Source organism: Borborobacter xinjiangensis (genome assembly GCF_047739745.1).
Taxonomy (GTDB): Bacteria; Pseudomonadota; Alphaproteobacteria; order Rhizobiales; family Rhizobiaceae; genus Pseudaminobacter.
On record NZ_JBLLVA010000023.1, the window covers coordinates 1 to 81015 of the forward strand.

Consider the following 81015-nt stretch of genomic DNA (forward strand, 5'->3'; position numbering starts at 1 on the left):
AAGGGTTGAATGTCCGCATCAACCAGCTTCGCTCGATGACCATTGCTTCGGCAAATCGTCGAGGGCCGGCTATCGCCGAGATGATCGAAATCATGAGCGCGATCCGCTCGCGCAACGCCGATGCGGCCGAACGGGCGGCTCGACACCATGTCGAGCAGGCATGGCATATCGCGCGGCAGTCGCTGCAGCCGAAATAGACAATCGCTCTGCACCCTCGAAACGCAGTCCCGGCGCTGCCGGTGTGGTCGCGTTCGGCCAACCTTTCCGCGTTTGAAGCGGAGCTTTCAGTTGACACCAGAATTGCCTTATGGAATGCATAGTAAGATGGAATACCATAATACGGTAGTCGGGAGGAGACCGGAATGACAAGCCGAAGCGATCGCGTTGTCGATCTCGTAAGGAATGGCAAGCTGACGCGCCGACAGTTCGCCCAATTGCTGGCGGGCCTCGGCGTCGCCGCTACCTCAACGGTTTACGGCGGCCGGATGGCGCTGGCCGCAGACGAACAGCCGACCTTTTTCACGTGGGCGACCATGGACGTTCCGGATTTCTTTCCGACCTACGTCGAAAAGCATGGTGAGCCACCGCAGTTCGCCGTTTTTGGTGATCAGGACGAGGCAATTCTCAAGGTCCGGGGCGGCTACAAGCCCGATGTTGTCTATCCGCAGTCTTATACGATCCGTCGCTGGCACGAGGCCGAGCTGGTTGAGCCAATCGACACGGCGAAGCTCAGCAACTGGAGCGACATCTTCGCCAGCCTGCGAGGTCTGGATGGCGTTCAGATCGATGGCGAGACCGTTTGGGTGCCGACCGACTGGGGCCTGAGCTCGGTGCTGGTGCGCACCGACCTTGCTCCCGAATACGCTGAAGCTGAAACCTGGGACGTTTTATGGGACACCAAGTATTCCGGCCGGCTGGCAGCGTTGGATAGCATGGCGGATGCGGTTGGTGCCGCCGCGCTTCACGTCGGCGTCAATGCTTACAACATGTCGGATGACGACGTGGCAAAGGTGCGAGCCGCATTGGTGGAGCAGCGACCGCTGCTGCGCTTCTATTCCAACGATCCGACTACCATGCAGCAGGCCCTTACCTCTGGCGAGATCGTCGCGGCCAATACCTGGAACGACTCCTATGTGACGATGAAAGCTCAGGGCCTGCCGGTGCGCTACATGCGACCCAAGCAGGGCATCATGGCTTGGGTCGGTGGCCTCTCCATCGTCAAAGGCACGCCGCACCGAGATCTCGCCCATGAAGTGATCGACGCATATCTCGATCGCAAGGCGAGGGCGTTCGGCATGTCGCAATATGGCTATGGCAGTGCCACGGCGGGCGGCTTCGCCGAAGTAGACGACGCGACACTGGAGCGGCTCGACCTGCCGCGCAATCCGGAAGAGCTCCTGGCCAACAGCGTCGTTCAGGTGCCAATGAAGAATCAAAACGCGATCCAGAAGATGTTCGAGGAAGTCAAGCAGGGCATGTGAGGCCGGCGTCTCCCCGGCATAGATTTCCATGGATCATTACGACTACATAATCGTCGGGGCAGGGGCGGCCGGTTGTGTGCTGGCCAACCGCTTGTCCGACGATCCCTCAATCAGCGTACTGCTTGTCGAGGCCGGCCCGGCCGATCGCGGCTGGCGCATTCATATGCCGGCCGCGCTTGCCTATCCCATGCAGAACCCGCGGCTGAACTGGGGCTATTGCACGCAGCCACAGCCGCATCTCGATAATCGCCGCATCAACTGGCCGCGTGGACGGGTGCTCGGTGGCTCCAGTTCCATCAACGGTATGGTCTATGTGCGCGGCCATCCACTCGACTTCGAACGTTGGGAGCAGGAAGGCGCGCACGGCTGGAACTGGGCGTCGGTCCTTCCATATTTCAAACGTTCCGAGAGCTTTGCCGCCGGCGCCGACCCCTATCGCGGCGCGGATGGACCCTTGCAGGTAAAGCGGGCGGACGTGGACAATCCGTTGCATCACGCCTGGATCGAGGCTGGCCGCCAGGCTGGCTATGCGGTCACCTCGGATATCAACGGCTACCGCCAGGAAGGCGTCGGCCGGCTTGACATGACAATCTATCGCGGCCGTCGCTGGAGCGCGGCGCGCGCCTATCTGCATCCGGCTTTGAAGCGACGCAACCTGACCGTCCTCACCGGTGCGCTTGCCTTGCGCATTCTCTTCGAGGGCAGGCGTGCCAGAGGTTTGCAAATCAGCCATCACGGCCAGTTGCGAGACGTTAGGGCAGACCGGGAAATCCTGCTTGCCGGCGGCGCAATCAACTCGCCCCAACTATTGCAATTGTCCGGCATAGGCGATCCCAAACGGCTCGAGACGATCGGCATCCAGACAGTCATAGATAACCGGCAAGTCGGCGAAAATCTGCAGGATCACCTTTGCATCTACGTGCAACACGAATGCCTGACGAACGATTCGCTGGCGGCAGCATTGAAGCCACTCACCAAGCTTGGCATCGGTGCGCGCTGGCTTGCGACCCAAACCGGACCCGGCGCTTCCAATCATTTCGAGACCGGCGGGTTCATCCGCACCGCCGCCGGCGTCAGCCATCCCGATCTCCAGTACCATTTCATGCCTTTGGCGATCGGCTACGAAGACAAGAAATCCCGCATCGAGCCGAGCTACCAAGTCGATGCGGATGCACTTCGTCCGGAAAGCCGCGGCAGCGTTCATATCCGCGACGCCGACCCGCGCAGCGCGCCGATCATCGATGCAAACTATCTTTCGACGGAAGGCGACCGGCGCCTGCTGCGCGAGGCCGTGCGTCTGACGCGCGAGATATTCGGACAGGCAGCTTTTGCGCGGTTTCGCGGCCGCGAGATTGCACCCGGGCCGAACGTTTCCAGTAGCGCCGAAATCGATGCTTACGTTCGTGCAACCGCCGAAAGCGCCTATCATCCTTCCTGCACCTGCCGAATGGGCAGCGACGACGAGTCTGTGGTAGATCCCGAGTGTCGCGTCAGAGGTGCCGAGGGTTTGCGCGTGGTCGATGCGTCGATCATGCCATCGATCCTCAGCGGCAATCTCAACGGGCCGACCATGATGATGGCCGAAAGGGCAGCCGACCTCATTCTGGGGCGCCCAACGCTTTCGGCTGAACCGATGCCTTATTTCGTGGCTCCGGACTGGCAGACGGTGCAGCGATGAGCGCAGGGATTCTGAAATGAGCCACGAAACCGGTTTCTCCTTTTCGTTGCTTCAACGAAGCGACGCCGCCCGGGGCTACGCGCTGGTGAGTCCGGCGCTGCTGGTTGCAGCCGGCACCTTGCTGCTGCCGCTTTGCATTCTGCTCATCTACAGCTTCTGGACGCAGAACGATCTTACCGTCGAGCACACTTGGGTCCTCGACAACTATCGTAGTTTCCTAGCCAACACGACCTATCTGGCTATCCTCGGCAAGTCGGTTCTGGTGTCGTTGGCAGCGACGTTGCTGGTGTTGATCTTTTCCTATCCGGTGGCTGCTTTCATCGCCTTGCGCGTAAAGAAGCACAAGGCGCTGCTCCTGCTTATCATCACCATTCCGTTCTGGACGAGCTATCTGTTGCGCGTTTTCGCCTGGAAGATCATTCTCGGCTACAACGGTGTCATCAACTCAGGCTTGATCTGGCTAGGCATCATCGACCAGCCGTTGGAAATTCTGCTCTACAATCCGTATGCGGTGGTCATCACCCTTGCCCATGCCTGGGCACCGTTTGCATTGCTCCCGATCTTTATCAGTCTCGAGAAAATCGATCGCTCGCTGCTGGAAGCGGCGCGCGACCTCGGCGATGGTGCCTGGCATAGTTTCTGGCGTGTATTGCTGCCGCTCTCGCGGCCCGGGCTGATCGCCGCCGGCATGCTGGTGTTCATTCCCACTGTCGGTGACTATGTCACGCCGCAGCTCGTCGGCGGCACTTCCGGCATGATGATCGGCAATGTCGTCCAGTCGATGTTCGGCAGGACCAACAACTGGCCGATGGGTGCGGCGATCTCGATCGTCACCATGGTCGTGGTCACATTGATTGCCTGTTTGGTTCTCTGGCGAGCCGCCGGCAAGTCCCGGGAAACACGTAAATGAGTTTTGCAACACGTCTGTGGGCCGGCTATGCGGTGCTTTACATTGCGGTGCTTTATGCTCCGGTGTTGTTCCTGATCCTGTTCGCCTTCAACGACAGCACCGCCATCGCCTTTCCGCTAAGCGGCTTCACCACGGGTTGGTTTTCGACCATGGCCAACTCGCCTGGCTTGGTGGACGCGCTCCTCAACAGCCTCAAGGTGTCGAGTTCGGTGGCGGTGATTAGCACCGCGCTTGGAACTATGGCTGCCAAGGCGATAAGCCGCGTCGTGCTGCCCGGCCGCCCGGCATTGTTGGGCATACTAACCCTGCCATTGCTTGTTCCTGGGATCGTGATGGGCATTGCGCTCCTGATCGTTATAGGCGCGATAGGAATGGAGCTTTCTCTGACCACGATCGCGATCGCGCATATCGTCTACTGCACGCCCTTTGCCGTTCTCATCATGTTGCCGCGTTTTGAGGGATTTGACCGCAATCTTGAGGATGCCTCGCGCGATCTCGGCGAAGGGCTGTTCTTTACCTTCCTTCGTGTCGTGCTGCCCTTGGCGGCACCCGGCATAGTGTCCAGTCTGCTTCTCACTTTCACGGTATCGCTTGACGAATTCGTCCTGACATTTTTTCTCGCCGGAAACGACACGACGCTGCCGCTCTACATCTGGTCGCAGCTACGCTTTCCCAACAAGCTGCCAGGCGTGCTGGCGCTGAGTACCTGCATCCTTGCGTTCTCCTTCCTTCTCGTGAATCTCGCTGAGTGGGCCCGCCGCCGCGGAACGCCCACGAAAGCCTCAATAGGGATGGCCTCATGACCACGCCTCTCGTTTCGATCCGCAATGTTTCAAAGTCATTTGGCACCTTCCAGGCACTCCGAGATATCAGCTTCGACATCCAGGCTGGAGAATTCTTCTCGATGCTCGGCCCTTCTGGATGTGGCAAAACGACTTTGTTGCGTATGCTCGGCGGTTTCGACATGCCGACATCCGGCGAGATATTCATTGACGGCAAAGCGTGTGCACAGCTGCCGCCAAACCGTCGCCCAACCAATATGGTTTTCCAGAACTACGCCATTTTTCCGCATCTGACCGTGGCCGAAAACATAGCTTACGGACTGCGAACTATGAACTTGTCGCGCGACGAAAAAGCGCAGATCGTCAAGGATCAGTTGGCGATGATCCAACTGAGCGCGCTCGGACATCGCAAGCCGCACGAATTGTCGGGCGGCCAGCGGCAACGTGTGGCCTTGGCGCGGGCGCTTGCCCGTAGACCGAAGTTGCTTTTGCTGGACGAGCCGCTGTCAGCGCTCGACAAGCAATTGCGTGAGGACATGCAGCTCGAACTGCGGGAATTGCAACGCAATGTCGGCATCAGCTTCGTCTTCGTCACCCACGACCAGGAGGAGGCGCTGGCGCTATCGGATCGGATCGCCATTCTGTCAGAAGGTGAAGTGATGCAGATCGATACGCCGTCGCGGATCTACGAGCGGCCGGTTAGCCGCGAGGTTGCGGCCTTCATCGGTTCGATCAACTTCTTTCCGGGAAAACTGATGTCGTTCGATCGTGAAAATGCAGTTGTCGATGCCGGCCGCGCAGGCCGCATCCTTGTGCGCTACGATCCAAAGGAGGGCGCGCGATCCGCAGGCGATCCCGTGGTGGTCGCCGTCAGGCCGGAAAAGATTGGGTTTGCCGATTGCTCTACCGCGGTGGCCAATCGCCTTTCGGGCGCATTGATTGCCCGATCCTACCTCGGCGACCGCAACCATGTGTTCGTGCGTGTCGACGGCATTGACAAGCCTGTCGCCCTTGTCATGCAGAACGCACATCGAAACCAAGCCGAGACAGTATTCGGATCAGCATCGGTTTCCATCTGCTGGCCTCCGGAGAACGGCATTTTGTTATCGGCTTGAGCGCTGATCGCGCCCTCGTAAAATGCGAGTTCGCGCCGAAGTGCGACTGGAGATCGGTAACTGCTCTGCTGTTGGGCCGGCCAACGCATAGAAGTGGGTTTGGGCCTGAATAGCGGTGGCAAGTTCGGTTCGAGCTCTCACAGCGACGCCCGCAGCTGGTGCGAAGTCCTCCGTTTATCGCCGATGCTCAGACGGCCTAAGCACATGCGTCGCATATGCAGCACCGCCTTTCGACATCCGCCTCGGCCCCTCCGACCTTAGCTGAACGCGCTGTTCGACGACGCCTTCGAAGACCCAGACACATATGATGCCGCATCGCCCAAAAAGCCTGGACGCTTCTCTCGGTTGCCGCGATGCTGATGGACGGTACGGCAGTGCTTGCCATCTGATTGGCCAAGGTGCAGGGGCATTTCCGTCGTTTCCTTGGCCTCTATCCTCTTCAGCTGGTCCTTCGTTCACGGAACACAGAAGCGCGGTAGGACAATCTATCCGGCTTATGTCAGGTGAATCCTTCTTGACGTGGCCAGCGCCATCGGCGTTATCGTGTACAGATGAGTATCTCTGCGGCAGAGACTCACATCAAACTGGCCCGGCTGGCACATGCATATCTCAAGCTGAAGAGCCCATGATGACGCCGGTCAAACCAACCGAGTCGGTGAGAATCGAGGATCTCGACGACGCGGCCCTGCTTGAACAGGCGCGGCAGCACAAAGGAGCTGCCTTCTGGCTCATCATCAAGCGACACAATCAGCGGCTCTACCGAGTCGCTCGCGCCGTGCTGAATGACGATACCGAAGCCGAAGACGTAGTTCAGGAGACGTATGTCCATGCGCTTACGCATCTGGCTGAATTTCGCGCTGAGGCGCGGCTTTCAACTTGGCTCACGCGCATCGCGCTGAATGAGGCGCTGGGCCGCCGGCGGCAAAGACGGCATATGGTCGATGTAAACGACATAGAGGAGATGGCCCCTCCTTTCAGCGCCCATCAGCTCGATCCTGAACACGGCGCCGCGCTCGAGGAAATCCGCCGCCTCCTGGAAGGGGCGATCAGCCGCCTACCGGAGCGCTACCGCATCGTGTTCCTCATGCGCGATGTCGAAGAGATGAGCATCGAGGAAACCGCTCTCCTTTTTGCGGCATCAGACCGTGAGCACACGATTGCATCGCGCACGCAAACTGCTGAAGCAGGCGCTTGGAGAGAGGCTTGCTACCGTATTTACCGACACCTTCCCCTTCGCCGGAGCGCCTTGCGACCGCCTTACGCAAACAATCCTCGACCGGTTCGCAGTTCGCCTTCTAGAGGTAACGTCTCACTAGTCGGAATGGCCGGACGCCCAAACGCGCCATGCGTCGGAGCACCTCCATTCCAGCACACATCGAAAATTCCGAGAGAGGTGGGAATATCTCCGCGGCCTGGAGCATCCAATGGCTGGGCCGGGTACACAGGTCGGAATCTGGCGAACCGCAAAGGAGGACGTGCCAATGCTTACGCGCACCAGGTCAATTGCGTGTTTTTCCGTCCTTCTGCTCTCGTCAACTCTGATACCGGCCACCGCTCAAATGGGCGGCAAAGAGTTCGACACCGCCGCCGCCGAACTGGCCAAGCGGTATCTGGAAGAAGGCCGCGAAACATTCCGGTTCGATACGTTCGGCAGCGAAGATTTCTGGGGGGGCAAGCTAAGGCTCCATGAGGCTATCGCCGGTGAGAAATTGGGCGGCCTGGGACCCGGGCTCAGCCCCAAGAAAGCTCTGAAACTCGGACTGAAGGTCGACGTGAACGCCATTCCCGAGGATGTCGCCAACGCGCTCAGCAAAGGCGAGGTCGACCTGACCGATCCGGCTAGCACACTTCTCTTGCTGAAAGCCAATGCCGTTGTAGGCGTGACCGGATTCTTCGCCGAGGATGCAAAACGCTGACCTCGGTCGGTATTCAATGCGCGATATGCCATTCAACCGTTGATGACACCTACGCGCCGGGCATAGGGCAAAGGCTCGACGGCTGGCCAAACCGTGACCTCAATATCGGCGCGATCGTTGTCCTGGCGCCTGACCTGACCGCCTTCACCGAGATGCTGCAGATTTCCGAAGATGAGGTGAAGAGGGCAGTGGAGGCATGGGGACCTGGGAAATTTGACGCCGAACTGAACCTCGACGGGAAGGCATTTCGGCCGGACGGCAAGACGTCCGCCACGCTCAATCCGCCTGCGTTCGGCCTGGCCGGCGTGAACAACCATACCTGGACCGGAGCCTGGGGCACGGTGAGCTACTGGAACGCCTATGTCGGCAATCTCGAAATGCACGGGAAAGGCGTGTTTTACGATCCGCGGCTTGACGACGCCGAGAAATACCCGGTCGCCGCCAGGACGAAACAGGGCCAGAAGAAGGACGAAGAAGATAGGATTACCGCCAAGCTTCCGGCTCTTCATTTCTATCAGCTTTCGCTGCCCACTCCCAAACCACCGCAGGGCACTTTTGAAAGCGCGGCCGCCGAAAACGGAGAGGCACTCTTCAATGGCAAGGCTAAATGCGCGACTTGCCACGTGCCGCCGATCTTTACGGAGCCGGGCTGGAACCTGCACACAGCCGAGGAGATCGGCATCGACGATTTCCAGGCGATGCGATCGCCGGACGAGCGTTACCGGACAGCGCCGTTGCGGGCCTTGTGGGACACGAGGAAGATACACAAAGGCGGCTTTTACCATGATGGTCGGTTCGCCATGCTGGAGGACGTTGTCGAGCATTACAACGCCCATCTCAGCCTTGATCTGACCGATAAGGAAAAGCGCGATTTGATTGAGTACCTCAAGTCAATTTGACTGCAGCAAACGCCTGTCATTCGGCTCATTGGCGCATAGGAGCAAGCTCATGAAACATGATCGTGGTGATGTGAGTAGACGTCGGGCAAAAGATAGTTTAACCCGAGCGCTATCTCGTCGAAACTTTCTCAAGGTTTCGATGGCCGGCGCGGCGATTGCCGGCACAGCAGGGCTCGCCTCCTGTATGACCAGCCCATACGGGAAACGTGCCGCCGGAACGACGCCGAAGACCGTGGCGCTTTATCAGGACTTCCCAAATCAGGGTCGCCGCTGCGCCGGATGCACCCATTTCCGGGAGCCGAACGCCTGCAAGATCGTCGCGGGTGAAATCAATCCGGATGGTTGGTGCCGATTCCACGAGCCGCAGCCGACCTGATCGGCTTGCGGGACATACTGCCTGAATCGGCTAACTGTCCCGGCAGCTAAACAAATGGTATCGGTTGGAATAGACGTTCGTGGCCACGATGGGTGACGACCGACAGATAGCGGATTGGAAACTCCACCAGATTCACAGGACCATGAAGGACTGACGCTTCGAAGAAGAAACTGTCCCCTGGCGAGATCTGATAGCCTTTACTGCCATGCCGATAAACCATTTTGCCTTCCAGCATATAGAGGAATATCAGCCCGTCGTGCTGGCACATCGCTTGTTTTTTGTGAGCGCCTGACAATGTTACAAGATGAGTTTCGATAACGCATTGGTTGCTGGGATTTATCCGACTTAGCAGGTTACAATGCTCACCAACTCGCTTGGCATCATGCGGGGCGTTTCCGTGCCGCCCTGACTTTACGAACGTTGCGGTATTCGCATTTTCGAAGCTCCTGAAGAAGCATGTGAGCGGTAATCTCAGGGCAGATGACAAAGCCTTCAGCGTGCCAAGAGAGGGAGAGATGAGTCCATTTTCGATCTTGGAGAGCATGCCGGCCGAAATTCCTGCGCGGGTCGCCACATCTTGCGCCGTGAGTCCTTGTCTGCGTCGCTGAGCTCGGGCTTCTCCGCCGATGGCGACTTGCAGAAGATCCTTGTGGCTTTCGGATGAGGGATTCCGTTGGCCAGCAAGCTTTAAGCGCCGCATTTGCCGTGCAAATGCCTCCTGGCCACCGTGATAAATGCGTTTTCCGGATTGGTTGCTAGCGTCCGATATCCCCGTCAACACGGCAGCATCGTCGCCCTGGGCGTGTTCGACTGTGGGTAGTGAGTTTTGTCGACTTGCCATGATCCAGATACGCTTCATTCAATCGGGCATTATCGCGATGTAGGTCGCGAGAAAAACCTACCCTTTGCGGTGGCTGGCATGGGACGTCCCTCTGGCAGGGCGGGGAGTGCGATGCCCATCTCCCCCTTTCAGGGTATGACGTTTCCAGCATCTTCCTCATACTTTCAGCGTGAAAGGTGTCGGCATTGACCTGTCGCATGACGGAGGATGGACTGAATGAAACGGCGGCTAACAGCGCTCGTTGTCTCCGCGGCAATCTTGATGCCTTCGGTGCTCTCAGCTGCACCTAAGGCCGAGCTCATACTGGCAATCGGTGGCGAGCCGGAGCAGGGCCTGGATCCGGTGATGGGATGGGGCGAGTACGGCGGTAATACGCTGTTCCAGTCGACGCTCCTTTCTCGCGATGCCGATTTCCAGACTGTTCCGGACCTGGCAAAATCATGGACTCGCTCTGATGACGGTTTGTCCTGGACGGTGATCATTCGCGATGACGCGAATTTTTCCGACGGCTCGCCTCTGACGGCGGAGGATGTGGCCTTTACTTACAGAAGATCGGCACTGTCGGGCGGGACACGAGATTTGACGGTGCTTGCCGGAGCGGAAGCGCTGGACGACACGACTGTGGTCCTAACGCTTAAGGAGCCGCGCGTGACTTTCCTCGACAGCTTCTACAATCTGGGCATCGTGCCGGCAGCGAGCTATGGAAAGGGATATGGCAGCCGTCCGATAGGCTCCGGTCCGTATAAGCTATTGTCATGGACGCCCGGCGAACAGCTCATCGCTGAAGCGAACCCTTACTATTACGGCGCAGAATTGGAGTTCAAGCGCATCGTGTTCCTGTTTACGGACGAGGATACGAGCATGGCGGCCGCCGCCGCCGGTCAGATCGATGTGGTTGCGGCTCCAGCGCAGTCGGCCGAGCGCGTTCCTTCGGGGATGAAGGCCGTCATTGCGGAATCGGTCGACAATCGCGGTCTCGCTTTCCCCATGTTGCCGGGCGGCCGCGTAACGGAGGACGGCAACCCACTTGGCAACGACATTACGTCGGATCCTGCAATTCGTCAGGCGATAAATGTCGGTATCGACCGCAACATGATCGTGGACGTTGCGTTGATGGGGCATGGAAGGCCAGCCTACAGTTCAGCGGACGGGCTGCCATGGTCCCATGCCGATAGCAGCTTGCCGGATGCCTCGCCGGACCAGGCAAATGTGATACTCGACGAAGCCGGCTGGGCAATGGGGGCCAACGGCATCCGTGCGAACGATGGCGTGGAGGCGCGGCTTCCCATCTATTATCCTGCCTCGGACTCCACCAGGCAGGCAATAGCGGTCACGCTCGCCGAACTGCTTCGGCCCCTCGGGCTTGCCGCGGAACCCATCGGCAAGAGCTGGGACGACATCCGCAAGCTTGTGCATTCGCAACTAATCGTGCTGGGCTGGGGCAGCCATAATCCGCGCGAGCTCTATTCGCTTTATAGCGGCACCAACGCGGGGAAGGGTTGGTTCAATACCGGCTGGTATTCGAACGAGAAGGTGGAGGCCCATTTCGCCGCCGCCGAAGCGTCTCTTTCCCTGGAGTCGTCCTTTCCTCATTGGCAAAGGGCGGCCTGGGATGGGGCGACGGGTTTTAGCATGCGTGGTGACGCGGCCTGGGTCTGGCTCGTCAATCTGGATCACGTGTACTTCGTCAATGAATGCATTGATGTCGGGCGCACGCAAATAGAGCCGCACGGGCACGGCTGGCCCATCACAACCAACATCGCGCACTGGCGATGGGTCTGCGAATGAGCCGCCGCGAGACCGGCTCTCCTGCCGGCTGCTGGGCGCTTTTCATCGCCCGAAGTGTTGCGAGGGTTTTGCTCGTGCTCTTTGGTGTGGCGCTGTTTGCATTCCTGCTGGCGAAAATGTCACCGATCGATCCGGTCGAGGCCTATCTCGGACCGCGTATTTCGATGGTTGGCGACGAACAGAGGATGTTGATCGCCGAACATTGGGGGCTGGACCAGCCGACAGGTGTTCAATTCATGAAATGGCTGACCAACCTGCTTTCCGGAGATCTAGGCTGGAGTATGATCCATAACGCCTCGGTGGCGGATGTTATCTGGACCCGCTTCAGCGCATCCTTCGTAATGATGGGATTGGCTTGGCTGCTGTCAGGCGCGCTCGGCTTCTCGCTCGGGATTGTTGCCGGTGCATTTGAACATTCGACTTCGGACAGGCTGATTCGGTTTTATTGCTACACCCTAGCGGCTACGCCGACCTTTTGGATCGCAATCGTGCTGCTTATGACGTTCTCGGTGGCGCTGGGCTGGGCCCCCGTGTGCTGCTCGGGGCCGCCGGGTGTCATGCCGGAAGATGTGAGCCTGCTTGATCGCGCTCGCCATATGCTCCTGCCGGTTCTGACGTTGTCGATGCTGGGTGTAGCGCAGGTGGCGCTTCATACCCGCGTCAAGATGATCGAGATCATGCGCTCCGACTACGCGATTTACGCCTTTGCCCAGGGGGCTTCGCGACTGGAAGTCGCCGTCAGCCATGGCATGAGGAACGCGGCGCTTCCGGCTATCACCATCCTCTTTGCTACCACCGGTGAGCTCTTCGGCGGATCGGTGCTTGCCGAACAGGTGTTCGCCTATCCCGGCCTGGGCAAGGCCACGATCGACGCCGGCATCCGGGGTGATGTTCCGCTCCTGCTTGCAATCACGCTTTCTATCACTCTCTTCGTCAGCGTGGGCAACGCCATCGCCGATGTGTTGTATCACGTGGTCGATCCGCGCATGCGACCGATACGGAGGCTGTCTTGAGCATGCCGATCGCTGCTCCTCGCTCAACGGCCGGGCTCGCCTCGGGAAGGCGAATAGGCTTGATTGCGGCAACCGTTATCTCCTGCATCTTCATCGGTGGTGTCCTAGGCGGGGCGACGATGCTCGGCCCTCTCGCTGGAAACACCGATTTCGCGGTCCGCTCGCTGCCGCCATCCCTGGACCATCCGTTCGGAACCGACCCGTTTGGCCGCGACGTATTTGTCCGCACACTGCAGGGATTGGCGCTCAGCCTTAAAATCGGGCTGATCGCGGCACTGGTGTCATCCATCGTGGCGCTTGTCCTGGCGATTGTGGCCACGACGTTCGGGCGCTTGGCCGATATGGTCGTGTCCTTCCTTGTCGATGCCGTGATGGGGCTGCCGCACCTTGTGCTGCTAGTGCTCATTTGCTTTGCGCTGGGAGGCGGACCCAGCGCGGTCGTATTCGCGGTCGCGGTTACGCATTGGCCGCGTCTGACCAGGATTCTGCGCGCCGAGGTCTTGCAGGTGATGACGTCCGACTACGTGCGAACATCCCGCCGTTTCGGAATGTCCTGGTGGCACATCTCGACCAGGCATCTGTTGCCTCATCTTTTTCCGCAAATGATCGTCGGCACGCTGCTGCTTTTCCCGCATGCCATCCTGCACGAGGCGGGCCTGACATTCCTCGGCTTCGGACTGGAGCCGAGCAAGCCGGCCATCGGCATATTGCTCGCAGATTCCATGCGTTATCTGACAGCCGGCTATTGGTGGCTGGGGCTGTTTCCCGGTGCGGCCCTCGTTGCTCTCGTATTGACGTTCGACGGGATTGCCAGCGGAGCACGCGCACTCCTGAGCCCCAGAGAATCACAGGATTGAACGGAGAAGGCCGTGATCAAAACCGACGCCGAGGAAGGGGCCGTTGTCCCTCCCCTATTGGAAGTGTCCGATCTTTCGGTCGGATTCAGCCGGTATATCGGGCTGACCGCTCGTCGCTACCTGCCTTGCCTTACCGGTGTTTCGGCGCGGGTGGATCGCGGCCAGGTTCTCGGCGTGATCGGCGTCTCCGGCGCCGGAAAGAGCCTTCTGGCTCATGCCATTCTCGGTATCTTGCCAGGCAACGCGGTGGTCGGTGGCGAAATTCGCTTCGAGGGTGAGATACTCGAGAAGGCGCGCAGCGAGGCTTTGCGCGGACGGCGGATCGCTCTCGTCCCGCAGTCGATTGCTCATCTGGATCCACTGGTTCGCGCCGCCCGCCAGGTTCGCTGGGCCGCACGGCGTGCCGGGGTATCGCCGAGCCATGCCGGGATCGCCGCGCAAGACGCGTTGGCACGCTACCGGTTGCCTGCCGAAGTGGCTGATTTTTATCCGCATATGCTTTCCGGTGGCATGGCACGCAGGGTCCTGCTGGCTATGGCCACGGTGGCTTCGGCGGATCTGATCATCGCGGATGAGCCGACGACCGGATTGGATCACACAAACGTTGAGATGGTCATGACCTGCTTGCGCACGCTTGCCGATCGGGGCAAGGCGGTGATGGTCATAACGCACGACATCTGCTCGATCGCGGCCATCGCCGACAACATCACCATCATCAGGGCGGGCGAGACCGTTGAAACGGCGTCAGCCGAAGCCTTTTGCGGTCGCGGCGAAATGCTTACCACCGAATATGGCCGGTCGCTGTGGTGCGCTCTTCCTGATAACGGCTTCATGCTCGGCCCTATCGTCGAGGGCAGGATGGCGGGCGAGTAATGCTGCGTGCGGAGCGCGTGACCCATCGATTCGAACCCTCCGCGAGGCCGGTGCTGGATAGTGTCTCAATCGCCGTCCGGCCCGGCGAGCGAGTAGGGATACTTGGCCCGTCCGGTTCGGGAAAGTCGACGCTTGCGCGTCTGCTGACCGGCCACCTTGCCCTGCAGGAAGGAATGATCGAGGTAGACGGAAAACCACCGCTGATGAGTGACTTCCATCCCGCGCAGCTCCTTCATCAATCTCCGCAGGCGGCCGTCGATCCCCGTTGGCGCATCGGCCGCATTGTCAGCGAGGCTTGGGTTCCGGATCATGAGGCGCGGCGTGCCTTTGGTGTGCACGAGGCTTGGTATGAACGATATCCGCACGAGCTCTCAGGCGGCGAATTGCAGCGCGTGGCAATCCTGCGCTCGTTGGCGCCGGCTACGCGATATATCATCGGTGATGAGATATCGGCTTCCCTGGATGCCATCACCCAGGTGGAAATCTGGCAAGCGCTGATCAAATTCAGCCAGGAAAGAGAAATAGGGCTTCTTGTCATTAGTCATGACCGGGCATTGCTCGCGCAGGTCGCTCACCGCACCTTGAACTTCTCGGACCTCTCAACGATGTGCAGTCCCACGGCAACGATGGCCGCGGTCTGACTACCTGGTGTTTTCTGGAAATCTGTGGTTGGCCCCCGTCATCCTACCCGGACAGGTAGATATACAGCGCCAGGGCGCATGCCATTATCAGGACCAAGGTTGAACCATCGAACGCCGGCCGCCGGCGTTTGTCCGACAACGTCCGAAAGGATAGCCGACTATGCATCTGACCACTCGAGAGGAGGAACGTATCCAGCTTTGGGCGGCCGCCGAAATGGCGCGCCGACGGCTGGATAAGGGACTGCGGCTGAACTACCCCGAGGCCATAGCCCTTATATCGGACGAAATCCTGGAGCGTGCTCGAGAGGGCAGCATCCCCATGCTAACCGACATGATGGAATACGGCGCAACCATCCTCAAGCGCGAGCACGTGATGGACGGGGTGCCCGAAATGCTGACGATCCTGCAGGTCGAGGCCCTGTTTCCTGACGGTACCAAACTCGTGACGGTGATGAACCCAGTTCGCGACTAGCCACAAAACCCACCTTAGTAGCGCTTCCGTAAACAGCCTTTCCTTGGAGCAAAGCCATGCCTGTCAAATGGTCTCGTCCCCCGCTGCCCAAGTCCGTCGTCGCCGCCGAAGCGTTCGATGTCGGCGAACCTGGCAAAGCCGGGATGATCGAGTTCGCCGACGGTGAAATCGAGATCAATGTCGGTCGCCGCACGCTGCAAGTGGTGATGGTCAACACCGGCGATCGTCCGATTCAAATTGGCGCTCACTACCATATCTCCGAATGCAACCGCGCCATGGCCTTCGATCGCGCCGCGACGTTCGGAATGCACCTCGACATTCCGAGCGGCACGGCTGTGCGCTTCGAGCCGGGTCAGAGCCGAAAAGTCCAGGTGACGAGCTATGTCGGCCGTGAGGTCGCATATGGAATGAACAACATGACCAATGGCACGGTGCGTTCAGAGATCATCAAGGAACAGACGATCAGGCGCCTGAAAGAGCATGGCTATTGCTTCGAGGGCGAACGCTTTCCCGTCAATACGCCGCCAGACGCGCGTTACGCGCGCTCGAAAGCAGCGAAATAATCAGCAAGACGGCACGGAGACAAATCATGAGCATGAAGCTGTCGCGACCTGAGTATGCCGTCCAATACGGCCCCACGACCGGAGACAAGATTCACCTCGCGGATACGGGGCTGGTTGCCGAGATCGAGCACGATTACACCACTTATGGCGACGAGCTGGTATTTGGCGGCGGCAAGACGATTCGTGATGGAATGGGGCAGGCTTCCAAGTGGAAGGCCAGCGACGGCGCGCTTGATCTGGTCGTCACCAATGCGGTGATCATCGATCCTGTCCTTGGGGTCGTCAAAGGCGATATCGGCATCAAGGACGGACTGATCGTCGGTGTCGGCAAGGCCGGCAATCCAGATACGATGAATATCACGCCGGGACTGATCGTCTCGCCAAACACCGACATCTTGTCGGTCGAGGGCATGATCGTCACGCCGGGCTTCATTGATATCCATCCTCACTTCGATTCCGTCCAGCAGCTCTACGAATATCAAGGCGCAGGCTTCACCACAGTGATCGGCGGTGGATCGGGGCCGAAGACGGTCGGCATCGAATGTCCCGGCGTTTTCAATCTGCATCGCATGCTCGAGGCAATGGCCGAGATACCGCTCAACTTCGGCAATTTTGGCAAAGGCAACTCGGCCAGCAAGGGTTCGCTCGTCGAGCAGGTGGTCATAGGCGGCGCCACTGGGTTGAAGATCCACGAGGATTGGTCGTCCTCGCCCGCCGCGATCGAAACCTGCATGGATCTGGCCGACGAGCTGGACTTCCAGGTCCAGGTACATGCCGACACGCTGAACGAGACGGGCTATTACGAGGATACGCTCGCCGCTATCAACGGGCGCGTAATGCACATTTATCACGCCGAGGGTGCCGGTGGCGGCAACGCCCCCGACATCATGCGTTGCGTAATGGAGCCGAACTGTCTGCCGAGCTCGACGAACCCGACTAATCCGTTCTCGATCAACACATACGATGAAGAAATCGACATGTTGATCACCTGCCACAACCTCAACAAGCAGGTCCCGACCGACATGGCCTTCATTCAGGGGCGTGCGCGGGCAGAGACCATGCGGGCCGAGGACGTGTTGCACGATCTTGGCGCCATCAGCATGATTGGTTCCGATAGCCAAGGTGTCGGCCGCGCGGCAGAAAGTGCCCAGCGTGCCTTCCAACTCGCCGCGGCCAACAAGGTGCGATTCGGACGCCTCCCGGAAGATGGTGCCGGCAACGACAATTTCCGTATCAAGCGCTATCTTTCCAAGGTCACGATCAACCCGGCTATCACTTTCGGCGTCGACAGCTATGTGGGCTCGATTGCGCCTGGCAAGCTTGCCGACCTGGTTCTCTGGCGGCCCAAATTCTTTATTGCCAAGCCGGAAACCTCCGTGAAGGGAGGCTTTATCTCGCACGCCGTGATGGGAGACCCAGCAGGCTCGCTAATGACGTGTCAGCCGCTCAAATATCGCCCCCAATACGGCTCGCTTGGCGCGAATCCGGCCCGAACCAGCTACTCCTTCGTCACGCAAGCCGCCATTGACGCCGGTCTCGCGGGGCGTTTACGCACCCACCAGACGCTGATGCCGGTGAAGCGCACCCGCACAATTTCCAAGCGGGACATGATCCACAACAACTACATGCCTAACATCGACATCGATCCCGAAACCTATAACGTATATGTCGATGGCAAGCGTATTACGGTGAAGCCGGCAAAGACGCTCCCGCTCACCCAGCTTTACTACTTCCGGTGACGGCATGAGTATTATCTCCAATGTTGTCGCTCACCTGGCGGACCTTCCGATAAACGCTGAAGTGGACTTGCTCGAACTTACCTCGGAGGAACGGGCGAGCCCCCATTTCGCGGCGACGACGTGCGGAGGCCGGCAATTGCGCGTGTCTCTGCCGCGTGGCGCCGAGCTACAGGACGGGGATGTGCTTTGCTTCGACGATGAGACCGCCGTCGTGGTCAAGGCAAAGGAAGAGGATCTTCTTCTCGTAAAGCCTGGCGATAACACCATTTCGTGGTGGGCGGCCTGCTATCAACTCGGAAACTTTCATCGACCCGCGCGTTTTCGGGAGGATGGAATTCTGACGCCTGACGATCCTCTCGCCGCCCAGATGCTGGCTCGTTTGGGCGTGCCGGTAGAGCGCGTGCGTACTCCTTTCACAGGTCAGCGCTTCGGCGCCGCCGGCGCCCATCATAATCATCACGAAGCGGAAGCCCACCATGTGGCGCGCCACCACGACCATTAGGGACGCAGTGGAGCCTCCTCGGACCAATAGCAATGGCGGCGATCGCCTGCTTGCGCTCCTGCAGGTGACGAACGCAGCATTTCCGACCGGGACCTTTACCCATTCCTACGGATTCGAGACCTGGCTCGATAAGGGCGTGATCTCTAACGCTGCCGAAGCCGAAACCCGTTGCCGCGACTGGCTGCGCTTCAACCTGGCAACAGGCGATGCTGCCGCTGCTGCGCTGGCATATCGCAGCAGTTTAATGGACGACATGGCCGGGATCGAGGAAATCGATCGTCAGGCAGGCGCGATCAAGCTCAGCCGGGAGTCGCGCAGCGCCTCGATAATGACAGGCACTGCGTTGATCGCAGCAGGCCGGGACATTTTCGACCTGCCGCAGATCGTTCGCCTTGCGGCGATGATCAACACCAAGCAGTGTGACGGTCATCATGCAGTGGTCTACGGGGTCCTGGCAACGGGCCTTGGGTTCACCGAACAGGAGACTGTCACTAGTTTTCTCTGGGCAGGCTTTTCCAGCCTGGTAGGCGTGATTCAACGCTTGACGCCGCTTGGCCAGACGGAGGCGCAGCGCATCGTCGCCAACGCTGGTTCGCTGGTTGACAAATGTTCCGAAATTGCCCGGACGCGTGATTTGCGCTCGCTTTCCTCGTCCTTTGCCACGCTCGACGTGGCTTCGATGCGGCATGAACGACTTCCAACCCGGCTCTGCATTTCCTAATCCGCAAAGGATCAAGCCATGCGCAAACCTGTCCGCCTCGGTATCGCTGGTCCCGTTGGTTCGGGTAAGACCACGCTTCTCATTCAGCTCTGCCGTGAGATGGGGCGGCGCTATTCGATCGCGGTCATCACCAACGATATTTTTACCCAAGAGGATGCCGAGATCGTCGCACGCAGTGGCGCCATCGATCTGGAACGTATTGTTGGCGTAGAAACCGGAGGATGCCCTCATACTGCCATTCGCGAGGACGTTTCCATGAACCTGGTCGCCGTGGACACGCTCGCCAAGCGGTTTCCCGATCTCGACCTGATCCTGATCGAGAGCGGTGGCGACAATCTTGCCGCAACCTTCAGTCCGGAACTCGCCGATAGCCATATATACGTGATCGACGTGGGGGAGGGGGAAAAGATTCCCCGCAAGGGAGGCCCCGGAATCACCCGCTCTCCGCTGCTGCTGATCAACAAGATGGATATTGCTCCCTACGTCGAAGCCGATCTCGGCGTTATGGATCGCGACGCTCGGAAGATGCGGGGAGCCAAGCCGTACTTCTTCACGAATATGAAGACCGGGGCGGGGCTCGAGGCGGTCACGACCTGGATCGAGCACAGCGTACTTATGTCAGCGGCAGCGTGAGGTAGCCATCATGCAAATCGTTTATCCCGACAGCAACTGGACAATCGGCAAGCATGCGCTGATGAACCTGCATGTCATCAAGCGAAACGGGCGCACTGAAATCGACCCGAAAAGCTGGCGCATTCCATACCAGTGGCAAGGTTGCCATTATCAAGACAATGACGACCAACCCTTCCTGCTTACAATCAACAGTGGTGGAGGCTTTGTTGAGGGTGACTCTGCTGAATTCTATGCGACCATGGAACCGGACACGCGGGCTCTGATCACGACGACGGCAGCCAGCAAGTTTTACAAATGCCCGCAAGGAGCAACGTCGCGCGAGCAGATCCAGATCGATGTTGGCGCGAACGCATTGCTCGAATACCACCCTGACGAGTCCATTCTTTTTGCAGATTCTCGCGTCGTCCGTCGTACCCGCATCAATCTCGACGCCACCTCACGCCTGTTCGCCACGGATATGATAGCAGCCGGTCGAGTTCACTACGGATCCGGAGAACTCTTCAAGTTCGGCGCTCTTGCATCGGAGTTTGAGGTGCGGATCGATGGTGAGGTCGTCGCAATGGATCGCCTCGTCGCGCAAGATGCGGAGGAGACAGCGGCTCTTCAGCGCCTGTGGGGAGGCGCTTCGCAGATGGCGACGGTGATCGCGGTTGGAAAAAACCTTCCATCACTTATCGAGAACGAGCTTGAGGCGGAGCTTGCCGATTGCGAGGTCGTAGAAAGTGGCGCGAGCCGTATCGACAATGTCGTCATCTGCCGCATCCTGGCAGCTGAAGCATGGGCATGCCATGAAGCCGTCTTCAGATGCTGGAGCGTCTTGCGTCCCCATCTTGCCGGCAAGCCGGCTCGTCCAATCCGCAAATGTTGATTGCTGCAGGCGTGCTGCTGTCGGTTGCGAGCGGGAGCTACACTCGCAGATTGCCAGACGTTCGACGCCCTTGTTGAAGCCGACGAGGAGTCAACATGCAGCGCATTACGATTACTCTCGATGACGACTTGAAAGCTGAACTCGACAAGGTCATTGAAGCCAGGGGCTATCAAAGCCGATCCGAAGCCATTCGCGATCTCGCCCGCGCCGGAATAAGGGAAGCCGCATTCTCTGGAGTTACAGCCGAGGATTGCATAGCCGCACTGATCTATGTCTACGATCACTCGGCCCGCGAACTGGCGAAACGGCTAGTACACTCATTTCACAGACATCATGACCTGTCATTGGCCACGATGCATGTCCATCTGGATCACGATAGCTGCATGGAAGTGACGATCATGAGGGGCAAGACACATGAGGTTCGCGACATTGCTGATAATGTGATCGCCGAGCGCGGCGTTCGTCATGGTCGTCTGGTCATGATTCCCGCCGATCTGAATGCGGACAACCATGCGCACGATGTCCAGGAAGGCTGTGCCCATACACATATACGTGTGCGGTGATCGCCTGGGCAACGCATGCGCGAGGGTGACCAGCCGTCCTAGGACCCTCCCTCTTCGGGTAATGGCGGACGCGACATCGGGCTCCTAAGCTTCCCCTAGGTCAATGTGCAAACCTGCGTGTTCGGTTCATGGCCTGCCACCAGAGGGAAGAACAATGAAAATGGCACTTAACCACCTAAGGAAAACTGCGACCGCATTTGCGTGTTTTGCCGGTGCGCTGGCCTTTTGGTCCTCGCCGGCGATGGCCAAGGACGAAATCGTTCTTTGTACCGTCGATGACCTTTCCGGCGATTTCTCGATCATGTCGACCCCCAAGACCTATGGCTACCAGCTGGCGGTCAAGGAAATCAACGACGCCGGCGGCATCGAAGTCGACGGCGCAAAAAAGCTGATCAAGCTGGTCTCTTACGACGGTCAATCAAATGTGAACCGCTATCAGGAAATGGCTCAGCGCTGCATTTTTGACGACGAGGCGGACGTCGTCATGGCCGGCTATACCGGCGCCGAGCGCGAAGCGGCCCGCAAGGAAGTGGTTCGCAACAAGGTCATATTTTGGCACAACAATCAGGGGGAGGGCGGTATTGCTGACAAATACTCTTTCTTCTCGGGGCCCACGCCCGAACAACAGGTCCTTCCGGCACTCAAATACATGATCGAGGAAATGGGACCGCGAATGACGTTCATCGGCGCGGACTACAATTTCTGTCGCGCGATAGGTCAGTGGGTGCGTGTCGCTGCAAACCTATATGGCGGCAAAATCGAAATGGAAGAGTACTTCCCCTTCGGTGTGTCCCAATGGCAGGCGACTATAGACAAGATCAAGAGAAGCAGCCCGGACTTCCAGGTGCATTGCCTGGTCGGCGCCGAGCACGCGCAGTTTTACCCCCAGGCACAGGCTGCCGGGCTCGTCACGCCGGTCTGGTCGAATGTCACCATTTCCGACGGCTATGAACACAAGCGTTTCGCACCACCCTCCTTGGCAAACATGTTCGTGCCACCGGCCTATATCGAGGATGTTCCCGGCGAAGCCAGCCAGACATTCGTTCGCAAAATGCGCGAAATGTTCCCGCAAACGGAATATGTGAATGAACACGCAGCTTTTGGCTACATCGCCGTTAGGGCAATGGGCGAGGCGTGGACGAAAGCCGGTACCACCGATACCGATGCCGTGATCAAGGCACTGGAGGGCGACATTTCCATTCCGGACGCTCCTGGCGGTCCTTGGACGCTACGCGGTGCCCAGCATCACGCTGCAATGCCCACCTATCTGTTCAAGGTCGATGAGCAGCACAAATTGAACCTGGTCACCGAGCTTGGCGTTACCGAACCTACCTTCCTGACAGAGGTCGGGATCGACATGAGGCAGGCAGCGCCCGGCCAGCAGTTCCTGCCGCCCAACAATCCGAAGTGGAAGGCGTTCTTCCAGGCCGAGTAAGTTCGATCTGTCGCGGTGCCGAATGTACGCCGCGACAGATCTTCCATTCGTAAATGGGCCTGCGCGCATCGGGGATTGCCATGGACATTGTTGGCCAGATCGTAAGTTACGCATACCAGTATTTTGATAATTTCGGTTTCCTGCTGCTGGCAGGTGTCGGCCTCATCCTGATCTATGGAATGATGGGTGTTATCAACATGGCCCATGGTGAGCTGATGATGATCGGCGCCTATACGGCGGTGACCGCATTTCATCTGGGTCTTCCTGCCCCTCTCGCGGTCGTTCTGGCGGGGGTCAGTGCCGGTGTCGCCGGAATTATCATCGAACAACTCGTCATTCGCCATTTCTACAACCAGCTTCTTTCGTCACTGGTCGTCACATGGGGGCTGAGCCTTATCATAAGTCAGGGCACGCTGCTGCTGCTTGGCCCGTCGGTCATGAACATGCCGACCCCGCTCGGAAGCTTCCGAGTTGGACCGTTCGAATTCGGTGTCTATCGTGTTGTGCTGTTTCTGGTTGCAATAGGGCTGATTGCTGGTCTCTGGGCTATCTTCCGCTGGACGGCATTGGGCGCGAAAGCCCAGGCGACGATGGAAAATCCGGCTATGGCGAATGCGCTCGGCATCGACACGCGCCGCGTCTACACGCTGACTTTCGGCCTTGGTTCAGCGCTTGCCGGCATAGCTGGTGCGATGTTCGCTATGACGGCGACCATTTCTCCCTTCTTCGGCCAGAACTATACGCCCATTGCGTTCATCACGGTCGTTGTCGGCGGTGGCGCAAATGCGATCCTCGGCCTCGGATTCGCCGGCGTTTATCTCGCAGGCGTGCAGACGCTCGCGTCCAACATATTCAATGTCTATGTCGGCTACGTCTGCATCATGGCCGCAGCCTTTGTAGCGCTGCTCGTCATGCCCTCCGGTATTTCCGATTTCGTTGAACGTCGCCGCATACGGGCGACGGTGAGGTGACCGATGCATAATTCGTCCAATTCTGTGATGTCGTTTCTGCGGGGGTTCAATGGCCCGCAGACACTGGGAAACAGTTCCAAATTCTGGATCGGCTGGTTCATCGTTGTCGCACTTCTGATATTGTTGCCCTTCTTCGTATCGCGGTACCAAGTCATCACCGCGAGCAACTTCATCATTTCAGCTATATTGGCGCTGAGTCTCTGCCTCATCTGGGGTTACTGTGGAATACTGAGTCTAGGGCAGGCGGCCTTCTATTGCATTGGCGGCTATGCATACGGCATCGTTGCCATGAACCTGATAGGCACTCACGGCAATACGAACTTGGCCATCCTAACGGGAATCTTCGCTCCGGCAATTTTCGCCGGCCTGCTGGGCGCTTTGATGTTCTACCGAAGACTGAAAGGCGTCTACATCGCCATTCTGCTTCTCGTCACTTCGCTGCTGCTCGGACTGTTCATGCGTCAGACTGCGGACCCAAGTTACACTATCGGAGCAGCTTATCTAGGCGGCATGAACGGCCTTAGTCCGGCTACGGCTTCGGACCCGTCGCTGCCCAGCATCATCGTCGGGCTTGGGAGCACGACATTCGAATTCGACGGAAGAGGAAGAGAGTTTTATTGGCTGGTCCTTGGGGTTGGCATCGCCGTCTATCTTGGATTGCGGTGGATCGTGAATTCGAGCTTCGGCTATGTGCTCGTGGCCATCCGGGAAGATTCCGAGCGAACCGAAACCTTCGGCTACGATGTGCGCTTGGTGCAACTTGGGGTCTTTTGCCTCTCCGCCGCCCTCGCCGGTTTGGCCGGCACCCTCTACACCGCCTGGGGCACCTATATCCATCCGGACGGCTTCAGTGTTGCAGCCAACATTCTCGTCGTGATCTGGGTGGCGGTCGGCGGACGCAAGGACCTCACGTCTGTAGTCGTCAGCACCATTTTGCTGAGCTGGATTTCGATTCAACTAGCGGCATGGGGCAACAGTTCACTTTTGGTTTTGGGGTGCATTCTCGTGGTGGCCATGCTTGTGGCGCCGGAAGGTATCGTCAGCAGCATCGGCGGCTGGTTCGGAAAGTTGACGCGCCGCCGCCCTGAAGAGAATCAGGTACGGCACTCCATGGAACTGCGGCTGACGGAGAAGTCACGATGAACGCGGTCACGAATTGTAAGGTGGAGGCGAATGTGGCTTCGGCGGTACGGCCGATCCTGGAAGTGCGCGACGTACACAAGGTATTTGGTGGTGTACGGGCTCTGAATGGATTGTCCCTTTCAATTGCTGAAGGAGAAATTCACTGCGTCCTTGGGCCAAATGGCGCAGGCAAGAGCACGTTCTTCAAAATGCTGATGGGCACGGAGCGCCCGACTATGGGCAAGATCCTGTATAAGGGGCGCGACGTTACCCGTATGCCCAGCTTTGGACGTGCGCGGCTTGGCCTTTCTGTCAAATTCCAGAACATGCGGGTCTTTGGCGATCTCACTGTCTTCCAAAATCTATTCATACCGTTGCGGCGAAGCTATCGAGCCCATCAGATACCGGAGCGGGTTGAGGCGCTTTTGTCTCAAGTCGGGCTGCAGGGAAACGCGCAGCGTCTGGTGCGCGAGCTGTCGCATGGCCAACAGCAGTGGCTCGCAATCGCCATGTCCATGGCCTCAGATCCTGAAATACTGCTTCTCGACGAGCCGACGGCGGGCATGTCAGTTGAGGAATCGACCAAGACGGCCGCGATCATCCATGAACTCAATGCGCAAAAAGTCACGATCATCGTAATCGAGCACGATATGGCGTTCATAAGAGCCCTGTCGGCTCGCACAAGCGTCCTGCACTACGGCCAACTGTTTGCTCAAAGCAGCTTCGATGAGATTGCGGCCAATCCTGATGTTCGGCGGATCTATCTAGGCACTTTGTGAGGGAGAGTTTGCAAATGCAACTTCAGATTTCTGCCCTCAAATCGGGCTATGGCAGGGTTCGGATCATCAACAATGTATCATTGGAAGTCGAGTCCGCCTCGATTGTAGCCGTTATCGGGCGCAACGGTGTCGGCAAGACCACCCTCATCAAGACGATCATGGGTGCGTTGCCGTCGGCGGAAGGGGCGATCACCTTCCGCAACCATGACATCACCCGCCTGAGCGCTGCCGAAAGGGCCAGACTTGGAATTGGCTATGTGCCGCAAGGTCGTGGCATATTCACGCGAATGAGCGTTGCCGCCAATCTCACGCTTGGAGCCGGTGTCGGCAACGCATCCGATCCAGATCTGAAACGGGCATTCTCATTTTTTCCCATACTTGAGAAGCGGTTGCCGCAATTGGCAGGTTCGATGAGCGGCGGCGAGCAGCAGCAACTGGCCATTGGTCGAATTTTGGCAGGTCGGCCAGAAATTATACTGTTCGATGAGCCGTCAGAGGGGATTCAGCCAAATATTGTCCAGGAGATCGGTTCGATCATTCGCCGTCTTCGGGATGAGGAAGGCCTGACCATTATGATTGTCGAACAAAACCTTCAGTTGATCCGGTCGGTTGCGGACTACTGCCTAGTGATGGACAAGGGCCAGATCATAGCTCGGATCGACCCGGATGAACTGGGCGATCCGGAGGTAGCGCAGCGTTATCTCGCGATTTAACCAGCCGCCGGTGGTTGCGGTTCAGATTAAGCCGAGGCGGATGGCCATCGCTACGGCTTGAGAACGGTTGGTCGCCTCCAGCTTGGTGATTGCGTTCTTGATATGCAGCCTCACGGTCTCAAGTGAACGGCCAAGAATGATTGCGGTTTCGCCTGAGGTTTTTCCAGCGGCCGCCCAGCGCAGACATTCGAGTTCGCGCGGCGTGAGCTTGTTCCAGCGGACGACATCGATCTGGGCCTCAAAGCCAAGATCAAAGATCACTTTGGTGAAAACATGCATCAGGCGAAAGAGAGGTTCGCGCGTCTGGTCCAGCATTGTATCCCATACAACATTCGGCCGGTCGATGATTGCGCTCATGACCGCAAAACGCCCGAACGGAAGATGCGCCGGAACGGTGATGCCGCGAGTCAAGCCGAAATCTCCCAGATACTCGCAGGCTTCCCGCTGCACGGAGGCAAGCTGTTCGCTGGTCTGAACTTTTGCCCAGTCAATGGGCAGCGTTCCATCGAAACAGGCGCGATAATATGGATCCACCTTCATGAACCGCTCCCAACCTTCCTCCCATCCTTTTGGGAAGTTTCTCACGTTGAGTTTTAGCGGTAACCAATCACCGTTAGGCAGTTGGGGGCGAACCGGCTGATATGCATAGAGGACCTGAGTAAAACCCAGTTCTCCAGTAACGTTCATTAAAACATCGAGTGCATCGTTGAAGCTTCGCGAGTCTTCGATGAGCTGCTTGGTGTTCGATGGGAGTCTCTTGAAGTCCGTTTCGAGCATATTATGAAACTTTCGATTGAAATTTCACCCTCTTAGCGGTATTTTGAGATGTTAATTCGATACCAAAATTTCTTGAGAGTAAAGTCAAAAACGGAAAGTCTATTTTACGAGACGCATAAAAAATAAGCGATTGGGCTGCAGTGCGCTTTCCAGCGGCGGGCTGCGTCGACTCCAAGGTCGTCATTTATTGGCGGCGAGCGATGGAGGTGTCTGGCACGGGTTGTGTCGCAGATCCCGGGCTGCGATCATTGCAAAGCGATTTCGGCCTGCCACTAACGCACAGCGAGAAGTTTGAACTGCTCGGCAAGTGACGGAGGACGGTGGGCTTATCTCGCCTGTGGTTTGTGCATCATGTGAACCGTCTGGATGCCGGACAGGATTGTCGTTGCGCAGCCGGTTGATTTGATCCTGAGCATGGCCCGACACGGCGCTTGATACTCCGGTGATCCTGCTCGATCCGGTTGTTCACAGCAGGCGACGCCAAGAGCCTCATTGGCATTACTCGTCTAGTCCGAATTTATTACCCTCGTATTCTTGTGCTTTGATCCGATGACGACAGAATAGCCTGTGGACACGGGCGTGATTCAACGAGGGAGAGGCCGTGTGGGACTGCTGTTCTCATGATAGCCGTGCTCTTGTCCTCGTATGGCGTAGCGGCGGACGAGCAGCCAGCCAACCCGACGTGCATGTGACCATTCCGGCCGGCGACGCACACATGTCGAACTGCGGTGGCGGCATCATCAAGGGACTCGACAAAAAGGGACGGCTTCTTCTCCGTACGCGCCGGGCCGGGAACGAACCCTGTATCCTGGACCGCCTGCACAACGGGGAAGGAGTGCGGGTCTGCGACCAGCGGGCGACTGGATCGCCGACCTCTCGGCGTGGCAATCGATCGTCAAGGCGCGGTGCTCGTGTCGGATGACGTCGGCAGGTGTGCGGTTTTGCCCCACCCATAAACGGCGTCTTCTTGCGTTGATGGCGTAGCGGAATGAAAGGTCATCCAGATGTATTTCGTCGCCCTGGCAATAGATTACGACGGCACCTTGGCGCATGAGGGGAGTGTCTCTGAAAAAACGCTCGCTGCTCTCGAGCGTTTCAAGAAGACTGGCCGAAAGCTCATTCTCGTCACGGGACGAGAGCTGCCTGACCTCAAGCGGGTTTTTCCGAAGTTTGGAGTATTCGATAAGATTGTCGCTGAAAATGGAGCGCTGATCTATTCGCCGGCCAGTGAGCAAGAACGAATGATTGCAGCACCGCCGGACGCAAAATTTGTCGCCAGATTGAAGAAAAGTGGTGTGAAGCCGCTTTCGGTCGGTCAATCAATCGTTGCTACCTGGGAGCCGCATCAGGACACCGTCCTCAAAGTCATCAACAAATTGGGTTTGGAACTGGAAATAATATTCAACAAAGGGGCGGTGATGATCTTGCCGAGCGGGATTAACAAGGCAACAGGATTGGTCGCCGCACTTCAGGACCTCAGGCTATCGCCGCATAATGTTGTCGGTATTGGCGATGCGGAAAACGATCACGCGTTTTTGCAGGCCTGTGGCTGCAGTGCCGCTGTGAACAATGCGCTTCCAGCCGTTAAGGATACCGCCGACCTGGTGACACGCGGCGCGCGTGGCAAGGGGGTCGAGGAAGTGATTGGAAAACTGATAAAGCGCGACCGCGACATTATCCGAAAACACCGCGACGGTATTCTTCTGGGGTCAGACGGAAGCAAGGACGTGTTTTTGAAACCATCCGATACAATTCTGATTGCTGGAAGCTCCGGTATAGGCAAATCCACCTTAGCGACGGCACTCACTGAACGTTTCGCTGACGGCGGATTTCAGTTCTGCATTCTCGATCCAGAAGGAGACTATGACGGCCTTGAAAGCGCCGTCCGGCTGGGTGATGGCTCGAGCGCACCGACGAAGGCACAGGTGCTGGACCTGATCGAAAAGCCGGATGATAATGTGATCGTCAATGGGCTGGCGTTGCTGGTCGATGAGCGACCTGACTTCTTTGCAGAGTTGTTGCCCGATCTTGCCGGTTTCCGCTTTCGTACTGCAAGACCACATTGGCTCGTCATCGACGAAGCTCACCACCTTCTGCCCAAGCGGCGCGATGACGCGCGGGCAGTCCTCACGTTGGAGTTGCCGGGCACGATTCTAATCACTGTGCACCCGGAATCCATTTCAACCGATGCTCTGCGACTTGTAACTGCCGTCATTGCAGTCGGTCCCAAATCGAAGAACATCATCAAGACATTTTGTAACGAGACGGGCATCGAGCCACCTAAGAGCCTTCCATCGCCGAAGGAAGGCCGCGTTTTGTTCTGGCGGCCCAACACGGGCAAGAATGCAATTCTCGTCCAAGCAATTGAACCGCGCCAATCCCTCAAGCGCCACAGTCGAAAATATGCGGAGGGCCGCCTCGACGAGGCAGGCAGCTTCTACTTTCGCGGGCCCGACGCCTCAATGAATCTGCGGGCCCACAATCTGATGATTTTCGTTCAAATCGCTGAAGGCATCGATGACAGGACTTGGGAACATCACTTGCGCGCCGGTGACTATTCCGGGTGGTTTCGCCATCAGATCAGAGACAAGGCATTAGCGCGAGAAGCGGCTGAAGCAGAAAAGGATGAAACGCTTTCGGCGGAGGAGAGCCGTAAACGCGTTCTGGATGCAGTCCGCCGCCGTTATACTGCTCCCGCCACCGCCCCGAACGAATGAATGCCAAAAGCGAAGTGGCAAAGCGGCTCAGTGCTGATTTGATGGCGGCGGCTACTTCGAAAGCGCCGGTCTTTGTTCGGAACAGGAGTGGCCTGTCGCTGTTTAATCAGGACTAAGGACATGGAGACCGCAGGTCATGACCTTCACCCTCGAGAGCGCCGCTTTCGTCAAGACCGAAAGAATCCCACCTCGATATTCTCGTGACTGCGACAACATCTCGCCGCCGCTTGAGTGCAATGATGCCCCCGGCAGGCTCCAAGAGCTTCACCTTGGCGCCGCATACGATCTCGACGTTCTTCGGGCACGTTCTGCCATAGATCAGTCAACGACCTCAACGCGTAGCCACAAGAAAGCACCCATCGAAAAGCTGCTGAAGGAAGCCGAGCGGCACATACGGGGTCAGGCCGAAGTCGTCGGCATATTCGAGCGAAGTTCAACATGAGTATCGATCTCCCCGGCAGGGCGGGCAGTTGCTGGACAGTCGACCGTTCTACTTTTCGCCATCCGAGCTTGCAGGCTTCCCTCCACGCCGAGACTGTCGTCGTAGGCGCTGGAATTGTCGGCCTCACCACAGCCTTGCGCCTCAGGGAACAGGGCCATGAGGTCGCCGTGATCGAAGCGCTCGATGTCGGTGGGCAGGTGACAGGGCGCTCGACAGCCAAGATCACCACGCAGCACAGGCTTATCTACCACCAATTGATCGAACTGAGAGGACGTGAACTCGCGCAAGACTATGCCGACGCCAACAAAGCCGGGTGCGACCTCGTCCGCAGTTGGGTCGAGCAGTATGCAATCACTTGCGACTTCGAAGACCGCGATGCCTTTGTCTATACACAGGATCAGGCCCGTCGCGATGAAATAGCAGCTGAAGCAAGGGCCGCGCAATCTCTCGGAATGGATGCTGCTATCCTAAGCCGCGCTCCCCTGCCATTCAAAACCGCCGCAGCCTTGCGGTTTCCGGGTCAGGCCCAGTTCAATCCGGCGAAATACCTCGATGGGCTGGCTAAAGCCTTTATCGAATGCGGCGGCTTGCTGTTCGAACGCAGCCGAGCCCGGCTGATCGATGAGGCGAGCCGCTGGCGCGTCGTCACCGATAACGGCAACGTTCACGCGGAGAACGTCGTCGTGGCCACGAACATGACCGTGAAGAGCCCTCTGGGCATGGCCCGGCGCACGCAGCCCCGCATGCATATAGCGATGGCGTTCCGAACAGACGACGTGCGTCTGCTGGACGGCATGTTCATTAGCCTGGAGGAGCCGAGCCGGTCATTGCGGATGGGCAGGGATCCAGACGGTTCCCTGCTCATCGTGCTGGGGCCACGCTTCAACACCGGGCAGGACGGTGACGTCGCCTCGCGCTTCAGGGAATTGGAGACCTGGGTCCGCCGACATTTCGAAGTGGGCGATACGGCATGGCGTTGGTGTAACGAAGACTACGACACGTCGGATCGCATCGCCTATGTCGGCGAGCCTGATCCTGAAAAGGCGCCCGGGTTCTATATCGCCACCGGCTTCAATGCCTGGGGCATCAGCAACGGCACGGCGGCTGGCATGCTGATCGGCGATCTCATACTGGGGCGACAAAGCCGCTGGAAGGCTCTCTATGATCCCAAGCGCTCTGCCCCAGACGATTTTCATCATGATGGTAAGAGCCAGTCTATCCTCACGTCAGTCGAGGACATCGCAGTCGGGCATGGCGGTGTGATCGAAAAGGGCGCCGAAAAGATCGCCGTCTGTCGTGACAGTCGGGGCGAGTTGCATGTGCTGTCGGCGAAGTGCACCCACAAAGGCTGCACACTGACCTGGAACAATGCTGACCTAACCTGGGATTGCCCTTGTCACGGCTCGATCTTTTCGGCGGACGGTTCGGTTATCCATGGTCCGGCCAAGGATCCTCTTCCTCAGGCCACTCTTTGACTCCAGCCAAGTTATCGGAAAAAACAGGTGGTGGCCGCTCCTATTGTTTTGAGACTCATGCACTTTAGAAGGAAAATTGAATGAAAACTATCCTTGTCGCAACAATCGCCAGCTGCGCATTGCTTTCTTCCGTTGCCGCGCAGGAAAACGCGCAAGCTTCCGCCACTTTCGTCAACATGTCGGGCGAGCAAAATGGAAAAGCCACCCTTACGGCTACAGCCGACGGTATCCTCATCGAGATCGAGGTGACCGGCCTACCGTCTGGCCAATGGGTTGCGTTTCATATCCACGAAACCGGAACATGCAACGCGCAGACCGGTCATGAATCGGCCGGCGGGCACTTCAATCCAAAAAATGCTGAGCACGGCTATATGGCCGCAAACGGACCGCATGCGGGTGACATGCCCAATCAATATGTCGGATCTGACGGCACACTGCATGCGCAGGTATTCAATACTATGGTGACGCTGGACGACGGTGAGACGGCCGTCCGCGGCAAGGCCCTTATGATTCATGGCGGCCCGGATGACTACAAGAGCCAGCCGTCGGGCGATGCAGGAAACCGCCAGGCCTGTGCAGTCATCGAGTAGGGCCCTGCTGCCGCGGTCGAGAGATCCAGATTTACGTTTCGGATGAACAGGCCCGTTCATCCGGTCCATCAGGACGCATCGTTACAATCCTTGTAGCCGGAGCGCGGCACCGCGCCGTTATATGTTGCGGGCTCATCTTGCCAAGGCGGCAGGAGCCATAGCGCTCGCGGGCAACGGCCGCGGCATCTGGCTCCGCTTCTCCAGATACGACAGAACCGCAGCGATCGATCTGCTCATCTACATCAATCGCGCTGGCAAGGGGCTTGAGCAGCGCCGGGAATCCAACTGATCTGCGTCGCCGCTCAGCCGGATATGCACACGTCCAGCACCTGCGCACCCGCAAAGGTGGCGACGAGCGACGGTGGGGCGGCTGCGAGATTGACGAGGTCGAACCGCGCAAGCCCGGCCCGATCCTCAAGCAGCAGCGCAAGCCGCACGTGCTCGTCGACTCTCCGGCGACTGGGATCGAGCGGGCCGCGCAAGACGTCGGCCCGCAACGGCCTGCGCACCATTACGTTGAAATCGAGCAGCCGCTCGCCCTCCAGCAGCGCCGCGGCCGACACATCGCCGGGAAAGGAAAAGGGCTCGCAGGCCGCATCAAGCCGGCGTTTCTCCTCGCCGACGGACAGGACCATTGCGCCGCCCTCCAGCACAGTCAGTACCCGGTCCACGCCGGAAAAAGCGGAAAACGGACCGGAGGCGGCGACGACGGCCGTGCTGATGCGCCAGTCGAAATTCTCGAAATCCGCGCCAAGCGGCGAAACCGCGATCTCGGCCGTCTCGCCACCACCGTTCTTCCAAGGACGGAACACCCTGTCCGAGCGCCGGAAGATCCCCGTTGCGGTCATGTTTTCGGGTCCCTGAAATGGCTTGTACGCCTTCTATCCCGATGCAGGCATCTTGCAGTGAGGCCAAGCTCGGATGCAAGGCGGGAGGCGCATTCCGCGCCACCGGTCATGGTCCGGAAACCGGTTGCGGTCCGGCGGTCTCAGGCGCCGTCATTGCCTCGAACGGGCCAGTGGCCAAAGCGGTCCTGGCCGTTGTCGTGCCGAGGAGATGGCCCGGCTGGAAGGCGACCCTGACGGTGGTGATTGGCCCCAGATCGTTCCACGTGGTGCGGTGCATGATCAGCAGCGCCTGTCCCGGTTCGGTCTGCAGCAATCTCGCATCGCGCTGATTGGCGTTCTCGGCTGTAAAGGCCAGTTCGGCCCGCAGATAGGGGGCGTTGCGCACCAGCCATTCATTGGCGTTCAACTGCCAAAAATCGGCCTTTTCGAGCCCCGGCGCGGCGCGGGGATTGATCCAACGATCCTCCAGTTGGAATGGCTGGCCGTTGCCGTAATGTATGGCGCGCATGTGAACCAGCACCTCGCCTTCCGGCAGGCCGAGCCGCGCGGCGATTTCACCCGGAACCGGGCTGCGCCTTTGCGCTACGACCCGGTGGCTGTAGTCCATGCCCGCCTGCTCAACCTGTTCGCGCACGATGGAAATCGTGAAGGTCGCCTTGCGCACCGGATCGACGGCGACGCGCGTGCCGGCCCGGCGGCGGCGATCCAGCAGCCCTTCGTCGGCCAGAAGCTGCAAGGCCTTGTTGACGGTCGCACGTGCCGCGTCGAATTCGATCGCCAGGTCGGCCTCGTCCGGAATGCGGTCGCCTTGACGCCATTCGCGCTCGACGATGCGACGGCGCACTTCATTGGCGATGTTCTGTGCCTTGGAGGAGGTCGGGCCGGTGGGCTTGTCGGTCACATCCGCTCCTGCAGTCGGCCGATACAGGCCAGGTAATCGGCCGTGATCCGGTCATGGTCTCTATGCCTGCCATTGCGCACGACATGACGGCCCGCCGCCCAGACATCGCGCACAAGCCCGTCGCCACCGGCAAAGACAAGGCTGTCGAGGCGTTCGTCGCCCTTACGGCCGTAAAGCACCGGGTTGTCCAGCGAAACCGCACATAGATCGGCCCATAGACCGGTGGCGATCGCGCCGGTGTCGCGTCCTGCTGCGCTCGCGCCGCCATCAAGGCCGGCTTCGTAAACCACCCGGCCAGTGGAGCGTCCCGGCTCGGCCAGCACGGCGCGCGCAGTGTCGCGCAGACGCTGGCTGTATTCCAGCGTGCGTAACTCCTCGATTAGTGAGATGCGAATGTTGCTGTCCGAGCCGAAGCCGAGCCGCCCGCCCGCATCCTTCCAGATCGTGGCGTTGAAGATGCCGTCGCCAAGGCTTGATTCGGTGATCGGGCACAGGCCCGCGACGGCGCCCGTCGCGGCCAAGCGGCGAGTTTCGTCCTCGGTCATATGGGTCAGGTGGATCAAGGTCCAGCGGCGATCGGGCCTGTAATTGTCCAGCAGCCATTCGACGGGGCGGCGACCTCGCGCGGCTTGCACTTCCTCGATCTCGGGCAGCTGCTCCGCCAGATGCATGTGCAGCGGCCGCTCCGGGCGCAAGCCTTCACAAAATGTCAACGCTTCGGGGCTCACCGCACGCAGCGAATGCGGCGCGACTCCGATGCCCGCATCCGCCGGCAGGTGGCTCAGCGCCGCTTCGGCGGCGTCAAGGAGCGAAGCGAATTCATCCGGCTTCGTGCCGAAACGTTGCTGGCCCGGACCGAGCGGCCGACGGTCCACCCCGCCGAATTGATAATGCACCGGCAGCAGCGTCAGCCCGATGCCGGTGCGGGCAGCAGCGGCCGCGATGCGCTCGGACATTTCAGCTATATTGTCGTAGAATGCCCCACCGGGCTGGTGGTGCAGGTAATGGAACTCCACATTGGTGGCGTAGCCAGCCTCCAGCATCTCCATCTGCACCAGCGCGGCGATGGCCTCGACGTCATCCGGCGTTAGGTGATCTAGGAAACGGTACATGATCTGGCGCCATGTCCAGAACGTATCGCGCGGCTGCGGCCCGCGTGCCTCCGAAAGTCCCGCCATGGCGCGCTGGAAGGCATGGGAATGGAGGTTCGCCAGGGCAGGCAGCAGCAGATCGACCCGCTCGCCGATCGGTGTCGTGTCGCGTTCAACCTTGGCGATACGACCGTCGGTGCCAAGTTCGACGCTTACGTTTTCCGCCCAGCCTTCCGGCAGAAGCGCATGCTGCGCCCACAATGTCGTCATTCCGTTCTCCATCCTGCCGGATCGGCGCCGGGCATATCTGCCTACATAAGTTTAGACATACCATGAAAATAAGTTTAGACATAGACGCCCAATTATGTTTAGACGTAAAAATCACAAGCTAGTGGAGCGCGTGCCGGATGCAGGTACTCAGCAACGCCACAATCACGGTCATGGATGACGAGACGACTGGTTACCGTCTCGTCGAGCGCGCCGCGATTGTAGTTGAGGGCGAGAGGATCGTCTGGGTCGGCGCCGATGCGGACCTGCCGGCTTCCTATGGGACCGCCCCTTCCCGCGACCTGGAGGGCCGGTTGATCACCCCCGGCCTGATCGATTGCCATACCCATATCGTTTATGGCGGCGACCGTGCCCGCGAATTCGAGATGCGTCTGGAAGGCGCGGGCTACGAGGAGATCGCGCGGGCCGGCGGCGGCATCCTGTCCAGCGTCCGCAACACCCGCGAGGCGAGCGAGGACGAGCTTCTGGCGCTGGCGCTGCCGCGCGTCGATGCGCTGCTTGGCGAAGGCATCACCACGTTGGAGATCAAATCGGGCTACGGGCTCGATATCGCCTCCGAGCTGAAAATGCTGCGGGTCGCGCGCCGCATCGGCGCGCTGCGCCCGGTGCATGTCGTCACCACCTGGCTCGCCGCCCATGCCCTGCCGCCGGAGTTCAAGGGCGACCGCGCCGGCTATATCGACCAAGTCGTGATTGCCGGCATGGATCAGGGCCATGCCGAGGGCCTGATCGATGCGGTGGACGGATTTTGTGAAGGCATCGCCTTTTCGGTCGAGGAAATGGCGCGCATTTTTGCCTACGCCAAAACGCTCGGTCTGCCGGTCAAGCTGCATGCCGAGCAGCTTTCGAACCTGCACGGTGCGGCCATGGCGGCCGAGCATGGCGCGCTTTCGGCCGACCATCTCGAATATCTCGGCGCAGATGGCATCGCCGCTATGGCGAAGGCCGGAACCGTCGCCGTGCTCTTGCCCGGCGCGTTCTACACGCTTCGCGAAATGCAGTATCCGCCGGTTCAGGCGCTGCGAGAAGCGGGCGTGCCGATCGCACTCGCCACTGATTCCAACCCCGGAACCTCGCCGCTCACCTCGATCCTTTTGACCATGAATATGGGCGCCACGCTGTTTCGCCTGACGCCGGCCGAATGCCTCAGGGCCGTAACCCGCAACGCGGCCCGCGCGCTTGGGTTCAGCGACCGCGGCGTGATCGAGGCGGGCTCGCGCGCCGATCTGGCCATCTGGGATGTCCGCCACCCGGCCGAGCTTTCCTATCGCATCGGCTTCAATCCGCTGCACGCCCGCATCTTTGGAGGCCAGTATGTCTGAACTCATCCTGACGCCCGGCCAGGTCACTTTGGCCGAATTGGAGCGCATCTGGCGCGAGGGGCTCGCCGTGCGGCTGGCTGAAAGCGCGCGCGTCGGCATTGCCGATTCCGCCGCCCGCATCGATGCCGCCGCCAAGGGCGACGTGCCGGTCTATGGCGTCAATACCGGCTTCGGCAAGCTCGCCTCCATCAAGATCAAGGCCGAGGACACGGCCACGCTCCAGCGCAATCTGATACTGTCGCATTGCTGCGGCGTGGGCGAGGCGATCGAGCCGGAAACGGTGCGGCTTGTCATGGTCCTTAAGCTCTTGTCGCTTGGCCGCGGCGCATCAGGCACTCGGCCCGAAATCGTCAAGCTGATCGAGGACATGCTCGCCAAGGGTGTGCTGCCGGTCATCCCCTCGCAGGGGTCGGTCGGTGCCTCGGGCGACCTCGCTCCGCTGGCGCACATGGCCGCAGCCATGCTGGGCGAAGGCCGCGCCAGCTATCAGGGCCGTGAACTGGCGAGCGCCGAGGCACTGGCCGCCGCCGGCTTGAAGCCGGTCGCGCTGGCCGCCAAGGAAGGGCTGGCGCTCATCAACGGCACGCAGGTTTCCACCGCTTTCGCTCTCACCGGCCTGTTCGAGGCGTTCCGCGCCGCACGCAATGCGCTTGTCTCGTCGTCGCTTTCGACCGACGCCATCATGGGCTCGACCGCGCCCTTCCTCGACGAGATCCATCAATTGCGCGGCCATCGCGGCCAGATTCTTGCCGCCCGTGTCATTCGCGGCCTGATGGACGGATCGGAAATTCGTGAAAGCCACCGCGTCGGCGACCCGCGCGTCCAGGACCCTTATTGCATCCGCTGCCAGCCGCAAGTCACCGGCGCCTGCATCGACCTTCTGACCCAGGCAGGCCGGACGCTGGAAATCGAGGCGAATGCCGCGACCGACAATCCGCTGGTGCTGATCGAGAGCGGTCAAATCGTCTCAGGCGGCAATTTCCATGCCGAGCCGGTGGCCTTCGCCGCCGACCAGATCGCGCTGGCGATAGCCGAAATCGGCGCCATTTCGCAGCGCCGCATCGCGCTAATGGTTGATCCGACGCTCAGCCACGACCTGCCTCCCTTCCTCACGCCCGATCCCGGCCTGAACAGCGGGCTGATGATCGCCGAAGTTACCTCGGCCGCGCTGATGAGTGAGAACAAGCATCTCGCCACGCCCTGCTCGACCGATTCCACCCCGACATCGGCGAACCAGGAAGACCATGTTTCCATGGCCGCTCATGGCGCGCGCCGCCTGAAGCGCATGAACGCCAATCTTTTTCAAATCATTGGCATCGAAGTGCTGTGCGCCGCAACCGGCATCGAATTCCGCGAACCGTTGAAGACCTCGGCTCCGCTTCAGGCGGTAGTCGCTCAGTTGCGCAAATCGGTCGCACCCCTTGGACAGGACCGCTACATGGCGCCCGACCTCGCCGAAGCGGCCAGACTTGTCCAATCCGGCACCCTGCTTGAGGCGTTGCCGCAAACCATGCTAAGCGAGGTACAGCCTTGACCCCCACCTCCATCAATCCGGTTGAAGTCGTGCAAGGCGACAGTCCGGTCATTTTGGGCTTGCCGCACACCGGAACCCATTTGCCGGATGGCATTCTGGCCAGGCTCAATGCGCGCGGCCGCATCCTCGCGGACACAGACTGGCACATCGAACGGCTCTATGACGGGCTGCTGCCGGGTGCTACGACGGTGCGGGCGACGTTCCACCGCTATGTGATTGACGCCAATCGCGGCCCGGACGATGCCAGCCTATATCCGGGCCAGAACACCACAGGCCTCGTGCCGGTGACGGATTTCGACGGCGAGCCGATCTGGACCGAAGAACCGTCAGCGGCCGAGATTGCCGAGCGCAAGACCAATTTCCATGCGCCTTATCACGCCGCCCTCGCCGCCGAGATCGAGCGGGTGAAGGAACGGCACGGCGTGGCCATCCTCTACGATTGCCACTCGATTCGCTCCGTCATCCCGTTCCTGTTCGAAGGTGTATTGCCCGATTTCAACATCGGCACGAACAACGGCACGACCTGCGATCCGCGCATCGAGGCCGCAACCTTCGACATCTGCGCCGCCACCGGCCGCACGCATGTGCTGAACGGACGATTCAAGGGCGGCTGGACGACGCGCCATTACGGCCGCCCGCGGGACGGCGTTCACGCGATCCAGATGGAGCTAGCGCAGTCCAGCCATCTGGCAAGCGAAGCCCCGCCTTTCGCCTATGACGAGAAAAAGGCCGCAGCGCTGCGTGCCACCCTTGCGGCGATCCTTGAAAAGCTGGCTGCGCTTGCACCTGAGCTGAAGCCATGAGCGGGCCGCTGTCTGGTATCAAGGTCCTGGACCTGTCGCGCGTCCTGGCGGGACCGTATTGCACCGCGCTTTTGGCCGATTTGGGTGCCGAGATCATCAAGCTGGAGCCGCCGGCAGGTGACGATTATCGTCATGTCGGCCCCTTCAAGCACGGTGAAAGCGCGTTGTTTGCGCTGAACAATCGCGGCAAGAACAGCGTCGTGCTCGATTTGAAGAAGCCGGCCGATCTTGAACTGGCCCAAGCGCTTGCTGCCCGCGTGGACGTGGTGGTGGAAAATTTCCGCCCCGGCGTCGCCGCGCGGCTGGGCCTCGGCGCCGAAGCACTGCGCAAGGCCAATCCCCGGCTGATCTATTGCTCTATCTCCGGCTTCGGGCAGGAAGGCCCCTTCAAGGATCTGCCGGCCTACGATCTGGTGGTGCAGGCCATGTCCGGGTTGATGGCCGCGACCGGCGAGGACGGCGGCCCGCCGCTCAAGACCGGCGAGAGCATCGCCGATCTGGTCGCCGGCCTTTTCGCGAGTTGGTCGATCATGGCCGCGCTGGTTCAGCGCCATGCCACCGGACAAGGGGCGACACTCGACATCGCCATGTATGACGCGCTGTTTTCCATGCTGACCACCAGCCACGCCCAGCATTTTTACAGCGGTGTGCTGCCAAGCAGGGTCGGCAACCGCCATCCGCTTTCCACCCCCTTCGGCTGCTTCCGCACCCGTGACGGGCAGGTGGTGATCGCCGTTTTGAATGGCGGTCAGTTCCAGCGGCTGGCAACCCTCATCGGCAAGCCGGAGGTGGTGGGTGATCGGCGCTTTGCCAGCGACAGCAGCCGCACCGAGCATGAACCAGCGCTGCGAGCGCTGATCGAGGAATGGTCGGGCGCGCTGACGACCGAGGAAGCGGTTGCGGCTCTGGCTGCTGAGGGGCTGCCGACCGCGCCGATCTGGACCATCGCGCAGGCCGCCGGCAACGAACATGCCGCTGCCCGCAACCTGGTGAGTGCGCTTGCGCACCCCGTGCTCGGACAGGCGCCGATTGTCGGCCAGCCGGTGCGCTTCGACGGCGCCAAGCCGGTGGCTGCGACCGCGGCGCCCCGTCTCGGCGGCGACATGGAAGCCGTGCTCAAGAAATTCGGATTGGAGACGCTGCATGACGCAGATAGATGATCCCTGGCACATGCTTTCCCCAGAGGAGCGTATGTTCTGCGACGTGCTGGAGCGGCTTTGCGCCGACCGGATCGCGCCGCTGGCGGCCGAGACCGACGAGACCGCGAGCTTCGTGCACGAACAGCTCGCAACGCTCGGCGAAGCCGGCATGATGGGCGCCAATCTGCCGGAGACCTATGGCGGCAGCGGCATCTCCGCGCCCGCGCTGCTGCGCGCGGTTTCCATCGTTGCGGGAGCCTGCGGCTCCACCGCCTCGGCGCTGACGGCACATTATCTGGCGACCGATTCCATCTTGATCGGCGGCACAGAGGCGCAGAAGCAGGAATGGCTGCCCAGAGCCTCCACCGGCGACGCATTAGGCGCCTTTGCGCTCACCGAACCCACCGCCGGCTCTGATCCCGCCGACATGAAGACGCGGGCGCGACGCACCGAAAGCGGCTGGCACCTGAAGGGCACCAAGTGCTTCATTTCCAATGGCGGTGTCGCGGACTTCATCGTCGTCTATGCGGTGACGGACCCGCAAAAGGCGCATCGCGGCATATCCGCCTTCATCCTGCCAAAGGACACGCCAGGTCTGGTGGCCGGCTTGTCGGAAAAGACCATGGGCCTGAAGGGCGGCCATGTGTTCACGCTGAACATCGACTGCGAGCTGCCCGAAGAGGCGCTGCTGGGGGAGGAGGGCAGGGGCTTCCGTACCGCCATGCAGGTGCTCGACAACGGCCGCATCGAAGTCGCCGCGCAGTGCCTTGGCCTCGCGGGAGCGGCGATGAATTCGGCGCTCGCCTATGCCAAGGACCGTATCATCGGCGGCACGCCGCTCTCGGAGCGGCAGGGCATACGCTGGATGATCGCCGACATGGGCGTTGCCTTCCATTCGGCGCTGCTTTTGTCGCTGGAGGCTGCGCGCCAGCGCGACCTCGCACACCAGCATGGCGGGCGCTTCTCGCTGGCCTCATCCATGGCCAAGCTCGGAGCATCCGAGGCGGCGGGCAAGATCGCCGACACCGCACTGCAACTGCATGGCGGCTATGGCTACACCCGCGATTTTCCCATTGAGCGCATCAACCGAGACCTGCGCATCATGCGCATCTACGAGGGGTCCAGCGAGATTCAACGCATCATCATTTCCGGCAACATGCTGGCCTGACCAGGGAGTCGAACCGTGAGCAATCCAAGACACAACACACGCGACATCTATCCTCCGACCGGCGCCGAGATCACCGCGAAAAGCTGGCTGACCGAGGCGCCGATGCGCATGCTGATGAACAATCTGCATCCCGACGTCGCTGAGAACCCGCACGAGCTGGTGGTCTATGGCGGCATTGGCCGGGCCGCCCGCACCTGGAAGGATTTCGACCGGATCGTCGACAGCCTGAAGAAGCTGGAAACCGACGAGACGCTGCTGGTGCAGTCTGGCAAGCCGGTCGGCGTGTTCAAGACGCACAAGGACGCCCCGCGCGTGCTGATCGCCAACTCGAACCTCGTGCCGCATTGGGCCAATTGGGATCATTTCAACGAACTCGACAAGAAGGGCCTGGCCATGTACGGCCAGATGACCGCCGGCTCGTGGATCTATATCGGCTCCCAAGGAATTGTTCAGGGCACCTACGAGACCTTCGTGGAGGCCGGTCGCCAGCATTATGGCGGCAATCTCAAGGGCAAGTGGATCCTGACCGCCGGCCTTGGCGGCATGGGAGGCGCCCAGCCGCTCGCCGCGGCGATGGCGGGCGCCTGCTGCCTTGCGGTGGAATGCGACGAGACCCGCGCCGACTTCCGCCTGCGGACCCGCTATGTCGATGAAAAGACCCATTCCATTGATGAAGCGCTGGAGATGATCGACCGCTGGACGACGGCGGGGGAAGCGAAATCCGTGGCGCTGATCGGCAACGCTGCGGAGGTCTTTCCCGAACTGGTGAAGCGTGGCGTGAAGCCCGATATCGTCACCGACCAAACCTCGGCACACGACCCGGTGCATGGCTATCTGCCGATCGGCTGGACCGTTGCCGAATGGCGGGCAAAGCAGGAGAGCGACCCCAAGGCCGTGGAGAAGGCCGCACGCGCCTCGATGAAACTGCACGTCGCCGCCATGGTGGATTTCTGGAACCAAGGCCTGCCGACGCTCGACTATGGCAACAATATCCGCCAGATCGCGCTGGAAGAAGGTCTGGAAAACGCCTTCGCTTTCCCCGGCTTCGTGCCGGCCTATATCCGCCCTCTGTTCTGCCGCGGCATCGGTCCGTTCCGCTGGGCCGCACTTTCGGGCGATCCGGAGGACATCTACAAGACCGACGCCAAGGTGAAGGAACTGCTGCCCGATAACAAACACCTGCACAACTGGCTGGGCATGGCGCGCGAGCGCATCAGCTTCCAGGGCCTGCCGGCTCGCATATGCTGGGTGGGCCTTGGCGACCGGCACCGTCTTGGCCTCGCCTTCAACGAGATGGTGCGAAACGGCGAACTGAAAGCGCCGATCGTCATCGGCCGCGACCATCTCGATTCCGGTTCGGTCGCTTCACCCAACCGCGAAACCGAAGCCATGAAGGATGGCTCGGACGCCGTTTCCGACTGGCCGCTGCTCAATGCGCTGCTCAACACCGCTTCTGGCGCCACCTGGGTGTCGCTGCATCATGGCGGCGGCGTCGGCATGGGCTTTTCGCAGCATTCGGGCATGGTCATCTGCTGCGACGGCACTGAAGATGCCGACGCGCGGCTTGCCCGCGTGCTATGGAACGATCCGGCGACCGGCGTCATGCGCCATGCCGATGCCGGCTACGAGATCGCGATCGACTGCGCTCGCGAAAACGGGCTGAACCTGCCCGCCATTTTGTGACATCTCGCGCCGCGATTACTGGCGGCGCGAGACAAAATCCAATAGCTAATCCACCAATCGATAGTCGCTAAACAGTTCACTAGGGAGAGAATGAAATGAAGTTTTCCAGATCGTTCAAATCGGCCATGTTCGGCCTGGCCGTCCTCGGGCTTACCGTACCGGCCATGGCCGACCAGCTTTCCGACATCAAGGCTGCCGGCAAGATCGTCACGGCGACCGATATGCACTATGCGCCCTTCGACATGCTCAACAACGGCACCTATGAGGGCATGACCAAGGACCTCTTCGACGGCGTGGCCAAGGAAATCGGCGTCGAACCGGTCTATCAGGACATTCCCTGGACTGCCGAGCTGCCTGGCCTCGAAGTCAAGAAGTTCGACATCGTGATTGCGCCGGTTACCATCACGCCGGAGCGTCTCGAGCGCTATGCCTTCAGCCTGCCGATCGCCGACGCCACGGTGGGGCTGGTGCACGCCGCCAGCAACACCGAACTTAAGAAGCCCGAGGACATCAAGGGCAAGACCGTCGGGGTCCAGCAGGGCACCGCGCAGTTCAGGCAGCTTCAAGCTTATGGCGAAAAGCTGGGCGGCGTGACCGTCAAGGAATACGGCACCACCGACGAAGCCTATGCCGACCTCGCCGCCGGTCGTCTGGATGCGGTCGCGGGCTCGCTGCCGAACCTGACCTATCTGGTCAAGAACCGCCCCGAGACTTTCGCCCTGTTTGAGCCGGCTACATTCGGCCAGCCGACCTATTTCGCCTGGGTAATGCGCAAGGACGCCGACAGCGACAGCTTCGTCAAGGCGGTCAACGACGCGCTGCTTAAGATGACCGACGACGGCCGCATCAAGGCCATCCAGGAAAAGTGGCTGGGCACCTACACCGAGTTGCCTCGCGAAGTTCCAACTAAGTGATGACGCGCTGCGGGCGGGACTAGTCTCGCCCGCAACCCAGAACCAAGCGGAGTGCCGATGTTTTCAATCTCCACCTTCCTTGACAGCCTCGAGCCGCTCTTCTGGGCGGCGCGCTATACGCTGTTGATCTCGGGGTTGGGCATCGCACTCGGATTGGTGGTTGGCGCTCTGATCTGCGCTGCCGCCCTGTCGCGTGCTGTCTGGCTACGCCGTTTCGCGGCACTCTGGGTCAGTTTCCTGCGCGGTGTTCCGCTGCTGGTTCAGCTTCTGCTCTGCTATTACCTCTTGCCGGTCATCGGTATCAATGTACCGGCACTGGTTGCCGCCGTGGTAACCGTCGGCATCTGTTCCAGCGCCTATGTTTCTGAAATCTGGCGCGGCGCCATCATTTCGCTGCCCAGGGGTCAGTCAGAGGCGGCGACCGCCATTGGCATGACGCCGCGAGACATCTGGGTCCGCGTGATCCTGCCTCAGGCCTTCAGCATATCGCTGCCGGCGGTGGTCAACGAATTGATCCTTTTGGTCAAGGCATCGTCGCTGGTTTCGGTCGTCGGTATTCTTGAACTCACGCGCGCCAGCCAGGCACAGGCGGCCACGACATTCCGCCCGTTGGAGGTCTATCTGGCTGCAGCCTGCATCTACCTGATCATCAATCTCTGCTTTGCCGCGCTCGGGCGCTATCTTGAGCACAGGATGGCCGTCTGATGGATTTAAGCATCCTGCTGCAATATTGGCCGATCCTGCTGGATGGCTTCAAACTTACTATCCTGTGCTGGGTGCTGGGCACGATCTTTAGCATGGTGCTGGGCCTGATCATCTCCCTGGCACAGCGCTACGGGCCGCGTCCGCTCGGTTGGTTGATCCAGGCCTATATCGAGATCATCCGCGGCACGCCCTTTCTGGTGCAGCTCTTCGTGCTTTATTATGGCGGCCCATTGCTCGGGCTGCGCCTTGATGCCCTTCCGGCAGGAATCCTGGGGCTCACCGTCTATGGCAGCCCATATTTTGCAGAGATCTTTCGTTCGGGCTTCCTCGCGGTGCCGGTTGGCCAATTGGAGGCGGCGCGGGCCATCGGCATGTCCGAATTGACGATCGTTCGCCGGATTCTCCTGCCATTGAGCCTCGTCTCGGCGCTTCCGGCTCTCGTGAACTTCGCGATCATCCTGACCAAGGAGACGGTGATCCTGTCCATCATCACCGTGCCGGAACTTATGTATCAGGTGCAGCGCATGTCGACCGAGACCTTCCGTTATCTCGAGGCCAACCTCGTGCTCGCGCTGTTCTTCTGGGCGCTGGTCGAAACCATTTCGCGTTTCGGCCGCCTGCTGGAAGCGCGCATCACCAAACATCTGATCGAAAGGACGTAAGATGGTTGCCGCGTCATCCGTCGAGATCCGCAAGGTCAACAAATTTTACGGGCCCTTCCAGGCGCTGAAGAATGTGGATCTTTCAATCCTGCCGGGCAAGGTGACTTGCCTGATCGGGCCTTCGGGTTCGGGCAAGTCCACGCTTCTGCGCTGCATAAACTTCCTCGAGGAATATGATTCAGGCGAGATCAGCATTGACGGCCAACTGATCGGCTATGTCAGCCCTGGCGGCCGCAAAATGCAAGGCCGCAAGCTGCGCGAGATGCGCCGCTCGATCGGCATGGTGTTCCAGCAATTCAATCTGTGGCCGCATATGACTGCGCTTCAGAACGTGGCCGAGGGGCTGATCCGGGTGCGTGGCCTGTCGAAATCCGAGGCCGCAGCCCGCGCGGCCGAGGCGCTAGAGAAGGTCGGACTCGGCGACAAAATGGCCAATCATCCCTCGCGCCTGTCCGGCGGACAGCAGCAGCGGGTGGCGATAGCGCGCGCTATCGCAATGGAGCCGCGCCTGATGCTCTTCGACGAGCCGACCTCGGCGCTCGATCCCGAACTGGTTGGCGAGGTGTTGAGCGTGATGAAGGCGCTCGCCTCCGAGGGCATGACCATGGTTGTCGTCACCCATGAGATGGGCTTCGCCGCGCATGTGGCAGACCGCGTGGCTTTCATGGAAAAGGGCGAACTGGTGGGTGTGGATGCCCCGAGCCGGATCCTGCACCACCCCGAGGACACGCGCATACAGGCCTTCCTGCGGACCTATCACGAGCGCAACAGCTTTTGATCTTCGCAGCGACGTCCCAATCCTACAGGCTCGTGGCGCGAGGTGCGTCAAAGGTTTTTTGTTGCAAACACTTTCACGCAGCATGCCATCGTCACCTTGGCCAGCCGCTTTGGCATTGGAAACGTCAACGCCGGTGAAAGGCCCGCTTGGCAACAGCCAGACCGATTGTCGTAATCTGCTTTATTGACGCTCTCCCCACGGCGAGAGTCGCTTCAGCGACTTCAAGCTCCGCCAGCCTTCATCCGTGGCACGTCAACCCCTTTCCAGGCGTTCCATGGCAGGGCCATACCGCACAACCGGGCAAAGTCACATGAGCGCTGTTAGGCATATGGAAAGGACGGCAGGAAGATTTCCTCCACCGGCGGGTGACGCCAGGTCCTCGTTGGATATTGGGCGATTAGCCCGTCGAACTGGATTTGCGCGCGCCTGCGATACTCGTCCAGGTCGACGCCTGGCAACTGCCTGTCCTTCATCACCACCCGACCGTTGACGATGGTGGTCTTGAAGTCACGCCCGGTGCCGCTCAGCATCATCGTCTGGATCGGATCAATGATCTGGCCGAGTTCGAAGGCGTCGAGGTCAAAGAGTGTCATGTCGGCCTTGGCTCCGACCGCCAGGCGACCGAGATCCGGCCGATCGAGCGCGTCGGCGGCCACGATCGTGGCGGCATTGTAGAAATCGGCGGAGCTGCAGGCGGCCACGTCCCCATCGGCCACTCGGCAAAGGCTGATGCCCATGCGCATATTCTCCACCATGTCCGGCGGAAAGGTGTCGGTGCCCAGCCCGATCGGGATACCCTTCTTCTTGAGCCGGGCGAAGGATTCCATCGCGCCTCCATAGCGCGAAAGAACCAGAGGACAATGGATCAGCGTGGCCCCGGATTCGGCCAGCAGACCGACATCGTCGCCCTTGCGCGAGATCGCGCTGTGACCGGTCACGTAAACACCGTGGGGCAAAAGCGAGCGCTTCGAGAGAAAGCCAAGCGATGCGAGCCACTCGACCGGTGTCTTGTCGTAACGTTTCACGATGGTGTCGAATTCGTCGAGCGCCTGGCAGCAATGCAGGCGAATGGGGCAATCCAGTTCCTTGCTGGCGGCGGCGGAGCGGCGGATGAGCTCGAGGGTGCAGTTCTCGATGCGGTCTGGCGCCAGCATTCCGCGGACGAGGCCACCATGCGCCCCGTCGAACTTGCGGACATAGTCGATCGCCGTTTGCAGCCCCTTCAGGCCCCGCTCCTCATCCCAGGACGTGTCGAAGCTGCCGTCCTGGCGGATCATGGTGACGCCGGTCATATAGCAGGGGCCGAGATAGGCACGAATGCCGATTTCGGCCGCGCTATCGGCCGAGCGAGCAAATTCGTCATAGGTTTCCGCCCATTCCCGATAGAACATCGAGGTGATTGGCAAGGCGGTGGTGATGCCGTTTCGGATGAGCTGGACGAAGGCGTACTTCATCTTGAAGGTCTGCTCTTCGACCGAATACATTTCGAACGGGCCGGACTGGACATAATCCTCCGGCCACACGCGCCCCTTTGCCCAATCGGGCTGGTTGTCGAAGGCGAGTACTGTCGTGTCGAGATCGGCGAGCGCGTTGAGATCGATGAAGCCGGGCCCGAGAATGGCATTGCCACCGTCGATTTCGCTATCGACCTGGCCTTGATAACCATGCCCGACGAAGATGATCGTGTCGTCGCGATAGACGACTTCGGCGTCCTTGAGCGTGCGATGGCCTTTACCGTCGAAGCCTATGACATAGCGTGCTTTAACTCGTGTCGTGGACATGGTCTGAGTTCCGGTATTCGTTGTGATATGGGAGAATAATGGTTGCTATGGCGTCATTGGGCCGGCCCAGCGGTTCATCTCGACCGGTGTCTGCACAGCCTTGAAATACATTTGCCGGTAATAGGGCTCGAGTTCGTCGGCAGCGGATTTGCAGCGCGCCATATATTCGGCGAATTCGCCGGCGAGCGACCGCGCCTCGGACTTGAGTGCCTCCTCATCGACCGTAAGCAGTCGTCCGTTTTCCATGACGATCCGGCCGCCAACGATGGTGGTGCGCACGGAAGAGCCGTTCTCACAATAGACAAGCTGGCGCTTTAGATCGTTGAGCGGGGTGAAGGCGAAGCTGTTGAGATCAAGCAGGATGATATCCGCCTGCCAGCCGGGGGTCAGCCGTCCGGTCGGCTGCGGCAGGCGCATGGCCCTGGCCCCGCCGGTAGTCAAAGATGTCAGGATCTCAAATGGAAGCGGCCAATTGTCGAACGCCGGGTCGGCCACGTTGTGCACCAGCCCGGCGATCTTGGCGACGGTCCAAAGATTGATGCCATCGTCGGTCGAGGCCTCGTCATTGCCGATACAGATGTTGATGCCGGCATCGCGCAGGCGGCGGAATGGCATCACGCCGCTGCCGATCTTTAGGTTGGAAACTGGATTGTGTGCGACTGAGCAACCCGAATTCTCCAGCAGTCGCATGTCCTCCTCATCGATCCAGATCGCATGGATGACCATTGCCTGTTCATTCAGCACGCCCATGTCATGGGCATAGCGGACCAGCGATTTGCCGTACTTCTGCTGGCCCAGCACACGCTGCAGCCGCGTCTCTAGGATATGCATGTTGTAGGGAATATCGAGCTCACGCGCGATCCGCCCGAGAGCGGTGAAATATTCGGGTGTCACCCGCTGCGGCGCCGAGCAGGATACGGCGCAACGCAACCTGCCATCGGCGCGGCCATGCCAGGTTTCGATGAACCGATCATAATGGGCCAGCAGTTCCGTGTCCGACATCAACGGGGCATTTTCCATGCGCCCGCGCAATGCCTCGGGTAGAAGGTCGCTCAGGAACGGAAACTTCTGGTGCTCCGGCACATTGGGCTGGTCCAACGTGACGGTGGCGCGCATGCCGGCGTCGGCATAGGCCTGCATGACATTGTCGACTTCATCATCGGTGACGATAGGCACGAAGAAGCAGTCGTCATGCACCGAAGTGACGCCCTGCTTCAGCATCTCCATCGCACCGAGCATGGTGCGCACATAGGCAAAGCGCGGCGACACCACCTGATCCATCAGCGGCGGCACCTCATAGAGCATGAACAGCTCCAGCGGCCAGTTGGCGATCGCGCCCTTCATGAAATTACCGGGCGAATGGAAATGGCCATTCACCAACCCGGGCATGGCCAACTGACCGGCCGCATCGACTATGCGCGGGTTTTCGGCCGCAACACTTTTCATGACGCCAGGGCCAATCGCCTCGATCTTGCCGTTGCGAATGACAATGTCGGCCTGCGCGTATTCGGTGTCCTTCTCGTCGAGCGTCAGCACCCGTGCGCCACTGATGACCGTCAACATGGTCTTACTCCGCCGATTTCCGGTCGGCCGCATCGGAGCGATGCTTCACCAGCTGAAGGCGGGTCTTGGGGTCGAGCGAGTCACGCAAGGAATCGCCTAGCAAGTTGAAGGCCATCACCAGGATCGTGATCGCGATACCTGGAATCGCCGCGATATGAGGAGCCACGAAAACATAGCTCCTGCCTTCGCTGGTCATGATGCCCCATTCGGCGATCGGCGGCTGCACACCCAGCCCGAGAAAGCTCAAGCCCGCGGCGGTGATCACGACCGCGCCGACGATGGTGCAGCTATAGACCACGGAGGCGGCCACGACATTGGGGAGCATTTCGACAAACAGGATTTTGATGTTCGACGTCGCCATGGCGCGCGATGCCTCGACATAGGCAAGCTCGCGCTCCTGGCAGGCCGCCGCATAGACCACGCGTGTGTTGTAGGGAATGAGTGTTACGACTAGCGCGATCATCATGTTGATCAGGCCGGGACCCATCAGCGCCGCCAGCATGATGGCCAGCAGCGCCATCGGGAAGGCGAAAAGAACATCCATCAGCCGCATGATCAGCTCGCCAAATCGCGGGTACCACGCCCCGATAAGGCCGAGCGGGATCGAGATGGCCGCTCCCAGTATCACCGGTACCACGCCGGAGATCAGGGTCAGCCGCGACCCATAGATAATGCGCGAGAGAATATCGCGACCCTGGTGGTCAAGGCCCAGAAGATGGCCGGGCGTTCCCGGCGGCTGCAGGCGCAGCGCCGGATCTGCCTCATTGGGCGGGAAGGGCGCGATATAGGGGGCGAGGATCGCGCAGAGAACCAGGAGCAGGATAACGCATGCGGCTACCCGCGCGACCGGATCGCCGAGCACACCGCGCCAGACGAAATAGAGGTTGGAGCGACGCTGCGGGGCGAATCTGCCGCTGGCGGTTGCTGTCGACATAACGCTCATGGCTGCCTCACCGCTTTCTTGGATCGAGTGCATGGACGATGACATCGGAGATCAGATTTCCGAGAACGAAAACGATGGCCACGACCAGCACGCATCCCTGAATGACCGGCACGTCACGTTGCAGGATGGCATCGAAAAGCAGCAGGCCAACGCCTGGCCAGTTGAAGATGATCTCGGTGAAGATGACGCTGCCGAAAAGATAGCCGATCTGCAGGCCGCCAATGTTGGCGAATGTCGGCAGCGTATTGCGCACGGCGTGGCGCAGCACGATCTGGCGCCGGCTCAAGCCCCTAGCACGTGCGGCCAGGATGTAAGGCTGGCCCAGCACATCGATCATGCGCGAGCGGGTAACGCGCGTGACGACCGCGATCGAGGAGGCGGCGGTGGCGATGGCCGGCAGCACCATATGGTGGATCAGCTGCCCGAAACCGCCCGGATCGATCATGTTGTACATGCCCGAGATCGGAAACAGCTTCCATCTGAAGCCAAAGAAGTAGAGCAGGATGATGCCGAGCCAGAAGACCGGCAGGCTGGCCAGGACCAGCGTCAGCGCGACGACGCTCTTGTCGGTGAAGGTGCGGAACCGCGGTGCGGAAATGACGCTTAGCAGGAAACCGAACACAAGCACTAGAAACAGGCTTCCTGCCATCAGGATCAGCGAGTTGACGATCTTGGGCGCGAGGATCTGCGCCACCGGCAGTTGCTGGGAGACCGAATTGCCGATATTGCCCTGCAGGAGGTCGAAGAGCCAGCGTATGTATTGAAGGATCAGAGGCTGGTCGAGGCCGAGTTCCTGACGGAGTGCTTCAAGCTGCGCTTCAGTCGCCATGCGCCCGAGCAGAGTGAGCGCTATATCGCCCGGAACGAGCTGAAGCGACATGAACACGATCACCGTGACCCCGAGTAGTACCGGGATGGCGTACAAGAGTCTGGTTCCGGTAAAGGTGAGTATGGACACGGGCAGCCTCCCAACTGCATGTCCGGCCGCCCCTTCGCGAGGCGGCCGGACGTTTCAAAAAATTACTGCTTGGTTACGGCGGTCAGGTCGAACCAATGCTGCGGCGCCAGCACGAAGCCCTTCACATCTGGCCTGACCGCATAGACCGACATCGCCGTGTAGTAGGACGTGAACGCCATATCTTCGGCGATGACGTCGCGTGCCTCGTGTAGCTTCTTGTCCATTTCCTCCGGGCGCGCCGCGCCGCGGGCCTGCGCCAGAAGCTCGTCGATCTTTGGATTGTCATAGTAGCCGGAGTTGCAGCAGTTGGGCGGCAGCGCATTGGTGGTCACCACCTGATCGAGCCAGGCGAAGGTGCTCTCGCCCCATGAGGCCGAGGTCAGCCCGGTGCCGTCGCGCATGCCCTTCGACATCATCTCCCAGAAGGTGTTGTTGTCGAACATCTCGATGGTGGCCTTGATGCCAACCTTCTCGAAATCGCGCTGCAGCCACTCGGCATCGCCCTTCGTGTTCACGTCGGCGCCGGCGCCGAAGGTCCAGTCCATTCGCGTCGTGAACCCGTCCGGATAGCCGGCCTCGGCAAGAAGCTTCTTGGCGCCTTCCGGATCGTATTCGCAGTCCTTATAGGCTGGATCGTAGCCAGGCCCGCCGAGATTGAGGACGCCATAGGATGGTTGTGCCAGACCCTTGCGCTGATACTTGGCCATGTCTTCGCGATTGATCGCCATGCACATCGCCTTGCGCACGCGCACATCCTTGAAATGCGGATCCTTGTGATTGATCCACATGACGTAGAACATCGGGCTCTGGCCGGTGACGATCTCGACGCCCTGTTGCTTCAGGAATTCCAGCGAGTCGGGCGACGGCGTGCCGATAATATCGACCTCGCCGCTGACCAGAGCCAATTCGCGGGTCGCCACTTCGGGAATGCCACGCAACACGATCTGTTCGGCCTTCGGCTTGCGCGCCTCGTTCCAGTAGGCGTCGTTGCGGGCAATCACCAGTTTTTCGCCAACCACACGTTCGACGAATTTGAACGGGCCGGTGCCGATGGGATGCTGTTCGATATTGTCATTGCCGTGGGTCTTGACCGCAGTCGGGCTGATCATGCGCGGGGCGCCTGAACCGCCCGCCGCCATACGGCGCAGAAACTCGGCATTGGGCTGCTTCAGATTGATCTTGAACGTGTACTCGTCGACGACTTCGTAGCTGTCGAGATCCTGCCACATCCAGCCCATGAGGCCGGGTGACACTGGCTGGTGGAACTCGAAATCCTTCTTTGTCATGCGGTCAAGGTTGAACTTCGCTGCTTCGGCGTTCCACGGCGTGCCGTCATGAAACTGCACACCCTTGCGCAGGTGGAACGTATAGGATTTGCCGTCCTCCGAAACGTCCCAACGTTCCGCAAGCGCCGGAACGATCTCTGGTGTCACGTCGCCGCCCTTGGTGAGGTCCTCCTCGACGAAACTCTCGAAGATGTGGCGAACGACCTTGAAGGTGTTCCATGTGCGCGATGCGTGAGGATCAAGCCGGCTGAAGTCGGACTCGACCGCAAAGACGACCGTGTTTGCCGCCGCCGCTGTCGGCGCGATCATGGCTGAGCCGGCCAAGGTAACCGCCAAAATTGCCGAAGACGCCACCGTTGACCAGACGTTGAAAAATCTGCCCGGACTTCCGATTGACTTCACTTGCTTGCGAAACATGCTGGTTTCCTCCCGTTTTGATGTCCGTGCCTGGTTTTTCCGGCGCTCACCTTCCATCGTGGAGGAAGCAGGCAACCTTCCTCTGGCCCTCTATTTCAGTGAGCGACGGCGCTGATTGGCGGCACAGCGTGAAGCATTCGGAGCAATTGCCGGCATAGATGCAGCCGCTACCGCCCTTTGCCGCGCCTTCAAGGTCTTCCGCCCGCTCGGCCGCCTGCTCCCAGCGAGTGTCCTTGCGCACATGCAGCACGGTGCCGAGAAAGTCGCGGGTGAAGGGATGTTTGGGGTCGCGGTAGACCTCCTCGCTTGAGCCGGTCTCCAGCACACAGCCGCGATACATGACGATGGTGCGGTCGCAGAACTGCTTGACGATCTTCAGGTCGTGCGAAACGAACAGGAATGTGAGGTCGAGCTTCTTTTGAAGATCGGTCAGCAGATTGAGTATCTGGGCCTGGATCGACACATCGAGGGCCGACACCGGCTCGTCGAGGAAAAGGAACTCCGGTTCGAGTGCCAGTGCCCTGGCGATCGCAATTCGTTGACATTGGCCGCCGCTATATTCATGCGGATAGCGATAAGATTGCGTCGGGTCGAGGCCGACTAGATCCAGCAACTCGTCCACGCGCCGGTTGGCCGTCGCTTGCGAGACGCCGAAATTGAGCAGTGGTCGCGCCACATTCTCCGCCACCGTCCGGCGCGGATTGAGCGACTGCAGCGGGTCCTGGAAGACGATCTGCAGCCGGCGCCGGTACATTCGCATTTCTTCGGGTGAAAGCGCGCGAAGATCCTTGCCGTCATAACGGATTTGGCCGCTGTCCGGCTCAATCAGGCGCATGATGATGCGGCCGAGCGTCGATTTGCCCGAGCCCGAGCCGCCAACGCAGCCGAGGATCTCGCCCTTGCGAATGTCGAGGCTGACATCATTGACGGCCTTGGTGCTTGCCGTGGTGCGGTGGAAAAGCCAGCCCCTATTGACTGTGAATGTCTTGTTGACGCCCCGCACTTCGATCAGGTTTTGGGGCATCACTGCGGCACTCCCGTTTCGGCGAGGTGGCAGCGAACCCATCGGTCGCCGACCTCGCGCCATGCCGGCACCTTTTCGTGGCAGATGCGCACCGCATGCTCACAGCGCGGCGCAAAACGGCATCCGCGCGGCGGAGCAAGCAGGTTCGGCGGCTCGCCCTTGATGAAAGTCATGGCGTCCTGTTCCGCATCCGGATCCGGGATCGAGCGGATCAGCGCCTGGGTGTAGGGGTGCTTGGGCGAGGCAAGCACTTCGTCGACATCGCCTTCCTCCTGAACATGGCCGCCATACATCACCAGCACGCGGGTCGCGACGGCCCGCACAACGCCGATGTCATGCGTGATGATGATGATCGGCAGGCCGGTTTCACGGCTGCGCTTCTTCAGGAGAAGCAGGATCTTGGCCTGCACGCCGACGTCCAACGCCGTGGTCGGCTCGTCGGCAATCAGCAGTTTGGGATCGCAGGCCAGAACCATGGCCAGACCGATGCGTTGGCACATTCCGCCGCTTAGCTGATGGGGATAGCTCGCCAACACGCGTGCAGTATCGGGAAATCCGACTTCCAGCAGCGCCTTACGGGCCGCCTCCAACGCGGCTTGCCGGTCCAGCTGGCGATTGTGCCGCATCAGCGTCTCAACCAATTGGAACTCGATAGTGAATGAAGGGTCGAGCGAGGCCCGCGGGTTCTGGAAGATCATGCCGATCGTCTTGCCGCGGACGCTTTCCATCTCCCGTTCGTTGAGCTTGAGGATATCGGTTCCCTCGATCTCGATGGAACCACCGAAATATCGCCCGGGCGGCGTGGAGATCAGTTTGATCAGCGACAGCGCCGTCACCGTCTTGCCCGACCCGGATTCGCCGATGATCGCCAAAACCTCGTTCCGCTTCAGGTCGAAGCTGACGTCGTCCACCGCGATCACCGTTCCAGCGGGAGTGGCGAAGCCGGTTCTGAGATTGCGAACCTTCAGCACCGATCGGTCGTTCTGCTCCATCTCCGTCTCTCCTCCCGAGATCCAGCTTGGAATGGCAAGTTGGAACCGTTTCATGTATACAACATTGTGTCAACAGAAAACGAAATTGGGAGAATACTCCGTATGCGATCGCATGTGGTTGGCGTGGCGATCGTCCTGTGCTCTCATGGTGAAGATCAATTCAAATACTCAAAAAAATAGCTGCGGTCCTATTTGCTGCAAAGCCGAAAAGAGGCAGGGCACAAAGGCCGGAAGGTATGCCAGCGGCAATGCCGTGTGCCGTAGCCCCGGCTGTGGACGATGATCAATGCCTTTGGCGTCGGCAATGATGCATGTTGACAACCGTCTTTGCATGGTGGCTATATGATACAATATCGTATACAATACTAGTGGGCCGAGCCGGACGCTGGGGGCCTGAAACCGCCGGGGGTTGCATGCTCATCAAACTGATAAATCCGAACACTACGGTATCGATGACCGAAGTGCTGCGCGATGCGGCATCCGCGGTGGCATCACCTGGAACCGAGATACTCGCCTCGACGTCACGTTCCGGCGCGGTTTCAATCGAAGGCCACTATGATGAGGCAATGAGCATTGTTGGCCTGGTCGACGAGATCATGGAGGAGCCGGCCGCGGACGCCTACATCATCGCCTGTTTCGGCGATCCGGGCTTACTTGCCGCACGCGAGATCACGGCTGCGCCAGTCATTGGCATCGCCGAAGCGGCGATGCATGCCGCCACTTTTGTCGCGACCGGCTTTTCGGTGGTGACCACGCTGGACCGGACGCGCATCATCGCCGAGCATCTGGTGCGCAACTACGGCATGCAACATCACTGCCGCCGCGTGCGCTCCACCAATGTTCCGGTGCTCGAACTCGACCGGCCAGACTCCAATTCGCGCTCGATCATTCTCGCGGAATGCCAGGCAGCTCTTGATGAAGACAAGTCAGGCGCCATCGTGCTCGGCTGTGCCGGCATGGCCGATCTGGTCCGGTTCCTGGAGGACCGGCTGCAGGTGCCGGTGATTGACGGCGTCGCTGCGGCTGTGAAGTTCGCCGAGGCACTGGTGGGTATGGGTCTCAAGACCTCCAAACGCGGCGATCTCGCCTATCCGCTGGTGAAGCCCTATGCCGGCAAGCTCGCATCCTATGCGCCACGCGCCCGGCCTTCCACATAGATTACGTTGCCGGCGTGAGCGGCCTGAACAAAGTTTTGAAATCCACGCGGGCCGGAAGGTCGGACAGATCGACCTGCGCCTCGATATGCCGCAGATGGTCTTCCATTCGCTTGACCACGGTCTCGACGTTACGCCGCTCCAGCGCTTCGACGATCTCCTTGTGCTCGTCGTATGAGCAGGGCACGGCACCGGGCGATTCATATAGCGCGATGATGAGGGATGTTCTTGAGACGAGCTCATTGACGAAATCCCGCAGCACGTCGTTTCCGGCAATTGAGGCGAGTTCCCGATGAAAATCCCCCGAAAGCTGCAGCCGTCTGCGCTTGTCGCCCTGCTCCAGCGACTTGGCTTCCGCATTCACAACAGTACGCAGCCGATCGATGTCGGCGTTGGAGATCGTCGCCGCCAGCTTCTCGACCAGCATGCATTCTACCGCCCGCCTGGCCTCAAATACCTGCCGGGCTTCCTCGATGGAGGGACGCGCGACGATCGCGCCCTTGTTCGGAATAAGCTCGACAAGTTTTTCATGGGAAAGCTGCTGAAGCACTTTGCGGATAATGGTTCGGCTCACGCCAAAAGCGTTGGCCAGCGCATCCTCATGCAACGGCGTCGCCGGACGCAGTTGATGGTTGATGATAGCGGAATAAATTTCGCTATGGATGCGCTCATCCGTTCGATTGCCGCGCTTCTTCGCCTTGGCCGAAGCGCTCAACTCAGCGCTGGAGTCGTCTAGCATTTTGTGACCCATGGAATTGACTCGACGGAAGGTGTTCAAGTGTATTCTATATTGTACATTGTCGAGTAGGAAAATCCCATTAACACTGGATACGCTTATGCCAGGCGAACAACGGGTGAATGTGTGATGAACAGCATGGCTATCGATCGAACATTCGCCGCAACCGCAAACCATGCGGTGCTGGATGTGAAGGACCTGCGGATCGAATTTCCAGGGCGTCAGGGTGCACTTGTCGCGATCGAGGGTGTGTCTTTTGCCATCGGCAAGGGGGAGATCCTTGGCGTTGTGGGCGAGTCGGGTGCAGGCAAATCCCTTACCGGCAGCGCGTTGATCGGCCTGCTGCAGGCGCCGGGACGGATCGCTGCCGGCACCATTCACCTGTCCGGGGAGCGCATCGACAACCTGTCCCAGCAGGAACAGCGGCGCATCCGCGGCAAGCGGATCGGCGCCATTTTCCAGGATCCGCTGACCAGCCTCGATCCCCTGTTCACGGTTGGGCGTCAACTCACCGAGACTATCCGGACCCATCTGCCGGTGTCGGCCGGCGAGGCACACGCTAAGGCAATCCATCTGCTCAAGGAGGTCGGCATCGCCGATCCCGAGAACCGGTTCAATCAGTACCCGCATCAGTTTTCCGGTGGCATGCGGCAGCGCATCGTCATTGCCCTGGCCTTGGCCGGAGAGCCGGAGCTTATCATCGCCGACGAGCCGACGACGGCTCTCGACGTATCGATTCAGGCCCAGATCATCGGCCTTTTGAAACGCCTGGCCAAGACGCGCGGCACCGCCATCATGCTGGTCACCCACGATATGGGCGTGATCGCGGAGATCGCCGATCGCGTCGCGGTGATGTATGCCGGGCGCGTCGTGGAAATCGGTCCGGTGGAGGAGGTCGTGCGCCGGGCGCGGCATCCTTACACCGCCGGTCTGATGGGCTCCATTCCGTCGCTGAACCGCCGGCTGGGTCGCTTGGCCCAGATCGACGGCTCGATGCCGCGGCTCGGCAACTGGCCGAGCGGCTGCCCCTTCCATCCGCGCTGTCCGAACGCCGGTCCCCGCTGCACGGAATCGACGCCGGCTCTGACGGATGCCGGCGGGACACTTGCCGCTTGCTTCCTTCACCAAGGTGGAACCGACCTCTGAGAGTGGGATTCTAGAGCGTGCATAACAGTAAACAAGCGCTTGCCTGTGTGGCCTCTTAGGTCGGTCAATCACCCGTTCACTAGCGACCAGAGCAAAAGATGTCGCCACATCGCCTTGCGGGTAAACAACCGTGAGATAGCTCGCAAATTGCCAAGCCCCGGGGAGGAGCCGATGAAACGTCGCTCTATAGGGCAATGCAGTGCCGAACAGCGCGTGCCCGCGGGAGCTCTTACAATAGGAGACTAGGGGTGACGAGCATACTTCTCAAGCATGGAACCATTGTGACGATGGATTCCAAACGGTCCATCATCAATGATGGCGCAGTGCTGGTCGACGGCAACAAGATAGTGGCTGTTGGTGACGCTGCTTATTTCCATAATGATCAGGCTGAAGAGGTCATCGATTGCAGCGGGAAGGTGATTATTCCGGGCTTGATTGATGCTCATGGCCATGCGGGGCACTCGCTAATAAAGACGCTCGGCAGCGACACGCCCTATCTTTGGATGCGCATCGTTACCCCTGCTTATTTTCACTTTACGACGCCGGAATTCTGGCTCGCAGATGGATATGTTTCAGCGCTAGACCGCCTGCGGATGGGTGTTACCTGCGGTCTAAGCGTAATAAGTTCTTGCCCTCGTAGCGATGATCCAACCTTCGCAATCAACCATGCACGCGCGTATCGAGAGGTCGGCATACGCGAAATCATCTCTACAGGTCCGGCTGGCCTCCCTTGGCCGCATCCGGTGACGCGCTGGCGAGACAACGTGCCAAGCTATCATCTTGTCAGCTTGGATGAGATGCTGGCCGGTGCCGAGGCGGTCATTGAATCTTGCAATGGTGCAGGGAATGGCCTCATTCGCGCTTACCTGACACCGTTTACGATCACCCCTTCTGTCGACCCGTCCAATCCATCTACGCCGGACAGGGCAACGACACTTACTCAAGACGACCGCGACCACGGGCGGCGTGTAAAGGAGTTGGCTTGTAAGCTCGGCGTCAGAATTCACTCAGATGCATTCGGGGGCATGATCCGAATGGCTTGGCAAGACCCGGAAAGCGCCATCCTTGGACCGAATGTCCACTTGCAACACTGTATCGGCATTTCGCTCGAGGAAGTTGAAATACTTGCCCAGACGGGGACCAACGTCACACATTCTCCCGGTGGTGCAGCGCCGATACTTCAGATGATGACGAGAGGTATCACGGTTGCGATTACAACTGATGGAACCGCCCCACAGTCGAATTTCGATTTGTTCCAGGCCGCTCGTCAGGTCCAGATGGCTCATCGGCTGCTTGAAGGTGACCCGTACCTTTTGCCACCGGGCAAATTGCTGGAGATGATCACTATCGATGCCGCCAAAACGTTAGGTCTGGACAAGGAAATCGGTTCGATAGAAGTGGGGAAAAAAGCCGATTTGGCGATCCTTAACATGAGGCAGCCTCATCTTGTTCCGAATTGGATGGTGGTCCATCGACTGGTATTGCAAGCGGTCGGGCGCGATGTCGACAAACTGATCCTGTTGCAGACTTTCTGGTCCAGCCGCCATAGGTCTGCAACGGATCGAAGGCGGCCACCCTTACCGACAGGCAATTTTAAGATCGGTGCCACATCAGCTTAACTGACTCTCCAGTTACGCCGCCAGCAGCCATAGAACGACGCCGCCGTCGCTCCGCCACAGGCCTGTGCCGCCGGATGCCCTCCAACCCTCAGCGTCTGATCGCCCGGCCGAGTGCTATGAGGAGACAGGCTCCGAGGAAGCCTGCAGCCAGATACCCGACCCAACCCGTAAACTGTATTCCCAACAGGCCGAAGATCAAGCTCGCTAGCGCCGCGCCGACTATGCCGAGCAGCACGTTCATGATCATACCCAGGTTGCTCTTCATGAAGAACTCGGCGAGCCATCCTGCTATTCCGCCGATGATGGCCGCGGCAATCCAGCCAACGCCTTCCATACGATCCTCCTTTGTGCTCGGTTCGCCGCGCAATAAGGCTCACGCTGGTCGTGGTGCGCAAGAGGCTGAGAGCCGCCGATCTGGCGACCAGCGCGACAAATCCCGATGGCTTGTATAGCTTTGCGAGGGTTGGAAGTCGCAGATGCCACGGAAGGATAATGAAATTCCAAAGCAACTCTTCCAGGAAAGCAATCTGCGGCAGTTCGTCATGCAGTGCGCGTCCCGCAGAGCCATCTTGAGCGCCAGAAAATTGAGGCACGAATCTTTCCTCGCCTGCGTTCTTTAGGAAAAGAATTCATGCAGGATGTCGATGCCGGCACCGTCAAAAGCACATCGCCACGGGCCTGGAGAGCCGCTTCCAGAAGAAGCCCCACGTCTCCCGCAACGGGATCGGGAAATCAGACCCACGGACAAGGCAAGTCCCGGGCTGGGCAAAGGCATCGTCGAGGCGTTCGCCTAACAACTTGAAGATCGCCTGAATTCTCGACGAGGTCAGGCGGCACGTCCGTGTCGATCCCACGGAATGATAAGTTTCCGGCTACCCCACGCGGCCTAATACCAGCGTCCACGACCGTACCATCCGCCGCCCAGAAGCAAAACGATAAAAACAATGACGAGAAGTGTGGTGATATCCATCTTAGTCTCCTACGAGCGCTCGCCACTTCGCCACTCTTGTCTAGGGCAGCCTTTATTCGTGATGGCACTCCACCCTTGATCAACGTTCCGTATCGTCGGTTGTTCCAACAGGACAATCTGGATGCGGATGTTCGCCCGGATCGGAAGCTCTCGGATGATGGTTGCCGACATCGTTGCGGTCGGCGAAGCACGACGGCGGTCCGCGCCATGTGAGGAACTTTCGCCGGCGTGGGAAGCCTTCTCGTCGCGCTTCCACGTAATCCTTGTTCATCACGCAAGACAGGCCGGAACCCGTGAAATCCCGGTAAATTAATGTAGCACAACGTCAGCCTGAATGACCCGCCAGATATTAGTGAATGCTAAATGACTATAATTGGGTGGAATCCAGCCTGACTGCTTCTAGCGAGCCAGGTTAGCTAAGCGGACGATCGATCAGCCGCTGCGCTTTATCGCTGCGCACCCCATCTCAGTCATTCCAGGATTAAAACGAAGCACTCAAATCGGCCGTTCGTCCATTCCGCTATTCGGCCGCTTGCCATTCCCAGGCAACGAGTATGAAGATATGACAATAAATCTGCTGGTTGCCGCGCGCGACTGTCACCTCCTCTGCGCCTGATCGCGCACTTGCCACGAGCAGGCGGCATCATCGCTACCGTGTGGCAAAATCGGAGCCCGACTCCAAGTTCGGGCCCAAAAAGCGGCTATGCACGTCTCTTAGGGATTGACGTCGACGACCGTCCGCCCCCGTATCTTGCCCGAAAAGATACCGCGCGCGACATCGGGCGCCTCTTCCAGACCTACGGTCGTCACCATGGCGTCCAGCTTGCCAAGGTCGAGGTCTCGCGCCAACCGCGCCCATGCCTCGATCCGTTTCGCCTTGGGGGCGTTGACCGAGTCAATGCCGGCCAATGTTACGCCGCGCAGGATGAAGGGCAAAACCGAGCCCGGCAGGTCCACGCCCTGCGCCAGCCCGCAACTGGAGACGAGGCCGCCATAGCGGATTTGCGCCAGCACATTGGCCAGCGTATGGCTGCCGACACTGTCGATCGCGCCGGCCCAACGCTCTTTCGCGATCGGGGCACCTTTTTCCGAAAGCGTGGCGCGATCGATGATCTCCGTCGCGCCCAACGCGGTCAGATATTCGGCCTCTTCCTGCCGGCCGGTGGACGCGATGACGCGGTAGCCAAGCTTCGCCAGCAAGGCGATCGCGACTGATCCAACCCCGCCATTAGCGCCCGTCACCAGCACGTCGCCCTTGTCCGGCGTCATGCCGCCATGTTCGAGCGCAAGAACCGACAGCATCGCGGTATACCCCGCCGTTCCGATGGCGGCTGCATGACGCGTATCGATACCAGCAGGTAGCTTGATGAGCCAGTCGGCCGGAACCCGTGCCTTCTGCGAAAAGCCGCCATCATGGGTCTGGCTGAGGCCCCAGCCATTCAGCACCACCTTGTCGCCGGCGACGAGCTCGGCACTGTCCGACGCCTCGACCGTGCCCGCCAGATCGATGCCGGGGATCAGCGGGAAACGCTGAATGACCGGCGCTGCGTTGGTGATCGCCAGGCCGTCCTTGTAGTTGATAGTCGAGTAATCGACTCTGACGGTGACGTCTCCGACATCGAGGTCGCTGTCATCCAGTATCACGAGTTCGGTCGTGACGCCGGCATCGGTTTGGCTGGCACGGATGGCGCGAAACGACATGGCAATCTCCTGATAATTGGGAAGTGAGGATACGAGCGATAACACGTTCGCTCATTTCCGCCTCTTGCATATGATGTGCATTTCTCTTACTTCAATGATTGAACTTAGTCGAGAGCCAGAATTATGAAGCTCAAATCCTTTGCGGGAACGCGCTGTTCGATCGCGGGAGCGCTCGAGCTAATCGGCGACAGATGGACGTTGCTGCTGATCCGCGACCTTTCGCTGGGGTTCGGGCGCTACGACGATCTGCGGGCCAATACGGGCATTCCTGCCGCGACCCTCGCGGCGCGTCTGAAACATCTCGTCGAGCATGGCATCGTCGAGCGCGTGCGCTATCAGGAGCGCCCGCCGCGCGACGAATATCGGCTGACGCCGAAGGGGCGCGACCTGTGGAAGGTCAGCACCGCCCTGCGCGAATGGGGCGATCGCTGGGATGCGACCGGCTTCGGCGCGCCGTCCATCGAAATGGTTGACCGGGAGACCGGACGCCCTTTGGCTCTCGCACTCGTCGATACTGAGACGGGCGTTGCCGTTCCTCGCGATCGCGCTCAACTCCGCCCCGGCCCGGGGGCTGACGCCAGCACATTTCGACCTCTCGATCAACACACAGGAGCAGACAGGTGACGCCACCGATCGTATTCTTCTACGACTTCCGCAGTTCTTACAGTTATCTTGCCTTCTCTCAGCTACGCGAGATGCACGTCGACCTCGTGCTGCGGCCGATGAAGCTTCCCGAGCTCATGGAGAAGGTCGATAATGTGCCGACGACGCTTACCTGTGCAGCCAAGGGTCGATATGCGAACGTCGATCTGGCGCGCTGGGGTCAGCGATACGGGATAACATTCAATCCGTCGGACATGCGCGCAAACGATGGCGAAGCCTTGTCGCGAGCGGTTCTGGCGGCGAAATCAGCCGCCGATGCGGCCATGATCACGCTGGCGCTATATCGGGCGATCTGGAGTGAAGGCAAGACGCTTGCGACCCAGGATGACATCCTCGCCGTGATTGCGGCCGCCGGGGTCGACCCTGCTCCCATCGCCGCTCGGATTGATGCGCCGGAGATCTCCGCCCAACTCGACGCCAATACAGCCGAGGCCGCCGAGCGCGGTGTGTTCGGTTCACCCACAATCTTCGTCGGAGACGCAATGTTCTTCGGTAACGACCGTCTCGAATTCGTGCGCGAGGAACTCGTGCGCCTAAAGGAAACAGCATGACCAATCTCATAACTAAGCCACTCGCCCTTGTGACCGGAGTTGGTCCAGGCACCGGCGCTGCCATCGCACGTCGCTTTGCCGAAGCCGGCTATCGCGTGGCGATGCTGGCGCGCAATGCCGACCGACTGGCCGCGCTGGAAAAGGAAATACCGGATTCAATCGCAGTGCCGTGTGACGTGAGTGACCCCGCCGCGCTGGCGCAGGTGATTGCCGAGGTCGGCAATCCCAAGGTCGTCGTCCACAATGCCGTCGGCGGAACGTTCGGCACCTTTACCCAGGTCGAAGCGGAAACGCTCCAACGTAACTTCGAGATTAATACGATGGCGCTATTCCATCTCGCGCGGCTGACGACGCCAGCGATGATCGAGGCAGGAGAAGGCGCGCTGATCGTCACCGGCAACACCTCGGCACAGCGCGGTCGCGCCGCATTCGCCGGCTTTGCGCCCACAAAGGCAGCGCAGCGCATCCTTGCGGAATCGCTCGCACGCGATCTCGGGCCGAAGGGGATCCATGTCGCCTATCTCATCATCGACGCAGCGATCGACGTGCCGTGGCAACGCGAGCTTCAGCCAACCAAGCCGGACGATTTCTTCATCTCGCCTACCTCAATCGCGGCCGAAGTCCATCATCTTGCGCACCAACCGCGTGATGCCTGGTCGTTCCTCGCCGAGGTCCGCCCGTTCCACGAACCATGGTGAGCACGATGGCCGACAAGAACGAGGACGCTGCCCGACTGCCTTGAGCAGCTGCGCACGATGCTTGCGGGCGACTTGAAGGTGCCGATGGGTGAGAAACTCGGCTTCACCTTGGTGGAGGTAGAGCGCGGCCATGTGGTGTCGAGGCTGCACCTGCTGGCAAGGTGCTTTGGAGGAGGAGCGCCTGTGCTGCATGCAGTGAGGATCGTTGGCGCGCTCACCGATTGGGGCGTAGCCGACCGGTGCAACCTACGCCCATAATTCGCGGCATGCTGACACAGCCGCCGTCGGCGAAAAAGACAGCCATCACCTCGTTTGAATTCGTGCGGCGCCGAAGCACGAATCCTGTCGGAGCATTGATTCAAAAGCGCCTTGTTCTGGCCACAAAATCGAAGGAAACTTTTTGACAACAATTAGTTAGCAAAATCGCGTGTTGTTGGACGCCGCTGCGGAAGTTTTCTAGGGCTCGGGTCATTATAGGAGCAACAAGGAACCCTAGAAATGGAAGACAAGCAGAAGCATCGGGCCGCTAAGCCGGCGATGCAGCCAGATGGCAAGCGTCGCGCCAAGGCTCGCAAGCGACTGCGCCATGATCGACCCAGTGAAAATTGATGGCTGGAAAAATATTAGGTTTGTAAAATCATTTTACAAACCCGTTGAACATTTGTGCGTTCTGTTCCCCTGCATTCAGCGACGTCTAACGCCACAGCGTCGTTGTAAAGGATGTTCATGCCGCGCGCACTTTCTGCGTTGGGACGGGCGGTTCGGGCAGCTTTCTTTCGTCGATCCAGGCCCGCGTCTCAGACAACAGTTCGTCGGACAGCGCCGGGTCATCCATTGATCGGGCGAGGATGAGCGCGCCTACCATCGCCGACCAACAGCCGATCGCCGCCCGGCGGCGCTTGGCTGCATCAGCCCCAGGCATGGTATCAGCAAGAGTGTCGATCTGTACGGTGAGAACCTGCGCCATGGATGCGCGTGCTTCGGGGGCCTGTTGCCGCATGAGACCCGCCAGGGCGGCCATCGGGCAGCCTCGTTCCGGATGGTCGCGATGGGGCGCCGACAGATAGCTGTCGAGCCAGGCGCTGGTATTGTCCGTCGCTGATTGACCGCCGACGGCGCTACCGATCGCATGTGCGATCAGATCGTCCTTCGATCGGAAATGCCCGTAGAAGCCGCCGTGGGTCATACCTGCGGCCTTCATCACTTCTGCGACGCTCACCGCATCGAAGCCCTTCTCGCGAAACAGACGTCCCGCCTCGCTCAGGATACGCCTGCGGTTCTGCGCCATCTGCTCCCGGCTCACTTTCATTTCCGACGTTCTCCGTGCGCCATTGACATTATCATGATGGCTATCATATTCAGTGCTATTGATGATCACCACCATGAATATAGCTTCGACGCCGAGAAAGGGCAATGACATGACCGCCACACCATCCGTCCTCGTGACAGGCGCCTCCGCCGGAATCGGCGCTGCTTACGCCAAGCGCTTTGCGCGGCGCGGCCATAGCCTGGTGCTGGTCGCCCGTAACACGGCGCGGATGGAGGCGCTGGCCAACCGTCTGCGGGGTGAGACCGGCGTTGCGATCGACATCATCCGGGCAGACCTGGCCGATGCCGGCGAGCGCGCGGCGGTCGAGGCGCGGCTTCGCGACGATGCGCGGATCGGCATCCTCGTCAACAACGCCGGGGCGAGCCTGGCGGGAACCTTCGTCGAGCAGTCGACGGACGATATCGACCGGCTTGTGACCCTCAACACGACCGCACTGGTGCGGCTCGTCCATGCCATTGCCCCGCGTCTTGCGCGAGCGGGCGAAGGCGCGATCATCAATATCGGCTCGGTCGTCGGCCTGGCGCCGGAGTTGGGCATGCCGGTCTATGGCGCGACCAAAGCCTTCGTCCTGCACCTGTCACACGCGCTCAACCTCCAACTCGGCCCCCAAGGCGTTTATGTGCAAGCGGTTCTTCCCTCCGCGACCCGCACCGAGTTCTGGGGTCATGCCGGAATCGACGTCGATACGCTGACGGGCGTGATGGCGGTGGACGATCTGGTTGACGCTGCCCTCGTCGGCTTCGACCGGCGTGAGCCTGTCACCATCCCGCCGTTTCACGACGCTGGCCAATGGGCCGCGTTCGAGGCGGCACGTCAGGCCATGATCCCCGGCTTCGCTCAGTCACAGCCCGCCGATCGCTATCTGGCGGACGCCTGAAACGGACTCAAGCCATCCAATCCTCAACACGAAAGACCGATAAATGACCGATACTACAGACCTGTTTAGCCCCTACGACCTCGGCGGCCTCACGGCCTTCGCCTGGGTCGTCTTCGGCGGCACGGTATTGGCGGCCGCCGCGTTCTTTCCAGTGTTACGGATCGGAAAGTCGGGGCGATAGCTGTATATGCGACGGCCCTGCGCAAGGCGTCGCGGCGCATGTCGCAGGTCTACGATGTCGCTTTGGAACCCAGCGGCATCAAGACGACCCAGCGCGCGATCCTCGTGTGCGTCCGGCGGGAGGGGCCGCTTACAGTCGGTGCCTTGGCCGACGCGTTGGTTTTGGATCCCGGCGGCCTCGCCCATACACTCAAGCCGCTATTTCGGGATGGCCTCCTGTCGACGTCCGTCGACCCGAAAGACAAGCGCAACCGCCTGATCGCGATCGAGCCCGAAGGACTTGCTCGGATCGAGGCTTCGGATCATCTGTTTGACGAGGCGCAGAAGCGGTTTGAGGACTTCTTCGGGGCTGCCGAAGCCGCGGCGCTGCGGAAAGCACTGAGGATCATCATTCCCGACGATTTCCCGCGCTCGTTCGAGGGACAGGCGAAGCACCGGGCAAGCTAAGCGGCATGTTGGCGGGACGCCAAGCGACGAAGATGCCTCCGGCGCTTGGCGACCAGACACAATGAATCTCTAGGACGGAGCTGATTACATGAGGCCACACGGCACACTCTTTCTCGATGACCTGACGGTCGGCCAGGAGTTCCAGAGCGACGAGCAACTGGTCGATCAGGAGAGCATAATCGCCTTCGCCCGACAGTATGACCCGCAACCGTTTCACACGGATCCTGACGAAGCCAAGGACTCCTTCTTCCGGGGGTTGGCGGCGAGCGGATGGCATACGATGGCGATGTCCATGAAGCTCATCACCGAGAGTGTCCCTCTAGCGCACGGCATCATAGGAGCAGGCGGCGAGATCGCCTGGCCGACCGCCACTCGGCCAGGCGACATTCTCCACGTTGAAAGTCGTATCATTGAAATCCGACCATCGAAGTCGAAACCCAACCAGGCTGTGGTGACGTTGGAATCGCGAACGTTGAACCGTGGAGACGAAGTCCGGCAGGTACTGACTGCGAAACTTTGGGTGTTTCGCCGCAAAGATTAGCGTCGGCCTGAAAAACGAGGGGTTTCAGCGTCCGCTGGACGGCGCGTCATCGTACGCTTCGACGCACCAACTGGTGCGCGCTCGCTGCATTCAGGCGCGCGTCCCGAAACTCGAAGGCGAACGGCTGCTTTTGGGTGGTAAAGCGGAGTTCTTGAACGGCGAAGATGGGGTCGGAAGCGGCCTTCCATTTCAATCCACGTTTTCAAGATGGCGGCTACATCCGTCTAACTGACTTTCAGCTAAGCGATAAGCAGCCACAGAACGATTGCCGTCGCCGCTGTCCCCGCCAAAAACGGCCTGTGGCGTCGCATTTCCCAGACTAGATACTACCGCCACGTCAGCGAAGCTTTTCATTTTTGGAAGCCTTCCCGCTGGGCATCTTCGACGCCCGGTCAGCCCGCCAGCCCATACCGAAGCCCTTGGTTTGCCTGAAAATTAATGTGGCACAACGTCAGCAGATTGTGGCCGCCTGCCGCCGCGACTTCGAGCGCGCGCTTGGCGGTCTCCTGACCCTTGATATCGGCAAGATCGGGCAGATCGGATGCCGGCGCATGAATGCTTGCCTCGGGCCGCGCGAGAACCTGTGTGCCACGAAAATGATTGGCAATGGCAATCAGGCTTCTCGACGCCAGAATGTCGATATCCGCGCCTGCCCACGCCGCCTCAGAGCCTGATGCCGCCGGGCAGATCAATCCCTTGCCTTCGGCGTTGGCCGCCATGGCCGAAGGCAGCGCGCCCGAGACCGCGGTTATGGTGCCGTCGAGCGACAATTCGCCGAGCACGACGTAGCCGGAAAGGGCGTCGGCCGGAATAGCGCCAAGGGCGGCCATCAAGCCCAGCGCTATCGGCAAGTCGTAGTGGCTGCCTTCCTTCGGCAGGTCGGCCGGGGCGAGATTGACGGTTACCTTCTTTGCCGGCATCGACAGGCCGGACGCATGGAGTGCGGCCTGCACGCGCTCGCGGCTCTCCGCCACCGCCTTGTCGGGCAGGCCGACGATCTGCATGCCGACCTTGCCCGGCGCCACCATGACCTGCACGTCGACGGGCACGGCTTCGATGCCCTGAAACGCAACAGTGCGCACCCGCGAAACCATGCCGCCCCCCTGAACGCCCGCCGACTTCCGCCCGGATGATCGGCTCACTCGCGATAATTCGCCAACCAATCACAAATCCGAGGGCAAAGCAAGAACAGGAAGGGAACAAAATAACAGTTAAGGTTGCAGCCGGGTTGTCGCGGGTTGCAGGCCCGGAACATCGGCTGGGAATTCGTTCCCGTCAGGCGCGCCGCTTGTCCTCGACTGCATCCCAGAACAGGGTGGCGATGTCGGCGCCGCCGAAATTCTTCACCTCGCGGATGCCGGTGGGCGATGTGACGTTGATTTCGGTCATACAGTCGCCGATCACGTCGATGCCGACGAGGACAAAGCCACGTTGCTTGAGCGAAGGGCCGATGCGTGCGCAGATTTCGCGCTCGCGCTCGGTCAGCTCGGTTTTTTCGGCGCGGCCGCCGACATGCATGTTGGAGCGGGAATCATGTTCGGCCGGCACGCGGTTGATGGCGCCGACCGGCTCGCCGTCGATGAGGATGATGCGTTTGTCGCCGGCCCGCACTTCCTTGAGGTAGCGCTGCACGATGTAGGGCTCGCGGAACATCTGGCCGAACATCTCCAGCAGCGAGGCGAGGTTGCGATCGGCTTCATGCAGATGGAAGATGCCGGCGCCGCCATTGCCGTAAAGCGGCTTGACGATGATGTCCCCGAATTCGCGGCGGAATGCGTCGACTTCGCGTGGGTCCTTGGTGATCAGCGTTTCCGGCATCAGGTCGGGAAACTCGGTCACGAAGATCTTTTCGGGGCTGTTGCGCACCCAGGCCGGATCGTTGACCACCAACGTCTTCGGGTGGATGCGCTCCAGCATGTGGGTGGTGGTGATGTAGTTCATGTCGAAGGGCGGGTCCTGGCGCAAGAGCACCACATCCATTTCCGACAGATCGGTGCGCACCGGCGCGCCGAGTGTGAAATGGTTGCCCTTCTCGTCGCGGACCTGGAGTTCCTCGATGCGGGCGAAAACCTTGCTGCCGACCATGGACAGGCGGTCGGGCGTATAGTGGAAGAGCGCATGCCCGCGCCGCTGCGCCTCGAGCGCCAGGGCGAAACTGGTGTCGCCGGTGATCGATATCGTCGAGATATGGTCCATCTGGATGGCGATCTTGAGCGGCATGGAAGTCTCCGGCAGGTGATGAAACAGATGCCGGTTTGATGTAGCGCTTCGATCCGTCGATGCCAATCGTCGCCAGGCCGCGGTTGATGGATTTCCCGGCGCTGCGGAGCCGTTCGCTTCCGCTCTGGTTGCGGTCGGGTTTGGCCGCTACATCCATGGCGAGAGGAAGAGCGCATCACCCGCAACTGATGACGTTTCCATGCAAAGTTGCCTGTGAGAGAGATACCTTTCCTAAAGGGTTTGCTGCCAATCTGGAAAAAAATTCCAAGGGACGACAGGGATCAACATGCAGCCGTCATTCGGCATGGGTCGAGGCTTCAGGGAGAGCACGGATCATGCCTTTACCGATCCGCTGACCGGCCTTGGCAATCACCGGCGTTTTTTCGACAAGGTCGACCGCCTGATCAGCGACCGCGCCGAAGACCCGGCCCCGTTTACGGTCGGGATTCTCGATCTCGACGGCTTCAAGCCGATCAACGACCTTTTCGGCCACAAGGCTGGCGACGATATTCTGATCCAGGTCGGCATGCGCCTGCGCGCGGCGATGGATGGGCATTCCGCCGTGGCGCGCATCGGCGCCGACGAATTCGCCTTTCTTTATCCGATGGTCTTTTCGGAAGAGGCGGCCGCGGAAAAGGCGGCAATGCTGATCGAGATATTGTCGGCACCCTATGATGTCGGCGAACGCACCGCCAGGCTGTCGGCGTCGGTTGGCTGCTCGCTTTTCTACATGGGCGACGAGACCACTGAAGTCCTGGTCAACAAGGCCGAAACGGCGCTCTACCATGCCAAACGCTCCGGCCGTGGTTGCGTCGTCGTCTACACCAAGGAAATGGAAGAAGCCGCCAAGCGCGTCACGCGCATCGAGCAGGCCTTGCGCCGCGCGGTGTCGGCCGGCGAGGTCGAGCCGCATTTCCAGCCGATCGTCGACCTCAAATCGCGCCGCACGATAGGCTTCGAAACGCTGTCCCGTTGGATCGATCCGGATCTCGGCCCGGTTTCGCCCGAGATTTTCATTCCGATAGCCGAAGAGCGCGGCATCATCGGCCAGCTTTCGCAGCTCGTGTTGCGCAAAGCCACCGAAACCGCGCGCGACTGGCCCAGCGACCTCTTCCTGTCCTTCAATCTGTCTCCCTCGCAGCTCGTCGACCAGAACACCGGCCTGCATATATTGTCAATTCTGGACCGCACCGGTTTCGATCCGCGCCGGCTGGAGGTTGAGATCACGGAAACAGGTCTGATGACCGATCCGGCATCGGCTCAGAAAATCGTCAACGACCTTCGCCGCTGCGGCATTCGGGTCTCGCTCGACGATTTTGGCACCGGCCAGTCTTCGCTCGGCCGGCTGCGCGAATTCCAGTTCGACAAGCTCAAGATCGACCGCGCCTTCATTTCGTCCATCCTCGAGGATCGCCCGTCGGAGCACATCATCCGCGCGATTCTCGCCATGTGCGAGGGCCTCGGCATGGATGTTGTCGCCGAAGGCATCGAAAAGGAGGCGCAGGCAAGCCGGCTCACCGAGTTTGGCTGCAATGCCGGGCAGGGCTTTCTGTTCGGCCAGGCGGCCGACGCCAACGCCACGCTCGGCTATCTGCGCGATGCGTTTCGTGGCGCAAGGCACGTCGACGCGCTGTAGCCATTCCCCTTATTCGGCGTAGGACGGCTATTCCACCGCCTCGACAGGCGGGAATGCTTTTGGCCGCTCATGCTTCTGGCATGGGGCTTGTCTTTGTGCTTTCCATGGAGTGGCAACGACGGGAAGAGAAGCGCCATGATGCCATCGGCGAAATTTTCCGATCTTGAAGGTGCGTCCGTGCTGATCACCGGAGGCGGCTCCGGCATCGGGGCGGCATTGACCGAAGGGTTTGCACGCCAGGGTGCGCGGGTTGCCTTCATCGACATTGCCGAACAGGAGAGCCGGGCCTTGTGCGACCGTCTCGAAACGGCGCTCGGCCTGCGGCCGCTGTTCCTTGAAGCCGACCTGCGCGACGTCGGCGCCCTGCGGGCAGCGGTGGCATCGGCGGCGGCGGCGCACGGCCCCGTGACGGTGCTCATCAACAATGCGGCTTTCGACGATCGCCATGCCGTGGAGGATGTCACCGTCGACTATTGGGACGACAATCAGTCGATCAATCTGCGCCCGCATTTCTTCACCGCGCAGGCGGTCGCCCCGGGCATGAAGCAGGCCGGCAAAGGGTCGATCATCAATTTCACATCGACCTCGTTCCTCATCAACCATCCCGACATGCCCTCTTATACGGCTGCCAAGGCGGGCATAATCGGGCTGACCAAGGGGCTAGCCGGTCACCTCGGCCCCCACGGTATTCGCGTCAATGCGGTCGCGCCGGGCTGGGTGATCACCGAACGACAGCGTGAGCTCTGGGTGACGGACGCGTCGCTCTCCGCGCATGTGGCCCGGCAATGCCTCCGCGAGGTCATGCTGCCGGAAGATTTGGTAGGTCCCTGTCTTTTCCTTGCTTCGGACGCCGCACGCATGCTGACGGCGCAGACGCTCATCGTCGATGGCGGCTTTTTGTGAGCGCGTGAAGGCGAGACGGCATCTCAGGTGGCTGACCGCAACCGGTTCGCAATGGGAGGAGACGATGGACAAGACCGGCGCCTCGATCCTGTCGGATCATGCCTGCGAGCTCGGTGAGGGGCCGACCTACGATCCGGTGACCGATACGCTGTTCTGGTTCGATATCCTCGGCCGGAAACTGTTGCGAAAGGCGATGGATGGCGGCGAGACGCTTGTGCAGGATCTGCCGGAGATGACCAGCGCGCTTGCCGTCATCAATGACGGCCACCAGTTGCTGCTGACCGAAAGCGGGCTTCACATACGCGACGTGAGCACCGGCGCGATCACCTCCTATTTCCCCATCGAGGCGGACAATCCGGCAACCCGCTCGAACGATGCGCGGGTGCACCCCTGCGGCGCGTTCTGGATCAGCACTATGGGCAGAAAGGCAGAGACGGGAGCCGGCTCGATTTACCGGTTTCTCAAGGGTGAGTTCCGCAAGCTCGTCGCCGACATCAGCATTCCGAATTCGATATGCTTTTCGCCGGACGGCTCGACCGCCTACTATACCGACACCAAGCGAAACATTCTGTTCAGGGTCGGCTGCGCGCCGGATACCGGACTGCCCATCGATGAACCGAAAGTGTTCTATGACCACGCCGGCAAGAAGGGCGGGCTCGATGGATCGGTGGTCGATGCCGATGGCGTCCTTTGGAATGCCTGCTGGGGCCAGGGCGTGCTCCACGCCTATAGCCCGCAAGGCAAGCGCATCCGCAGTCTGGCGGTGCCGGCGCGTCAGCCCTCCTGCCCAGCGTTCGTCGGCAGGAACGCCGATCGTCTCGTCGTTACTTCGGCCTGGGAGGGTATGAGCGACAAGGCGAGAAAGGCCGATCCGCATGCCGGCAAGACGTTTCTGCTCGACCTGCCGGTCAAAGGCCGTTTCGAACCGCGCGTGCTGATCTAGAGCCTTTCCGGATAACCCTGAAAGGCTCTATGCCTCTATCCGGCGTGTTTGAGGCTGAGGCCGCTCGCCCTGTCGAACAGGATCACCTTGCGCGGGTCCCAGCCAAGCCGGACGCTGTCTTCGAGCGCCACTTCGGTCCGGGCTGACACTGTGGCGCGCAGCACCGTGTCGCCGACCCGCAGCGTCAGGATTTTTTCGACGCCGTGATTTTCCACATCGTGCACCTTGGCCTCCACCAGCGCGCCGGATTCCAGATGCAGGTCTTCCGGCCGGATGCCGAAGACCAGTGGCCGGCCGTCGGTGGCGGCTTTCGCGCCGCCTTCAAAGGGCAGTTCCAGGGCGTTCGGCGTCACGACCGCATTGCCGCCGCGCAATTCGCCGTCGAGCAGGTTCATCGGCGGCGAGCCGACGGAGCGAGCGACGAAGGTGTTCAGCGGGTTGTTGTAGATTTCCTGCGGCGTTCCGGCCTGCACCAGATGACCGTCATTGAGCACGCCGATCTTGTCGCCCATCGACATAGCCTCGATCTGGTCGTGGGTGACGAACAGGAAGGTCGCGCCGAGGTTGATCTGGAGGTTCTTGAGCTCGGTGCGCAGCGCCTCGCGCAGCTTGGCATCGAGTGCCGAAAGGGGTTCGTCCATCAGGAAAACACGCGGCTTGCGCACGATGGCGCGGCCAATCGAGACCCGTTGCATTTCGCCGCCCGACAACCGATCCGTTTTTCGATCGAGCAGATGTTCGATGCGCAGGGTCCTGGCGACGCGGGCGACCCGCTCGTCGATTTCCCTTTGTTCGAGCCGGCGGATTTTCGGTTTCAGCGGAAATTCGAGATTTTCGCGCACCGTATACCGCGGATAGAGCGAATATTGCTGGAGAACAAGCGCGACATCGCGTTCGGCCGCGCCCCAATCGCCGACATTGACGCCGTCGATGAAGATGTCGCCCTGGTTGGGTGTTTCGAGACCGGCGATAATGCGGAGCGTCGTCGTCTTGCCGGCTCCGGTCTGGCCGAGCAGAACGAAGAATTCGCCATCCGCGATTTCCAGGTCAAGGCCTTTCAACGCCGTGTGCGAGCCGAATTTCTTGGTGATGTTCCTCAACTGGATATGGGCCATCACAACTTCACCCCGAGCGAATTGCCGCTTGCCGTATCGAAGAAATGCGCCTGAGCCGGATCGATGTGGGCAAACACCCTTTCATCGGAGGGTGCGACGAGGCCGCTGCTGGTGCGGGCGCGCAGCATTTGCGAACCGACCTTGAGGTCGACGATGTCGTAGGAGCCGAGCGGTTCGACGATATGGACCTGGACCGGCAGGAAACCATCCCTTTGCTCACGCGCCACGGTCACGCCCTCCGGGCGGATTCCGAGCGCAAGGGCTCCGTTTACGGCGTTGCCTGCCTGAAGCCTGGCGAGCAGTTCGCTCGGGAAGGCAAAGCCCTGTCCGGCGCCGTCAAGGATCACGCGCGCCTTACCCGCGTCCTCCGAAACCGAAACCGGCGCGACGTTCATGACCGGGCTGCCGACAAATTGCGCGACGAACAGATTGGCCGGATCGGCATAGACCTCCATGGGGCTGCCGACTTGCTGGAGCACGCCTTCATGCATGATGACGATGCGGTCGGCCAGCGACATCGCCTCGACCTGATCATGCGTCACATAAATCGTCGTCGAACCCTGTTTCATATGCAGGCGCTTGATTTCGGCGCGCATCTCCTCGCGCAGCTTGGCATCCAGCGCCCCGATCGGCTCGTCCATCAACAGCGCCTTGGGACGGCGCACCAGTGCGCGGCCGATGGCCACGCGCTGCATGTCGCCGCCTGAAAGGGCAGACGGCCGCTTGGCGAGCAGATGCGTGATCCGCAGGGTTTCGGCGACGCTTCGCACCTCGCTGTCCACCTCGGCCCTGCTTTTGCGCGTCGCCTTCAACGGAAAGGCGATGTTTTCGAACACCGTCATATGCGGATAGAGCGCGAAGGACTGGAAGACGAAGGCGATGTCTCGGTCCGAGGCCTTCATGTGCTGGACGCGCCTGCCATCGATCAATATGTCGCCGCGATCGATGGATTCGAGCCCGGCAATGGCGCGAAGCGTCGTCGTCTTGCCGCAACCCGACTGGCCGAGCAGCACGACGAACTCGTTGTGGTCAACGACCAGGTTCAGGTCCTTGATGACTTGAACCGGACCGAAGAATTTCTCGACCCCGCGAAGTTCGATCTGCGTCACTGCTGAGCACCCTGATCTGCTTGCGTCTCCGGCGGAATCTTGGAGGCGATCATGAAGCCGACGAGGCCGATGAGAATGATCGTCACGCCGTAGCGATGCAGGAACAGGTTCCACGGCTGACATAGTGCCGCGATGCCGAACACCATCATGAGGATCGTGCCGGGCTCGAGATATTTCCGGTTGAATGCGCGAAAGCTCATTTGCGGATCGCTCCGAACGACATGCCGCGCAGCAGGTGGTTGCGCAAGAGGAACGTGAAGATCGCAACCGGCAGCAGGAAGAGGAAGGTGCCTGCGGCGATGACCGTCCAGTCCGGCAGGCCCGAGCCGACCTGCGAGGGAATGAAAGGCGGAGCGGTCTGTGCCCTGCGGTTGGTCATGATCAGCGCGAAGGCATATTCGTTCCAGGCCGTTATGAAGCAGAACACGGCCGTGGCGGCGATGCCGGTTGCCGCTTCCGGCAGCACGATCTTGAAGAAGGCCTGCATGCGCGTATAGCCGTCGACCAGCGCCGCTTCTTCGTATTCCTTTGGGATTTCGTCGATGAAGCCCTTCATCAGCCACACCGAGAAGGAAAGATTGAACGCGGTATAGAGGATGATCAGGCCCCAATGCGTGTCGTTCAGTCCGACTGCCCGGTACATCAGGAACATCGGGATCGCGACCACCACCGGCGGCAGCATGCGGGTCGAGAGTATGAAGAAGAGGAGGTCCGCCTCACCCTTGACCCTGAAGCGGGAGAAACCGTAGGCGGTGAACGTGCCCATGCCGACCGCCAGGATGGTCGAGGTGATCGCCACGATGAGGCTGTTTATGAAACGGCTGGGATAGCCCGAGAGCTGGATTTCACCGCGTCCCGAGCGTACCACCTTTTCGCCGCCGTCGAAGATCAGCCGCTCCCACCAGGGCGCTGCCTCATAGACTTCGGGCGGCACCGGCTCGCGCAACTGGGAGCGCTTGGTGAACAGCTTGACGAAGGGTGATATTTCCGGCGTGAAAACGACGGTCGGCGGTATCGTCGTGGCCAGGTTGCGCGGCTTGAAGGCGGTCGAGGCGATCCAATAGATCGGCGCCAGGAAGATAAGCGTAATGACAAGGACGCTGACGATGGCGAGCCGGTTTAGAGCGACTTCGCCGGGTGTCTTGACGGCGGCCATCAGCGCTCCTTCACCTTGTTGAGGTATTTTACGTAGATGTTGGTGATCGCCAGAACCATGATCAGCACGATGTAGGCGAGCGCGCAGGAGCGTCCGGTCTGCCATTCCTGGAACGCCATCTTGTAGAGCCGGATCGAAATCACCTCGGTCGTCGGCTGGCTGGACAGGATATAGGCGAGGTCGAAGGTCTTGAACGCCTCCATGGTGCGGAAGATGATCGCGATCATCAGGATCGGCGCGACCAGCGGCAGCGTGATGCGGAAGAAGGTGTAGAGCGAACCGGCACGATCGATCGCCGCCGCCTCGTAAAGATGCTTGGGCACCGCCGACAGGCCGGCCAGCGACAGGAGCATGACGAAGGGCGACCACATCCAGATGTCGGTGATGGCGATCGCGTAAAGCGCCATGTCGGGATTGGCGAGCCATTCGAAGGAGCCGAGGCCAAGCACATAGTTGATGATGCCGAAGGAGGGGTCGTAGAGCAGTTTCCAGAACAGCCCGACCACCGCCATGGACAGCATCATCGGCAAGAGCAGCAGCGTGGTCAGCAGGCCCTTGAAGGGGATCTGCCGGTTGAGCAGCAGGGCCACGCCGAAGCCGACGACAACTTGTCCGACGACCGAAACGATGACGTATTTGGCGGTGATGGCGAAGTTCGACCAGATGAAGGGGTCGTTCAGGAGGTCGCGGTAGTTCTGCAGCCCGACGAAATTGGCTGGCGCATTGGTGGAGGCGCGAAAGTCTGTGAAGGAGTAATAGAGCGAATAAAGCAGCGGGAAGATGTTGAAGACGATCAGGAACAGGATCGTCGGAATGATGAAGAGATTGCGGATCGACAAGTCGCTCATACCGCGGGCGGCGGCGCGCGATGCGGGATCCAGCGTGGCCATGACGGTTGTGGTCAAGAAACTCTGCTCCCGTGCAATCCGTTTCTCGTTTCCGCCGGCGGGCCGCTCGACTGCAACGCGCCTTTCCAGCGCGACAGCCTTTGCTACCTGAACTGGCGAATGAGGGGCCGCGGACGCCCCCTCCCGCCCGCCGCCCGTTAATTGAGGCGGCCGTATTTCTTGAAGGTCGCGGTCCAGTCGGCCGCCAGTGCGTCCAGCGTCTCCTTCGCTGTTCCTTCGCCGCCGACGATGTGCGGATAGATGCGCTGGTTCAACTGCTGCAGCAGCTCGGCGTATTCCGGCACCGCCCAGAAATCCTTGACCTTGAACATGGTCTCATAGAAGGCCTTGTTGTAGGGCGTGGCGTTCTGGAACTCCTCCGACTGAAGCACGGCTGCGCTGCAGGTGTAGCCGCCGAGTTCGGCCCAGCGTTTCTGGGTCTCGTCCTTGATGAACCATTCGAGGAATTTCATCGCCTCTTCCTGGTTCTGGGAATAGGAAACGATAGAAATGCCTTGCCCGCCGAGAGCGGCATACTGGTCGCCGCCGGGTCCCGCCGGGTTGGCGAAGAAGCCGGTGTTCTTGGCGTGGGGGTTGGTCGCCTCGTTGAGCAGCGAGGGGAAGAAGGCGAAATAATTCATGCTCATCGCCGCCAAGCCTTCGGTAATGGCCTGGTTGTTCTCGACGAAGAAGGTCTTGGCCCAGCCCGGAGGCGTGAAGGCATAAAGGTCCCGGTAAGCGTCAAGTGCCGCAATCGCCTTGTCGGAATTGATGATGCCGTCGACCTGGTAGGTTTCCATATTGCCGAGATCGCCACCGAAGGAGAACAGGGCATTCTCAAAGCCCATGGCCATCGCGTCATAGGAATTGTCGGTGTAGATGGCGATGCCGTAGCGTTTCTCGTCCGGGCGATGGAAGAATTCGGCGATGTCGCGCAATGCCTTCCAGTCTTTCGGAGGCGCGAGATCGTATCCGTATTTGGCCTTGAAGGCCTCCATCTCCTTCGGGTCTTCGAACCAATCCTTGCGATAAGACCAGCCGACGGCATCGCCCTCGAGCGGAATAGCCCAATATTTGCCGCTGTTTCCCGGATATTCGGCGTAGTATTTGACCGTGGCCGGGGCCATCACCTCGCCGAGATTGTGTTTCTTGAAGAAGTCGGTGAGGTCGACATAGTGGCCGCCGGTCGAGGCGGCGCCCAGCCATTGGGAATCGCCCACCACCATGTCATATGCGTCGCCCTTGGCGTTGAACTCGGTGAAGGTCTTGGTCTGGAAATCGGCCCAGGGGGTGGTTTCGACGGTTATCTTGACGCCGGTTTCGGCCTCATACTCGTTGACCAGTTCCTGGAGGTAATTGGCCGGATCCCATTCGGCCCAGAAGATTGTGAGTTCCTGCGCGAATGCCGATGTGCCGCAGGCAAGCGATAGGCCGATGCCGGCAAGCATGCCGGTCAATGTCTTGCGCATCACGATTTCCTCCCTTGTGCGTACTCTACCTTCTCGTTGCGAGCCGCCTTGCGCGGTCTTGGGTGATGTTGATTGTCGCCGCCGATGGCGCGACCCTTCTCGGCTGGTCCTGAACCGATTTGGCGCAATGCCGAAATCCGCTCCTCCTGACCCAATCTGGTAGTACCAATCTGCGAGGGTCGTCAAGTGCTTTCTGCCCCACGTCGAACCCCTCGACAGGTGAAATCCTGTCGTTCAATTCTTTTTCCTTTGCAGCATGTATATGCATGGCGTTTTCAGCTAAAGAGCCGACAAATAGACGCAAGCCGATCTTGTAATCTGGTCTAACCAGTTTACGCCCATTCTGTTAGTCGGCGTCCGCAATCTGCCTACGGATTCGCGGTTCCTCGCCGATCACGGCGCGGATCAGAGTCCGGCTTGCGCGCAAGCTCGTTGGAGCGTTTGCCGGTGGAAACAGCGCTCGCCGAGCAGAGGCGGAAATTCGAGGCCATCTCCTTCTGACGCTCACGAGTCGAGGGCCGGCTACATCATCCCGCCCCGGTTCCAGTCGCGCCCGCGCTCGCCGAACATTTCACAGCCTTCCTCGGTGACGGCGATCGTATCTTCCAGCTTGATGAAGCCACGCGTCGGGTGGAGCATGGTGGTTTCAACGGAAAGCACCATGCCGGGCTCGAGCGGCCGCGCCGCGTCGACACCCTCATAGGCGACCGGATGGTTGGTCATCAGGAATGGCGCCTCGTGGCTGATCAGGCCCATTCCATGGGCGAAGAAATCGGTGAAGGCTGCGACCGGCGAGGCCTTCAGCACGCTTTCGGCATGGGCGATCATGTCGCTGCCGAGCGCGCCGGCGCGGCAATGCGAGAACGCCGCCTGCTGCACCGTATCGATTTGGGCGAGCAGGTCCTGCAACTCCTGATCCGGCTCGCCCAGCACGCCCATGCGGCAAAGATCGCCGATATAGCCATGATAGTTGCCGCCGGAATCGAGCGACAGCACCTCGCCCTTCTGCCAGGTCTGAGGCGAAACGGCACGGTTGTGACTGGAGCCGATGGTCAGGAGGCAATATTCGAACTGCAGTCCGCGATTGGTTTCTGCCCGTCGCAGCGCATCGACGATTTCCTGCTTGCTTGCGCCTTCTTCGCTGCAGGCGAAGACCGCCAGCATCGAATCGGTGATGAGTTCCGAGGCCCGGCGCAGCTTGGCCAGTTCATCCGGCGTCTTGATCGCGCGCAGGCGCTCCAGCGTCGAGGTCGCATCGACCAGCGTGGCGCCGTCGAGTTCCCGCTGAAGCGCGGCATGTGCGTCCGACGGCATGAAGGGCGCTTCGATGCCGATGCGCGCGCCCTGGCAGCCGATCGTTTTCAGATGGGCGGAGGCGAGGGCGGCTGCATCCAACGTTCCCCAGGTCGCCGTCTGGAGGTTCGGTGTCCAGAACGGATGGTTCTGGTGCTCACCCCCTTCCATGCGGTTGCCGATATAGGCTGCATGGTCGGGCCGGCCCTTTTCATAGATCAGGACTGGCAGATAGCGGCTATGGCCGATCGCGTCCATGGCGGAGAAGAAGATGAATTTGTAGCCGCCGAGCAGATATTGGACATTGTGTTTCGAGGTGGCGAGGAGAACGTTGATGCCGGCCTCCTCCATGAGGCGGTCGAGGCGTGCGTGGTCGAACGGTATCCCGGCCGGCCGGGCGGTTTCGGCGCTTGCATTCATGGCGTTCCTCCGTGGAGGCAGGATGCCACGCGGCAAAATGAAGGTCCACCGGCCGATGGAGTCGCTTTTTCGCTCCGTTAAAGGCTGGTCTTATGAGTTTTCTCCGAATCGGTGCCTTGATGGTTTGTCGCCTGCGGGCCTCGACCACCCGCAGGCGACGAGAGGGGACGGATCGTGCCGAGGCCGGTCTACTGGACCG

General features: G+C 60.1%; 80 protein-coding genes and 3 pseudogenes. 56 read left to right on the forward strand and 27 right to left on the reverse strand.

Annotated elements, in window-relative coordinates:
• The 6 genes from ACLKMW_RS20135 to ACLKMW_RS20160 all read left to right on the forward strand — a co-directional run.
• On the forward strand, window positions 1-197 hold a 197-nt coding region (locus ACLKMW_RS20135; protein WP_415726304.1), incomplete at its 5' end, for an FCD domain-containing protein.
• 165 nt (window positions 198-362) lie between these two features.
• Window positions 363-1481, forward strand: a complete 1119-nt coding sequence (locus ACLKMW_RS20140; protein ID WP_415726305.1) for an ABC transporter substrate-binding protein — start codon at window positions 363-365, stop codon at window positions 1479-1481.
• A gap of 28 nt (window positions 1482-1509) precedes the next feature.
• Window positions 1510-3159, forward strand: a complete 1650-nt coding sequence (locus ACLKMW_RS20145) for a choline dehydrogenase (protein WP_415726306.1) — start codon at window positions 1510-1512, stop codon at window positions 3157-3159.
• 16 nt (window positions 3160-3175) lie between these two features.
• Complete coding sequence (locus ACLKMW_RS20150) at window positions 3176-4069, forward strand: ABC transporter permease (RefSeq protein ID WP_415726308.1); 894 nt, start codon at window positions 3176-3178, stop codon at window positions 4067-4069.
• The gene (locus ACLKMW_RS20155; protein WP_415726309.1) at window positions 4066-4872 is read left to right on the forward strand and encodes an ABC transporter permease; all 807 of its coding nucleotides are present in this window, start codon (window positions 4066-4068) and stop codon (window positions 4870-4872) included. The genes ACLKMW_RS20150 and ACLKMW_RS20155 overlap by 4 nt, the downstream gene beginning before the upstream one ends.
• Complete coding sequence (locus ACLKMW_RS20160) at window positions 4869-5966, forward strand: ABC transporter ATP-binding protein (RefSeq protein WP_415726310.1); 1098 nt, start codon at window positions 4869-4871, stop codon at window positions 5964-5966. Before ACLKMW_RS20155 ends, ACLKMW_RS20160 begins: the two co-directional genes overlap by 4 nt.
• Before the next feature lie 574 nt (window positions 5967-6540).
• On the opposite strand, the gene ACLKMW_RS20165 is transcribed toward ACLKMW_RS20160, so the two are convergent.
• Window positions 6541-6795: a hypothetical protein gene (locus ACLKMW_RS20165; RefSeq protein WP_415726386.1), complete on the reverse strand. Its 255-nt coding sequence runs from the start codon at window positions 6793-6795 to the stop codon at window positions 6541-6543.
• Here ACLKMW_RS20165 and ACLKMW_RS20170 point away from each other — a divergent pair.
• The 4 genes and pseudogenes from ACLKMW_RS20170 to ACLKMW_RS20185 all read left to right on the forward strand — a co-directional run.
• Window positions 6742-7053, forward strand: a pseudogene (locus tag ACLKMW_RS20170) (sigma-70 family RNA polymerase sigma factor); the annotation flags it as partial. The gene ACLKMW_RS20165 and the pseudogene ACLKMW_RS20170 overlap by 54 nt on opposite strands.
• Before the next feature lie 394 nt (window positions 7054-7447).
• Window positions 7448-7882, forward strand: coding sequence for a hypothetical protein (locus ACLKMW_RS20175; RefSeq protein ID WP_415726387.1), 435 nt, complete (start codon window positions 7448-7450; stop codon window positions 7880-7882).
• Window positions 7883-8034: 152 nt separating this feature from the next.
• Window positions 8035-8781 carry a hypothetical protein gene (locus ACLKMW_RS20180; RefSeq protein WP_415726311.1) on the forward strand — a complete coding sequence of 249 codons (747 nt, stop codon included), beginning with the start codon at window positions 8035-8037 and terminating at the stop codon, window positions 8779-8781.
• Window positions 8782-8830: 49 nt separating this feature from the next.
• Window positions 8831-9157 carry a twin-arginine translocation signal domain-containing protein gene (locus ACLKMW_RS20185; protein WP_415726312.1) on the forward strand — a complete coding sequence of 109 codons (327 nt, stop codon included), beginning with the start codon at window positions 8831-8833 and terminating at the stop codon, window positions 9155-9157.
• Window positions 9158-9203: 46 nt separating this feature from the next.
• On the opposite strand, the gene ACLKMW_RS20190 is transcribed toward ACLKMW_RS20185, so the two are convergent.
• Window positions 9204-10016: a helix-turn-helix domain-containing protein gene (locus tag ACLKMW_RS20190; protein WP_415726313.1), complete on the reverse strand. Its 813-nt coding sequence runs from the start codon at window positions 10014-10016 to the stop codon at window positions 9204-9206.
• A 198-nt stretch (window positions 10017-10214) separates the two neighbouring features.
• On the opposite strand from ACLKMW_RS20190, the gene ACLKMW_RS20195 reads away from it, so the two are divergent.
• The 18 genes from ACLKMW_RS20195 to ACLKMW_RS20280 all read left to right on the forward strand — a co-directional run bounded on the left by ACLKMW_RS20195 (window position 10215) and on the right by ACLKMW_RS20280 (window position 26251).
• Complete coding sequence (locus ACLKMW_RS20195; RefSeq protein WP_415726314.1) at window positions 10215-11786, forward strand: ABC transporter substrate-binding protein; 1572 nt, start codon at window positions 10215-10217, stop codon at window positions 11784-11786.
• Window positions 11783-12799 (forward strand): ABC transporter permease, encoded by a 1017-nt coding sequence (locus ACLKMW_RS20200; RefSeq protein ID WP_415726315.1) that lies wholly within the window; start codon window positions 11783-11785, stop codon window positions 12797-12799. Before ACLKMW_RS20195 ends, ACLKMW_RS20200 begins: the two co-directional genes overlap by 4 nt.
• A 2-nt stretch (window positions 12800-12801) precedes the next feature.
• The gene (locus ACLKMW_RS20205) at window positions 12802-13656 is read left to right on the forward strand and encodes an ABC transporter permease (protein ID WP_415726379.1); all 855 of its coding nucleotides are present in this window, start codon (window positions 12802-12804) and stop codon (window positions 13654-13656) included.
• A gap of 12 nt (window positions 13657-13668) precedes the next feature.
• Complete coding sequence (locus ACLKMW_RS20210) at window positions 13669-14529, forward strand: ATP-binding cassette domain-containing protein (RefSeq protein ID WP_415726316.1); 861 nt, start codon at window positions 13669-13671, stop codon at window positions 14527-14529.
• The gene (locus ACLKMW_RS20215; RefSeq protein ID WP_415726317.1) at window positions 14529-15170 is read left to right on the forward strand and encodes an ABC transporter ATP-binding protein; all 642 of its coding nucleotides are present in this window, start codon (window positions 14529-14531) and stop codon (window positions 15168-15170) included. Before ACLKMW_RS20210 ends, ACLKMW_RS20215 begins: the two co-directional genes overlap by 1 nt.
• 160 nt (window positions 15171-15330) lie before the next feature.
• Window positions 15331-15642: an urease subunit gamma gene (locus ACLKMW_RS20220; protein ID WP_415726318.1), complete on the forward strand. Its 312-nt coding sequence runs from the start codon at window positions 15331-15333 to the stop codon at window positions 15640-15642.
• Window positions 15643-15698: 56 nt separating this feature from the next.
• A complete protein-coding gene (gene ureB, locus ACLKMW_RS20225) occupies window positions 15699-16205 on the forward strand; it encodes an urease subunit beta (RefSeq protein ID WP_415726319.1) in 507 nt (168 codons plus the stop codon).
• A 26-nt stretch (window positions 16206-16231) separates the two neighbouring features.
• Window positions 16232-17944 (forward strand): urease subunit alpha, encoded by a 1713-nt coding sequence (gene ureC / locus ACLKMW_RS20230; RefSeq protein WP_415726320.1) that lies wholly within the window; start codon window positions 16232-16234, stop codon window positions 17942-17944.
• Between the two features lie 4 nt (window positions 17945-17948).
• A complete protein-coding gene (locus ACLKMW_RS20235; protein WP_415726321.1) occupies window positions 17949-18446 on the forward strand; it encodes an urease accessory protein UreE in 498 nt (165 codons plus the stop codon).
• Complete coding sequence (locus ACLKMW_RS20240; protein ID WP_415726322.1) at window positions 18421-19167, forward strand: urease accessory protein UreF; 747 nt, start codon at window positions 18421-18423, stop codon at window positions 19165-19167. The genes ACLKMW_RS20235 and ACLKMW_RS20240 overlap by 26 nt, the downstream gene beginning before the upstream one ends.
• A gap of 18 nt (window positions 19168-19185) precedes the next feature.
• On the forward strand, window positions 19186-19800 hold the full coding sequence (ureG, locus tag ACLKMW_RS20245; RefSeq protein ID WP_415726323.1) for an urease accessory protein UreG: 615 nt from the start codon (window positions 19186-19188) through the stop codon (window positions 19798-19800).
• Between the two features lie 10 nt (window positions 19801-19810).
• Window positions 19811-20668, forward strand: coding sequence for an urease accessory protein UreD (locus tag ACLKMW_RS20250; protein ID WP_415726324.1), 858 nt, complete (start codon window positions 19811-19813; stop codon window positions 20666-20668).
• 95 nt (window positions 20669-20763) lie between these two features.
• Complete coding sequence (gene nikR / locus ACLKMW_RS20255) at window positions 20764-21231, forward strand: nickel-responsive transcriptional regulator NikR (protein ID WP_415726325.1); 468 nt, start codon at window positions 20764-20766, stop codon at window positions 21229-21231.
• A 154-nt stretch (window positions 21232-21385) separates the two neighbouring features.
• The gene (locus ACLKMW_RS20260) at window positions 21386-22666 is read left to right on the forward strand and encodes an ABC transporter substrate-binding protein (RefSeq protein ID WP_415726326.1); all 1281 of its coding nucleotides are present in this window, start codon (window positions 21386-21388) and stop codon (window positions 22664-22666) included.
• 80 nt (window positions 22667-22746) lie between these two features.
• Window positions 22747-23637, forward strand: a complete 891-nt coding sequence (locus ACLKMW_RS20265) for an ABC transporter permease subunit (protein WP_415726327.1) — start codon at window positions 22747-22749, stop codon at window positions 23635-23637.
• Between the two features lie 3 nt (window positions 23638-23640).
• Window positions 23641-24780: a branched-chain amino acid ABC transporter permease gene (locus tag ACLKMW_RS20270; protein WP_415726328.1), complete on the forward strand. Its 1140-nt coding sequence runs from the start codon at window positions 23641-23643 to the stop codon at window positions 24778-24780.
• A complete protein-coding gene (locus tag ACLKMW_RS20275) occupies window positions 24777-25538 on the forward strand; it encodes an ABC transporter ATP-binding protein (RefSeq protein WP_415726329.1) in 762 nt (253 codons plus the stop codon). Before ACLKMW_RS20270 ends, ACLKMW_RS20275 begins: the two co-directional genes overlap by 4 nt.
• Before the next feature lie 14 nt (window positions 25539-25552).
• The gene (locus tag ACLKMW_RS20280) at window positions 25553-26251 is read left to right on the forward strand and encodes an ABC transporter ATP-binding protein (protein ID WP_415726330.1); all 699 of its coding nucleotides are present in this window, start codon (window positions 25553-25555) and stop codon (window positions 26249-26251) included.
• 21 nt (window positions 26252-26272) lie between these two features.
• Here ACLKMW_RS20280 and ACLKMW_RS20285 read toward each other — a convergent pair whose 3' ends face one another.
• Complete coding sequence (locus ACLKMW_RS20285; RefSeq protein ID WP_415726331.1) at window positions 26273-27028, reverse strand: helix-turn-helix transcriptional regulator; 756 nt, start codon at window positions 27026-27028, stop codon at window positions 26273-26275.
• Window positions 27029-27354: 326 nt separating this feature from the next.
• Window positions 27355-27536 (reverse strand): annotated as a pseudogene (locus tag ACLKMW_RS20290) (DDE-type integrase/transposase/recombinase); the annotation flags it as partial.
• 496 nt (window positions 27537-28032) lie between these two features.
• Here ACLKMW_RS20290 and ACLKMW_RS20295 point away from each other — a divergent pair.
• The 5 genes from ACLKMW_RS20295 (at window position 28033) to ACLKMW_RS20315 (ending at window position 32541) form a co-directional block, all read left to right on the forward strand.
• Window positions 28033-29745, forward strand: a complete 1713-nt coding sequence (locus ACLKMW_RS20295) for an HAD family hydrolase (protein WP_415726332.1) — start codon at window positions 28033-28035, stop codon at window positions 29743-29745.
• 136 nt (window positions 29746-29881) lie between these two features.
• Window positions 29882-30187, forward strand: coding sequence for a hypothetical protein (locus ACLKMW_RS20300; RefSeq protein WP_415726333.1), 306 nt, complete (start codon window positions 29882-29884; stop codon window positions 30185-30187).
• Window positions 30184-31662 carry an FAD-dependent oxidoreductase gene (locus ACLKMW_RS20305; protein WP_415726334.1) on the forward strand — a complete coding sequence of 493 codons (1479 nt, stop codon included), beginning with the start codon at window positions 30184-30186 and terminating at the stop codon, window positions 31660-31662. The genes ACLKMW_RS20300 and ACLKMW_RS20305 overlap by 4 nt, the downstream gene beginning before the upstream one ends.
• Window positions 31663-31742: 80 nt before the next feature.
• The gene (locus ACLKMW_RS20310; protein WP_415726335.1) at window positions 31743-32252 is read left to right on the forward strand and encodes a superoxide dismutase family protein; all 510 of its coding nucleotides are present in this window, start codon (window positions 31743-31745) and stop codon (window positions 32250-32252) included.
• Between the two features lie 121 nt (window positions 32253-32373).
• The gene (locus ACLKMW_RS20315; protein WP_415726336.1) at window positions 32374-32541 is read left to right on the forward strand and encodes a hypothetical protein; all 168 of its coding nucleotides are present in this window, start codon (window positions 32374-32376) and stop codon (window positions 32539-32541) included.
• Window positions 32542-32554: 13 nt separating this feature from the next.
• Here ACLKMW_RS20315 and ACLKMW_RS20320 read toward each other — a convergent pair whose 3' ends face one another.
• The 3 genes from ACLKMW_RS20320 to ACLKMW_RS20330 all read right to left on the reverse strand — a co-directional run bounded on the left by ACLKMW_RS20320 (window position 32555) and on the right by ACLKMW_RS20330 (window position 35362).
• On the reverse strand, window positions 32555-33100 hold the full coding sequence (locus ACLKMW_RS20320) for a HutD/Ves family protein (protein ID WP_415726337.1): 546 nt from the start codon (window positions 33098-33100) through the stop codon (window positions 32555-32557).
• A gap of 106 nt (window positions 33101-33206) precedes the next feature.
• Window positions 33207-34001, reverse strand: coding sequence for a GntR family transcriptional regulator (locus ACLKMW_RS20325; protein ID WP_415726338.1), 795 nt, complete (start codon window positions 33999-34001; stop codon window positions 33207-33209).
• Complete coding sequence (locus tag ACLKMW_RS20330) at window positions 33998-35362, reverse strand: formimidoylglutamate deiminase (protein WP_415726339.1); 1365 nt, start codon at window positions 35360-35362, stop codon at window positions 33998-34000. The genes ACLKMW_RS20325 and ACLKMW_RS20330 overlap by 4 nt, the downstream gene beginning before the upstream one ends.
• 137 nt (window positions 35363-35499) lie before the next feature.
• On the opposite strand from ACLKMW_RS20330, the gene hutI reads away from it, so the two are divergent.
• The 10 genes from hutI (at window position 35500) to ACLKMW_RS20380 (ending at window position 46088) form a co-directional block, all read left to right on the forward strand.
• The gene (gene hutI, locus ACLKMW_RS20335; RefSeq protein WP_415726340.1) at window positions 35500-36702 is read left to right on the forward strand and encodes an imidazolonepropionase; all 1203 of its coding nucleotides are present in this window, start codon (window positions 35500-35502) and stop codon (window positions 36700-36702) included.
• Complete coding sequence (gene hutH, locus ACLKMW_RS20340) at window positions 36695-38236, forward strand: histidine ammonia-lyase (RefSeq protein ID WP_415726341.1); 1542 nt, start codon at window positions 36695-36697, stop codon at window positions 38234-38236. The genes hutI and hutH overlap by 8 nt, the downstream gene beginning before the upstream one ends.
• Window positions 38237-38247: 11 nt before the next feature.
• On the forward strand, window positions 38248-39039 hold the full coding sequence (gene hutG / locus ACLKMW_RS20345; RefSeq protein WP_415726380.1) for an N-formylglutamate deformylase: 792 nt from the start codon (window positions 38248-38250) through the stop codon (window positions 39037-39039).
• Window positions 39036-40199: a CaiB/BaiF CoA transferase family protein gene (locus ACLKMW_RS20350; RefSeq protein ID WP_415726342.1), complete on the forward strand. Its 1164-nt coding sequence runs from the start codon at window positions 39036-39038 to the stop codon at window positions 40197-40199. Before hutG ends, ACLKMW_RS20350 begins: the two co-directional genes overlap by 4 nt.
• Entirely contained in the window at window positions 40183-41346 is a 1164-nt protein-coding gene (locus tag ACLKMW_RS20355; protein WP_415726343.1) for an acyl-CoA dehydrogenase family protein, read from the forward strand. Before ACLKMW_RS20350 ends, ACLKMW_RS20355 begins: the two co-directional genes overlap by 17 nt.
• A 15-nt stretch (window positions 41347-41361) precedes the next feature.
• On the forward strand, window positions 41362-43029 hold the full coding sequence (hutU, locus tag ACLKMW_RS20360) for a urocanate hydratase (RefSeq protein WP_415726344.1): 1668 nt from the start codon (window positions 41362-41364) through the stop codon (window positions 43027-43029).
• Window positions 43030-43124: 95 nt separating this feature from the next.
• Window positions 43125-43943 (forward strand): transporter substrate-binding domain-containing protein, encoded by an 819-nt coding sequence (locus ACLKMW_RS20365; RefSeq protein WP_415726345.1) that lies wholly within the window; start codon window positions 43125-43127, stop codon window positions 43941-43943.
• 57 nt (window positions 43944-44000) lie between these two features.
• Complete coding sequence (locus ACLKMW_RS20370) at window positions 44001-44648, forward strand: amino acid ABC transporter permease (RefSeq protein WP_415726346.1); 648 nt, start codon at window positions 44001-44003, stop codon at window positions 44646-44648.
• Window positions 44648-45310 (forward strand): amino acid ABC transporter permease, encoded by a 663-nt coding sequence (locus ACLKMW_RS20375; protein ID WP_415726347.1) that lies wholly within the window; start codon window positions 44648-44650, stop codon window positions 45308-45310. The genes ACLKMW_RS20370 and ACLKMW_RS20375 overlap by 1 nt, the downstream gene beginning before the upstream one ends.
• A 1-nt stretch (window position 45311) precedes the next feature.
• Window positions 45312-46088 (forward strand): amino acid ABC transporter ATP-binding protein, encoded by a 777-nt coding sequence (locus tag ACLKMW_RS20380; protein ID WP_415726348.1) that lies wholly within the window; start codon window positions 45312-45314, stop codon window positions 46086-46088.
• A 320-nt stretch (window positions 46089-46408) separates the two neighbouring features.
• Here ACLKMW_RS20380 and ACLKMW_RS20385 read toward each other — a convergent pair whose 3' ends face one another.
• From ACLKMW_RS20385 to ACLKMW_RS20415, 7 genes are all read right to left on the reverse strand, one after another.
• Window positions 46409-47869 carry an amidohydrolase family protein gene (locus ACLKMW_RS20385; RefSeq protein ID WP_415726349.1) on the reverse strand — a complete coding sequence of 487 codons (1461 nt, stop codon included), beginning with the start codon at window positions 47867-47869 and terminating at the stop codon, window positions 46409-46411.
• 45 nt (window positions 47870-47914) lie between these two features.
• Window positions 47915-49432 carry an amidohydrolase family protein gene (locus ACLKMW_RS20390; RefSeq protein ID WP_415726351.1) on the reverse strand — a complete coding sequence of 506 codons (1518 nt, stop codon included), beginning with the start codon at window positions 49430-49432 and terminating at the stop codon, window positions 47915-47917.
• Between the two features lie 4 nt (window positions 49433-49436).
• Window positions 49437-50375, reverse strand: a complete 939-nt coding sequence (locus tag ACLKMW_RS20395; protein WP_415726352.1) for an ABC transporter permease — start codon at window positions 50373-50375, stop codon at window positions 49437-49439.
• Window positions 50376-50382: 7 nt separating this feature from the next.
• Window positions 50383-51333 (reverse strand): ABC transporter permease, encoded by a 951-nt coding sequence (locus tag ACLKMW_RS20400; RefSeq protein WP_415726353.1) that lies wholly within the window; start codon window positions 51331-51333, stop codon window positions 50383-50385.
• A 62-nt stretch (window positions 51334-51395) separates the two neighbouring features.
• Window positions 51396-53036: an ABC transporter substrate-binding protein gene (locus tag ACLKMW_RS20405; RefSeq protein WP_415726354.1), complete on the reverse strand. Its 1641-nt coding sequence runs from the start codon at window positions 53034-53036 to the stop codon at window positions 51396-51398.
• Between the two features lie 46 nt (window positions 53037-53082).
• Window positions 53083-54060: an oligopeptide/dipeptide ABC transporter ATP-binding protein gene (locus tag ACLKMW_RS20410; RefSeq protein ID WP_415726381.1), complete on the reverse strand. Its 978-nt coding sequence runs from the start codon at window positions 54058-54060 to the stop codon at window positions 53083-53085.
• Complete coding sequence (locus tag ACLKMW_RS20415; protein ID WP_415726355.1) at window positions 54060-55052, reverse strand: ABC transporter ATP-binding protein; 993 nt, start codon at window positions 55050-55052, stop codon at window positions 54060-54062. The genes ACLKMW_RS20410 and ACLKMW_RS20415 overlap by 1 nt, the downstream gene beginning before the upstream one ends.
• 413 nt (window positions 55053-55465) lie before the next feature.
• Here ACLKMW_RS20415 and ACLKMW_RS20420 point away from each other — a divergent pair, with 413 nt between their 5' ends.
• Window positions 55466-56209, forward strand: a complete 744-nt coding sequence (locus tag ACLKMW_RS20420; RefSeq protein WP_415726356.1) for an aspartate/glutamate racemase family protein — start codon at window positions 55466-55468, stop codon at window positions 56207-56209.
• Window position 56210: 1 nt separating this feature from the next.
• Here ACLKMW_RS20420 and ACLKMW_RS20425 read toward each other — a convergent pair whose 3' ends face one another.
• The gene (locus tag ACLKMW_RS20425; RefSeq protein WP_415726357.1) at window positions 56211-57119 is read right to left on the reverse strand and encodes a GntR family transcriptional regulator; all 909 of its coding nucleotides are present in this window, start codon (window positions 57117-57119) and stop codon (window positions 56211-56213) included.
• Between ACLKMW_RS20425 and ACLKMW_RS20430 the strand changes: the two genes are divergently transcribed.
• A complete protein-coding gene (locus ACLKMW_RS20430) occupies window positions 57081-58088 on the forward strand; it encodes an ABC transporter ATP-binding protein (RefSeq protein ID WP_415726382.1) in 1008 nt (335 codons plus the stop codon). The two genes, ACLKMW_RS20425 and ACLKMW_RS20430, sit on opposite strands and share 39 nt — an antisense overlap.
• Before the next feature lie 248 nt (window positions 58089-58336).
• Window positions 58337-59707 carry an amidohydrolase family protein gene (locus ACLKMW_RS20435; protein ID WP_415726358.1) on the forward strand — a complete coding sequence of 457 codons (1371 nt, stop codon included), beginning with the start codon at window positions 58337-58339 and terminating at the stop codon, window positions 59705-59707.
• An 88-nt stretch (window positions 59708-59795) separates the two neighbouring features.
• Here the strand turns inward: ACLKMW_RS20435 and ACLKMW_RS20440 are convergent, their stop codons facing one another.
• Entirely contained in the window at window positions 59796-60041 is a 246-nt protein-coding gene (locus ACLKMW_RS20440; RefSeq protein ID WP_415726359.1) for a GlsB/YeaQ/YmgE family stress response membrane protein, read from the reverse strand.
• 1350 nt (window positions 60042-61391) lie between these two features.
• On the reverse strand, window positions 61392-62378 hold the full coding sequence (acuI, locus tag ACLKMW_RS20445) for an acrylyl-CoA reductase (NADPH) (protein WP_415726360.1): 987 nt from the start codon (window positions 62376-62378) through the stop codon (window positions 61392-61394).
• 123 nt (window positions 62379-62501) lie between these two features.
• Between acuI and ACLKMW_RS20450 the strand changes: the two genes are divergently transcribed.
• Genes ACLKMW_RS20450 through ACLKMW_RS20460 form a run of 3 tightly spaced genes read left to right on the forward strand, consistent with a single transcriptional unit; the run spans window position 62502 to window position 64290 of the window.
• A complete protein-coding gene (locus ACLKMW_RS20450; RefSeq protein WP_415726361.1) occupies window positions 62502-63002 on the forward strand; it encodes a winged helix-turn-helix transcriptional regulator in 501 nt (166 codons plus the stop codon).
• Window positions 62999-63592: a 2-hydroxychromene-2-carboxylate isomerase gene (locus tag ACLKMW_RS20455; RefSeq protein WP_415726362.1), complete on the forward strand. Its 594-nt coding sequence runs from the start codon at window positions 62999-63001 to the stop codon at window positions 63590-63592. The genes ACLKMW_RS20450 and ACLKMW_RS20455 overlap by 4 nt, the downstream gene beginning before the upstream one ends.
• Complete coding sequence (locus ACLKMW_RS20460; protein WP_415726363.1) at window positions 63589-64290, forward strand: SDR family NAD(P)-dependent oxidoreductase; 702 nt, start codon at window positions 63589-63591, stop codon at window positions 64288-64290. Before ACLKMW_RS20455 ends, ACLKMW_RS20460 begins: the two co-directional genes overlap by 4 nt.
• Window positions 64291-65014: 724 nt before the next feature.
• On the opposite strand, the gene ACLKMW_RS20465 is transcribed toward ACLKMW_RS20460, so the two are convergent.
• Window positions 65015-65599 carry a TetR/AcrR family transcriptional regulator gene (locus ACLKMW_RS20465; RefSeq protein ID WP_415726383.1) on the reverse strand — a complete coding sequence of 195 codons (585 nt, stop codon included), beginning with the start codon at window positions 65597-65599 and terminating at the stop codon, window positions 65015-65017.
• Window positions 65600-65708: 109 nt separating this feature from the next.
• Between ACLKMW_RS20465 and ACLKMW_RS20470 the strand changes: the two genes are divergently transcribed.
• The 4 genes from ACLKMW_RS20470 (at window position 65709) to ACLKMW_RS20485 (ending at window position 67665) form a co-directional block, all read left to right on the forward strand.
• Window positions 65709-66497 carry an SDR family NAD(P)-dependent oxidoreductase gene (locus tag ACLKMW_RS20470; RefSeq protein WP_415726384.1) on the forward strand — a complete coding sequence of 263 codons (789 nt, stop codon included), beginning with the start codon at window positions 65709-65711 and terminating at the stop codon, window positions 66495-66497.
• A gap of 43 nt (window positions 66498-66540) precedes the next feature.
• Window positions 66541-66678: a hypothetical protein gene (locus tag ACLKMW_RS20475; protein WP_415726364.1), complete on the forward strand. Its 138-nt coding sequence runs from the start codon at window positions 66541-66543 to the stop codon at window positions 66676-66678.
• Window positions 66679-66716: 38 nt separating this feature from the next.
• The gene (locus ACLKMW_RS20480) at window positions 66717-67124 is read left to right on the forward strand and encodes a MarR family winged helix-turn-helix transcriptional regulator (protein WP_415726365.1); all 408 of its coding nucleotides are present in this window, start codon (window positions 66717-66719) and stop codon (window positions 67122-67124) included.
• 88 nt (window positions 67125-67212) lie between these two features.
• On the forward strand, window positions 67213-67665 hold the full coding sequence (locus tag ACLKMW_RS20485; RefSeq protein WP_415726367.1) for a MaoC family dehydratase: 453 nt from the start codon (window positions 67213-67215) through the stop codon (window positions 67663-67665).
• A gap of 452 nt (window positions 67666-68117) precedes the next feature.
• Here ACLKMW_RS20485 and ACLKMW_RS20490 read toward each other — a convergent pair.
• Both ACLKMW_RS20490 and gshB read right to left on the reverse strand, forming a co-directional pair.
• Window positions 68118-68759, reverse strand: a pseudogene (locus ACLKMW_RS20490) (magnesium chelatase domain-containing protein); the annotation flags it as partial.
• A 181-nt stretch (window positions 68760-68940) separates the two neighbouring features.
• Window positions 68941-69885: a glutathione synthase gene (gene gshB / locus ACLKMW_RS20495; protein WP_415726369.1), complete on the reverse strand. Its 945-nt coding sequence runs from the start codon at window positions 69883-69885 to the stop codon at window positions 68941-68943.
• 286 nt (window positions 69886-70171) lie between these two features.
• Between gshB and ACLKMW_RS20500 the strand changes: the two genes are divergently transcribed.
• The 3 genes from ACLKMW_RS20500 (at window position 70172) to ACLKMW_RS20510 (ending at window position 73367) form a co-directional block, all read left to right on the forward strand.
• Entirely contained in the window at window positions 70172-71521 is a 1350-nt protein-coding gene (locus ACLKMW_RS20500; RefSeq protein WP_415726370.1) for a putative bifunctional diguanylate cyclase/phosphodiesterase, read from the forward strand.
• Between the two features lie 135 nt (window positions 71522-71656).
• On the forward strand, window positions 71657-72424 hold the full coding sequence (locus tag ACLKMW_RS20505) for an SDR family NAD(P)-dependent oxidoreductase (RefSeq protein ID WP_415726371.1): 768 nt from the start codon (window positions 71657-71659) through the stop codon (window positions 72422-72424).
• 64 nt (window positions 72425-72488) lie between these two features.
• Window positions 72489-73367: an SMP-30/gluconolactonase/LRE family protein gene (locus ACLKMW_RS20510; RefSeq protein ID WP_415726372.1), complete on the forward strand. Its 879-nt coding sequence runs from the start codon at window positions 72489-72491 to the stop codon at window positions 73365-73367.
• Between the two features lie 35 nt (window positions 73368-73402).
• Here ACLKMW_RS20510 and ACLKMW_RS20515 read toward each other — a convergent pair whose 3' ends face one another.
• The 7 genes from ACLKMW_RS20515 to ACLKMW_RS20545 form a co-directional block, all read right to left on the reverse strand.
• Window positions 73403-74482 carry an ABC transporter ATP-binding protein gene (locus ACLKMW_RS20515; RefSeq protein ID WP_415726373.1) on the reverse strand — a complete coding sequence of 360 codons (1080 nt, stop codon included), beginning with the start codon at window positions 74480-74482 and terminating at the stop codon, window positions 73403-73405.
• Window positions 74482-75591 (reverse strand): ABC transporter ATP-binding protein, encoded by a 1110-nt coding sequence (locus tag ACLKMW_RS20520; protein ID WP_415726374.1) that lies wholly within the window; start codon window positions 75589-75591, stop codon window positions 74482-74484. Before ACLKMW_RS20520 ends, ACLKMW_RS20515 begins: the two co-directional genes overlap by 1 nt.
• Window positions 75588-75791 carry a hypothetical protein gene (locus ACLKMW_RS20525; protein WP_415726375.1) on the reverse strand — a complete coding sequence of 68 codons (204 nt, stop codon included), beginning with the start codon at window positions 75789-75791 and terminating at the stop codon, window positions 75588-75590. The genes ACLKMW_RS20520 and ACLKMW_RS20525 overlap by 4 nt, the downstream gene beginning before the upstream one ends.
• Window positions 75788-76747, reverse strand: coding sequence for a carbohydrate ABC transporter permease (locus tag ACLKMW_RS20530; RefSeq protein WP_415726376.1), 960 nt, complete (start codon window positions 76745-76747; stop codon window positions 75788-75790). Before ACLKMW_RS20530 ends, ACLKMW_RS20525 begins: the two co-directional genes overlap by 4 nt.
• Window positions 76747-77637 carry a carbohydrate ABC transporter permease gene (locus ACLKMW_RS20535; protein WP_415726385.1) on the reverse strand — a complete coding sequence of 297 codons (891 nt, stop codon included), beginning with the start codon at window positions 77635-77637 and terminating at the stop codon, window positions 76747-76749. Before ACLKMW_RS20535 ends, ACLKMW_RS20530 begins: the two co-directional genes overlap by 1 nt.
• Window positions 77638-77792: 155 nt before the next feature.
• On the reverse strand, window positions 77793-79103 hold the full coding sequence (locus tag ACLKMW_RS20540) for an ABC transporter substrate-binding protein (RefSeq protein ID WP_415726377.1): 1311 nt from the start codon (window positions 79101-79103) through the stop codon (window positions 77793-77795).
• Window positions 79104-79625: 522 nt separating this feature from the next.
• The gene (locus tag ACLKMW_RS20545) at window positions 79626-80816 is read right to left on the reverse strand and encodes a M24 family metallopeptidase (protein ID WP_415726378.1); all 1191 of its coding nucleotides are present in this window, start codon (window positions 80814-80816) and stop codon (window positions 79626-79628) included.
• Between the last annotated feature and the right edge of the window lie 199 nt (window positions 80817-81015).

Coding starts and splice junctions, on each gene's coding strand:
- ACLKMW_RS20140 (WP_415726305.1), top strand. CDS start 363: ATGACAAGCCGAAGCGATCGCGTTGTCGATCTCGTAAGGAATGGCAAG.
- ACLKMW_RS20145 (WP_415726306.1), top strand. CDS start 1,510: ATGGATCATTACGACTACATAATCGTCGGGGCAGGGGCGGCCGGTTGT.
- ACLKMW_RS20150 (WP_415726308.1), top strand. CDS start 3,176: ATGAGCCACGAAACCGGTTTCTCCTTTTCGTTGCTTCAACGAAGCGAC.
- ACLKMW_RS20155 (WP_415726309.1), top strand. CDS start 4,066: ATGAGTTTTGCAACACGTCTGTGGGCCGGCTATGCGGTGCTTTACATT.
- ACLKMW_RS20160 (WP_415726310.1), top strand. CDS start 4,869: ATGACCACGCCTCTCGTTTCGATCCGCAATGTTTCAAAGTCATTTGGC.
- ACLKMW_RS20165 (WP_415726386.1), bottom strand. CDS start 6,795: ATGGACATACGTCTCCTGAACTACGTCTTCGGCTTCGGTATCGTCATT.
- ACLKMW_RS20175 (WP_415726387.1), top strand. CDS start 7,448: ATGCTTACGCGCACCAGGTCAATTGCGTGTTTTTCCGTCCTTCTGCTC.
- ACLKMW_RS20180 (WP_415726311.1), top strand. CDS start 8,035: ATGCTGCAGATTTCCGAAGATGAGGTGAAGAGGGCAGTGGAGGCATGG.
- ACLKMW_RS20185 (WP_415726312.1), top strand. CDS start 8,831: ATGAAACATGATCGTGGTGATGTGAGTAGACGTCGGGCAAAAGATAGT.
- ACLKMW_RS20190 (WP_415726313.1), bottom strand. CDS start 10,016: ATGAAGCGTATCTGGATCATGGCAAGTCGACAAAACTCACTACCCACA.
- ACLKMW_RS20195 (WP_415726314.1), top strand. CDS start 10,215: ATGAAACGGCGGCTAACAGCGCTCGTTGTCTCCGCGGCAATCTTGATG.
- ACLKMW_RS20200 (WP_415726315.1), top strand. CDS start 11,783: ATGAGCCGCCGCGAGACCGGCTCTCCTGCCGGCTGCTGGGCGCTTTTC.
- ACLKMW_RS20205 (WP_415726379.1), top strand. CDS start 12,802: ATGCCGATCGCTGCTCCTCGCTCAACGGCCGGGCTCGCCTCGGGAAGG.
- ACLKMW_RS20215 (WP_415726317.1), top strand. CDS start 14,529: ATGCTGCGTGCGGAGCGCGTGACCCATCGATTCGAACCCTCCGCGAGG.
- ACLKMW_RS20220 (WP_415726318.1), top strand. CDS start 15,331: ATGCATCTGACCACTCGAGAGGAGGAACGTATCCAGCTTTGGGCGGCC.
- ureB (WP_415726319.1), top strand. CDS start 15,699: ATGCCTGTCAAATGGTCTCGTCCCCCGCTGCCCAAGTCCGTCGTCGCC.
- ureC (WP_415726320.1), top strand. CDS start 16,232: ATGAGCATGAAGCTGTCGCGACCTGAGTATGCCGTCCAATACGGCCCC.
- ACLKMW_RS20235 (WP_415726321.1), top strand. CDS start 17,949: ATGAGTATTATCTCCAATGTTGTCGCTCACCTGGCGGACCTTCCGATA.
- ACLKMW_RS20240 (WP_415726322.1), top strand. CDS start 18,421: ATGTGGCGCGCCACCACGACCATTAGGGACGCAGTGGAGCCTCCTCGG.
- ureG (WP_415726323.1), top strand. CDS start 19,186: ATGCGCAAACCTGTCCGCCTCGGTATCGCTGGTCCCGTTGGTTCGGGT.
- ACLKMW_RS20250 (WP_415726324.1), top strand. CDS start 19,811: ATGCAAATCGTTTATCCCGACAGCAACTGGACAATCGGCAAGCATGCG.
- nikR (WP_415726325.1), top strand. CDS start 20,764: ATGCAGCGCATTACGATTACTCTCGATGACGACTTGAAAGCTGAACTC.
- ACLKMW_RS20260 (WP_415726326.1), top strand. CDS start 21,386: ATGAAAATGGCACTTAACCACCTAAGGAAAACTGCGACCGCATTTGCG.
- ACLKMW_RS20265 (WP_415726327.1), top strand. CDS start 22,747: ATGGACATTGTTGGCCAGATCGTAAGTTACGCATACCAGTATTTTGAT.
- ACLKMW_RS20270 (WP_415726328.1), top strand. CDS start 23,641: ATGCATAATTCGTCCAATTCTGTGATGTCGTTTCTGCGGGGGTTCAAT.
- ACLKMW_RS20275 (WP_415726329.1), top strand. CDS start 24,777: ATGAACGCGGTCACGAATTGTAAGGTGGAGGCGAATGTGGCTTCGGCG.
- ACLKMW_RS20280 (WP_415726330.1), top strand. CDS start 25,553: ATGCAACTTCAGATTTCTGCCCTCAAATCGGGCTATGGCAGGGTTCGG.
- ACLKMW_RS20285 (WP_415726331.1), bottom strand. CDS start 27,028: ATGCTCGAAACGGACTTCAAGAGACTCCCATCGAACACCAAGCAGCTC.
- ACLKMW_RS20295 (WP_415726332.1), top strand. CDS start 28,033: ATGTATTTCGTCGCCCTGGCAATAGATTACGACGGCACCTTGGCGCAT.
- ACLKMW_RS20300 (WP_415726333.1), top strand. CDS start 29,882: ATGACCTTCACCCTCGAGAGCGCCGCTTTCGTCAAGACCGAAAGAATC.
- ACLKMW_RS20305 (WP_415726334.1), top strand. CDS start 30,184: ATGAGTATCGATCTCCCCGGCAGGGCGGGCAGTTGCTGGACAGTCGAC.
- ACLKMW_RS20310 (WP_415726335.1), top strand. CDS start 31,743: ATGAAAACTATCCTTGTCGCAACAATCGCCAGCTGCGCATTGCTTTCT.
- ACLKMW_RS20315 (WP_415726336.1), top strand. CDS start 32,374: ATGTTGCGGGCTCATCTTGCCAAGGCGGCAGGAGCCATAGCGCTCGCG.
- ACLKMW_RS20320 (WP_415726337.1), bottom strand. CDS start 33,100: ATGACCGCAACGGGGATCTTCCGGCGCTCGGACAGGGTGTTCCGTCCT.
- ACLKMW_RS20330 (WP_415726339.1), bottom strand. CDS start 35,362: ATGACGACATTGTGGGCGCAGCATGCGCTTCTGCCGGAAGGCTGGGCG.
- hutI (WP_415726340.1), top strand. CDS start 35,500: ATGCAGGTACTCAGCAACGCCACAATCACGGTCATGGATGACGAGACG.
- hutH (WP_415726341.1), top strand. CDS start 36,695: ATGTCTGAACTCATCCTGACGCCCGGCCAGGTCACTTTGGCCGAATTG.
- ACLKMW_RS20350 (WP_415726342.1), top strand. CDS start 39,036: ATGAGCGGGCCGCTGTCTGGTATCAAGGTCCTGGACCTGTCGCGCGTC.
- ACLKMW_RS20355 (WP_415726343.1), top strand. CDS start 40,183: ATGACGCAGATAGATGATCCCTGGCACATGCTTTCCCCAGAGGAGCGT.
- ACLKMW_RS20365 (WP_415726345.1), top strand. CDS start 43,125: ATGAAGTTTTCCAGATCGTTCAAATCGGCCATGTTCGGCCTGGCCGTC.
- ACLKMW_RS20370 (WP_415726346.1), top strand. CDS start 44,001: ATGTTTTCAATCTCCACCTTCCTTGACAGCCTCGAGCCGCTCTTCTGG.
- ACLKMW_RS20375 (WP_415726347.1), top strand. CDS start 44,648: ATGGATTTAAGCATCCTGCTGCAATATTGGCCGATCCTGCTGGATGGC.
- ACLKMW_RS20380 (WP_415726348.1), top strand. CDS start 45,312: ATGGTTGCCGCGTCATCCGTCGAGATCCGCAAGGTCAACAAATTTTAC.
- ACLKMW_RS20385 (WP_415726349.1), bottom strand. CDS start 47,869: ATGTCCACGACACGAGTTAAAGCACGCTATGTCATAGGCTTCGACGGT.
- ACLKMW_RS20390 (WP_415726351.1), bottom strand. CDS start 49,432: ATGTTGACGGTCATCAGTGGCGCACGGGTGCTGACGCTCGACGAGAAG.
- ACLKMW_RS20395 (WP_415726352.1), bottom strand. CDS start 50,375: ATGAGCGTTATGTCGACAGCAACCGCCAGCGGCAGATTCGCCCCGCAG.
- ACLKMW_RS20405 (WP_415726354.1), bottom strand. CDS start 53,036: ATGTTTCGCAAGCAAGTGAAGTCAATCGGAAGTCCGGGCAGATTTTTC.
- ACLKMW_RS20410 (WP_415726381.1), bottom strand. CDS start 54,060: ATGCCCCAAAACCTGATCGAAGTGCGGGGCGTCAACAAGACATTCACA.
- ACLKMW_RS20415 (WP_415726355.1), bottom strand. CDS start 55,052: ATGGAGCAGAACGACCGATCGGTGCTGAAGGTTCGCAATCTCAGAACC.
- ACLKMW_RS20420 (WP_415726356.1), top strand. CDS start 55,466: ATGCTCATCAAACTGATAAATCCGAACACTACGGTATCGATGACCGAA.
- ACLKMW_RS20430 (WP_415726382.1), top strand. CDS start 57,081: ATGGCTATCGATCGAACATTCGCCGCAACCGCAAACCATGCGGTGCTG.
- ACLKMW_RS20425 (WP_415726357.1), bottom strand. CDS start 57,119: ATGGTTTGCGGTTGCGGCGAATGTTCGATCGATAGCCATGCTGTTCAT.
- ACLKMW_RS20440 (WP_415726359.1), bottom strand. CDS start 60,041: ATGGAAGGCGTTGGCTGGATTGCCGCGGCCATCATCGGCGGAATAGCA.
- acuI (WP_415726360.1), bottom strand. CDS start 62,378: ATGTCGTTTCGCGCCATCCGTGCCAGCCAAACCGATGCCGGCGTCACG.
- ACLKMW_RS20450 (WP_415726361.1), top strand. CDS start 62,502: ATGAAGCTCAAATCCTTTGCGGGAACGCGCTGTTCGATCGCGGGAGCG.
- ACLKMW_RS20460 (WP_415726363.1), top strand. CDS start 63,589: ATGACCAATCTCATAACTAAGCCACTCGCCCTTGTGACCGGAGTTGGT.
- ACLKMW_RS20465 (WP_415726383.1), bottom strand. CDS start 65,599: ATGAAAGTGAGCCGGGAGCAGATGGCGCAGAACCGCAGGCGTATCCTG.
- ACLKMW_RS20470 (WP_415726384.1), top strand. CDS start 65,709: ATGACCGCCACACCATCCGTCCTCGTGACAGGCGCCTCCGCCGGAATC.
- ACLKMW_RS20475 (WP_415726364.1), top strand. CDS start 66,541: ATGACCGATACTACAGACCTGTTTAGCCCCTACGACCTCGGCGGCCTC.
- ACLKMW_RS20480 (WP_415726365.1), top strand. CDS start 66,717: ATGTCGCAGGTCTACGATGTCGCTTTGGAACCCAGCGGCATCAAGACG.
- ACLKMW_RS20485 (WP_415726367.1), top strand. CDS start 67,213: ATGAGGCCACACGGCACACTCTTTCTCGATGACCTGACGGTCGGCCAG.
- gshB (WP_415726369.1), bottom strand. CDS start 69,885: ATGCCGCTCAAGATCGCCATCCAGATGGACCATATCTCGACGATATCG.
- ACLKMW_RS20500 (WP_415726370.1), top strand. CDS start 70,172: ATGCAGCCGTCATTCGGCATGGGTCGAGGCTTCAGGGAGAGCACGGAT.
- ACLKMW_RS20505 (WP_415726371.1), top strand. CDS start 71,657: ATGATGCCATCGGCGAAATTTTCCGATCTTGAAGGTGCGTCCGTGCTG.
- ACLKMW_RS20510 (WP_415726372.1), top strand. CDS start 72,489: ATGGACAAGACCGGCGCCTCGATCCTGTCGGATCATGCCTGCGAGCTC.
- ACLKMW_RS20515 (WP_415726373.1), bottom strand. CDS start 74,482: ATGGCCCATATCCAGTTGAGGAACATCACCAAGAAATTCGGCTCGCAC.
- ACLKMW_RS20525 (WP_415726375.1), bottom strand. CDS start 75,791: ATGAGCTTTCGCGCATTCAACCGGAAATATCTCGAGCCCGGCACGATC.
- ACLKMW_RS20530 (WP_415726376.1), bottom strand. CDS start 76,747: ATGGCCGCCGTCAAGACACCCGGCGAAGTCGCTCTAAACCGGCTCGCC.
- ACLKMW_RS20535 (WP_415726385.1), bottom strand. CDS start 77,637: ATGGCCACGCTGGATCCCGCATCGCGCGCCGCCGCCCGCGGTATGAGC.
- ACLKMW_RS20540 (WP_415726377.1), bottom strand. CDS start 79,103: ATGCGCAAGACATTGACCGGCATGCTTGCCGGCATCGGCCTATCGCTT.
- ACLKMW_RS20545 (WP_415726378.1), bottom strand. CDS start 80,816: ATGAATGCAAGCGCCGAAACCGCCCGGCCGGCCGGGATACCGTTCGAC.